Raw genomic sequence first — 115343 nt, forward strand, 5'->3', positions numbered from 1 at the left:
AGCGCGACCGTGCCCGGTTCAGCGTGCCGGATCTGGTTCTCATTATCTGCTCCGTTGCGGTTGCTGCCTACCTGCTGGTGGTGTTCAACACCTCCATGCGGATGACCACCGGCACAGCGTTCGCCCCCGTGGGTATCTCTTTCGCCGCCGTGGCCGGTACCGCGCTGATTATGGAGCTTACCCGCCGGGTAGCCGGTATGGCTCTGGTGGTGATTGCGCTGGTGTTTCTGGCCTACGTCTTCGCCGGCCCCTACCTTCCGGGCTTTCTGGGGTATCCCGGGTTGTCGGTTCAGCGCTTCTTCAGCCAGGTGTATACCGATGCCGGTATTCTCGGGCCGACCACGGCAGTGTCTTCCACCTACATTATTTTGTTCATTATCTTTGCCGCGTTTCTGCAGGCGTCGAAGGTAGGTGACTACTTTGTGAATTTCGCCTTTGCAGCGGCTGGCCGGTCCCGGGGTGGTCCCGCCAAAGTCTCCATTTTCGCCTCTGGCCTGATGGGTATGATCAACGGCACCAGTGCCGGGAACGTGGTATCCACTGGTTCCCTGACCATCCCCTTGATGAAGCGGGTTGGCTACAGCAAGGAATCCGCCGGCGCGGTTGAAGCAGCAGCGTCTACGGGCGGGCAGATCATGCCGCCGATCATGGGTGCGGGTGCCTTCATCATGGCGGAGATTACCGGTATTCCCTATACCGAAATTGCCATTGCGGCGATCATTCCGGCGATTCTGTACTTCGCCTCGGTCTACTTCATGGTCGATTTCGAGGCCAAGAAGCTGGGAATGCGCGGCATGCGAGAAGACGAGCTGCCCAATTTGCGCCTGATGCTGCGCCAGGTATACCTGTTTGTGCCCATCATTATTCTCATCGTGGCGTTGTTCCAGGGCTACTCGGTGATCCGTGCCGGTACTCTGGCCACGATTTCTGCGGCGGTGGTCAGCTGGATTTCCCCCAACAAGATGGGCCTGCGGCAGATTCTGCATGCATTTGAGATAGCGGCCTATATGTCGATTCAGATCATCGTGGTCTGTGCGGCCGCCGGTGTCATTGTGGGTGTGATCTCACTCACCGGCGTTGGCGCCCGGTTCTCGGTGCTGTTGCTGGATGTGGCGGCCCACAGCCATCTGCTGGCCCTGGTGTTTGCCATGTTTATTTCCATTCTGCTGGGCATGGGCATGCCGACCACTGCAGCTTATGCCGTTGCAGCTTCGGTCGTGGCCCCGGGTCTGGTGCAGTTGGGGATTGAACCGCTGACGGCGCACTTCTTTGTATTCTACTTTGCCGTGGTCTCGGCCATCACGCCGCCTGTGGCACTGGCGTCTTATGCGGCGGCGGGTATTTCCGGTGCCAACGCCATGTCCACATCGGTCGCGTCATTCCGGATCGGCATTGCGGCGTTCATCGTGCCCTTCATGTTCTTCTACAACAGTGCGTTGTTGATGGAAGGAGGGTGGTTCGAAATCGGACGCGCGCTGATTACCGCTACCTTTGGCGTGTACCTGCTGTCTGCCGGTGTGCTGGGTTGGTTCGCACGGTCGTCCGCCCCGGTTCTGGTACGGCTGTTACTGGTGGCCGCGGCCCTGCTGACCATCGAGGGTGGTTTGTGGACGGATCTGGCGGGTATCGCGCTGGCGGTAATCGCCATGCTCATCCAGCGCAAGCGTGCGCCGGCTCTGGCCGCAGCCTGATATGGCCAGTACCCGGAGGACAACCTGCCGCTGAGCAGGTTGTCCTGCCGGTCCGGGGGCGCTAGGCTTGGCCGAAGCCCCTCTTTGATGTTTCGGAACTGAATTCCATGCTCCAGCGCTTCAGCGTCGTTGTGATTCTGGTTGTCATCATGCTGCTGTCCTGGCTTCTGGGCGGTTGGTACGGTTATCGCCAGCTGGAGCAGGAGGCCCTGCAAGAGGCTTTCCGGTACCGACAACTGGTTGCGAACGAGCTGAACCGGTATCTGCCGGTTCCTGCTCTTATCGCCGAACACCCCCTGTTAGCCGATGCACTCAAGCAACCGAATGATGCTGTGACCCTGCATCGGGCAAACGAGCAGATGCAAAGAATGGCGACCATTGTCGGCGGCTCAGATATCTACCTGATGGATTTGTCTGGTTTGACGATTGCGGCCAACAATTTCGGCCAGCCGGACACCTTCGTCGGCAATAATTACGCGTTTCGCCCCTACTTTTCTGAAGCCGTGCAAACCGGAGATTCAGTGGCCTATTTCGCACTGGGTATACGGTCCCTGGAGCGTGGTCTGTACTTCACTCATCCGGTGCGCGATCAGCGGGGCAAAATGCTCGGGGTCGTAGCCATCAAGATATTGGTCCATGAGCTGGAGTCGCAGTGGCACCGGCCAGAATCGACCCAGCAGGCGCAAATGGTGGTGCTGGATGGCGACGGCATCAGTTTTCTGTCCAGTCGCAGCCAGTGGTTGTATCGGGACTTTCGGCCAGGTGACAAGGCCGAAAAAACCGCCCGCGTGCGGCAGCGATACCCCGAGCGGGATTTAGAGCCTGTTGACTTCTCTGTCACTGGCAAGCCGTGGGGGCTGGCGGATTATTCCACACGGATTCAGTTACGGGACAGCAACAGTGCTGGCACGTACCTGACCGTCGAGGTGGACCTGCCCAGGCTGGACTGGAGCCTGATGGTACTGACCGAGACACGATCATTGCTCTGGACCCGCGCCGGTTTCCTGGTCAGCGGGCTGGCCTTGTTCCTGGCCGGGTTCCTTACCTGGTTGTATCTCCGCGAACGATACCGGCGGGAACGTGAACTGGCCTTGAGGGGAGAGCAGTTGGAGCGTCGCGTTGCTCAGCGGACAGCCGATCTTAAACGTTCCAATGATCAACTGCTGGAAGAGATACAGGAGCGGGAGAGAGCCCAGACGGAGTTGCGTGAAACCCAGCAAGAGCTCATCCAGGCGGCCAAGCTAGCGGTGCTCGGACAAATGTCGGCGGGTCTGAACCACGAGATCAATCAGCCCCTGACCGCTATCCAGGGTTATGCCCGCAACAGTCGGAAGTTTCTGGAGCGGGGCGCCACCGATATGGTGGATGCCAACCTGGGGGAAATTGTTGCCCTGTGCGACAAGATGGCGGAGCTCATCCGACAGTTTAAGGTGTTCGCGAGAAAATCCGAGGGCCCCCCGTCGGTGGTTGATCTCAGATTGGCGGTGGATGGAGCCCTCAAGATTATTCGTGCCCAGCACAGCAGTAGCGGCATTGCCATCGATTGGCATCGCCCGGAGCAGCCGGTCATGTGCCACGGCGATCTGATCCGGATCGAGCAGGTGATGGTCAATCTGGTGGCGAACGCGGTTCAGGCGGTTGAAGGCCCTGACGAGCCGTTGATCGAGATCATGATTGATGAGAAAGAGGGGAACTGGCGTTGCCGGGTTCGAGACAATGGGCATGGCCTTCCCGGTAACACAGAGAAGGTGTTCGAACCGTTTTTTACCACCCGCTCCGTCAAACAGGGGTTGGGCCTGGGGCTTTCCATTTCCCGTCAGATCGTTGAAGCTCTGGGCGGAAACCTGGTCGGCCACAATCGTGACGATGGTCCGGGGGCCGAGTTCGTTCTCAAATTGAAACAGCGTAGGGCAGAGGAATGACAACCGCTTCAGTCATTTTTGTCGATGACGACCCGGATATCCGGCCACTGATGGAACAGACCCTGGAGCTGGAGGATATCCCGGTGGCCTGTTTTGCGGATGGTGCGTCAGCCTTGCAGGAGGTTCATCCGGATTTCGAAGGCATCGTCCTGTGTGATTACAACATGCCGGGCATGGACGGCCTGGGTGTGTTGCAGCGCATCCGGCAGATTGATGAAGATATTCCGGTCATACTGCTGACTGGTCAGGGCGATATCAGCACGGCGGTATCGGCCATGCAGCAGGGTGCCTACGATTTCATCGAGAAACCGTTTGATCACGAGGAGTTGATTGAACTTCTGCGGCATGCTCTTGAAAAACGGCATCTGGCGCTTGAGAACCGACGGTTGAAAGCTCAGCTCCGACACCTCGCCCGCCCCGGCCCCCGGATGCTGGGCGATTCGCCGGCTATGCAACGAGTGATGGCGACCATTGATCCGGTATTGGATATCTCCGCAAACGTGCTCCTGCATGGTGAGACGGGGTCCGGTAAGGACGCGCTGGCCAGATATATCCATGAAAACAGTCCACGCAGCAGACACAATTTTGTTGCGATCAATTGCGGCGCTGTGCCCGAGAATCTGATCGAAAGCGAGCTGTTCGGGCACGAGGCCGGCGCCTTCACAGGTGCTGACAAACGACGTATAGGCAAGATAGAACACGCTCATCGGGGAACCCTGTTCCTGGATGAGCTGGAGAGTATGCCCATGCCGTTGCAGATTAAGCTGCTCCGGGTTCTCGAGGAGCAACGGGTTGAGCGGCTTGGCAGCAACCAGGTCGTGGACGTGGATGTGCGTATTATCGCCGCCACCAAATCCGATCTGAAAGAACTGAGTGACAAGGGAGAATTCCGGTCCGACCTTTATTACCGACTAAATGTGGTGAAAGTGGATATTCCGCCGTTGCGGGAGCGGAAGGAAGACATCCCCAAACTGTTCCATCACTTTGTGCTGATTGCTGCCGCTCGCTATGACCGCGAGAGTGTGCCTTTGGACGCCCGCCAGGCAGCCCGGCTGATGCAGCATTCCTGGCCGGGAAACGTGCGTGAGCTGCGTAACCTGGCTGAACGTTATGTCCTGTTGGGGCCAGCAGCACTGGCAGAAGGTGACTCGGCAAGCGGCCCCAGTATCGCCAGCCGGCAAACGCTGTCGGAGATGATGGACGGCTTTGAACGCTCCGCCATTGTCAGCGCGCTGAACGCCTGCCATGGCAGCATCAAGGACACTATGGTCCAGCTCGGCATTGCCCGCAAGACGCTGTATGACAAAATGAAGAAACACGGGCTGGACAAAGCCGAGTTCAAAGACTGACCGTTACAAAAGATAACGCCCTGGTTGCACCGGTTTTACAAACTACGAGGTTTCCTCGATAAATCTGTCGTGTGTTTCTCTGTAGGATTGCTAATCTTTTTTTAGCGGACTTCTCCGACAGCCATTCCAACCACGGAAAACACACCAAATGAAGAATTTGACCATCCAGGCGAGGGTGCTGTTGCTGGCACTGGTGCCGGTTATTGTTCTGACTGCATTGCTGACCACCTACAACCTGAATCAGGCCCGCTCGATCGGGGAGCAGGCGGTTGCCAGCTTCTCGGAAGACATGGAGGCCAGCAAGCGCCAGGAACTGCGCAACTATCTGGAACTGGCAAAAACTTCCATCCAGCACCTCTATGAGCAGCCGGGCTCGGCCAATGATCCTGAGGTCCAGCAGCAGGCCTGGGATATCTTGCGGCAATTGCGTTTTGACGACTCCGGCAGCGAGGGCTATCTGTTCGCCTATACCACGGAAGGTGTCTCGGTAATGCACGGCGTCAATCCCACCCTGGAAGGCCGTAACCTCTGGGGTTTTCAGGACCCGAACGGCACCTACCTGATCCGGGAGCTGATTCAGGCTGCTCGCAACGGTGGCGGCTATGTACCCTATGGCTGGAAACACCCGGAAACCGGCAACGTAGCCCCCAAGCTGGGTTACGCCGAAATGCTGCCGAAATGGGGCGTGATGATTGGCACCGGATTCTGGATTGACGGCCTGGAATCTCAGGTTGCTTCCATGGAACAGCGGGTCGGAGATTCCTTGGGTGAGGCGATCATTGGCTCGGTGACCACCTCCCTGATTGCCCTGGCCATTATTGTGTTCCTGGCCCTGGTGGTGGTTCGCGGCATCATCCGCCCGTTGAAGTCGGCGGTGACGGCGATGAATGGCATTGCCAGTGGCGATGGGGATCTTACCCGTCGGCTGGAGGTCTCGGGCCGGGATGAGCTGTCACAGCTGGCCACGGCGTTCAACAGCTTTGCGGATCAGGTCCATGGGCTGGTCCGGCAGGTACGCCAGTCGGCCGAGACATTGAATGATACCACTGGCGAGCTGAACGAAGTCATGGTGGAGGCCGAGCAGGGTGTTGAGCGCCAGAAATCGGAAAGTGACCAGGTGGCCACCGCCATGAACGAGATGACAGCCGCCGCGCAGGAAGTGGCCGGTAATGCCAGTGAGGCGTCGGATTCGGCTGGCCACGCCACCGCTCAGGTAACCGATGCCCAGGGGCTGGTGTACCAGGCCATCGAAGTGATTGGCGGGCTCTCCAAACAGGTGGAAGAAGGTGTCCAGGTCATTGAAAAACTAGGCACGGATTCCCGCCAGATCGACAGTGTGCTGGAAGTTATTCGGGAGATTGCCGACCAGACCAACCTGTTGGCCCTGAATGCCGCCATCGAGGCGGCCCGCGCCGGTGAAGCCGGCCGTGGCTTTGCCGTGGTTGCCGACGAGGTACGCACTCTGGCCAGCCGGACCCAGCAGAGCACTCAGGAGATTCAGGCGACCATCGAGCGGCTGCAGAAAGGTGCCCAGCAGGCGGTAACGCTGATTGGCGCCATCAGCGAGCGCAGCGAGGAAACGGTGGAAGAAACCCGACAGGTGAACGAGGCACTGCAGCGTATATCCCAGGCAGTGAATACGATTACCGATATGAACACGCAGATTGCCAGTGCCGCCGAAGAGCAGACCAGCGTGTCGGAAACCATCAACCAGAATGTCCACGAAATCGTGGCAATCTCAGAGCAGACTGCCCAGGGTACCCGTCGCGCCGGCGAAGCGACCCAGCGCCTCAAGGCGTTGGCCGGTGACCTGACTGACGAGGTCAGCCGCTACCGGGTCTGAGAAGAGTTACATACTTCGTTAAAAGGCGCAGTCACTTAAGTGGTCTGCGCCTTTTTTGTCCGGATCAGGGCGCGATTTTCTTTTTCAGGGCTTTGGTCAGCGGCCTTGGCAGGCTCGGCAGTGATTTCAGCAGCCAGGGCAGCACCTTTCTTTTCATGCCATTCAGGGATTCCGGCACCACCGCCTCAATCAGGTGCGGGCCGGGGTTGTGTTTGGCGTATTCCATGGCTTTGATCAGCTCTTCCGCGGTGGTTACCCGGATGCCGTGCACGCCCATGCTCTGGGCCAGTAACGCGTAGTTGGTGACCGGGCCACTGATGTCGAGTTGAGACTTGGCCTTGGCTCCGGCTTCTTCGGCGCCAACCCGTTCCAGTTCTACGTTCAGGATCGAGTAGGAGGCGTTGTTGAAGATAATGGTGGTCACGTTCAGGTTTTCCCGCGCCATGGTCCACAGGGCTTGGTTGGTGTACATGGCGGTGCCGTCACCGATCAGCGCGTAAACCTGGCGGTCGGGGCAGGCGATGGCCGCACCGACCGCGTTCGGCATGCCTTGCCCGATGGCACCGCCGGTGAGGGTGATCATGTCGTGCCTCGGCGAGCCGGCGGTCATGGCGTTGAGCATCAGGCCGGAGGTGATGGATTCGTCCACAATGATGCTGTTCTCGGGCATCAGTTCGCCCACTGCCCGGCAAACCTTTTCAGCGGTGAGTTTGCCTTTCGGCAGTCCGGGGCGGCCAGGCGCCTGCAGCTTTGGTTGAGCGCTGCTGGCACCGAGGGTATCGGCCAGCTTTTTGAGGCTGGCGGTGGCATCCTGTTCCGGCGCGCTCAGGGTGTGCGCGGTGCAGTTGTCCGGCACCAGGTAACTCTGTTTTCCCGGGTAGGCGAAGAAGGAGACCGGCGCCTTGGCGTCCACCAGAATCAGATGGTCGAACTCGGAGAGCTGCAGGGTAGCGAGTTCTGCCAGGTAGGCAATCCGCTCCACCGGCGGCAGGCCGGCGCCCCGTTCAATGCGGGTCGGGAAGGTTTCAGCAAACAGGGTGACACCGTTGTGAGCGGCAATGCGTGCTGCTTCCAGCAGGGCGGGCTCACGCAGGGCGCGGCCACCCAGCAGCAGGGCGGTTTTCTTACCGCTCTTAATGGCTTCTGCGGCCGCTTTAACAGCGCTATCTTCAGCTGCAGGCGCTTGCGGTTGAGTGGGCGCGGCACAAGGCTTGCCGCCTTCGCCCCAGGACACGTCCGCCGGCAGAATCAGCGTGGCTACCTGGCCCGGTAAACCCCGGGCCGCAGTGATGGCTTCGGCGGCGTCCTGGCAAAGGGCTTCGGTGCTTTGTGACGTGCGCACAAAATTGGGGGAGATGTTGCGGGCCACGGTTTCGATGTCAGACTGCAACTGGGCGTCGTATTTCACATGGTAGGTGGCATGGTCGCCAACAATGTTGACCACCGGCACCTTGCCTTTGCGGGCGTTTTGCAGATTGGCCAGGCCGTTGCCCAGGCCGCAGCCCAGGTGTAGCAGGGTGGCGGCGGGTTTGTCGGCCATCCGGGCGTAGCCGTCGGCGGCACCGGTGGCCACGCCTTCAAACAGGGCCAGTACCGCTCGCATCTTGGGTTCGCTGTCCAGGGCGGCGACAAAATGCATTTCGCTGGTGCCGGGGTTGGTAAAGCAGACTTCAATACCCGAATCCACCAGGGTTTTCATGAGTGCCTGAGCGCCGTTGGTCATTGTTGTTCTCCAGCTTGGGTCAATTTGTGTGTGTTTGGCAGATCCAGGTGGGCCGCGCTGATGTCAGCAATTCGGGTGACGCCGGTCAGGGTCATGGCCAGTTTCAGTTCCTGCTGCCAGGTGTTCAGGAGTCGGGTTAATCCGGCCTGGCCTTCCGCCGCCAGGGCCCAGGCCCAGGGGCGGCCAACCATCACGCCGTTAGCCCCCAGGGCGAGGGCGCGGAAAACGTCCACGCCGTTGCGGATACCGCCATCCACCAGGATCTCGGTGTCGTTGCCGACGGCGGCCACGATATCCGGGAGTTTGCGAGCGGTGGCGGCCACACCATCCAACTGACGACCGCCGTGGTTGGAGACCACGATGCCATCGGCACCGACGTTGACGGCTGCTTTGGCATCATCCACTTCCAGTATGCCTTTCAGGATCAGTTTCCCTGGCCAGCGTTCCCGCAGCCATTCGATGGCCTGCCAGGTAACGGAGGCATCGAATTGGGTATCCACCCACTGCTTGAAGGAGTCCAGGTTACTGGCCTCTGGCACTGCGTCGCTCAGGTTGCCAAAGGTCAGGGGTTTACCTTTTATCGCTACCTGCCATAGCCACCCGGGCCTGGATAGCAGTTGCTGCGCTTTGAGCGCAACAGAACGGGCGCCGGCGCTGTTAAGGCCGTTACGGGTGTCCCGATGCCGGGGGCCGGGCAGGGGCAGGTCGATGGTAAAGATCAGCGTCTGGCAGCCGGAATCCCAGGCTTTTTTCAGCAGGTTTTCTACGTAGCCCCGGTCGCGAATCATGTACAACTGGAACCAGAACGGCGCCGTGGCGGCTGCTTTCACTTCTGCCAACGGGCATATGCCAACGGTGGAGAGGGTGAAAGGCACCTCGGCCGCATTGGCGGCTTTTACTGCCTGGGCTTCTCCCCGTTGTGCCATCATTCCGGCCAGCCCCAGGGGCGCCAGGGCCACTGGCATGCCGCAGGATTGGCCGGCCAGCTGGGCGCGGGTGTCTACGTTGTCGACATCAATCAGAACACGCTGGCGCAGGGCGATATCCTGCCAGCCGCTGACATTGGCCCGCAGGGTTTGCTCTTCGGTGGCACCGCCGTCCAGGTAGTCTGCCAGGAAACGGGGCAGTTTGCGGCGGGCGAGGATCTGGTAATCGGCGGCAGTGGCCGGATAACTCAGGGGCATGGTGTCAGCCTCCGTTGGTGATGGAACGGGCGGCCGCCCGGGCCGTCAGAATGCAACCGGGCAGGAAGGTGCCTTCCAGTGATCGCTTGCCGTTGCTGCCGCCGCCACCAAAACCGGCTGCTTCACCCACACAGTACAGGCCCCGGATGGGCTGGCCGCTGGCATCCAGCACCCGGCTTTGCAGGTCGGTGCGCAGGCCGCCCAGGCTCTTGCGGGTGGTCAGTTGCATGTGAATGGCGATGAAGGGGCCGGTCCCTGGCTTCTGCAGCGGCGCCGGTTTGCAGGTGCGCAGCCGGTCCGGCCCCCACTGGCGGGCGTGGCGAATCATGCGGATTTGCGGATCGTTGTTCAGTTGATTGCCCTTGCTGAAATTGGCATCGAAGGCATCGGCGGTGGCTTTCAGGGTGGCAGCGTCAATGTCCAGAGAGCAGGTCAGGGCATTCATTTTCTTCGCCAGCCCTTCCAGAGTGTCGTCCACCAGGAAGTGACGGCTTTCGTTCTGCATCTGATTCAACAGCGGTTTGTTGCCCAGCAACAGTTCTTTCAGGAACAGCGGGAATTGTTTGTCCCGGATGCGGGCGTTGTGTTCAGCGCCGGAGATGGCAAATTCTTTCAGAGCGATGCGGCGGTTCAGCAGGTGCCAGGTCCAGGGTTTCTCCTGTTCGGCCACGCGCTGGCAAAGCCAGTGGGTATCGAAGCCGGTCACCAGGGGCTCCGGCCCGATGCGCTCGCCCCGGTGGTTCAGCCAGAGCGCGGATTTACATGGAATGGTAGACAAGCCATGGCCCGGGAAATGCGGGTAGGGGTGGGGAAAGCCCGCCGCGTAGTTCCACATTTCGCCGGCGTGGGTAATGCGCGCGCCCAGGTGGTCTTTGGCCCAGTGGTGCAGCTTGCCATCGGCAAACGGATGGGCACCGTTAAGCATGGTGGCCGGTTGCGGGCGATGTTTGGGCCAATTGGCCCGGCATTCGGCGTGGCTGCCGTTGATGCCGCCCATGGCCAGCACCACACTTGGAGCCTCAAACCGGACCTCTTCGCCGGTTTCCTCGTTGATGGCAATGGCGCCGCAGACCTCACCCGCCTGATGGTCCAGCCCGGTGATCCGGTGGCGGTGATGAATGGTGAGGCGGCCGCTGGCATTTTCCTCATGCAGGGCGTTAACCATGCAGCGCACCAATTCCCGGGAGGTGCCCCAGGTAACATGGTAGCGGGGCACACTATTGCCATCGCCAAACCGGCCACGTTCTACCCAGTTCACCGCCGGCATGAATTTAATGCCCTCGTTGGCGAGCCAGTCGTGCACGTCGGAACGGGAATGTTCAACGTAGTAGCGGGCCCATTGCATGGGCCATTCATCATTGGGGTCCAGTTCACCAAAGCGCAGCCAGTCCTGGAGGGCCAGTTCCGGCGAGTCGGCAATTCCCATACGCCGCTGCAGTGGGGTGTCGATCAGCGCCATGCCACCAAAGGCCCACAACGCGAGGCCGCCAAAGCGTTCGGGAGTGTCCCGGTCAACGATGGTAACAGTCTTGCCCGCCCGCAGGGCTTCGAGGGCGGTAACCATGCCCGCCAGGCCGCCGCCGGCAATCAGGATGTCTGAGCAATCAGGTTTTGCCATGGTGCATGTCCAAACTGTGTTTTTGGTTTTGTTGTTACAGACCATATAACGCTATGATCGGATCTGAATTGACTTCAGAGGCCAGAATAATTGACTTTAGAGGCCACCGTTTCCATGGGGTGGGTCAACACCGTGATCGATGCCGCTCGCCGCCTGGGGGTTGGCGACACCGTGTTGCTCGAAACTGCGGGCTTGCCAGCACAGGCACTGGCCTGGGAGCGCTGGCCCATCGATTTCATTACCCAGCTCTGGCACGCCGCCGAGCGCTGTACCCACGATCCGGGTTTTGGTCTGAAAGTGGGCACGGGCGTGCGCCCGGCCAGCATTGATGCCGTCAGTTTTGCCATGCAGAGTGCGGCGACGCTGCGCGAAGCCATTACCCTAGTGCAGAAATATCAGCGCCTGATCTCTGACGGTGGGCGCTTCCAGATGTTGCCCGGTAGTCGGGGTACCTGGATTGTCTACCATCCAAGGCAGGGCCGGCTGGCATTCAGTCCGCACCAGATTGAGGCCGTATTGTCGGCGGTGGTGAGCCTGACAGACTGGATAGCGGGATCGGCGGTGCGGCCGGTGCGGGTGCAGTTCAGCCAGGCCCGGCTGGGGCCGGTTCGCGGTTATCGGGAGGTGTTTGGCTGCCCGGTGGATTTTGAGCAGGCATTCAGCGGGCTGCTGGTGAGTCATGAGGTGCTGGACAAGCCCCTGCCACAGGCAGACCCGGCCCTGGCTCAGGTACACGAGCAATACAATGCCGGGCGCCTGGCCGCCCTGGAAAAGGGAGCGGTGTCGGCAGAGGATCTGCGGCAATGGCTGGTGGCACGTGTTGGGCCAACCTTGCCCCGTCGGGCAGAGGCAGCGGGAGCGTTGGGTATCAGTGAGCGGACGCTGGCGCGCAGGCTGGAGACTCAGGGTTACACGTTTAACAGCTTGCTGGATGAGGTGCGCCAGGAACTTGCCCTGGCGGCCGTGCGAGAATCCCGCCAGTCCCTGGCGGATATTGCACTATCGCTCGGCTTCGCCGAACCGAGTACCTTCTACCGGGCCTTCCACCGCTGGACGGGGATGCCCCCGGCGCGCTGGCGCAAGCTGGAGGCATTTTAGGCTTACAGGTTGGCTTCGGCGAACTCCGCCAGCACCGACCTCGGTACACCTTGCAGGTGAATGTGGCCTCCGTGGCGGAAGCCCTTGAAGCGTTCGGTCATGTAGGTCAGGCCGGAGCTTAGCGGGCTGAGGTAAGGCGTATCAATCTGCGCCAGGTTGCCCAGGCAAATCACCTTGGAGCCGTTACCGGCACGGGTGATGATGGTTTTGATCTGGTGCGGCGTCAGGTTCTGGGACTCGTCAATAATGATCAGGCTGTGCTGGAAGCTGCGGCCGCGGATGTAGTTCATGGATTTGAAGTGCAGCGGCACTTTGCTGAGGATGTAGTCGACGCTGGCGGTCATGTTCTCATCGTCTTCGTGCAGGGCTTCCAGGTTGTCCACGATGGCGCCCAGCCAGGGCTCCATTTTCTCCGCCTCGGTGCCAGGCAAAAAGCCGATGTCTTCGTCCAGCCCCTGGGTAGAGCGGGTGGCGATGATTCGCTTGTAAAGCTTGCTGGCCACGGTCATTTCAATGCAGGCAGCCAGGGCCAGGATGGTTTTACCAGAGCCGGCGGAGCCGGTCAGGTTAACCAGGTGGATGTCCGGGTCCAGAAGCAGGTGCAGGGCCATGGCCTGGTAGATATCCCGTGGCACCAGCCCCCAGACTTCCTCGTTCATCAGGTCGTGTTGGTGCAGGTCTTTGATCACCAGCTGGTCGTCGGAGATGTCCACCACCTGGCCGACAAAACCGTGCTCATCAATCACGAACTCGTTGATGTTCAGTCTGGCCAGTTCGCCCTCGCGTTTGAGCAGGTGTTCGGTGACCCCTTCACGCTGTACCGTTTCTACCTTGGCGATGTTATCCCAGAAGGAGTTCTGGAACTCCTTGTAGCCCTTGGGTAACAGATCGATGTCGTCCAGCAACTGGTCGTTGTGGTAGTCCTGGGCCTCTACGCCAAAGCCCCGGGCTTTCAGGCGCATGTTGATGTCTTTGCTGACGAGGATGATGTCGCGGGATTTGTGCCGGGCCTGAAGGGCGGCCAGGGTGTTGATGATCTTGTTGTCGTTCAGGTGTTCCGGTAGGGAATGAGTGCCGATGCCCTCGGTGCTCATGATAATCGACAGGGTGCCCAGTGGCTCTGCCTTTTTGCCGCGAACAATCGGTACACCTTTTTCAATGACTTTCGGGCTGGCATCCCCCAACAATTTGTCGATGTTGCGAATGGCCTGGCGGCAATCGGCGGCGACGGTCTGTTTGCCGGATTTGAGGCTGTCGAGTTCTTCGAGAACCGTCATCGGGATGATGACGTCGTGTTCTTCAAAATTCAGGAGGGCGTTCGGGTCGTGTATCAGGACGTTGGTGTCGAGGACGTACATCTTTCGGCGAGCTTGCGGTGCTCTTGGCATAGGTAGGGCTACCTCTCTGGTGGCTCAGTCGTTCTCGGCGCAGCGTTGCGTCAGTTCCTTCTGGGAAATCAGCTTCAGCATATCGTAAGTGGTTATGATACCGGTAATTTTTGAATCCCTGGTGACAAAAATACGGTGCAGGTGTTCGCGCATCATGATATTGGCAATGTCTCGCACCGGGGTATCTTCGTCAACCGAAAGTACGATGGGGGTCATGATATCTCGCACTTCAACCGGCACTTTGCCCATCTCTTCAAAGATAACCATGCGTAGCCGACGGGCTTCTTCCTGTTCCTCGGGGGTCAGCTGCGGTTGATCACCGGTGCGGCTGGCGTTCCAGCGGAATTCGGTGATGTCCTTGAGCGTCGCGATGCCGATGATGTCGCCGTTGTCGTCTGTTACCGGGCTGCCGGTGATTTCGTTGTCCGTCAGAAAACGCGCCAGCCGGTCCATGGTCCAGTGGTGCGGTACGGCTTTAACGGTTGGGGTCATGATTTCATGGGCGAGAACGCTCATTGGTGGGCTTCTTCCATTTGCAGTCCTTTTGATGAAGCTTAGCCGTTCCTTGGCTGTCCGTCACCCCTGTCTCTGTGTCTTGATCAACCCTTGGTCACGGCTGGTCAGCGGGGACAACCGCCTGAAGATTGCCGTTTTCGCCCCATTCAAGTTGGTAGCCCTGATACTTGTCTTCTTTGGCCACGGCCTCCAGCGCTTGCAGGGATTTCACTGGAATGTCGACCAGCAGATTATTCACCAGCCAACCGGGGAGAGCTCCGTTGGGTTCTGTGTGCTGAACCCAGACCATACGGGTTTTGTCGCCGTTCGGGGTGAAACGGTAAAGGGTGTCTGAGCGATCAACCCGAACCCGGCTGTTGAATTCCGCCCGCATACCCGGCACGGCATTCAGGTCCATCACCACTTCACCGGTGTCGGCGTTGCCCCGGGTGCGTATGCGCAACACGTAATCCCGGTCGGTCACCGGCCAGGGCATATCGTTGACGGAGTAAGCGTAGCGATCGTGGAAGTCGCCCTGGCCAAAGGCGTAGGATTCGGTGCAGTTATGGACCCATTCCTTGCAGGATTCGGGATTGATCATCACTGCCATCAGGGTTTCCAGGGGAACGTCCAGATCGGCCACGGCCTTGAAGGCCTGAAACCCGGAATTGCTCTGGTCCATGGTGTAAATACGAATGTTGTCGACTTCCTTGCGCAGGGTCCACTCCCGGGCATCCTCCGGCGGGAGAGGCGGGTGTTCACTGGCCAGGCTCGGCAGGGTCAGAAACATGAGTGTACTCAGTACGCCCGCCACCATGCCTTTGAAGCCATGGGCTCTGGTCATTGTCATAAGCTACACTTCCGTGATGAAGGTGTGCTGAGTCTACCATGGAGCCGGTTTCTGCTTTTCGGCAGGAATCAGGGATTGTGAACCAGGTAGCGTACTGTTGCGCTACAACTTATGAATGGCCTGATCTGACGGTATTTATGAACAAAAAGAACCTGATTGATGCCAAGGGCAGAATTGCACCAGGGGTGCTGGAACAACCGGTCGAGACCATTAACTACATGGATTTTGACCTGCGGACGGTCATGGACCGGCCGCGGTCCCGATTGGCTCGCCGTTGGCGGTTCAACCAGTTTCAGTTTGTCAGCGCCATGGCGCCGGGCTGGGTGTTCGGCATGGCGATTGTGGACCTGAAACTGGTGGGCAACGGTTTTTTCTATCTGTTTGATTTTGAAAGCGGTCAAATGTTTGAGCAGTCGTTCATGCAGCCGCTGGCCCGGCACACCGATATTGAACCCTATCCTGAACATGGCCATGCCCGGTTCCGCAAAGGTGACGTGTCGCTGGCCATCGAGCCGGCCACCGGAGGCCGCAACATCCGGGTGACCGCGCCGGGTAATATCCGGGTGGACCTGGAGTTGCAAGACACCGATCAACCCCTGCGGCTGGTCTGCCCGGCAGGCTACAATGGCTGGGTGTTTACCCGCAAATCGGCCGGCGTACCGGTTGAGGGGGAGGTGCGCTGGGGCCAGCAGGTATGGCGCTGTGATGAGCAGACCCGCGGCTCTATTGATTGGAGTTGTGGCTTCATGCGCCGGGAAACTGCCTGGAATTGGGCCTGTCTGGCCGGGGTAACCAAGCAGGGGGTGTCTGTGGGGCTTAATCTGGCGGCCGGTGTGAATGAAACCGGAATGACCGAGAACGCCCTGTGGCTGGATGGCCGGTGTGTGAAGCTGGGCGCCGCCCGCTTCGAATTTGACCGGTATCGGCCGGGTGCCGATTGGCGGGTTACCACCGAGGATGGCCTGGTGGACCTGAGCTTTGTGCCTGCAGGCACGCGCAAGGAACGGCTGAACGCTGGCGTGCTTGCCTCCAATTTCCGGCAGTTTGTGGGCACCTTCCGGGGAACGGTCAGAGATGAGGCGGGCCAGTCAGTCCCCGTAGACGGGCTGCGGGGACTGATGGAAGACCACTATGCCCGCTGGTAAGGTGGGCGCAGCGATTACTTTTCCGGCAGGGTGACGTTCAGTTCCAGTACCGAGCAACTTTCGTTACGGTCTACATCTACCTGGACCATGTCGTCGCTGATCTGTACGTATTTGCGAATCACATCCAGCAGTTCCTGCTGCAGCTGTGGCAGGTAATCCGGCATATCGCGCTGGCCCCGTTCGTGGGCCACGATGATCTGCAACCGTTCTTTAGCAACGCTCGCAGTATTGGTCTTCTTGCTTCGGAAATAATCCAGAAAACTCATCCCTTAGCCCCCTTTGAACATCCGTGAGAAGAAACCTTTTTTCTGGGAGGTCATGAAGCGGTGTTCCCGCTCCTCTCCCAGAAGCCGGGCAACGGCGTCGTCGTAGGCCTGGCCGGCATCGCTCTGGTCTTCCAGAATCACTGGCAGGCCCTGGTTGGAGGCGTTCAGTACCACCTGGCTCTCCGGGATCACGCCCAACAACGGTATCGCCAGGATTTCTTCGACATCGTTCACCGACAGCATCTCGCCGCGTTCTACCCGGTCAGGGTTGTAGCGGGTCAGCAGCAGGTGTTCCTTGACCGGGTCCTGTCCCATCTCGGCGCGCCGGGACTTGCTCTGGAGAATGCCCAGGATTCGGTCGGAATCCCGTACAGAAGAGACTTCCGGGTTGGTGACTACAATGGCCTCATCGGCATAGTACAGAGCCATCAGAGCGCCGTGTTCGATCCCGGCCGGCGAGTCACACACGATGTAGTCGAAGGTTTCCGACAGCTCGTTGATGACCTTTTCCACACCGTCTTTGGTCAGTGCTTCTTTCTCACGGGTCTGGGAGGCGGGCAGAATAAACAGCGAGTCTACCCGCTTGTCTTTGATCAGCGCCTGGTTGAGTGTGGCTTCGCCCTGGATCACGTTGACGAAGTCATAGACCACGCGGCGCTCACAATTCATGATCAGATCGAGGTTGCGCAGGCCCACATCGAAGTCGATTACGACGGTCTTGTGGCCGCGCCTGGCAAGGCCGGTACTGATTGAGGCGCTGGTGGTGGTTTTGCCAACGCCGCCCTTTCCTGAGGTAACGACAATGATTCTAGCCAAGGTTCAGTTCCTGTTTCGCAGTGGATTCGTCATGTCTTCAACGTTGTTATTGGCTGTCACAACATCAGGCCTTGTCCAGTGGCGTCACCACCAGCAGGTCGTCCCTGAGCTGGATCTGCACAGCGCTTTTCCAGCCATTGTCCTGAAGATCTTCGGAGATTTTATAGTGTCCGGCGATGGACACAAGCTCTGCTTCAAGTGACTGGCAGAATACCCGGGCGGTTTCAGCCCCATGGATGCCTGCCAACGCCCGCCCCCTGAGTGGTCCGTACACGTGGATATTGCCTGCGGCGAGCACTTCGGCACCGGCCTGAACCGGGGCCAGGATGATCAGGTCCCCTTCCGGCGCATAGACCTGCTGGCCCGAGCGAACGGTTTGGCTGACGATCTTGGCCGCAGCCGGTTCGCTGGTGGGAACGTCAGCGGGGCTGGAGGTCTCGGCTTCCGGACTGGAGGCCTCATCAGGTTGCGCCCGGGCCGGTGTCTGTTCGCGCAGGCTGCTGCCGGGAAACAACGCAAGAGAGGCACCGCGTGCCAGGCGGCGCTGGTCGTCGTTGCCGGCACGAACGCCAATCACATGGATGTTATGGCGGCGGCAGGTACCGATCATCTTGAAGAAGTCCAGCTCACTGTCCAGCCCTTCGTATTTCTCCAGGCTGATCACCAGGGGGATATCTTTGAAAAACCCCGGAGCCTGGCTGATCTTGTCCCGGAGATTGGCTTCGAACTCGTCGTTATCGAAGTAATAAAGTTCCAGGGCTGTCAGCGAAACGGAGGCACTTTTCAGCTGGAAACTCTGTTTTAGCCCGGAGGCGGCGGTATCGCTCATGAATCAGTGTCTTCCCTGGTGACTTACTGGTTGGGTTCTTTGCGGGCTTGCAGTGGCTGCTGATCAAACCGGATGCCAGACCAGCCCGTGCTGATGAACTGGCGGATGTTGCCATGGCTGTCGCCGGTTGGGTCGCCCAGCACCTGCTGATAGTGTTGGGCAAACAGGTTCAGGGTATCCGCCTCGCTCAGGTTGCAGTACTGGCCCAGTGCGAACACCCGGCAGGAACCGGCATTTTCACCGGCATTGTTTCGCACCGGGCCATTGTTGAAGCCCGTGGGCTGAAACTCGAAATGCTGGTCGATCAGCGCCAGGGTGTCATCAAAATTGGCGTGGCCCGCGTCGAGGGAAGCCAGGTGGATGCGTACTGCCTCATTGATGTTCATTATTTGTGATCCTGCTTCGGACCAATCTGATATTTTTCTTTCCACTGCTCATAGGGCATGCCGTAGATTTCTTCCCGGGCGTCCGGATCGGATAGCTCAAAGCCTCTTTCCTGTGCTTCTGCCCGGTACCATTTGGACAGGCAGTTGCGGCAGAACCCCGCCAGGTTCATCAGGTCAATGTTCTGCACGTCGGTATTCTGGCGTAAATGCTCCACCAGGCGCCTGAAAGCAGCGGCTTCGATCTCAGTGCGGTCAGACTCGGGTATGGGGTTGGTCATGGGGCCTCGCAGATGACGTTCCGGTTTGATGTTAGGGTTCCTGACATTCTCTGCATGTTAGCTTAAGATACAAGGCTGTATAAATGTACAGATTGTTTACGCGAGCCCACGGACCATGCCCCAGCGCAAGATCATTCATGTGGATTGCGACTGCTTCTATGCGGCGGTCGAGATGCGCGACGACCCAACGCTGAGGGACGTGCCCCTGGCGGTTGGCGGCGCCGAGGGCCGGGGCGTGGTGACGACGTGCAACTACCGGGCAAGGGCCTTTGGCGTGCGCTCGGCCATGCCCGGCAGTGAAGCCCGCAGGCTGTGCCCGGGGCTGGTGACCGTGCCACCGGATATGGCGCGATACCGGGCGGCGTCTCAGCAAGTCATGGCCATTCTCCGGGAAATGACCGATCTGGTTGAGCCCCTGTCGCTGGATGAAGCTTTTCTGGATGTGTCTGACATAACCGAACACCGTGGCAGCGCCACTCTGATGGCCCGGCATTTGCGAGAGCGGGTTCGGCAGGAAGTGGGTATTACCATCTCCGCCGGCGTGGCCCCGAACAAGTTTCTGGCCAAGATTGCCAGTGACTGGCGCAAGCCCGACGGCCTGTTTGTGATCACGCCGGAGCAGGTGCCGGAATTTGTCGAATCCCTGCCGGTGGAAAAACTGTTCGGTGTGGGCCAGGTGACGGCCGCCAAGCTGCATTCCATGGGCGTGAAAACCTGCGGTGACATGCAGTTGCTGGGGGTGGACACCCTGATTGAGAAATTCGGCAAGCAGGGCTACCGGTTATTTGAAATGGCCGCAGGCCGGGATGAGCGGCCGGTGATTGTCTCGCGGGTGGCGAAATCGGTCAGCGTGGAGCGGACGTTTTCCCAGGATCTGCCGGACAAGACCGCCTGCGAAACCGTGATGCCCGCCCTGGTGGCGGATCTCAATCTTCGGTTGGCCCGAAAGGGGCGGCAGAAGCCCATCCACAAGCTGTTTGTGAAAATCCGCTACAGTGATTTTTCAACCCATACCCTGGAGCGGGTACGGGAATCGGTGGCCGAACCCGAGGTTGCCGATTACCAGCCCCTGCTGGATGAACTGGTTACCCGGGCCGATCGCCCAGTCCGTTTGTTGGGGGTGGGTGTGCGTTTTCGGAACGATGAAGCCCCGGTTACCCAGTTGCGTTTGTTCGACTGACTTTGCGTTTGCTGGAGCTTTCAGGAACTCAAAACGTCAAGCGAACATCAGTATCGACACCCAGCCCATGGCTGCACCAATGACAGCTCCCGCGGCAACATCGCTCGGGTAGTGCAGGCCCAGGACCACCCGGGAGGCGGCTACCGACAGGGTGAAGGGCAGAACATACCAGGCGGCCACTGGCATGGCGACGAACAGCATGGCCTGGAAACAGGCTGCGTGCAGGGTGTGCCCGGAAGGGAAGCTGTAGCGATCCAGCGGTGGTGTGCCGCAATTGATGGCCGGAAACGAGATAAACGGGCGCTCCCGGATAAGTTTGTGTTTCAGGCCTTTGTAGGTGAGGGTGCAGGTGAGCCCGGTAAAGGCCATCAGCACCGCCAGCCCCAACCCCTGTTCCGGAGCCAGCAGGGGCAGGGCGAGGATCAGTGCATACCAGAACCAGCCGTCGCCAAGGCGGCTGACGACCCAGAAATAGCTCAGTACAGGCCGGAACCGGACTGCACGGTTGATAGCCTGGCACAGCGCATATTCACGCTGGTCTGCCAGGTCAAAGAAGCGAGATGCCTTGTTTGTTGATGCCATGGTATCGGGCCTGTGTCGGTTGGGTGAGTACCAGGTGTTCAAATTGTTCAATCTGGCTGTTCCAGCTCAGATCCAGCGCATCCAGGCGGGCCTGGGCGCGAACCCGGCTCAAAAGGGTGGGCTGGTCAGCCAGTCGCAATGCGTGGTTGATAAAGGCTTCGTCCTCCGACAGCTCTGCTTTCAGACCATTTTCTTCGTGGCGAAGGTGTTCAGCGGCCGCCGCGTCGTCAAAGGCGACCACTCCGAGCCCACTGGCCATGGCTTCGAGAACCACGTTGCCAAAGGTGTCGGTTTTGCTTGGAAACAGGAACAGGTCGCCCGACGCATAATGCCTGGCCAGATCTTCTCCGCGTTGGGTGCCGCAGAAAATGTATTCCGGGTGGCGTTCCGCCAGTTGTTTGCGCATTGGGCCGTCTCCCACAAGAATGAACCGGGCATTGGGATGGAGGCCCCGGATCCGTTCAAAACAGGCGACCGCCATGCGCAGGTTCTTCTCGGCGGCCAGTCGGCCCACGTAGAGTACCGCCCGGTCACTGTTGGTCAGGCCCCAGCGGGCGCGCAGGTCGTGGTCACGCTTGTGGGGAGTGAAGCGATGGCAGTCCACGCCGCGGCTCCACAGGCCGGTCGGGTGGATGCCCATGGCTTGCGTAACCGCTTGCATTTTTCGGGTTGGTACCAGAGTGATGGCGGTCCGGTTGTGGAGCCAGCGGCCATAGGCGCAGAGTAATCGTTCCAGGCCGCCGGCACCGTAGTAACGGGAGTAGCTATGGAAGTTGGTGTGAAAGCCGGACGACACCGGGATGCCAAGATTTCGGGCGGCGGATACTGCTGCTACACCCAGCGGTCCCTGGGTGGCAACATAGATGGCGTCTGGTCGTTGACTCTGCCAGAGTTTTTTCAGGGTGGCCGGGCGCGACACGCCGAACTGCAGATCGCTGTATCCGGGCAGGGGCAGGCCGGTGACCACCAGTTCACGGGTAAAGAGGCCGTCACCGGTGCTTTCAAACAGCCCTTTTTGCTCATGGGCCTGCTTTGGCCTTACCACCGTGATCTTGTGGCCCCGTTGCATCAACCCCTGGCACAGGTGCTTCAAGGTGTTGGCCACGCCGTTTATTTCCGGCGGAAACGTCTCCGAAACAATGGTAATGTGTTGCGGGCGCCGGTCAGTCAGCTTGGGGTTGGTCACGGTGCATCCTGAATGTGTCGCTGTCATGCTTCTACTATGGAAATCCGGCATGACAGCCATGCGACAACTTTGTGACATTCCCTTTACGTCTTCTATATGCACGAGGAGATCTCATGCAAACGCGAAAACTTGGACAAACCGACATCGATGTCAGTCTGATCTGCCTGGGAACCATGACCTGGGGGGAGCAGAACACCGAGCAGGAAGCGTTTGAACAACTGGAATACGCCACCGGGGCAGGCATCAACTTCATCGACGTGGCCGAGATGTACCCGGTGCCGCCACGAGCGGAGACCCAGGGCCTGACCGAGACCTATCTGGGCAACTGGCTTGCCCGAAGAGGGCGCCGGGAGGATCTGGTGATTGCCACCAAGGTGGCCGGACCGGGCAATGGTTTGAGTTATCTGCGCGGCGGCCCGAGACTGACCCGGGAGCATATTCGCGCAGCCTGTGAGAGTAGTCTGGCGCGCCTGCAAACCGATTACATCGATCTTTACCAGGTGCACTGGCCGGACCGCAGTGCAAATTTCTTCGGCAAGCTGGGGTATCAGCGTAACCCGGACGAAACCTGGACCCCTATCGAGGAAACGCTGGGCGCCCTCGATGAGCTGGTCAAAGAGGGCAAGGTGCGCCACGTGGGATTGTCCAACGAAACGCCCTGGGGGACCATGGAATATCTGCGCCTGGCCCGCGAGAAACAGTGGCCCAGGGTGGCTTCCATCCAGAACCCCTACAGCCTCCTGAATCGATCTTTCGAGCTGGGCCTGGCGGAGTTTGCCCACCGGGAAAGCACCGGCTTGTTGGCCTACTCACCCCTTGCGTTCGGCATGCTGACAGGCAAGTATCTGGGCGGAAAATGGCCAGAAAAGGCCCGCTTGACGCTTTACGAGCGCTTCAGCCGATACACCGGGGAGCGGGCTGCGGACGCAACCCGTGCCTATGTGGAGCTGGCCCATCATCATGGGCTGACCCCGGCGCAGTTAGCTCTGGCCTGGGTGAATAGCCGCGAGTTTGTGACCAGTAACATTATCGGTGCAACCACCATGGACCAGTTGAAGGAAAATGTCGGGTCTGCAGATATCCGGCTCAGCCCCGATCTGGTGGCGGCCGTGGAGGCTATTCACGACGAATTTACCTACCCTTGTCCCTGAGGGAGGCAGCCCACGGCGAGGTTGCCCTGTTTCCGGTTTCTCGGGGCGGGGCGGTTAAAGATTGCAATACAAGTGATCATTTGTTGACAAAAAAGTGACCAATTTGCGTCGGGCTGCTGGCGCATTTGTGTGCAAAGTCACACCATTTTCAGGAGCAATCATTAGACTTTGGTGCTGAAGCGTTAATGTTCCGAAATCATTTTTCCGGGTGCGTGTTGTCATCATGATCATTCGTCTGTTTATCGCCCTGCTGGCCCTCAACTTCGTCGCGTTCGTAGTGCGCGCCGAAGCCGCTGAGCCTATTCTGGCCGATCGTATGATGGCTGAGCGTGATGACATGGTATCGGCCGAGGAAATCTATGAGCTTCAGGAATGGATGTCTGGAGATTACGAAGACAACCATTTGGATGCTTTTGCCGCTATCGGTTCGCGTTTGTTGAGTATCGGATTGAGCCGCCGCGCGCAGCACAAGATCTACGCATCTGACCCCGCGCAGCCTGACCATGGCATTGGTCTGTTGAACGAAGGTGCGGCTCTTAACCTGCGCTGGCGCTTCTGAACCACCTTCAAGACCCCTGTTTTACCCGTATCTTCCCACGTTACTCCCACCAATCAGCCAATCTCATGACCTGACGCATTGTCAGCTTCATTCTGTCGTGTGATCATCGACCCCGTTGCGATTCTCAAACAGTGGAGAGCTGGTGATGGCAGAACAGAACGGAGTCTATTACGACGACGCGAACGCGTGCGTGGACCGGGTAATCGAACGGGTAGGAAAGCGCATTACTCTGGGATTACCTCTTGGTCTTGGTAAGCCCGTTCGCTTTGCGAATGCCCTTTACCAGCGTGCCAAGAATGATCCGGAAATCCAGCTGCATATTGTCACTGCGTTGTCGTTACTGGCTCCCGAGGGTGCATCGTCGCTGGAGAAGCGCTTTCTGGGGCCTTTTACCAAACGCCTTTATGGCAACATTCCTGAGCTGGATTACGCGCGAGACGTCAATCGGAACCGGTTGCCAGACAACGTGACTGTCTCGGAATTCTTCTTCAAGGCCGGCAGTTATCTCAACAATCAAAGCCAGCAGCGCCACTACCTCTGCACCAACTATACCCACGCCGTCCGGGATCTGATGGCTCAGGGGGTGAATGTAGTCGGTCAGTTGATGTCACCAGGTGAGGATCATGGCCAGCCGGGCCACTTCAGCTTCAGCTGTAATCCGGATTTGTCGCTGGACATCCTGCCCTTGCTTCGGGAACGGGAAGCGGCTGGTACGCCAGTGGCCATGGTGGCAGAGCTCAATCACCACCTGCCGTGGTTCGGGCATCACGCCCAGGTTGAAGCCAGCCAGTTTGACGTGATCCTGTCTCACCGGGCCTCCGACTATCCGTTATTCTCCGCGCCCCAGATGGTGGTGAGCCCCGCGGACCACCTGATCGGCTTTTACGCTAGCAGCTTGCTGAAGGATGGCGGCACCCTGCAGGTGGGGATCGGGTCTCTTGGCGCCGCCCTGGTGCACAGCGCCATCCTCAGACACAAGCATAATGACGCCTGGAAAGCCGTGTTCGATCACCTGCAGGTGCAGGATCAGTTTCCGGTGGTGCAGGAGTATGGTGGTACAGAACCTTTTGAACAGGGACTGTATGGATGCAGCGAAATGATGGTGGACGGTTTTGTCTACCTGCTTCAGGAAGGTATTCTCAAGCGCGAAGTCTACAATCACCCGGAATTGCAGAACCTGATCAACCGGGGTGAACTCACCGAGACCCCAAGCCTGGAGGCCCTGGACGTTTTGTACAACGCAGGCCTGATCTCCTCACCATTGCGGGCGCGGGATGTGAACTGGCTGGTCCGGCACGGGGTGCTGCGCGACCATGTTGAGTTCAAGGGCGGAAGGATACGACTCAATGAGGAGGTATCGGTTGAGGCGGATCTCTCCAATGCCGACACCCGTAAAGCGCTCGAGGCATTGGCGCTGGGCGACAAGCTGGCTGGTGGGATTGCCATGCACGGTGGTTTCTACGTTGGCCCGGAGAAGTTCTATCAGGCCCTGAGAGAGCTTTCAGACGACCAGCGCGACAAGATCTGCATGACCAGTGTTAATTTTATCAACCACCTGTATGACCATCGCTTCGGTGATCAGAAGCTCAAGGTGGCACAACGGGTCCATGGACGGTTTATCAATTCCGCCATGATGTACACTCTAAACGGTTCGGCGGTGTCGGACGGGCTGGCGGATGGCCGTGTGGTGAGTGGTGTTGGCGGCCAGTACAACTTTGTGGCCATGGCCCATGAGTTGCCGGGGGCTCGCTCCATCCTGGCCCTGAGAGCCACGCGGGTCTCCGCCGGTAAGACCGTCTCGAACATTGTATTCAACTACGCCCACTGCACCATCCCAAGACACCTGAGGGATATCGTGATTACCGAATACGGCATCGCGGACCTTCGTGGGCAGTCCGATGAACAAGTGTTCCTCAGGCTGATCCGGATTGCCGACTCCCGATTCCAGGAGTCATTGCTGGCGCAGGCCAAGAAAGCGGGCAAGGTAAAAGCGGACTTCAAACTCCCGGCACACTGGCGCCAGAATACCCCTGAGAAAGTCGCTCGGGCCCTGAAGGCCGGGGGGGAAGGCGACTGGTTCCCGGCCTTCCCGTTTGGCAAGGATTTCACCGACGAAGAGTTGAAATTAGGGAAAGCCCTTAAGGGGCTGAAAGCCGCAACGGCTACTCCCCGTGGTAAACTGGCGACCATCTGGCAGGCCCTGAAGGCGGACGACGAAGAGGGGCGTTATGACGCCCTGCTTGATCGAATGGGTTTGAAAAAGCCGTCAGGATTCCGGGAAAAACTGGACCGGAAGCTGGTAATCCATGGCCTGCAAAAACTCGAACCCCGTAAAGAAACAGGAAACAAAACAAGCTGATGCAAGCCGATAAGCCGCAACTCAAGCCCGAAGTATTCACTGTCCATTACGTGCTCAAGAACCGTATAGGTGAGCTGGTGGATACCTCGGAAGGCAGTGAGCCACTGCATTTCCTGTACGGTACCCCGGAAATCATCGCGGGCATCCAGGAAGCGGTGAAAGACCGCCGGGTGGGCGATTGTCTTGAAGTTACCATCCCCCCGGAAATGGCTTACGGAGACTATCGCGAAGACCTGGTCCGCAAGGTGCCCCGTTCTCTGTTTGAAGGCGTGGAGAACCTGCAGGTGGGGATGAAGTTCCAGACCAATTCCGGCGACCAGGCCCAGGTGGTGCAGGTGGTCTCCATCGATGGCAACCTGGTGAAGGTAGATGCTAACCATCCGCTGGCTGGCTTTACCCTGTATTTTGACCTGGAGATCGTCGGTCGCAGAGAGGCTACGGAAGACGAGGTAGCCCAGGGGCGCCCGCTGTTCTGAGGCCGGTGGACCTGGCTTCGAATTCGCCTGCGTGAATATGCTTCAAACCGGTACTGATCTGCTGATGGATTAAAGCGGTCAGGGCGTTACTCGATTCCGGGCAGGCCGGGTCTATGGCCGGGTGAATCACCACATCCACCTGGGTCGGCGGTTGCCTGAGCAGCCGGATCAGGTGGGTATGGAAACTGTCGTCACCGATGAACGGGGCGATCGGATCCGGACGATGTGCTCTGCGGTAACCGATGGTTATTGGCTGGATCGGTGCGTTGGCGTCGCGGGCGGCGGCCAGCAAAAAACCGTGGATCGGCAGCACTGCCAGTCCCGAGCTGGTGGTGCCTTCCGGAAACACCAGGACAGACTCCCCGGCATTCAGGCATCGTCTTATCTCCGTTTTTATTCGCCTGGCCTGGCCGCTTCCGCGCTGGATGAACAAGGTGCCGGCTTGCCTTGCGAGCCAGCCGATAATTGGCCAGTTGCCCACCTCAGCCTTGGACAGGAACCTCAACGGCGTTATGCACCCCAATATGGGAATGTCAGACCAGCTGATGTGGTTGGCAACGTAGAGTGCGTGGGCTTCCGTGGGCTGGCCGTGCACCCGGATACGGAACCCGAGGCACTGGCAGGCCCGACGGAAGCAGAAAGCGGCCCAGGGTGAACGGTCGACAGGTTGTCGCCGGAACAGGTCGACCAGTTTCAGGGTGATGGCCAGGGCGCAGGTGCCCGCAAGAAACACCAGGAACCCGGTAAGCCGGATTAGTAATCGTATCCACCCCATCTGCTGCTCCTTTGCCTTCAGGCGGTGCGCCCCATGAAATGCCGGCTATACCTGGCGGTCAGTTTGCTGACTTCCAGAACCACCAGCAGGTCCGCGCAGCGGAAGTCCGGGTCCCAGCAGGGTTCGCCGCACACTCTTGCGCCAAGGCGCATGTAGGCGCGAATCAGGGCTGGCACGTCATCGCTGTGTTCGTGTTCGGCGCGGGTCAGGTGTGGCAGGGCACGGAGTGGGGTTACCCGGAATGCAGGGGCGGCAAGGTATTCATTCTGCAGGTACCGTGCTATCCGCCAGGCTTTCATGCCGCCATCGGCCATGCTGATACTGGCGCAGCCAATCAGATAGTCCACGTTCCGGCTATCCAGGTATTCCGCCAGGGCTGCCCACAAAAGGGTGATGGTGCCGCCATTGCGGTAATCGGGATGAACGCAAGTCCTGCCCAGTTCCGCAAGGGTGCCCGGCAATTTACCCAGATTGCTCAGATCGAACTCGCCTGAAGAATAGAAGCCGCCAACCGAAGGCACGTCGCTCTGGTGCAGGATGCGAGTGGTTGCAACCACTTCACCGGTGCCGCCATCGGTAACGATCAGGTGGTCGCACAGGGCATCGTAGGCATCGGCATCGATACCCGGCGTGGTGGCGCCCAGATCACTGCCATACTCCTCGGAGAAAACCCTGTAACGCAGTCGCTGGGCGGTTTCGATGAGTTGTGGGCACCGTGTCAGGGTGGTTTTCAGCTGGCGCCCCCGGCGCGGCTGGGAACGGGCGATTTGTGCTGTCATGGCCTTGGCCTCTTGTTTCAATCACAAGCCAAGGCTATGAAGCTCCTGTGACAGTGAGGTGAACTGCCGGTGACGTCTGTATGACAATGGCCGGGATCTGTCGCTAACCGGATTTGTGTCACAGGCTGTAACCCTATGACCGTTCCATGTATATTTCTGAATAGCATGTATAATTGCTGTAACGGTACGTTGCCTGTATTGTCGGGTGGACGACCCCAAAAACCGGAATAAAAAAACAGAGATGGATGGCGTGGAACAGACAAACGAGAGTTGGCGAATCCTGATCGTAGAGGACGATGAACGGCTTGCGGACCTTACCCGCGAGTACCTCGAAAACAACGGGCTGACAGTCTCCCTGGAAACTCACGGTGGAGCCGCAGTTGAACGAATCCGTAATGAGCAGCCAGATCTTGTTGTGCTGGATCTCATGTTGCCGGGCGAAGACGGCCTGTCGATCTGCCGTCGAGTCAGGCCCTTCTATTCTGGACCCATCATCATGCTCACTGCCCGAACCGACGACCTGGATCAGGTACTTGGCCTGGAAATGGGGGCTGATGATTACATCGGCAAGCCGGTACAGCCAAGGGTTCTGTTGGCCCGAATCCGGGCCATGCTCCGGCGGATGGAAACCGCCCCTGCCGGTAATCCGGAAGAAGGTGGTGAGGAGCCTGTGCGCCTGCAGTTCAATGACCTGGTGGTTGATCGCTCCATGCGGGAGGCCTGGCTCAGTGAAGAAAGTATTGACCTGACCAGCGCAGAATTTGACCTGCTTTGGTTGCTGGCCAGTAATGCCGGTCGGGTGCTCAGCCGTGAAGAGATCTTTACCGCCTTGCGTGGTATCGAGTACGACGGCCAGGACCGCTCCATTGATGTTCGGGTGTCCCGCATAAGGCCGAAAATCGGAGATGATCCCATTCACCCTCGTCGAATAAAAACGGTGCGCAGTAAAGGCTACCTGTTCGTAAAAGAAGCCTGACCGTTTTTCCGCGGCCTGTCCTCCCTGGTGGGCAGACCGTGTTACCAGGGTAGGCCCAATGTCCCTGAAATTTTTCCTGACAGTCTATGCTCGCCTGGCCGGTGTCACCGCGCTGGTCATTCTGCTGTGTGTTCTTCTATTTAACGGTATCAACTCCGTTCGTCATCAATACTGGCATGAACGGTTCGCGGACCCGTTGATGCGCTGGCTGGCGGCGACGCCCGCGCCCACCGTGCAGTATCACTGGATGCCTTCCCTGTTCGATCTGCGCTCTGGCCCGCCGGAGCAGTTTGATCTCGACAGGGTGGCCGCAGAGCGGCTGGGGTATGGGCAGGTAGTGGCGCAACGTACTGATGTCGGGTTTCGTTATCTGGTTCGCTCTTTCGAGGGTGGCCTTGTCAGCCTGCGCCTTGAGCAACCATACCGGGAAATGGCCCAGGCAGTTGCCCTGGTGGTTCGGTGGCATCTGGAAACGGTAAGTCCGGAGCAACGGGCCGATGTTGCTGCACAACTGGCCGAGGCCCTGGGTGTGCGTGTTGACCCGGTGCAGGACCTGCGGGCGCTGCCTAATCAGGATGTTCTGGAAGACATCGCCAACACGGAGTTGGTGGTTTTCAATGAGCAGGGCACCCGAAACACCCAGGTGCTGCTGCGTCTTGAGGAAGGTGATCTGGTTGTTGTTCGCATGCCGTCACCGTTCAATCCCTGGGCCTGGCCAATGATTGTCTTGCTTGGCGTCGTGGTGGGCTCGGTGCTGGCGGCAGCTCTGTTCCTGGCCATGAGGTTTGTCGATGGCCATCTCCGGAAGGTGGAATCTGTGGCAGTGCGTATTGGTCGTGGCGAAATGGGCGCCCGGGTGGAGTCTGAGGATGGCACACTGGTGTCGCGGCTTGCCTGTTCGTTTAACAGTATGGCGGAGCACATACAGCGGCTGGTTCAGGTTCAACGGGAAATGATCCACGCCGTTTCCCACGAGTTGCGCACTCCGGTAGCCCGAATTCGCTTTGGTGTCCAGATGATTGAATCCGGAAGCAGGCCGGAGGTTCTTAAGAAGCAGCTGGACGGTATCGATGGTGATATCCAGGAGCTCGATGAGCTGATTGATGAAATACTGACCTACGCCCGCCTGGAGCAGGGTGGGCCGGTGTTCAGCTTGCGAGAGGACTCGGTAACAGACCTGGTTCGGCAAGTGGTTTCTGAACAACAGATGATCCGCCCGGAGATCCGGATTGAGTGTCGTATAGATGAGGAATCCGAGCGTTGGGCCCTGTCGGATGTGGAGCCCAGATACATCCACCGGGCTATCCAGAATCTGGTGGGCAACGCTGTCCGGTATGCTGCTGGCCGGGTGTTGGTGAACTGCCATCTTGACGAGGACAACTGCCGGGTTGACGTGGAAGACGACGGCCCGGGGATCCCCGAGCAAGACTGGGAGAAGGTGTTCACCGCCTTTGCCCGGCTGGATGACAGCCGCACCAGAACCTCGGGTGGCTATGGCCTGGGGTTGTCCATCGTAAGGCGCATTCTTTACTGGCATGGCGGTCAGGCCTTTGTTGGGCGCAGTGACGAGCTCGGCGGCGCGCGATTCAGCCTGGTCTGGCCAAGACGTAAGCCGGATGACGCCATTTTGTGAGCCAGTGCTCACGACCTCACCTGATGTAACAAAGCTCTACAGAATAGCTACTGAATCCGTCAGCTTCCGGGCTGAGAATAGACTGCGTAAGGGATGACTTTTGAGGTTGTAGTTCTTACGAGCTTTCCTTGTTTCATTCGTCATTTGAGGGTCGGATTTATCCGGCCTTTTTTTATGCAAAATTTCCCGCCAATAGTGGTTATTCACACTCGGACTGCTCTCGGGCTGGTAGACTCTCCTGAAAAAAGGAGATCTGAATGTCCCGCTATTTGCTTGCCATTGATCAGGGTACCACCAGCTCCCGGGCCATCGTTTTCGATGCCAGGGGTACGCAGGTGGCAGTCGCCCAACAGGAGTTTCACCAGTATTTTCCCCGAGACGGCTGGGTTGAACATGACGCCGTGGAGATATGGGACAGCACCCTGGTGGTGTGTCGCGAAGCTTTGGACAAAGCCGGGGTCCAGGCGTCTGCCCTGGCCGGCATCGGGATTACCAATCAACGGGAAACGACGGTTGTATGGGACCGTGAGACCGGCGAGCCGATCCACCATGCCATTGTCTGGCAGGATCGCCGCACCGCTTCGTTGTGCACCAAGCTCAAGTCTGATGGCCATGAGGCCCTGGTGGTTGAACGTACGGGCCTGCTGATTGATCCCTACTTTTCTGCCACCAAGGTTGCCTGGCTGCTGGACAATGTGGAAGGTGCCCGCAAGCGAGCTGAAGCCGGTGAGCTGGCGTTTGGTACCGTCGATACCTGGTTGTTGTGGAACCTGACCAATGGCCAGTCCCATTACACCGATGCCACCAACGCATCACGAACGGCCCTGTTCAATATCCATAAACAGGACTGGGACGATGATCTGCTGGCGCTTTTCCGGGTGCCCAAAGCGTTGCTGCCAGAAGTGCTCGACTGTGCCGATGAATATGGCGATACCCACGCAGATTGGCTTGGGGCACCGGTCAAGGTGGCGGGCATTGCCGGTGATCAACACGCCGCGCTGATCGGGCAAGCCTGTTTCGAACCTGGTATGGCCAAGAGCACCTATGGAACGGGCTGTTTTCTGATGCTCAATACCGGTGACGACGCCCTGCGTTCGGAAAACCGGTTACTGACCACCATGGCTTACCGGCTAAACGGTAAGCCATGCTATGCCATCGAAGGCAGTATTTTTGTTGCTGGCGCCGCCATGCAATGGCTCAGGGACGGTCTGCGCCTGATTACTCATGCCAGCGAGTCGGCCGGCCATGCTGAAACGGTGGGTGTGGATAACCCGGTTTATCTGGTGCCGGCGTTCACCGGGTTGGGGGCTCCTCACTGGGACCCGAATGCCAGGGGCGCTATCTTGGGCCTGACTCGAGATACCGGTATTGCTGAGATTGTCACCGCCGGACTGCAGTCAGTGTGTTACCAGACCAAGGACCTGGTGAGGGCCATTCGTAACGATGGCGCGCGCCTGGAGTCGATCCGGGTAGACGGCGGCATGGCGGTAAACGACTGGGTAATGCAGTTTCTCTGTGACATTCTTAACGTGACCGTTGATCGGCCAAAGGTAACAGAAACCACCGCCCTGGGCGCGGCGTATCTGGCAGGACTGCAGACCGGAGTGTTCGAAAGCCTGGAGCAGATTTCCGATATGTGGGAGTGCGAGCGGCAATTCCGGCCGGATATGAAGCCGGCGCTTCGGGAATCGCTGTATGCAGGCTGGCTGGATGCAGTCGAGCGGGTCTGCAACAACTGACCCGCTCTCTCAACTGGTGCGTTCGAAGGCAATCAGGTGATCGGCTTCGACACGCACCGGCACGTGTTCACCCATGTGGAAGTCCAGGTGGCTCCGGAACAGGGCCTCGAATTCGGTATCTTCCGAGCACCGGAACCGATACAGGGTTGACGTGCCTGCGAAGGTTTTCTCCACCACTTTCGGTTTCAGGTCGGAGTGTTCATCGTAGACGATATCGTCCGGGCGAATCAGAACGTCCAGTAACGTGCCCGGCTTCCATTTATAGGCCCGGTTGCCGTGGATAACGCCCAGTTCGGATTCAATGGTGTCCGGCCCCAGGGCGGTACCGGGAATGAAGCCGCCCTGGCCAACGAAGCTGGCTACGAAGCGGTTGGCGGGTTCGTGATACAGGTTGTAGGGTACGTCCCATTGCTGCAGGGTGCCGTCTTTGAGCACCGCCACCTGATCGCACATGGCAAACGCTTCCTGTTGGTCATGGGTGACGAGGATAGCGCTGATGCCGAGTGTTTTCAGGATATCCCGCACATCCAGGCTCAGCCGGCGCCGAAGGTCGGTATCCAGGTTCGAGAACGGCTCATCCAGCAGAATCAGCGTTGGCTCTGGCGCCAGTGCCCTGGCCAGGGCGACCCGCTGTTGCTGGCCGCCGGATAGCTCGTGGGGATAGTTATTTGCCAGGTCCTGCAGGTGCACAAGGTTGAGCAGTTCCATGACCTTCTGGCGACGTTCGGCCTTGGTCATGTTCCTCAGGCCAAACCCGACGTTATCGGCGATGGTCAGGTGGGGGAATAGCGCATAATCCTGAAACACCATGCCGATACGACGCTTTTCAGGAGCCAGGGTGCGCCCGGGAAGGCTGATTGCCTGGGACTGGAGCTGGATTTCCCCGCTGTTTAAAGGCAAGAAGCCGGCCAGGGCTCTGAGAATGGTGCTTTTGCCACAGCCACTGGGGCCGAGCAGGCACCCAATGTCGCCGTGGCTCAGGGCGAAGCTGACGTCTTTAACGACAGAGTCGCCGCCATAGCCGCAGGACAGGTTGTTGACTTCCAGCAGCCAGTCGGCCGGTGGCAGCAAAGATTCAGGCATGGATCAGTCCAGGCGGTTAAGAATGAGGAACTCGAGCAGAGCCTTCTGGGCGTGCAGGCGGTTTTCCGCTTCATGCCACACCACTGACCCCGGGTGCTCCATCATGTCGGCGGAAATCTCCTCGCCACGGTGGGCAGGCAGGCAGTGCATGAACAGGGCATCCTTGGCGGCCACAGACATCAGTGCCGGGTTGATCTGGTAGTCCTGAAAGGCTTTCTCTCGGGCCTTTTGCTCGTCTTCCTGGCCCATGGAGGCCCAAACGTCGGTGACCAGCAGGTTGGCACCCTTTGCAGCGTCTTCCGGTGTGCGCACCACGGTTACGCGATCACTGTGGGCTTTCAGCAGGTTACTGTCTGGTTCATACCCTTCCGGGCAGGCCACGTTCAGGTGAAAATCGAACTGGGCCGCCGCGTTGATGTAGGAGTGGCACATATTGTTGCCATCACCAATCCAGGCAACGGTAGCTCCGCGGATGCTGCCGCGATGTTCACGATAGGTTTGCATATCCGCCAGCAGTTGGCACGGGTGGAATTCGTCGGTCAAGGCATTGATCACCGGCTTGCTGGAAGCCGAGGCAAAGCGCTCCACGGTTTCGTGGGCAAAGGTCCGAATCATCACCGCATCCACCATGCTGGATATCACGATGGCGGAGTCCTCGATGGGCTCGCCCCGGCCAAGCTGGGTGTCCCGGGGCGACAGGAACATGGCGGTGCCACCGAGCTGGGTCATGCCCGCTTCAAAGGATACCCGTGTGCGGGTGGACGACTTTTCAAAGATCATCGCCAATACCCGGTTTTTCAGGGAATCCCGGGTTTTACCCGCATGCCACTCTTTACGAAGCCTGGACGCATGATCAAGGAGCTGTTCCAGCTCACTGTTGGTCATGTCGTTCAGGGTCAGAAAATGTCTTGCCGCCATGAAAGGCCCCTGTTTCAAGGAAACTGCTGTACGGTTTGCATCTGAAAAGGGCATCAAGTCTAGCCCTTCACAACCCGTAAAACAACGCCGGGGGTGGGGCGGTTGCTCTGGGTCAAACACATCGGTTTGGTGGCTAATCGACCCGCCGTGTACAATAACGTTTAAGTGCCGTGTAACGGTAAACCTGATTTCAACCAGAGGTATGAGTTCATGGATATCAATGAAACCATCAAGAGCCAGCTCCAAGAGAATCCGGTCATTCTTTACATGAAGGGTACTCCGCAGGCACCGCAGTGCGGTTTCTCCGCCCGTACCGTTCAGGCTCTGATGGCGTGCGGTGAGCGGTTTGCGTTCGTGAACATTCTGGACAATCAGGAGCTGCGCGAAGCCCTCAAAGTTTATTCAAGCTGGCCGACTTACCCGCAGCTCTACATTGGTGGTGAGCTGGTGGGCGGTTGTGACATTGTTCTGGAAATGTCCGAGAGCGGTGAGCTGGCCAAGGCGGTTAAAGACGCGGTTAAGCAAGCCGAAGCCTGAGCTTTCTTTTAGCGGCGCTTCGGGGTGAACACCAGCTTTACCTCGAAGCGGTCCCGCTCTTCTCCTTTTGGCTCCGGATAGGGGCTGGCAGCCAGCGCTGCACGATACGCTGCATCATCAATCCCCTGGACGCCCGTCGACTCCACGACCCGTGCCCGGGTCAGCGCGCCATTGGCGAGCAGTCTTAATTCCAGTGCCATCGTGAGTGTCTCCTGCAGGCCCGCTATTGCAGGCACTCGCTCCTGTTCAAGTTGTTCCGCCAGATGGGTGGCCAGCAGAATCAGGTAGGGGTCCTGCTCTGACGGCGACAGGGTTATTCGTTGAATCGCTTCCGGCTCGTCTGTGGAGGTTGAGTTTGACGGTGTGGATGTCATCGCTTCAGGGCTGGCAGGATGAGGTTGTGAATGGGGGCGGCTGGTTTCGGTTCTGGTTGCTGGTTCTGGGCTGGGCCGAGCGGTTTGGGTCGAGACAGGCTCGGCAACGGGTCGGTTTGCTGAGTCGGTGGTGATTTGCTCAGGGGTCTCAACGGTAAAGTCCGGATTCCTAGGGAGTTTCGGCTCAGCGGCGTTGGGGCTGGATGCAGTGCTGGCTTCGGAGGCCGGGGACTGGAGAGTAAACACCAGGCGATGACTGAACTCCCGGGCTTCCCTCAGGGGAGAGGGAAGCCCGGCCAGTAGCAAGGTGTGCACTGTCAGGGCCAGAGAGATGGCCAGAATTAGCCGATAAGACGCCGGGATCGACGGAGGTCGAAGGCGTGGCTCTGACATCGCAATCAGGCGGTTTTGGTGCGCAGGTTGCCTACGACGGCATTCAAGGCGCGGTCGATCAGGGCGCCCTGTTCCAGAAGCGTCAGGCGGCACCGGCGCATTTCGTGGGCGAGTTCCACCCTGGTTTTCTCGATCACCTTCAGGCCCATGCGATTGACGAACACGAAACAATCGGCCTCTTCGATAACCGCAGACAGTTTACATCGGAAGCTGGCACCGTTGACCAGCTTGAACTCGACCCAGTTGCCGATCTCGATGTCATCCAGCTTCGCTACATACTCAGCAATGGCAGCATCTTCCAGTTCCTGCTGGCGCTCAACGGCGGTCTGATGCACGGTGGGTGCTTCTTCTTCGATCTCTTCAGGGCTGTCCTGGCGTGCCTCGATGGCCGCATTGGTGCGGAAGGCTTCTGCCAGTTCGTGCTTAAGCTGCCCCATCATCTGGTCCAGACGGGAAGCGTTGTAAGACACTTCCTCCAGCCCGGCCCGGAGTGTCTTGAGTAAGGCTGGGACAACACGCACCCATTGATCCCGCTCTTCGTCTTCCTCGTGGGGGTGCAGGCACCAGATCAGGTCGTCTACCACCCGGGCCGTCTCGTGCCAGCGGTGCTCGGTGTCGTCACGCAGGTAGGCGAGAAACATGACGCGGCTCCAGCCATTAATCAGAATATCGTGAACCGGCTCGGGCAGGCGGTATCGGGAGACTTTTTCTTTGATCAGCCGGTCGACCGCTTCCTGGGCCTTCTGGGACTTGATGCGGCCCCGTTCAGACTCCCGGGTACGTTGCTCCACCAGAGACGCCTTGCGGTTTTCGCGCTCCAGGAACTGTTCGAACTCCTGGTTCAGTGTTTCGAACAGGGCAATATCGCCGTCAAATTCGTTGAGAATTCGCTGCACGACGTTATGAATCTGGCCATAGAGCTTGTCTCTGGCTTTTTCATCACTGGAGCTCCAGCCAATACCGGCACGGGCAAGGGAGTTGAGCAGTTTGCGGGCCGGGTGGGTAGCTTTGCTGAAAAAGCTCTTGTCCTTGATGACCACTTTCAATATCGGAATCTGCAGCCGGCTGATCAGTACCTGTACCGGAGCAGACAGGTTGTAGTCATCCAGTATGAACTCGAACAACATGGAGACCAGGTTGATCAGGTCTTCGTCTACTTCATTCAGTGCTGGCTTTCGCCCATCCTGGCTTTCCGCTCTTGCCAGCAATTGCTGCACAACTTGGCGGAGATCGACTTCCACCGGTTTGCCGGTGCTCAGATCGTCTCCGTCCTGAAGATTGTAGTGGCTGGGGAGGGTATTGAGCATGTCGGCCAGTTCCAACCCTCCGACGACGCGCAAGGCAGGGTCGGCACTGCGCGGTGGCATGCCGGAATTGGCCCTTTGCAGTGCCAGCATCTGGCGAATCTGGTCGAATAAGGCGGTATCTTCCGGTCTTTGCTCGTAAGCAGCGGCCTCACCGGCTCCGGCCTTGGGCGTTTCGCCCTGGACTGACTTGCCCGAGGTTTTTTGCTGTTGCCCAGCCTTACCGTGGAATCGGAAATTGGGGATGACGCCGGCCTGGATCAGTATTCGGTTGGCTTCGTCGAGCAGCATGCCCAGGTTGGACACCACGTAGCGGTCAAACTGCTTGAGAACGATCAGTCGCTCCCGAATCTGGATTTCCAGTGCCTGGATGGCCTCGGTAAACGCGCTGCACAGGTGTTCCGGTGCCATAGGATTAACTGGCACCTCTTCTGAGGCGTCCGGGTATACCTCGGTGAATCTTGCCTGCAGTTGAATCAGGGGCCCCTGAAAGTGCGCCTTGGCTTTGGTAATCATGGCGTTCAGGGCAACCTGTTCTTCCAGGTCATCATTGCCGACCAGCGACAGGGTGTCTACGCTCGCCTGTTGGGTGGTGTCCGGGGCTTGCAGTTGTCCGGCGTGAGGCGGGTTAGCAAAGAATTGGGCAACGGCGTTCTGGAAATGCCGCTCAACCCCTTTGCGCTTTATGCGGATTTCCCGCATCGCTTCAAAGTACCGGTTCTGCTCGTTATTACTACGGGCATTATTCGCCAGTTCGAAGAGTGAATCATCGACAGCGTCAAAAGCCCCTTGCAGCAAATCTCCCAGTCCCGCGACAACCGTGTCACGGATACGGGTTACCTCCGCGGGAACCGGCCGGGAGCTTGCAGCTTCCCGGTGTTCGCGGAGGTAATGTATGCCGGACTGCTTGTTCATGGCCGACTCCTGTTTACGCCTCAACCGGATACATGACCGAGCTTGCTCTTCTTCTATTCTGAATTATTGGTTAAATTTAGCGCATTTTTGGTTGGATTAACATGAATAAACGCTAACCTGGGACGCCATTCAAAAAGCAGGCCTCATCGGCCGTGTCCGGTTCACTGAGCCGGTCGGGGTTCCAGGGCCGGCCGAGAACGTTTGCCGAGGTGTTTTGGGTGCACAATTGCTGCTTTCACCACGTTGTCTTTTATCTGCAGCACTTCCACACGATGGCCACCCACCTTGAGGCAGACGTTGGTTTCCGGAATGTTTTCCAGGGTTTCGGTGATCAGGCCGTTCAGGGTTTTTGGTCCGTCGGTGGGCAGTTTCCAGCCCAGGGCCTTGTTGATGGATCTGACCGCTGTGCCGCCGTCGATGATATAAGTGCCGTTATCCTGTGGAATGATGTCTTGTGAAGTGGCGGAGTAATCGGTGGTGAACTCGCCCACAATTTCTTCAAGGATGTCTTCCAGTGTGGCCAGGCCCAGAACCTCTCCGTATTCATCCACTACGATGCCAAAGCGGCGCCGGCCCTTCTGGAAATTGAGAAGCTGGGTATTCAGGGGGGTGCTTTCCGGAATGAAATAGGGCTCCTGGCTTAGCTGCATCACCATAGCTTTGTTGATTTCCGGCTCTTGTAGCAGCTTTGCGGCGCTGCGCATATGAAGGATACCCTGAATATTGTTGATATCGCCCTTGAATACAGGGAGCCGGGTATGCTGACTGCTTCTGAGTTGGCGAACGATAGTGTCCGTGTCGTCGTCCAGGTCGATACCCGCTACTTCATTGCGGGGCACCATTATGTCGTTCACCGTGACTTTTTCCAGGTCCAGTATGCTAACCAGCATATCTTTGTGTTTGGCGGGAATCAGCGCGCCGGCTTCGTTGACGACAGTTCTGAGTTCCTCCCGGCTCAGGTGATCCTCCGTGGCCTGGGCTGAAGATACGCCGAGCACGCGCAAAATGCCGGTGGTGAACAGGTTGACGGACCACACCAGTGGGTAGAGGATCCTTAGTAACGGCCTGAGCACGAAGCTGGCAGGAAAAGCAATTTTCTCCGGGAACAGTGCCGCCAATGTTTTCGGGGTGACTTCGGCAAAGATCAGGATAACGATGGTGAGCAGAACGGTGGCTATCGCGATGCCGGCATCGCCCCAGATCCGGATGGCGATCACTGTGGCGATGGCCGAGGCAAAGATATTGACGAAGTTGTTGCCGATCAGGATGACGCCAATCAGCTGGTCGGTCCTGTTCAGGAGTTTCTGCGCCCGGAGCGCACCTTTGTGGCCGGTTTTCGCCATGTGTTTCAGGCGGTACCGGTTGAGGGACATCATTCCCGTCTCTGAGCTGGAGAAGAAGCCTGAAAGGATAATCAGGCAGACAAGAAGAATGAACAGCGCCGTCAGCGATGTTTCGTTCAAAAGAAAAGCCCTTATATTGACGACAAGAGTGAAAAATAGGGTGAATTGGTTTGTGGTGTCAAGCGATTCAGGTGGTCAGCCGCCTCTCTGGAACAGCAGTTCCAGCACGAATTTGCTGCCGTAGAATGCCAGCATGAGCAAGGCGCACCCGGCCAGAGTCCAGCGGCTGGCGGTCATTCCCCGCCAGCCTTTGGTGTACCGGCCTACCAGCAGGCCAATAAACACCATAAGCGAGAGCATGGAAAACAGCGTTTTGTGGGCCAGGTCCTGGGCAAACAAGTCTTCGATGAAGACTGCTCCGGTGACAATGGCCAGTACCAGCAGGACAACGCCCGCCCAGACCATTTCGAACAGCAGGGATTCCATGGTTTGCAGTGGTGGCAGGTTGCGGACCAGCAGGCTGTTGTAGTTGTGTTTGAGCTGCCGGTTCTGGAAATAAAGCAGTACCGCCTGAATGGCCGCCAGGGTGAACAGGCTGTAAGCTGTCACTGAAAGCGCGATGTGCGACAGCATGCCATAGCTCTGGTCCGGCGCAAGGCGGGAAGGGGTCTGGGTGATCAGTGTCATCACAATCGTCAGTGCCGCGATTGGGTAAGCCCCGAGGAACAGGCTTGCGACGGGCTTGGTCAGGTTCAGTCCCAATAACAAAAACACGATCAGCCAGGAAATGAGCACGGAACTTTTGAAGAAGCTCAAATCGAAGCCGCCATCCATGTGCACGGTCTGGGCAATCAGCAGGCCATGGCCAATCAGTGCCAGGATGCCGATCAGGGTGGTGATGGCCAGATTACTCTGTACCCGCCCCCTGAAATGCAGAGCCTGCAGGGCGGTTCCAACGCTGTAAAGAAAGAGTGCGGTAACCGCGAGAATCAGCGTTCCCATGACATCCTTAGTGTATTGCCTTGTAATGAAAGCGGGCACGGAGTTGTTCAGAGGCTCCGTAGTCTGGGTATAATGTCGCGATTATGCAACAGGAATCAAGCAGCCCGGGCTGGCTTCTTGATTTGTGTGAACAATTTCTCCGGGGTACGGAAGAGCAACATGTTTGAGAACCTCCAGGACCGGCTATCCGGTAGCTTGCGCAAGATCTCCGGCCAGGCACGCCTGACCGACGACAACATCAAAGACACGCTTCGCGAAGTTCGTATGGCGCTGCTGGAAGCGGACGTCGCGCTGCCGGTAGTCAAGGATTTCATCGAAGGTGTCCGGCACCGCGCTATTGGTCAGGAAGTCCAGCGCAGCCTCACGCCGGGCCAGGTGTTTGTAAAGGTTGTCCAGCAGGAGCTGGAGCGTGTGATGGGCGAGGGCAATGAATCCCTCAACCTGTCTACCCGGCCGCCGGCGGTGATCATGATGGCTGGCTTGCAGGGGGCTGGTAAAACCACGACGGTCGCCAAGCTCTCCCGCTTCCTTAAAGAGCGTCAGAAAAAATCCGTGCTGGTGGTCAGTGCCGATATCTATCGGCCGGCGGCCATCCGGCAGCTGGAAACCCTGGCCGGTGAAGTGGGAGTCGAGTTTTTCCCCAGCACCACCGAACAGGACCCCGTGGACATTGCGAACGGGGCGATTGAGGCGGCGCGCCGCAAGCATATCGATGTGGTGATTCTCGATACCGCCGGGCGTCTGCACGTAGACGAGCAGATGATGGGTGAGATCGGTCGGCTGCATAAGGCCGTGAACCCGGTGGAAACCCTGTTCGTGGTTGACGCCATGACCGGTCAGGATGCCGCCAATACCGCCAAGGCGTTCAACGATGCCCTGCCGTTGACCGGTGTGGTGCTGACCAAGACCGATGGCGACGCCCGGGGCGGCGCGGCGCTGTCTGTACGCCATATCACTGGCAAGCCGATCAAGTTCCTGGGTGTTGGTGAGAAATCCGATGCCCTGGAGCCGTTTTATCCAGACCGTGTTGCGTCCCGCATTCTGGGTATGGGCGATGTGCTTTCCCTTATTGAGGAAGCCGAGCGCAAGCTGGATAAACAGAAGGCCGAGAAACTTACCAAAAAGATCAAGAAGGGTAAGGGCTTTGATCTGGAGGATTTTCGCGACCAGCTCCAGCAAATGAAGAACATGGGTGGCATTGGCGGCCTGCTGGACAAGTTGCCGGGCATGGGGCAGATGGCCCAGATGGCGCAGCAGCAGGTCAATGACAAGTCGGTTGGCCGGATGGAAGCCATCATCTGCTCCATGACGCCCAAGGAGCGCCGTTACCCGGATGTGATCAACAACTCCCGCAAACGCCGGATTGCCGCCGGCTCCGGCACCCAGATACAGGACGTGAATCGACTGCTGAAGCAGCACAAGCAGATGCAGAAGATGATGAAGAAATTTGGCAAGAAAGGCGGAATGGCCAACATGATGCGTGGTCTTGGTGGTATGATGCCGCCCGGCGGCGGTGGTGGCATGCCCCCGTTCGGCCGTATGTAAAAAGCCTTACATATAAAATGGGGAAACCGAGCGTTTCCCTGTTTTCATGGGCGCTTTTTTGGCATAGAATAGCGCCCCTTTCGAGTATGGGTCTTCTCGTCAGCCGCCAGTCGGCATGGTGAGAATCGTACAAAGTTCGTACAACAGAACAGGATATTGGTCGAAATGGTAACAATCCGTTTGGCTCGTGGCGGCTCCAAGAAGCGCCCGTTCTACCATCTGACAGTCACTGACAGCCGTAACTCCCGTGACGGCCGTTTCATTGAGCGTGTTGGTTTCTTTAACCCGGTTGCCCGCGGCCAGGAAGAGCGTCTGCGTGTAAATCGTGAGCGCGTTGATTTCTGGCTGGGCCAGGGCGCCCAGGCAAGCGATCGCGTTGCCCAGCTGCTGAAAACTGCTGGTTAATTGCACGTAAAGACCGGGGTTTGACAGGCATGACACAGCATCCACAGGAAACTGTGATCGGCCAGATCACCTCGGTGTTCGGGGTCAAGGGTTGGCTTAAAGTCTTCTCTTACACTGAGCCCCGGGAAGGGATACTCACTTATCGTGACTGGACTTTGGTTCTTGACGGTAAGCGCATCCCGGTAAAGCTTGAGGAGGGTCGCCGCCAGGGGCAGGGGATCGTCGTCAGGCTTAAAGGTATTGATGACCGTGAGCTGGCCCGTTCTTATGGCGGTGCAGAGATCCGGGTTCCGACTGAGCAGCTGCCGGAGTTGCCCGAAGGGGAATTCTATTGGCACCAGCTGGAGGGACTTGAAGTGTTCACGGTTGAAGGTGAGTGCCTGGGTAAGGTGCATCACCTGCTGGAAACAGGCTCCAACGATGTCCTGGTGGTGCACGCAACTGCGAGCTCCATTGACCAGCGCGAACGGCTTATCCCCTATCTGCCTGATCAGGTGGTTCAGGGGGTGGATCTGGACAACTCGCGCATGGTGGTCGACTGGGATCCGGAGTTCTGACGGGTGTGGATTGGCGCGGTCAGTCTGTTCCCGGATATGTTTTATGCGGTGACGGATTACGGTATTACCGGTAGGGCAGTTCGTGAAGGGTTACTGACCTTCAGGTGCTGGAATCCCCGGGATTATACCCACGACCGACATCGCACGGTGGATGACCGGCCCTATGGCGGCGGTCCTGGAATGCTAATGAAAATTCAGCCACTCCGGGACGCCATTCATGAGGCCAGGGCATCGGCACCCGGCAAGGCCTGTGTGGTCTACCTCTCGCCGCAGGGTGAGAGGCTGGATCAGTCGGTGGTGGATTCTCTGGCCGCCGAACAGCAGCTGATTCTCGTTGCCGGTCGTTACGAAGGCGTCGATGAGCGCCTGATATCGGCGGAAGTCGACCGGGAAGTGTCTCTGGGAGATTTTGTTCTCTCAGGTGGCGAACTGGCGGCAATGGCTGTGATTGATGCGGTAACACGCCTCATCCCCGGAGCGCTGGGTCATGCGCAGTCAGCGGAGCAGGATTCCTTTGCTGACGGTTTGCTGGATTGTCCGCACTATACCCGGCCCGAGGTTTACGAAGGTCAGGCGGTGCCGGAAGTTCTTTTGGGCGGTCACCATGAACAGATCCGGCGTTGGCGATTGAAAGAATCGTTGAGGCGAACCCGGGAGCGACGCCCCGACCTGCTGGAAAAGCGGGTGCTTACGGAAGAAGAGCGTCAGCTTCTGGAAGAAATTTTGAACGAACCGGGTGTCTCTGAGTCATCAGGGCATTGAAAGATTGGGTATCAGGAGCATTACGATGAGCGGCAAGAACAACATCATCAGTCAACTTGAAGCAGAACAGATGACCAAGGAAATCCCTGCGTTCGCGCCGGGTGATACCGTGGTTGTTCAGGTTCGCGTAACTGAAGGTAACCGTGAGCGTCTGCAGGCGTTTGAAGGCGTGGTTATCGGCAAGCGCAACCGTGGCATGAACTCTTCCTTCACCGTTCGTAAGATCTCTTACGGCGTGGGCGTTGAGCGTACTTTCCAGACCTTCTCCAAGCTGATTGACAGCGTGAGCGTGAAGCGTCGTGGTGACGTGCGTCAGGCCAAGCTTTACTACCTGCGCGACCTGTCTGGTAAGGCAGCTCGTATCAAGGAAAAGCTTAACTGATTCAGGCCTCTGGCCAATCGGTTGGAAAAAAGCAGCCTCGAGGGGCTGCTTTTTTTGTTTGCCCGGCGAAGCCGGCAAACCCGGCCATCTGAAAGAAGATGGCGTCACCCCGACTGAGGGGAAGACAATCCGACTGGCAAGGGCGTCACTGGCCAACGGTGGGGCCTGAAGGAAGCCATAGGAAGTTAACGGTACACAACGCAAGTGAACCTGCTTCGGCAGTCCAGGTGGGTTAGCGTGCAAAATAGCGCGACGCCCGATACTCAGTCAGACCTGTGCTGTGTTTGAGGGTGGCATCGTTAACAGGGAGCCGGTGCAGTAACCGGGGAAGCCTGACACCGAATCCGGCGACGCCGGAGGCTGTGGCGCAAGGTGAAAGCCGAGGCCGCAGTCGGTGCGAGGTGGCAGATGAAGCCGTAGTAGTGAGGAAGTTCCGGCCTGAGAAGCCTGGTAACAGCGTGGAGGACAAAACCGGAATGACCGCTGGCGGAGGTTCAGCGGACCGGTCAGGGTCAAAAGCTCTGATCGGATGCGAAGGGCGGAAGTCATTAACGAGAATGACGGACGACGAGTGAGAGGTGGACGCTGTGTTCACAAGCTGCCCGACGGGGCAGGGACGTGCACTGGGGTACTGCGGGAACGCAGTGGCTCTGGTGTTCTCCGAACAAGGGAGTAGAGCGATACCGTGGCGGCAGATTGCCAGAGCGCTAGTACCCGGACGGATCGCCTGAAACAGACCGGCAGCCAGACCGATCCTCGAAGCCGTCACCACAGAGATGAGCAGGCATGAGGAAATACTACAGTCTGTACGGGCAGCTGCTGTCAAAGCAACGTCTGTACGAAGCCTTCAGACATGTCAAGCGCAACAAGGGCGCGGCCGGAATCGATGGGCAGAGCCTGGGTGCGTTTGAGGCGAATCTGGAGGTGGAGCTGTCGTGCCTGTTGCTCGAGCTGAAGGAAAAGCGCTATCGGGCGCAGCCAGTCAGACGCGTAGCCATCGCCAAGGATGACGGCGGTGAGCGTCTGCTGGGCATTCCGACGGTTCGGGACCGGGTTGTGCAACAGGCGCTGCGCCGTATTATCGAACCGATCTTCGAGCCGGATTTCCACCCGTCGAGTTACGGGTATCGTCCGGGACGCAGTGGTCACCACGCCATCGGCAAGGCGGAGTTGTTTATCCGCCGATACCGGCGTGACTGGGTTGTGGACATGGACCTGTCGAAATGCTTCGACACGCTCAACCATGACCTGATCATCCGCCAGTTCCGCCAACGGATCACGGACGGCAGTGTCCTGTCACTGCTGCGCCAGTTCCTGGAAAGCGGCGTGATGGTGGGGTACCACCTTGAAGAAACGGAGCTGGGAAGCCCGCAGGGCGGCGTGATCAGCCCGCTGATTGCGAACGTCTATCTGAACGCCTTCGACCAGTTCATGAAAGCCCGGGGTCACCGGATCGTCCGCTACGCGGACGACATCCTGATCCTGTGCGGCTCACGAGCGGGCGCGGAGAATGCGTTACGGGTGGCCCAACGCTATCTGGAAGAAGAGCTGAAGCTGACGGTGAACGTCACCAAGACCCACATCGCCCACAGCGATGAGGGGGTAAAGTTCCTGGGCGTGGTGATCTACACGAACTACACCCGCATCCAGGACAAGAAGGTGGTGAAACTCAAGCAGAAGCTGAAAGCGCTGACAAAGCGTAACCGGGGCATCGGGCTTGCGGCGATTATCCGCGAGCTGAATCCGGTGCTACGGGGCTTTGCCAACTACTTCCGGGTGGCGAACTGCGCGAGGGTGCTGAAGCAGGTGATGAGTTGGTTAAGGCGGCGCCTGCGCTGCATCCAGCTCAAGCAGTGGAAGAAGCCGGGCCGGTTGCATCGGAGGCTGAAACAGCTGGGCTATCGCCCGCCGTTTAAGTTCATCAAGATGCAAAGCTGGCGTAATGCGGCTTCACCGCTGGCAAGCCTGGCCTTACCCAACGCCTATCTGCACAATGAGCTGAGGTTGATGGATCTGACCAAAGTACGAACCGGCATCCCTGTCCCCGAGTTCAGGGCAAGTTAATGGCATGAGCCGTATACGTGGTCCGTATGTACGGTTCTGTGAGAGGGATGAGGCGGTGACGCCTCACCCTACTCGTTATGCTGTAATGCCGACAGGCAGCAGTTGAAGAGGTGTAGCCTTGCCCCGGCCAGACGATGAGCAACTGATTACCCGGTTTTCCGATGCCATCTGGCTGGAAGATGGCCTGGGTGAGAAAACCCGTCAAGCATACGCCAGTGATTTGTTCAGGCTGGCCGATTGGTTGCAGGCCCAGCCAGGTAGCCCAACACTTCGTGATGCCCGGCGCACAGATCTTCTTGCCTGGATGTCGAGGGGACTTGCGGATGGACTCAAAACCAGTACCGCAGCCAGGCGGCTGTCTGGTATCCGTCGCTTCTATCGGTTCCTGCTTCGTGAAGGGCTGATTGCCGAAGATCCGACGCTCCGGATTGACAGTCCGCGTTTGCCCAGGCGGCTGCCGGATACCCTGACAGAAGATGACGTGGAAGCCTTGCTCACTGAGCCGGACCCAGAGGAACCGATTGAGCTGCGTGACCGGGCCATGTTGGAAATTCTGTACGGTTGCGGGCTTCGAGTGTCTGAGCTGACCGGCTTGACCGTTGATCAGGTTAATCTGCGTCAAGGGGTTGTCCGCATCAGTGGTAAAGGCGATAAGGAACGGCTGGTTCCGCTGGGCGAAGAGGCGGTGGACTGGTTGGTTCGCTACATGAAAGAGGCCCGCAACGAGTTGTTGAAGGGCAAAAGTAGTAACGCTCTGTTTCCCGGAAATCGGGCCACGGCCATGACGCGCCAGACTTTCTGGCACCGAATCAAGCATTATTCAACTCGTGCCGGCATCCACAAGCCCCTTTCGCCACATACCCTGCGCCATGCCTTCGCTACGCATTTGCTGAATCGCGGGGCGGATCTGCGGGTGGTGCAGATGCTGCTGGGGCATTCCGATCTTTCAACCACTCAGATCTACACCCATGTGGCGCGCCAGCGGCTTCAGGATTTGCACCAGGCACACCATCCCCGGGGCTAATCTGGTATGTTAGCCAGATGAACTTTTGCTGAGTGGCGGTGTCGCATCACAAGGTTTCGAAATTACAAACACAGAAGGTAAGTAAAACCCATGAATCTGAATATTGTGGCTGTTGTGGCGGGTCTGGTGTTGTCACTGACCGGTGTTTCCGCGGTGAACGCTGCCGATACCGAGGATCGAATTGCCAAGCGGCTGATGGATGCGGTGCCGGGTCTGAAAGTGACCTCGGTGCGGGAATCCGAGGCGGCCGGCCTTTACGAAGTGCAGAGCAACAATGGCGACACCATTTACACCACGGCCGACGGTGTATACCTGCTGACCGGTGATCTTTTGAAGATTACAGAGAGTGGTATTGCCAACGTGTCAGAGGCATCGCGGGCCGGGCAGCGCAAAGAGCAGATGGCCGCGTTTGCCGGCAAGGGCGTGATTACCTACCCGGCCAAGGGTGAGCAGAAGGCGGTGATTGATGTGTTTACCGACATTGATTGCCCCTACTGCCGGAAAATGCACGATGAAGTGCCTCAGCTAAACGACTATGGCATCACCGTGAACTACTACGGTTTTCCTCGTTCCGGCCCTGGAACTCCCTCATTCAGAAAGTACGTGTCGGTCTGGTGCGCCGAGGATCAGCAAGAAGCCATGGACGCCGCCAAGGGTGGCAAGTCTGTGCCCCAGAAAAGCTGTGAGAACCCAGTCGAGGAACAGTATCGCCTGGGTGGCCAGGTAGGGGTCACCGGTACGCCAGCCATTCTTCTCGAAGACGGTAACATGGTCCGGGGCTACGTACCTGCGCGTAACCTGGCCGAGGGTCTCGGGATTCTGTAATTGTCCCCGGCGCTGTCGCACAGCTCCGGCGTTTATCGTATTAACTGCAACTGATTCAGGGCTTATTCAGAGGGCCCCGAATCGGTATACTATTGCCCGTTATTGCAATCCATCAGCACCCCATCGGGATCAGAGGTGAGAGCTTGAAAGACGTTAATGTCGGAATTTGCGGACTGGGAACCGTTGGCGGCGGTACATTCAATGTCCTGACTCGCAATGCCGCGATTATTGCCGGCCGTGCGGGCTGTAATATCCGGATTACCCGGGTGGCCAGCCGCCAACGCCGGGATGACCTGGAGCTTGGCAGCGTTCCTTTCAGTACCGACATCTTCGATGTGGTGAATGATCCTGACATTGACATCGTGGTTGAGCTGATTGGTGGCTATGATGCCGCCAAAGAGCTAGTTCTGGCTGCGATTGCCCAGGGCAAGCACGTGGTGACCGCCAACAAGGCGCTGATTGCTGTGCACGGCAACGAAATTTTTGAGGCAGCGGAGAAGGCCGGCGTGGTTGTCGCCTACGAAGCCGGCGTGGCCGGCGGTATTCCAGTGATCAAGGCGGTACGTGAAGGCCTGGCGGCCAACCGTATCGATACCATTGCCGGTATCATCAACGGTACGGGTAACTATATTCTGACCGAGATGCGCGCTGGTCGTGAGTTTGGCGAAGTGCTGAAAGAAGCCCAGGCCCTGGGTTACGCCGAAGCCGATCCGACCTTCGATGTTGAAGGCATCGACGCAGCCCACAAGTTGACCATCCTGGCCGCGTCAGGTTTTGGCGTACCGCTGCAATTCGAGAAAGCCTACACCGAGGGCATTTCCGGCATTACGCCTTACGACATTTCCCATGCCGAGTTGCTCGGCTATCGGGTAAAGCACCTGGGTATTGCCCGTCGTCGTGATGACGGTATCGAGTTGCGTGTCCACCCAACGCTGGTGCCGCAAAGCCACCTGATTGCCCAGGTGGATGGTGTACTCAACGCGGTCCTGGTAGACGGCGACGCCGTTGGCCAGACCATGTACTACGGCCCTGGTGCCGGTGACGAGGCCACAGCATCTGCGGTGATTGCAGACATTATTGATGTGGCCCGCGCGGTTGCCAGCAACAGTCTGCAGCGTGTTCCTTATCTGGGCTTCAGCCCGGAGGCTCTGGAAGACCTGTCAGTTCTGCCGATGGAGGACGTGCAGTCGGCTTACTACCTGCGTATTCAGGCCTTTGATCATCCGGGTGTGCTGGCCAAGATTGCCGCGATCCTGAGTGAGCATGGCATCAACATTGAATCGATCATGCAGAAAGAATCCGAATTCAAGGATGGCCGCATCCCGGTCATCATCCTGACCCACACGGTTCAGGAACGCCAGATGAACCTGGCCATCGAGGAAATGGAAGCCCTGGCCGACATCGATGGCAAGGTTGTCCGCATCCGCGCTGAAAACTTTAACTGACAGGTACGCACGTGAGATACATCAGTACACGGGGTGAAGCGCCCGCTCTGGGCTTTGAAGACGTTCTTCTGACAGGCCTGGCCACAGACGGCGGCCTGTATGTGCCGGAATCCCTGCCGCACTTCAGCGTGGAAGAAATCCGCAGCTGGCGTGGGCTCCCTTATGCAGAGCTGGCTTACAAAGTGATGTACCCGTTTGTGGAAGACGCCATCCCAGCGGATGATTTCCGCAAGATGCTGGGCGAAACCTACAGCGTATTCAGTCATCAGGCGGTCGCGCCCCTCGTGCAGCTGGACACCAACGAGTGGGTGATGGAGCTGTTCCGGGGCCCCACGCTGGCGTTCAAGGACTTTGCCCTGCAGCTGCTGGGGCGTCTGCTGGATTACGTCCTTGAGAAGCGCAAGCAGCACGTGGTGATCATGGGTGCCACCTCCGGTGATACCGGCTCTGCCGCCATCGAAGGGTGTCGTCGTTGTGAGCATGTGGATATCTTTATCCTGCATCCGTACCAGCGGGTATCGGAAGTACAGCGCCGGCAGATGACAACGGTGCAGGGTGACAACATCCATAACATCGCGGTCAAGGGCAATTTCGACGACTGCCAGCGCATGGTGAAAGAAAGCTTCGGCGACCAGTCATTCCTGGGCGGCAAAACCCAGTTGGCGGCGGTGAACTCCATCAACTGGGCGCGGATCATGGCCCAGATTGTTTACTACTTCCAGGCGTCCCTGGCTCTGGGCGGCCCGGATCGCAGCATGGCGTTCTCGGTACCTACCGGTAACTTCGGTGATATTTTTGCCGGTTACCTGGCGAAAAAAATGGGCCTGCCCATCAGTCAGCTGGTAATTGCCACCAACCGCAACGACATCCTGCATCGCTTCATGAGCGGCAACAAGTATGAGCAGCACCAGCTGGAGCATACCCTGTCGCCGAGCATGGACATTATGGTGTCCAGCAACTTCGAGCGTTTGTTGTTCGACCTGCACGGTCGTGACGGCGCGGCCGTGAAAGACCTGCTGGAGCGCGCAGCCAAGGGCTCGGTCAGCATCGAAGATTACCGCTGGAAGCACGCCCGCAAGCTGTTCGACAGCGATGCCGTGGACGACAAAACCACCTGCGACACCATCCGGGACATCTACGAGCAGAATGAATACCTGCTGGATCCGCACACTGCCATTGGCGTGCGCGCTGCCCGTAACTGCCGCCGCGACAGCACCGTACCTATGATTACCCTGGGTACCGCCCACCCGGCCAAGTTCCCGGACGCCATCGCCGAGTCTGGTCTCGTTGTGAAGCCGCAACTGCCTGCCCACATGGCCGATCTGTTTGAGCGGGAAGAGCGCTACACCGTGCTGGATAACAGCGTGTCCGAGGTGCAGGGCTTTATCGCCAAGCATTGGAAGAACGCCTGATCCGGCATGACTCCTAAAAAGATCCTGCGTCGCCCCCAGCCGTCCGATGTGACGGATTGGGGGCAAAACCTGCCCCCCATCCTTCGCCGCCTGTACGCCGCTCGCGGAGTGCAGTCTGACGATCAGCTCCAATACACCCTGAAACACCTGGCGTCGCCCATGCAGCTTCGCGGTATTGATCGCGCGGTTGAGCTGCTGGCCGAGGCCGTTGCCCAGAAGCAACGAGTGATGGTGCTGGGGGATTTCGATGCCGATGGCGCTACCAGCACTGCCGTCGCCATGCTCGGGTTGTCCATGCTCGGTGTTTCAGACATTGATTTCCGGGTGCCCAGCCGCTTCTCCGACGGCTATGGCCTGACGCCGGGCATCATTCACCGGTTACAGGACGAAGGCGATTTACCCGACTTGCTCGTTACGGTCGATAACGGTATATCCGCCATCGAAGGCGTGCGCGCCGCCCGGGAACTGGGCATCAAGGTGGTCATCACCGACCACCACCTGGCCGGTGAAGAACTGCCAGACGCCGATGCCATCGTGAACCCTAACCAGCCTGATTGCCCATTCCTGAGCAAGAACGCCGCCGGTGTTGGCGTGATGTTCTACGTGCTCACCGCCCTGCGCAAACACCTGCGGGACAAAAACCTGCTGCCAGACCCGGAGCCCAACCTGGGTAACCTGCTGGACCTGGTGGCCCTGGGTACCGTGGCAGACGTAGTACCGCTGGACCACAACAACCGGATTTTTGTAGAGCAGGGCATCCGCCGCATCCGCAAAGGCGAAGCCCGACCGGGCATCCTGGCCCTGCTGGAAGTGGCTGGCCGCGACTACACCGAAATCAGCGCTACGGACCTCGGCTTCGTGGTTGGCCCGCGCCTGAACGCCGCCGGCCGGCTGGACGATATGAGTATCGGCATCGCCTGCCTGCTCGCCGACAGCCGCGACGAAGCCCTGCGCCTCGCCCGGGAACTGGACAACTTCAACCGCGAACGCCGCAGCATCGAAAAAGACATGAAAACCCAGGCTCAGGACCTGCTTGCCTCCATGTCCCTCGACATTGAAGGCCTGCCCTGGGGGCTGGCCCTGTTCGACCAGGACTGGCACCAGGGCGTGATCGGCATCCTGGCCGCCAGAATCCGCGAACAGACCCATCGGCCTACCATCGCCTTCGCCCCCGACGACGACGGCGAACACCTCAAAGGCTCTGCCCGCTCCATCCCCGGCCTGCACATCCGCGACGCCCTGGCCGTGGTTGACGCGAAAAACCCAGGCCTGATGAAAAAATACGGCGGCCACGCCATGGCCGCCGGCATGACCATCGCCCGGGACGACCTCGAACGTTTCAGCAACGCCTTTGACCAGGCCGTGCGCGATACCCTGAAACCGGAAGACCTGGAAGCCGCCATCACCACCGACGGCCCTCTGGGCCCGGAAGAGTTGAACCTCGACACCGCTTACCTGCTTAAAAGGGCCGGCCCCTGGGGCCAGCATTTTCCGGAGCCGGTGTTTGACGGCGAATTCCTAGTGGTGAGCCAGCGGATTGTGGGCGAGAACCACCTGAAGCTGGTGCTTCAGCCGGTTGAGGGCGGTGGCATTATTGATGGCATCGCGTTTAACACCGGGCCAGAAGTGCCGGACTTTACCCGGAGTGGCGCGCGGGTGGTTTATAAGCCGGATGCGAATACGTTCCGGGGTCGGACAAATTTGCAGCTTCTGGTGGATTATCTGGAGCCGTTAGGCTGATTTGGTTTGCTGATTTAACCCGCAAATTCCGGTAGAATCCGCCCTCTGTTTTTATCGCACCATTTTCCAAAGCGAGACAAGGTTTCATGGAAATTAATCCCATAGTGACGAAGATCAAAGAGCTTCGCGAGCGCACCGAAGCGCTGAGGGGGTATCTTTGACTACGATCAGCGAAGTGAACGACTGGTCGAAGTAGAACGGGAACTCGAACTCCCTACCGTATGGGACGATCCCGAGCGGGCCCAGAACCTGGGTAAAGAACGCTCCGATCTTGAGCTGATCGTCAAAACCATCGACAACCTCACCAACGGCCTGGCAGACGCAGAAAGCCTGCTCGATATGGCCGTGGAAGAGGATGACGAAGGCACCGTTGAGGAAATTCAGGCCGACCTGGAAAGCCTGGATGGTGAGCTGGAAAAACTCGAATTCCGCCGCATGTTCTCCGGTGAAATGGACGCCAACAACGCCTACCTGGACATCCAGGCCGGCTCCGGCGGCACCGAAGCCCAGGACTGGGCCAACATGCTGCTGCGCATGTACCTGCGCTGGGCCGAGCGCCGTGGTTTCAAGGCCGAAATCGTCGAACTGCAGGAAGGTGAAGTGGCCGGCATCAAGAGCGCCACCATTCACATCCAGGGCGACTACGCCTACGGCTGGCTACGTACCGAAACCGGCGTACACCGCCTGGTACGCAAATCCCCGTTCGATTCCGGCAACCGTCGCCACACCTCCTTCTCTTCCGTGTTTGTGTCCCCGGAAGTGGACGACAGCTTCGAAATCGAAATCAACCCGGCAGATTTGCGGGTCGACGTGTACCGCGCCTCCGGTGCCGGTGGTCAGCACGTTAACCGGACCGAATCCGCGGTGCGACTGACCCATAACCCCACGGGTATTGTGGTGGCCTGTCAGGCCGGCCGAAGCCAGCACCAGAACAAAGACCAGGCCATGAAGCAGCTCAAGGCCAAGCTCTTTGAGCTGGAAATGCAGAAGCGCAACGAAGAGAAACAGAAAGCCGAAGACTCCAAGTCTGACATCGGCTGGGGTAGCCAGATCCGTTCCTACGTGCTGGACGACAGCCGTATCAAGGACCTGCGCACCAAGGTGGAAACCAGCAACACCCAGTCGGTGTTGGATGGCGACATCGACAAGTTTATTGAAGCCAGTCTGAAGATGGCGCTGTAATCAGCGCCATTCACCCACACCCGGACAATCCCGACTTCTTAGTGAGCCAACATGACTGAACACACCCAGAACGCTGCACAGCCCGAGGACAACAAGCTGATTGCCGAGCGCCGCGCCAAACTGGCAAACATGCGCGAGCAGGGCAACCCGTTCCCGAACGACTTCCGTCGCGATGCCACCGCTGCCGAGCTGCAGGAAAAATACGGTGACAAATCCAAGGAAGAGCTGGAGTCACTGGGTATCAAAGTGGCCATTGCCGGCCGCATGATGCTCGACCGCAAGGCGTTCAAGGTGGTTCAGGACATGACTGGCCGCATCCAGATCTACGCGTCCAAGGATGTCCAGAAAGACACCAAACACTGGGACATGGGCGACATCGTGGGTGTACGTGGCACCCTGTCAAAATCCGGCAAGGGCGACCTGTACGTCACCATGGACGACTACGTGCTGCTGACCAAATCCCTGCGCCCGCTGCCGGAAAAGCACAAGGGCCTGACCGACACCGAAGCCCGCTACCGTCACCGGTACGTGGACCTGATGGTGAACGAAGACAGCCGCCGCGTGTTCCATGCCCGGTCGAAGATCATCAACGCCATGCGCCAGTACTTCACCGACCGTGACTTCATGGAGGTGGAAACCCCCATGCTGCAGGTGATCCCTGGCGGCGCCACCGCCCGTCCGTTCGTGACTCATCACAACGCCCTGGGCATCGACATGTACCTGCGGATTGCCCCGGAGCTGTTCCTCAAGCGCCTGGTGGTTGGTGGCTTTGAGCGGGTGTTCGAAATCAACCGCAACTTCCGTAACGAAGGCTTGTCTACCCGGCACAACCCCGAGTTCACCATGGTCGAGTTCTACCAGGCCTACGCCGACTACAACGACCTGATGGACCTAACCGAAGACATGCTGCGCACCATCGCTCAGAAAGTGCTGGGTACCACCACGGTGATCAACACCCGGGTGCTCAAGGACGGCAGCGAAGAAACCATCGAATACGATTTCGGCAAGCCGTTCGAGCGCCTGACCGTGGTTGACGCCATCCTGCGCTACAACCCGGACATCACCCGCGAGCAGCTGGCAGACGACGCGCAGGCTCGTGCCGTGGCGAAGAACCTGGGTATCCACGTGAAGGATATCTGGGGCCTGGGCAAGGTGCAGATCGAGATCTTCGAGGCGACGGCTGAGCACCGCCTGATGCAGCCAACCTTCATCACCGAATACCCGAAAGAGATCTCTCCATTGGCCCGCTGCAAAGACAGCGACCCGTTCGTGACCGAGCGCTTCGAATTCTTCGTGGGTGGCCGCGAGATTGCCAACGGCTTCTCCGAGTTGAATGATGCGGAAGACCAGGCCGAACGCTTCCAGGCCCAGGTGGCGGAAAAAGACGCCGGCGACGACGAAGCCATGTTCTACGACGACGACTACGTCATGGCCCTGGAATACGGCCTGCCGCCGACCGCCGGCGAGGGCATCGGTATCGACCGCCTGGCCATGCTGCTGACCAACTCACCCTCCATTCGCGACGTGATCCTGTTCCCGGCCATGCGCCCCGAGCACAAAGCCGAACAGAAACCGGAAAGCGAGTAAGCCCATGCACCCTGCCGAGGCACTGGCTCAACAACTGAAGCCCGGCCGCGGCTGGGATGAGTGGCTGGCGGACGAGTTCCGCCAGCCTTACATGCTGCAACTGGCCGAATTCCTGGCCGCCCGGGAACAGGCGGGCAAAGTACTCTTCCCGGAGCAAAGACACTGCTTCAACGCCCTGAACAGCACCCCCCTGAACCAGGTCAAAGTCGTCATCCTCGGCCAGGACCCCTACCACGGCCCCGGCCAGGCCCACGGCCTCTGCTTCTCCGTCCGACCGGGTGTGCCCACACCGCCGTCGCTGGTGAACATCTTCAAAGAAATCGAAACCGACTTGGCCATCACCCCGCCAGACCACGGCTGCCTGCAACCCTGGGCCGAGCAGGGCGTATTACTCCTGAACGCGGTGCTCACCGTCGAACAGGGCAACGCCGGTGCGCACCAGAACAAAGGCTGGGAGACCTTCACCGACAAAGTAATCGAAACCGTCAACCGGGAGCGTGAAGGCGTGGTGTTCCTGCTCTGGGGCAGCTACGCCAGGAAGAAAGGCCGGCACATAGACCGCAATCGTCATCTGGTTCTGGAAGGACCGCACCCGTCACCGCTGAGTGCTTATCGAGGATTTTTCGGTTGTCGCCATTTCTCAAAAGCAAATCAGTGGCTGGAACAACAGGAAAGGGCGCCGGTCAACTGGATGTTGCCGACTCAGTCTGAACTGATCGAACGATACAAAAGGGTTGCCGGAGGCTAACGCGAACGTAGTCACTGAGTCCGGGTTTGGCTCCCGAAACCTTGTGGAGCCAGGGATGGCGGAGCAGAGCGTACAGGGACGTATTCACAGCGTGTTTCGGGAGCCAAACCCGGATTCAGGGACGGGCGCCAGACTCCCAAAACATAAAGATCACTGAAGCAACGCCATTGCCGCTTCCATCTGAGCGTTGAGATCCTCCTCCTCGCTCATGTCGATATTCGGATCCAACCCCAAACGCCCAAAGGCAGGAATGGTATTCCAGTCCATCTCCGTCCACGGGTGATCCGTACCCGCCACCAGCTGCAAATTCGCCACCATCACCAAATCGGCATAATCCGCCGCGGGCACCTCACGCTGGAAATTGGCATACTCCAGCGGCACATTCTGAAGATCACTCGGGAAATCCCACTTCTTGAGAATCAGCGCGCCAATGCGCGGGTGCAGCTGATCAATCACATTATCCAGCATGATACTGCTGATCTGGATGTCCCGGTCCTCGACATAGCGCAGAATCGGCAGCACCCCAATCAGGTGAACAAGCCCTGCCAGCGTGGCCTGATCCGGTTTGAGCTTGGTGTAATGCTGGGCCAGAACGTGGCACACGCCGGCCACTTCGGTGCTGGTTTGCCAGGTGGCGCGCAGCCGCTTATCGACCATGTCTGAGGTGGCCTGGAACATCTGCTCCATGGCCAGACCCATGGCCAGGTTGCTGGTGTAGGCCATGCCAAGTCGGCTGACCGCCATGTTCAGGTTTTCAATCGCGCGGCTACCCCGGAACAGCGGGCTGTTGCACACGCGGATAATCCGGGCAGAGAGGGCTGTGTCGTTACTGATCACCTTAACCAGGTCAGCAATTGCCGAGTCTTCGGACTCGGCGATGTCCCGAACCTGAAGCGCCACCTCCGGCAGGGTTGGCAGCACCAGTTTGTCGTTCTCAATGGCGTCGGTCAGGTCAGCCTTGATGGTATCTACAATGTTGGCCATGGTCAGTAACGTTCCGCTTGTCTGGGTGCGCTGCTCGCGCGCACGGGGTAAACCGGTATGTGGTTTAATTTATAGCAAATTTTTCCGGTTTTTCCTGTCAACTTATGTATCTGCCTGCGTTGCGGGTTGTTGCTCGGGCACCGGGTAAGGCAGCGGTTGCATGGTCACGGTCACCGAGTCCATGCCCTCCAGCGCCAGGGTGCCTTGCTGAGCGTCGTGCCGGATAACCGCCAGCATCTCACCCGCCTGTTCACACGTGCACTCTGCGTTAACTACCTCGCCAACGCTCTTGCCCTCGCACAGCAGCCTGGTGCCGGGTTCCGGCGCAGTGTCGGAACCCTCAAAACGCAAGCGGAACAGGCTTTTCTTGAGCTGCCCCAGAAAGTGCATTCTGGCGATCACTTCCTGACCGGTGTAGCAGCCCTTCTTGAAGTGAACGCCTTGCAGGTGTTGCAGGTTGAGCATCTGTGGAACATAGGCCTCCCGGGTCTGGGGCGTTAGCCAAGGCACGCCGGCGGAAATGCTGGCAGCGTTCCAATGTGCCATGGGTAACTCGGGCAGTTGCTCCGGCAGCGGTTGATCTCCCTCAAGCTGCCACCATTCGTAGCGGGCCGTCTGGTCACTGGTATCCTCGATTCGAATCAGGATTCCGGAACCGGTGGCCAGCGTCTGCCCCGGCCGGGAAAGCAATTCGGCTGCGTCGCCGCAGGCAATGATGGCGGCGGGTTTACCGATCAGGCCAAGGATTCGGGCGGAAGGCAGCACGTCCATGCTGGTTCCACGAAACAGCATCAGGTACTTGCGGAGGTGGCTCAGGGTGTCATCCGCCAGCTCTGCATCCAGATCCATCAACAGGTCCTGGCCATGCCGCACCATGCGGGTTACGCAGTAAGCTCGCCCCTTGGGTGTGCAGGCGGTTGCCCGCAAAGACTGGGTCTGTGTCACCTCATCCACATGCTGGGAAAACTGGCCCTGGACAAACTTGTCGGCACCGGGGCCGCTGATGCGTACCACGAGTCTGTTGGTGAGCTGGGTGTAACCGGCGTCAGACGAATTGTGTGGCCGAGGGTTTTCCGTGGGGTTCATCGTGATCTCCATGTTGGGTCAGCGGAGTTCAGTGTGCGTTACGGGTATGGCCGATTCTCAGCCATACCCGCAGACGTCGGAACTCTGGCTCGGGAGCATTGGCTTGGAATGGCCCGATCTTGCCGGTAATCATTACCATGATGCTACCTGATCTGGAGTCTTGGGGGTGGAGTTTCAAGATCAGGCAGGACGCACCCAGGGTACTTGAGGCGCAGACCCGAACGGGTGTCTCGTGGCCATCGCCGAACTGGCAGGTTATGCCGCCGCTGTCGGTGCGCAGGGCCTTAACGGCCCCGGGGCCACGTAACAGGCCATAACGCTGGAAGTTTCGCCAAGCGAAAACAATGGTGATCGGCACCGCCACCAGTAACCAGAGGCTGGCTTCCAGTGCCGCACCAAGGGCAAAGCCGCCGAGCAGCATCCAGGGTGCACAGGCCAGCAGGCCCGTGATGCCGGAGGGGGATAGAGTCAGATCAATCCGGCTGGACACGGTTCAGGATGATGTCAACGATGCGCTGAAGGTCCGGGTCTTCCGGCCGGCTGCGTTGCATGAACCATTCGAACATATCGGTGTCTTCGCAGCTCAGCAGTTTCTTGTATCGGGCCTGGTCGTCCGGCTCGAGATCCCGGTACGCTTCCTCCAGGAAGGGCAGCAGCAGAACATCCAGTTCCAGCATGCCCCGGCGGCTGTGCCACCACAGGCGGTGAAAGTCGGTATGGTCGTTGGACGCATTGGTGTCTGACATAGTCGGTTGCCTTGAAAAAGAGTGGAGTCAGCCCGTCAGGGAGACGGTGTGCGATATGTTGTGGGTACCAGAACCGTGTCTTGAGGATCGTTCAGCAGGCCCGGGTAGTCCAGAGTGTAATGCAGGCCCCGGCTTTCCTTTCGCTGCAGGGCCGAGCAGATGATCAGGTCGGAAACCGTCACCAGGTTACGCAGCTCGATCAGGTCATTGGTGACCCGGTAATTGCTGTAGAACTCGCCGATCTCCCGGGACAGCAGATCCACCCGGTGCTTGGCCCGCTGCAGGCGTTTGGTGGTGCGCACAATGCCCACGTAGTCCCACATGAAATGACGTAATTCGTCCCAGTTGTGAGAAATCACAACGTCTTCATCGGAGTCCCGTACCTGGCTTTCATCCCAGTCCGGTGCGACGGGTGGCTCCGGTATGTCGGATTCCCGCCGGGCGATGTCAGCGGCGGCAGCGCGGCCGTACACCAGGCATTCCAGCAGGGAGTTGCTGGCCATGCGATTGGCCCCGTGCAGACCGGTAAAGGCCGCTTCGCCCACCACATACAGCTGGTTGATGTCGGTGCGTGCCCGTTCGTCGCTGACAATGCCGCCGCAGGTGTAGTGGGCGGCCGGCACCACCGGAATGGGCTCCCGCGTGATGTCGATGCCAAACGCCAGGCACTTTTCATAAATGGTGGGGAAGTGGTGTTTGATGAAGTCTGCGGGTTTGTGGCTGATGTCCAGGTACAGATGGTCGGCACCCAGGCGTTTCATTTCATGGTCGATGGCCCGGGCAACGATATCCCGGGGCGCCAGTTCAGCACGTTTATCAAACCGGTCCATGAATCGGCTGCCGTCTGGCAGCTTCAGCATGCCGCCTTCGCCACGAACCGCTTCGGTAATCAGAAACGATTTGGCGTGGGGATGGTACAGGCAGGTGGGATGAAACTGGTTGAATTCCATGTTGGCCACCCGGCACCCGGCTCGCCAGGCCATGGCGATGCCGTCGCCGGATGCACCGTCCGGATTGGTGGTGTAGCGGTAGGCCTTTGAGGCGCCGCCGGTGGCAATCACGGTAAACCGGGCGCGGAACAGTTCTACGTGGTTATCTTCCAGGTTCAGTATGTAAGCGCCTACGCATCGGTTGCCTGGCAGGGCGAGTTTGCGGTTGGTGATCAGGTCTACTGCTACCCGGCCCGCTTTAAGATCAATATTGGGGCGAGTCTGGGCCTGGCTGGCGAGTGTGGTCGACACCGCATGGCCGGTGGCATCGGCGGCATGGATGATGCGCCGGTGGCTGTGGCCGCCTTCCCGGGTGAGGTGGTAGTCTTCGCTGTCGTCCTGGCGGGTAAACTTTACCCCCGAATCAATCAGCCACTGGATGCTCTCTTTGCTGTGCTCCACGGTAAAGCGCACGGCATCTTCATGGCACAGGCCTCCGCCGGCGTTAAGGGTGTCCAGGATATGGTTCTCAACGGAGTCGGCATCATCAAGCACTGCAGCTATGCCACCCTGGGCCCAGAGTGTGGCGCCGGAGCTGATGTCTGCCTTGCTGACCACGCACACGCGAAGGTGTTCCGGCAGGTTGAGTGCTACGGTCAGGCCGGCAGCGCCGCTGCCGATAATGAGAACGTCGTATTCGAAGGACTGTGGCATTGAGTCGTTATCGCGGGCCATAATGTGGACGTGTATTGAACTAAACTTTACGCTTGCTGTCTATTTGGCCTGATGGATAAGCCGCCCGCCGGTTGCTGTCCAGGACCATGGGTTCATGATCGAACGCCGGAAGAGCCGAATGACACAAGCAGCAAATCTTATCAAGGCCAACCCGTTGGCCACCAAGACAGGACATTCTGTTACGTCGTCCATGACTCCTGATAACGACTGGAAACCGGGTGAGCAGACCGACAGCCAGACGGATCTGCAGTTGGTGCGCAAGGTTCGCAATGGCGATCGTGCGGCCTTTGATCTGCTTGTGGTCAAGTATCAGTCGCGGGTGGCCTCCATCATCAGTCGATACGTCTACGACAGCCAGGAAGTAATGGACCTGACTCAGGAAACCTTTGTCAAAGCGTTCCGGGCGGTCGAGCGGTTCCGTGGCGACAGCGCGTTCTACACCTGGCTGTACCGGATTGCCGTTAACACCGCCAAGAACTACCTGGAAGCCCGTGGCCGCCGGCCGCAGGGCTCGGCGGACTCAGCAGACGCAGAGAACTTTGACGATGGTGGTCGGCTGCGGGATGTCGCTTCTCCAGAGCGGCTGTTGCAGCGGGAGCAGCTGCAAAAAGCACTGTCGGAAGCAATAGCTGGCCTGCCTGAGGAACTTCGTTCCGCTTTTCTACTCAGGGAATATGATGGCCTGAGTTATGAGGATATCGCCCGGATTCTGGAATGCCCGATCGGAACCGTTCGGTCGCGGATATTCAGGGCCCGGGATGCAGTGGATCGGTACTTGGGTCCTTTGCTCAATCATTCAGTGACGTAAATGAGGTTGCATCCGATGGATGAGCGTCTCCGAGAAACCCTGTCCGCGATGATGGACGACGAAGCCGATGAACTATCGGTCCGTCGCCTGTTGTCTCATGGTAACCAGGATGAGGTCAGAAACCAGTGGCAACGCTGGCAGCAGGTTCGTGACCTCATGCATGAAAGTCATGGCCCTGAAGAGGGCGTTGATGTGGCGGTGGCTGTACGTGAGGCCCTTGAGGGTCACATACGCCCTGAACCTTCAAGGCTAAAAACTCAGGTTGCCGCAGGCTCCTACTGGCGATGGCCGGTGGCGGCGATGGTCGTTATGGCTCTGGTCATCGGATTTGGTGCCGGCGCCGGGTGGGATGGGCAAACCCAGGAGCCGGCCGCTGCTGTGGCAGTGACCGGGTTGTCGGATGAGGATGCACTGGCTTTGTCTGCCAGGGTAGAGGAAGTTGCCTTGCAGCGCCTGGACGAAGAACAGCTTAAACAGATGCGCCAGTTCATGCTCGAACACGCCCAACATAACAGTGTTGGCGCAGGCCGGGGCTCTGTTGGTTATGCCCGGCTGGTGAGTGCCAGCAGTGGCTACTGACGTTGGGGAGCGGCCGATGAAGTGGAGGGTGAGCAACCGGGTGTCCCTGAGCCGAAGCGTGTTCGTCGGTGTGCTTGCCGTAATGTTGGTGATGCTGCCTTTTCACGGAGTCATTGCCGAGGCAAGCAACGAACCCGATTCCGCAGATCCTGCAGATGCGATGTCGTGGCTTGAACGCCTGGGGCCATCTTTGAACATGACTTCTTACCGCGGTGTTTTCGTCTATGCCCGTGGAGACCAGGTCCATTCCATGAAGATTGCCCACCGTTATCGGGACGGCCAGGTGGAAGAGCGATTGGTCATGCAGGACGGCGGTAGTGGCGAGATTGTCCGTAAGGGCATGAACGTAGTTTGTGTGCTCCCTGACCGTGGTCGGGTAAGTCTTGACGAGGTGATTCCCTCCGGCCCGTTTGCCGAGGCGTTCACCAGTCAGCTGATGCCTTTTGGCCAATGGTATCGCTCAGAGCTGGCGGGTGAAGATCGCATTGCCGGTTATGATGTGGTGACCATTGCGTTAACCGCCCGTGATGACGAGCGATACAGCCATCGGTTGTGGATGGAAAAAGACACCGGCTTGCTGGTCAAGAGCCAGGTGCGCGACGGTGACGGGGAAGTTCTGGAACACTTTCAGTTTACCAGTCTCGAAATCACCGATGAGATCGCCGACGAGGAGTTGGAAATACAGACCCAGGGGCGCGAAATAACCCGCACGCTGACGACCAGAGACCCCCAGCAATCGGTGGTCGGCCGCATGAGCGGCTGGACCCTCAACTGGCGGCCCGACGGCTTTGTGCCGGCGGCCGCGCCGCGGTCTGGCAAGGGCAAAGCCGTTGCTTTCTCGGATGGGCTGGCGGCGTTTTCGGTGTTTGTCGAACCGGTTGGTCAGTTGAAGATGCCGACCGGGGCCTCGCGGGTGGGCGCAACCACCATATACATGCGCGAGATCCTGGTCGCCGACAGACCATTCCTGATTGCGGTGGTGGGCGAGATTCCCCCGCGGACTGCCCGGAAAGTGGCCGGTGCCGTTGAAATAGATGACGCCCTGGCCCTGGAGTTATCAGGGCTGTGATCACCGAGACCGGCAAAGTGGTGGCCCTGAGTGGCGATAGCGTCTGGGTGCAAACCATCCGTACCAGTGCCTGCGAGAGCTGTTCCGCCAGGGCCGGTTGCGGCCAGAGAGCGTTGGCCAAGGTGTCCGGAGGGCGGGCAAATCAGGTTCTGGTGGAGAATACCGTGGGTGCCAAGGTAGGGGATGAAGTAGTGATCGGTATCGATGAACAGTCACTTCTCGCGGCATCCCTGGCTGTGTACGGTGCTCCGCTGCTGCTGATGGTGCTGGCCAGTATCGCCGGTTATCGATGGTTGGGTAGTACTGACACTGCGGCCATCTTGGGCGCTCTTGCAGGGCTGGGGGCAGGATTCTGGTGGGTACGTCGATGGCAGCGTCGGAGTGGTGATCAATACCAGCCGCGGCTGATCAGGGTGAACAGCACTCATTCCGTGACATGTCTGTGAACCCTACCGTTTTGTAAGTTGAAAAACGGGTTTCCGGCCCCAGAATTACCACGAGTTTACAAGCAGAACACGGGGGTCCACATGCCGAGATCAAACACAGAGGTTGCCAGTCTTGCTCCGGTCCGGAGCACAGGACACTACTGGGCGGCCCTACTGATGCTTTCCGTCATGGTTTCAGTTTTCTGGAGCCAAGCCCTCGCTGCGCGGGGCTTACCGGACTTTACCGAATTGGTTGAAGAGAACTCCAGCGCGGTGGTGAATATCAGCACCACGAGTGAACCGCGTAACCAGGGCTCCCGATTTCAGGGTTCTCCGTTCGATGAGCGGCAGCTTGAGCAGTTGCCTCCGTTTCTGCAGGAATTCTTCCGTGGTCCGCAATCACCGTTCGGCGGGTCGCCTCGTTCCCAGCAGCCGCAGCGCTCCATGGGCTCTGGCTTCATTGTGTCAACAGACGGTTATGTACTCACCAACAACCATGTAGTGGAAGGTGCTGACGAGGTCATCGTACGGTTAAACGACCGCCGTGAGTTTCAGGCCACCATTGTTGGCACCGACCCCCGTTCAGACATGGCCGTACTGAAGATCGAGAACGGTGAAGATCTGCCCGTGGTCAAGGTGGGGCGTTCACGTGACCTCAAGGTGGGCGAATGGGTGATTGCTATCGGTTCTCCGTTCGGTTTTGATTACACGGTTACGGCAGGCATTGTCAGTGCCCTTGGCCGTTCACTGCCCTCCGAAAACTACGTGCCCTTTATACAGACGGATGTGGCTATCAACCCCGGCAACTCCGGTGGACCACTGTTCAATCTTGACGGTGAGGTGGTGGGTATCAACTCCCAGATCTATACCCGCTCTGGCGGTTTCATGGGGGTTTCCTTCGCCATTCCTATTGACGATGCGATGAACGTGTTCAGCCAGATTCGGGACAAGGGCAGCGTTGCGCGGGGCTGGCTCGGTGTGTTGATCCAGGAGGTAAACCGGGATCTGGCGGAATCGTTTGGCCTGAAGCGCCCGAGGGGGGCGCTGATTGCGGAAGTCATGCAAGGGTCGCCGGCCGAGGAAGGCGGCCTGGAATCCGGAGATATCGTTCTGGAATACAACAGTGAGCCGGTTCAGTTGTCATCAGACCTGCCGCCGTTGGTGGGCCGGACGCCGGTGGGCGAATCTGCCCGGTTGACGGTACTGCGGGGTGGCCGGGAAATTGAGTTGGATGTGACCATCGGCCGCCTGCCGGAAGACGGCGATGACAACTCAGACCCGGTGGTTGGTGAAAGCAATGCCCCGTCACAGGACCCGCTGGGCCTGGCGGTTGAATCCCTGACGCCGGAGCAGGCCAGTGCGGCCGGTGTTCAAGGTGGTGTGCTGGTGACCCGGGTAGGCCAGGGGCCGGCAGCCGAGGCCGGGATTCGTTCCCGGGACATCATCACCGAGATCAATCGCGAGCAGGTTCGCTCAGTGGAGGATTTCCGAAAGGCCACCCGGAAGCTGCCGTCAAACCGGGCGGTTTCGGTCAGAATCGTACGCCAGGGCCGCGCTATCTATCTGGTGATGAAGCCCTGACACCATAGAAAACCAGCGTTCGGCAAGCCCCCGGTGTCTTTGACGACAGGCCCGGGGGCTTTTGCTATAATCGCCCGAACTGATAATAAATGGGGTCATGGAACGGACCGTAAACGATGATGACCAGCAAGGAACTTCCCCTCCGACAGCTTCTGCAATTACGCCACGCCTGGATAGCCTGGCTTGTGTTCTTTGTTGCCGTTGCTACCACCCTGCTTCTCTGGCAGGTGTCAATACGCCTTGTGGAAGACCGCACCGAGGCCCACTTTCGAACCCAGTCTCTGCAGCTGAAAAGCGCTATTGAAGAGCGGCTGCTCAATTATGAGCAGGTGCTGGCAGGCAGTTCCGGTCTGTTCTCGGTAGCCGGGGAGGTAACCCGGGATCAGTGGCGGGAGTATGTCGAGAAAGTGGATATCGACCGTTACTACCCGGGTATTCAGGGTATCGGGTTTGTGCAGCGGATTGGGGTTCGGGATATGGCCGATCATATCGCTTCGGTGCGGGCCGAAGGTGTCTATAACTATCTGGTCAAGCCGCTCGGCACAGGCCCGTTCTATTACCCCATGGTGTACCTGGAACCGGGCACAGATCGCAACCGCAGGGCGCTGGGTTACGATGCCTTCAGTGATCCCATCCACCGGGTAGCAATGGAAAAGGCACGGGATGATGCCGTACCTACCGTGACGGGTAAGGTGGTTCTGGTTCAGGAGTCGCTGGCGGAAGATCAGGCCGGCTTCCTGATGTACTACCCGGTATACCAGGGCGGAGAAATTCCGGACATTCGCGCAGAGCGGCGGATGATGCTGTCTGGTTATGTGTTCAGTGCTTTCCGGATGAACAACCTGATTGATGGCATTGTCGGCCTTATCTCTCCCTTTCTTGACGTGCGGATCTACGACAGTGGCGTGGTGGCCCGGGACACCTTGATGTATGGATCCAACCTGGGGTCCCTGGATAACGAATTCAGTTTTGAAATGAGCCAGACCATCTCCCACGGTGGCCGGGACTGGCTGTTGCAAACCCGTTCAACACCTGCCTTCGACTTTCTGGCGGCAGACCCTCGCCCACCGATTGTGCTGGGGTCTGGGTTGGCCATCAGTGCTTTATTGTGCCTGTTCGTATTGGCGCTGATCCGATCCCGCCTGATCGCTCAGATCAGCGCTGGCCGTTACCGGGCCATTACCGAAGGAGCTGCCAATGTCACGCTGGTGATGGATCGCGGTGGCGAGCCGCTTTATGCCAGTCCGTCCAGCCGGGACATCCTGGGCTTCGACCCCGACAAGGTCCATTCCATGCAGCTGGAAGCCCAGGTGCATCCGGACGACCTTCCCCTGCTGCAACGCGGTTTTGCTGAATCCATGCGCGCGCCGGGCAAACAGATGCCGGTCGTCCGGGCGCGTATCCGGGATGCTGAGGGCCAGTGGCGTGACATGGAGGGCACCTATACCGCCATGTTGTCGGTGCCTGGTGTTAATGGTGTGGTACTGAGCCTGCGGGACCTGACCCAGCTCAAGGCAGCCCAATCCGAGTTGCATCGCCTGGCGTTCTACGATCCGCTCACCGGGCTGGCAAACCGTCAGTTGTTCAGGGACCGTCTGAACCACGTGGTACGTCGGAGTCGCCGCAGTGGTGAACCGGCGGCGCTGATGTTCCTGGATCTCGATGGTTTCAAGCGTATTAACGACACTCTGGGGCACGACGCCGGGGACGAGCTGCTGAAACAGGTGGCACTGTGGCTGGAAGGCTGTGTGCGTGAGGAAGACTCGGTGGCCCGCCTCGGGGGGGATGAATTTGTGGTGCTGTTGTCCCAGATCAGCGGCCCGGATGCCGCCGGCAAGGTGGCAGAGTCCATACTCCGCCGCCTGTGTCAGCGAATACGCCTGAACGACCACGAAGTGGGCATCACCGTGAGTATTGGCATCACCATGATTCCGCATGATAGCGAGGATGCCGGCACCCTGATGAAATACGCCGATCTGGCCATGTACCGGGCCAAGGAGCTGGGTCGCAATACCTACCAGTTCTTCACCCCTGCCATGAATATCAAGGCCGCCCGGCGCCTGTTGCAGCAGGAAGAGCTGGCCACGGCCCTGGATGGCGACCGGTTTGTTCTGCATTATCAGCCAAAGATCGACCTCGTCAGCCAGCGGGTGATTGGCGTGGAAGCGTTCCTGCGTTGGCACCACCCGGAAAAGGGACTGGTTTCGGCGCAGCAGTTCATCAACCTGGCGGAAGAGACCGGCCTGATCGTCCGGCTGGGCGAGCTCGCCCTGCGGCAAGCGTGTATTCAGGTGCAGGCCCTGGAACGGGCCGGCTTTGAATCCCTGAAGATGGCGGTGAACCTGTCGGTGCGACAGCTGACCGATTCCGGTTTCCTGGACATGATTCGTCAGGTCATTACGGAAACCGGCGTGTCGCCGGAGCGCCTGGAGCTGGAAATGCCGGCAGAGTTGTTGAACGAAGACCCTCGCATGCTGCGTGAACTGCTGGTGTCACTGAATGACCTGGGGGTTTGCCTGATATTGGATGATTTCGGGACTGGGTCCTGCTCCCTGGTGGCACTGCAGCAACTGCCGCTGGATGTCATCAAGATTGATCATCGGTTCATCCGGGACATCCCCTACAATGTCAGTGCCACCGATGTGGCGTCTGCGGTGATTGCGCTGGCGAAGAAGCTGCACCTGACCGTGGTAGCCGAGGGCGTGGAAACTCTGCAGCAGCTGACTTTCCTGAAATCCGCCGGTTGCGCCCAGTGCCAGGGCAATCTGTTCAGCTACCCGCTGGACGAAGACGCGTTGATTGGGTTCCTGATCCGGCAGTACGAGAAGCCGCTTATTTCCTGATCATGGCAATAGCGGCCGGTAACCGGTAAAATCACGCCGTTCCCGGACCCGGTAGCGGCCATTCCGGGCTCAACCCTACGTCTTATATGAGTAATCATTGTCTGTGACTGAACTGAGCCGAATCCGTAACTTTTCCATTATTGCCCACATTGACCACGGTAAATCCACACTGGCGGATCGTTTTATCCAGATATGCGGTGGCCTGACGGACCGCGAAATGGCCGAACAAGTGCTTGACTCCATGGACCTGGAGCGGGAACGGGGCATTACCATCAAGGCCCAGAGCGTAACGCTCAACTACACCGCCAGAGACGGTGAAACCTACAAGTTGAATTTCATCGACACCCCCGGCCACGTGGATTTTTCCTATGAGGTATCCCGTTCCCTCTACGCCTGTGAAGGTGCGCTTCTGGTGGTAGATGCAGGCCAGGGTGTGGAAGCCCAGTCGGTAGCCAATTGTTATACCGCCATTGAGCAGGGGCTTGAGGTGGTGCCGGTACTGAACAAGATGGACCTACCCCAGGCGGAGCCGGAGCGGGTGGCGGCGGAAATTGAGGACATCATCGGCATTGAAGCCGCCGATGCTGTACGCTGCAGTGCCAAGAGTGGTCTGGGCGTGGAAGATGTACTTGAGGATCTGATCAAGAAGATTCCGCCACCGAAGGGTGACCGCAGTGCGCCTCTGCAGGCGCTGATTATCGATTCCTGGTTCGATAACTATCTGGGCGTGGTATCCCTGGTTCGGGTGACCGAGGGCGTTCTGCGCAAAGGCGACAAGATTGTCATCAAATCCACCAGAAAAGCCTGGAATGCAGATAAGGTGGGTATCTTTAATCCGAAACCCACAGACACCGATGTTCTGGAAGCCGGTGACGTAGGCTTTGTGGTGGCGGGTATCAAGGATATTCACGGCGCGCCGGTGGGCGATACCATCGTGCATCAGAAGTTCGCCGACGAAACTCCGATGCTGCCGGGCTTCAAGAAGGTTCAGCCGCAGGTTTACGCGGGCCTGTTCCCGGTCAGCGCTGACGATTATGACGACTTCCGGGATGCCCTGGAAAAGCTGACGCTGAACGACGCCTCCCTGTTTTTTGAGCCAGAGAATTCTGACGCCCTCGGTTTCGGGTTCCGCTGTGGTTTCCTGGGCATGCTGCACATGGAAATTATCCAGGAGCGACTGGAGCGTGAGTACGATATCGATCTGATTACCACGGCGCCCACGGTAATCTATGAAGTCATTACCAAACAGGGTGAGACCCTGTCGGTGGACAACCCCTCGCGGCTTCCGGATATTGGCTCTATTGAGGAAATGCGTGAGCCCATTGTCGAGGCGAATATCCTGGTGCCCCAGGAACACCTGGGTAACGTTATTGCCCTGTGTGAAGAGAAGCGGGGTGTTCAGAAGAACATGCACTTTATGTCCACCCAGGTTCAGCTCACCTACGAGTTGCCGATGGCGGAAGTGGTGATGGATTTCTTCGATCGGATCAAATCAGCCAGTCGTGGTTTCGCTTCTCTGGATTACCACTTTGTGCGGTTCCAGCAGGCCAATCTGGTTCGACTGGACGTGTTGATTAACGGTGAACGGGTCGACGCCCTGGCTCTGATCGTTCATCGGGATCTGGCGCATCGCAAGGGACGCCAGCTGATCGAGAAGATGAAAGAGCTGATTCCCAGGCAGATGTTTGATATCGCCATCCAGGCGGCAATCGGAACCCAGGTGGTGTCACGGGTTACGGTCAAGGCATTGCGCAAGAACGTTACCGCCAAGTGTTACGGTGGGGACGTCAGCCGGAAGAAGAAACTGCTTCAGAAGCAGAAAGAAGGTAAAAAACGTATGAAGCAACTGGGCAATGTCGAGGTGCCTCAGGAAGCGTTTCTTGCTGTATTGAAAGTGGATAACTAAAACTAAGGCTCCCGGATGGATATTGATTTTCCGCTGGTACTGGTGGTTCTGACCTTCGCGACCGGATTGATCTGGCTGGCGGATAAAGTGTTTTTCAGCAAACGGCGCCAGGCAGCCGGCCCAGACGTTGGCGGTGCCACGTCTGATGAAGCTGCCGAGACCAGTGAACCCTGGTTGGTCGACCTGAGCCGATCGTTCTTCCCGGTGCTGGCCATTGTTCTGGTGCTTCGTTCGTTTCTGGTAGAACCCTTTCAGATTCCCTCCGGTTCGATGCTGCCGACCCTCGAGGTTGGTGACTTTATTCTGGTAAACAAGTACGCCTATGGGCTTCGGCTGCCAGTGGCCGGCACCAAGGTGGTGTCAATAGGTGATCCCGAGCGTGGTGATGTTATGGTGTTTCGTTATCCGGAGGATGGCGCCACCAACTACATCAAGCGAGTGATTGGTTTGCCGGGTGACCGGGTGCGCTATCGCGATAAACAGCTGTTTATCAATGATGAACCGGTGGCCAGGGAGTTTGTGGCCCGGCTTCCGCCCATGGAGCGCTGGCGTGAGGAAGTGGGCGGTGTGGAGCACGATGTGTATCTGACCCTGGGCCGGGTTGCCGGCAACGGGGAAGGTGAATGGCTGGTGCCTGAGGGCCACTACTTTGTCATGGGGGATAACCGGGACAACAGTAACGACAGCCGGTTCTGGGGCACTGTTCCTGATGAACTTGTGGTCGGGAAGGCGTTCGCCATCTGGATGCACTGGAAATCGCTGACAAGTCTGCCATCTTTTGACCGAGTGGGTAGCATAGACTAACCCCGTTGTGCCGGAGACAAACATGATGAAAAAGAATAATCCCGTCGGATTGCAGCAGCAGGGCGGCAGCGCTCTGACCATGCTGATTGTGGCGCTGTTTTTTGGCAGTCTGCTGGCCCTGGGGCTGAAAATTGGCCCCGCTTATCTGGACGATTTTACCATTCAGGAAGCACTGGAAGGCCTTGATGGCACCGAGGGTTTGTCGCGTATGGGGCCGGCGGAAGTGCGCAACCTGATCAACCGGCGGTTGAGCGTCAATAACATTAGAGGTTTTGACGCCAAGCAGATCAGCGTTGAGAAAAATGGCGAGTTCGTGGTCATCAAGGTGGACTACGAGGTTCGCAACCACCTATTCGGAAACGTGGACACCATCGTTCATTTCCAGCACGAGTATGAGTTAAAGGGACAGTGAGTTCACAACCAGATCTGGATCAATTACAGCGTCGTATCGGATACATCTTCAAGGAACCCGAGCGGTTGCTGTTGGCCCTGACCCACAGAAGTTACGGGAACCAGAACAATGAGCGCCTGGAGTTCCTTGGGGATTCCATCGTTAATATGGTCATTGCAGAGCACTTGTATCTGCACTTCGAGAAAGCCCGGGAAGGCCAGTTGAGCCGGCTCCGGGCGCGGATGGTCAAAGGCGTGACGCTCGCCGAGATCGGTCGCGAGTTCCAGCTGGGGCAGTATCTCCGGCTGGGCTCGGGAGAACTCAAAAGTGGAGGATATCGGCGCGAGTCGATTCTGGCAGATGCGGTGGAGTCCATTATTGGTGCCATCTATCTGGACAGCGATTTTCATACCTGCCGCGAGCAGGTACTGCGCTGGTTCGAGCATCGCCTGGCCAATCTGGATATTCAGGACACCCAGAAAGATCCGAAAACCCGGTTGCAGGAATACCTGCAATCCCGGCAGTTCCCGCTGCCCCGTTATGAAGTGATTTCAGTGGATGGTGAAGCCCATGAGCAGACGTTCCACGTCTCCTGTGCCTTGCCCTCGCTGGACCGAAAGACCAGTGGCACCGGCAGCAGTCGCCGCATCGCAGAGCAGCAGGCTGCCCGTAATGCCCTCAAGCAATTGGGCGTGGAGAACTCCTGATGAACGATATTACCCGCCCAGAAGATCCGGACAGCCGTTGCGGCTTCGTGGCTATTGTTGGCCGGCCGAACGTGGGCAAGTCCACGCTTCTGAACCATATCCTGGGGCAGAAACTGAGTATCACCTCCCGCAAACCCCAGACCACCCGACACCAGGTGCTGGGTATCAAGACAGACGGACCGGTGCAGGCCATCTATGTGGACACCCCCGGCATGCACGAAGACGAGCCCCGTGCGCTGAACCGTTATATGAACAAAGCGGCCTCTTCGGCGCTGATTGATGTAGACGTGGTGGTGTTCGTGGTGGACCAGCTGGCGTGGACCACCGCCGATGACATGGTGCTGGAGAAACTGTCGCGGTTGACATGCCCGGTTATCCTCGCGGTTAACAAGGTGGACAAGGTTGAGAACCGGGACAAGCTGCTGCCGCACCTTGAGGCACTGTCCAAAAAGCGGGAATTCGCCGAAATTATCCCGTTGTCGGCGCTCAAAGAAACCAACCTCCAGCCTTTGCAGGACGCTGTGGGACGTTTCCTGCCCCAGAGTGTGCACTTTTACCCCGATGACCAGATTACGGATCGCAGCGAGCGCTTCATGGCGTCGGAGATGGTGCGGGAAAAAATTACCCGCCAGCTGGGCGCGGAATTGCCGTATTCCGTGGCAGTGGAGATCGAGGAGTTCAAGCACGAGGGTAAAACCCTGCATGTCTCGGCCTTGATTCTGGTGGAACGGGAAGGCCAGAAGAAGATCATTATCGGTGACAAGGGCGAGCGCCTGCGCCGCATTGGTCAGGAAGCCCGTGTGGATATGGAGCGCATGTTTGGCTCCAAGGTTATGTTACGTTTATGGGTGAAGGTAAAGCGCGGCTGGGCAGACAGCGACCGGGCATTGAAAAGCCTTGGCATGAGCGATTTCTGAGGCCGTTATGAAGGGAGCGGTGCAGCAGGAGCCCGCTTATGTGATTCACCGGCGCCCCTGGCGGGAAACCGCCTTGCTGGTGGATCTGTTTACCCTGAACCATGGCCGTATGAGCCTGGTGGCGCGCGGCGCCAACAGCGCTAAAAGTCCCCTCAAAGCCCAGTTGCAGCCCTTCCAACCATTGTTGGTAGACTGGACCGGCAAAAGTGACCTGAAAACACTGGTGCAGCTTGAAGTCCGATCAGCACCGCTGCTCTCGCAAACCCGTGCTTTGTACAGCGGCCTCTACATCAACGAATTGCTGCAGCGCATTCTGCCACCGGCAGACCCTCATCCCACCCTGTTTGCCAGTTACATAGAAAGCCTGCAGGCTCTCGGGTCACTGGCGGTCAAGACCGATGTGGAGCCGATCTTGCGGCACTTTGAGCGGGCGTTTGCAGGCGCCCTCGGGTATGACTTTGCCTGGGATGAAGCCACCGATACCGGCTTGCCAGTGGAGGCTGGTGGTTACTACGGTTATGATCCGGTTCAGGGTATTGTGTCTGCTGCTGCCACCGGGGTTCGCCTGCAGCAGATCCCGGGCGAGGCGTTACTGGCCCTGGCCGGTGGCGACTTCACCGGTGAGGTGCCGCGCAGGGCAGCCAAGCGGGTCATGCGCGTTCTGGTGGATTATCTGTTGCAGGGTAAACCTTTGCACAGCCGCAACCTGTTCAGCCATTCAGTTTCATCATCAGGGAGAACCCCATGAATTCCAGAGTGTTGCTCGGTGTGAATATTGACCATGTAGCTACATTACGCCAGGCCCGGGGCACCCGCTACCCAGACCCGGTTCAGGCGGCACTGGTGGCCGAGGAAGCGGGGGCCGATGGCATTACCATTCACCCCCGGGAAGACCGCCGGCACATCCAGGACAGAGACGTACTGCTGCTGAGGGAAATCCTGCAGACCAAGATGAACCTGGAAATGGCGGTCACCGATGCCATGCTGGCCTTTGCCGAACAGGTGCGGCCGGAGTGTGTCTGCCTGGTGCCTGAGAAACGCGAAGAATTGACCACCGAGGGTGGGCTGGATGTCGACGGTCAGGAAGAGCGTGTGGCCAAGGCCTGCGACCGGCTGGCAAAGATTGGGGCCGAAGTGTCACTGTTCATTGACCCGGACCCAGTGCAGATAGACGCCGCTGTGCGCTGTGGTGCGCCGGTTGTCGAGCTGCACACCGGCGAATACGCAGAAGCACAGGACCCGGCTGTTCGGGAAAAAGCGTTCAAACAGCTGGCCGATGCCGTAACCTATGCCCGCAAAAAAGGGCTGATTGTGAACGCCGGCCACGGCCTGCATTATCACAACACCGAGCGGGTGGCGGCGATTCCCGGCATTAACGAATTGAACATCGGCCACGCCATTGTGGCCAGGGCGGTGTTCACCGGCCTGAAAGAGGCGGTTCGGGAGATGCGCGCCATTCTTGAACGCGCCCGGCCCTGAACCTGTCTCAGGTGGTCTCTGGCTGGCGCTGCTGCTCCCTGAACAGCTGCTGCCAGTCGGTTTGTTCACTCCAGACCTGCAGCCGGTCCATGGCTGCCAGCAGTTGGTCCTTCTGTAGCTCCATATCCGGTGCCTGGCATTTCAGGGCGGTCTCAAACCGGTTGGCGGCGGTTCTCAGCTCCGGTACGCCGCAGTAACGGGTTGCGCCGTGGAGCTTGTGTACGCATTCAAGCAGCTCGTCAGTCTCATTGTTGTTCCACAGCTCGGTTACCCGCCCGATGTCCGTGTGCAGCTGTTCCAGCAACATGCTGAACAGTTCCTCTGCCAGATCGGCCTTGCCAGCGGCCAGCTGAATGCTTTCATCAACACTGACGCAATCCTGCTGCATTCGACGGTTCGATGGTCTCAGGGTGCGGCGGGTGTCCCGGACTTCCGAGATTTTGAAACTGTCGTTGCTGCTCTTGCAATCGTAACCCGTGTATTCACGAATCAACTGGACCAGCTGGGTGCTGCTGATCGGTTTTGGCATGTAACCGTCGAAGCCTTGCTGAGTCAGTCTTTCCTGTTCATCGGCCAGGGCATGGGCGGTCAGGGCGATGATCGGGGTATGGTGAGAGCCGGTATCCAGATCCCGGATTCGGGCGGTGGTTTCCACACCATCCATGCCAGGCATTTGCAGGTCCATGAACACCAGGTCAAAGGGCTTCTGCCGGGCCTTGGTCAGCGCCTCGAAGCCGCTTGAGGCGCCCTCTGCTTCAAGCCGGCAGTCCTGCAGCAAGGTCATCACCAGTTTCAGGTTGGCGTCATTGTCGTCCACGGCCAGTACACGAGGAACTTTTGAGGGGCCGTTGCTTCTCAGTGGCAGGGACGCTTCTCCTGCTCCCCGGTTACTGGCCTGGATACCGTGGATCAACAGCAGCAGCTCGTCGTAGAACGCATCCCGGCAGACCGGCTTGGTCAGGTGCCCGCTGGACAGTCCGGACAGCGGCGTGTCATGGGTTTCCAGGGTCGGGGTCAGCAGCAGTGTCCGGCAATCCCGCTCCACTTCCAGCGAGCGCACCATGTTGCAGTACTGGCTGGAGTTCAGCAGGTGGCGGGTAATGCCGATGATGGCGGCGGCGTAGCCCTCCTGCTTGCGCTGGGCTTCCTCCACATGCTCTATTAGGGCAGCCGGCGACGCTACCCGTTGTACGGTCATACCCCAGTCCCGTAACAGGTGTTCAACGGCGAGACCGGTGGTTTTCTGTTGTTCGAGGTAGATAATCCGCTCGCCGCGCAGGGCGTCTTTCGGCGCGCTGGTGTCGGCGGCGGCAGACAGTTCCGGCGTGAGGGTGAACCAGAAGGTGGAGCCCTTGCCGAGCTCGCTTTCCAGGCCAATCTTGCCGCCCATCTCTTCCACCAGCCGCTTGGAAATGGCCAGCCCCAGCCCGGTGCCGCCGTACTGCCTGGCTGTTGAGGCGTCGGCCTGGCTGAAGGCATTAAACAACGACTGCTGCTGGGCCCGGGACAGGCCCACGCCAGAGTCGGTAATGCTCAGGCGCAGGGTTACCCGATTGCTGTCGGGTGTTTCGTCTTCCAGGCTGGCCCGCAGCACCACTTCACCGGTCTGGGTGAATTTGATGGCGTTATTGACCAGGTTGGTGATGACCTGCTTCACCCGCAGCGGGTCACCCATGATGTTGTCCGGTACGTCGTTATAGACCAGCTGCACCAGGTCCAGGTTCTTGGCGTGGGCCGCCGGTGCCAGCATCACCATCACCTCTTCCACGATATCCCTGAGCTGGAATGGTACCCGGTCGAGAATCAGCTTGCCGGCCTCGATCTTGGAGAAATCCAGAATGTCGTTAATGATCGTCAGCAGAATCTCGGACGATTTCCGGATGGTGTTCAGGTGGTCCCGTTGCTGGCGAGGCAGGGGGCTTTTCAGCAGCAACTCGGTAAAGCCGATGATGCCATTCAGCGGCGTGCGGATTTCATGGGACATGTTGGCCAGGAACTCGGATTTGATCCGGCTGGCCTCCAGGGCTTCCTTGCGGGCGAAATCCAGTTCGATATTCTGGATTTCAATGGTTTCCAGCGTTTCCCGGAGGTCTTCCGTGGCCTGGTCGATGTTCTGCTGCATTTCCGCCTGGGCCTTGCTGAGCTCGGAGGCCATGTCATTCAGGCCGGATTCCAGTTGTTCGAACTCTGGGCCAGCACCGGTGTAGACGCGGGTGTCGAGCTTGCCTTCCTTGAGCCTGGCTACTGCTTCATTGAGCTGGAACACCGGGTCGGTAAAGGCCCGGCTCAGGCGCAGGGCTATGGCCATGCTGAGCAGTACCCCGCCAATCACCAGAAGCAGCGAAATCAGTAGTGCTTTGTAGGTTTCCTTTTCAGTGCGGACATGGGACATCTCCACCGCAACCCAGCCCAGGGGTTCCTGTAGCCGGGTGGCCGACTGCCGGACATCCGGGTCGAGCATGGTCTCGATCATCAGATCCTGTAGATAAACCGGGGTGACAAACCGGGTGCTGCTGTCCCGGGTAATCTTTACCGCCAGGTCCGGCTTCAGGGAGGATTCGTCGATGGCATCGGCGCCACCCGGGCCGGTATGGAGCAGGCGGCGGCCGTCTGGCGAGAAGAAGGTGATCGAGCGGACATCCTGCTCTTCCAGGAGGGCGTTGGACAAGCTGCTCAGCAGGCTGCGGTTGGCGGTGAACAGGCCATACTCGGAGCCGGCAGCGAGTTGGCGGGACAGGGATTCACCCCGATCCCTCAGCAGGTTCTCGATGTTGTTGACCCAGCTGTAGGTGAAAAACAGCCCCAGTAACAATGTGGTCAACAAGGTGGGAACCAGCGTTACCACCAATACTTTTTTGCGAATGCCCCAGCGCCGCATAGATATGTTCCTGCTAGTTTCCTGAGCCTGGCCGGGCCGATCTTTCCCGGAACCGGCACTTCCCTGTGTTATGAGCATAGTTGATCTGATTCCCGAAAACTGTGGTAAAGGTTCCGGGAACAAACAGTTATAGCCGCGGGTCATGGATATAGCGACAAGCTGTATTGGGACAATGCGGCCATAAAGCGTATGATTCGAACCCAAAAGTGTATCACAGGGTTTCGCTATGATTTTCCCGACCATTGAAGATTATGTAGGGCATACCCCTCTGGTTCGTTTGCAGCGTCTGCCGGGGGAAACCTCCAATGTCATTTTGGCCAAGCTGGAAGGCAATAACCCGGCGGGCTCGGTGAAGGACCGGCCTGCCATCAGCATGATTCAGGAAGCCGAACGCCGTGGTGAAATCAAGCCAGGCGATACCCTGATTGAAGCGACTTCCGGAAACACCGGCATCGCCCTGGCGATGGCTGCGGCGATCAAGGGTTACAGGATGGTGCTGATCATGCCGGCTCACATGAGTGAGGAACGCCGCGCTTCCATGCGGGCATACGGTGCGGAGATTGTTACCGTCAGCAAGGAAGAGGGCATGGAGGGTGCCCGGGATCTGGCTGCGCGGATGGAGTCGGAAGGCAAGGGTAAAGTGCTGGATCAGTTCAGCAACCCGGATAACCCGCTGGCCCATTACCGCACTACCGGCCCCGAAATCTGGGAGCAGACCCAGGGCAAAGTCACTCACTTTGTCAGCTCTATGGGTACTACCGGCACCATTATGGGGGTGTCCCGTTACCTGAAAGAACGTAATCCCGACATTCAGATTATCGGGTTGCAGCCGGAAGATGGCGCATCCATCCCCGGTATCCGCCGCTGGCCCGAGGCTTACCTGCCGTCTATCTACGACGCTGCCCGGGTAGACCAGGTGCTGGACATTGGCCAGAAAGAAGCAGAAGACACCATGAGGGCGCTGGCCGCCAAAGAAGGTATTTTCTGTGGTGTGTCGTCTGGTGGCTCCATTGCCGCTGCCCTCAAATTGTCCCGTGAGGTTGAAAACGCGGTGATCGTGGCCATTATCTGTGACCGCGGAGATCGATACCTGTCTACCGGTGTTTTTCCAGGCGCCTGAACCGGTCATCCAAGCCGGCTAAACAAGAGAGAACTACCCTTATGAGTAAGCGTCGCCGCAAGGTTCTGCCCCAGGAACCGGTGCGTTGTGAAATTGAGACCCTTGGCCACGACGGCCGGGGTATTGCCCGGGCCGACGGTAAAGTCCAGTTTGTGGATGGTGCTCTGCCTGGTGAAACGGTGATGGCCAAGATGGTCAGCACCCGCAGCAAGTTCGATGAGCTGCGTACCCTGGAGGTTCTGGAAGTGGCTCCTGACCGCCAGCAACCGCCCTGTGAGTTTGCCGACCTTTGTGGTGGCTGCAGCCTTCAGCACATGAGTGCCGATGCTCAGATTCGGTTCAAGGAAGACACGCTGAGGGAGCATTTTGCCCATTTTGGAGGCATCGAGCCCCAGGAGTGGGTTGAACCCATGCGCTCGCCCGATACCCTGGGGTATCGTCGCAAAGCCCGCCTGGGCGTGCGCTATGTCAAAGCCCGAGAGTCGGTGTTGGTAGGATTCCGGGAAAAGCGCAACAGCTTCCTGACCGATATCGACCGCTGTGTGGTGCTCGACCCTCGCATTGGTGACCGCATCAAACCCCTGCGGGAATTGCTGCATGGCATGGCAGCCTTCGACCGGATTGCGCAGGTAGAGGTGGCCTGTGGTGATGATGTTGCGGCCATGGTGTTCCGCAATATGGACGAACTGGTTCCCGAAGATCGGGAAAAGCTGATCGCCTTTGGCCAGGCCCATGACTTGCATATCTATCTTCAGCCCAAGGGGCCGGACACCGTGCACCGCATCTGGCCGGAATCGTCCGGTCGTGAGGGTGAGCGCCTGACCTACAGCCTGGAGGAGTTTGACTTGACCATGAAGTACCATCCGATGGACTTCACTCAGGTCAATGCCGGTATCAATCAGAATATGGTTCATCGCGCAGTGGAGTGGCTGGATGTTCAGCCCGGTGAGCGGGTGCTGGATCTGTTCTGTGGCCTTGGTAACTTTACCTTGCCGTTGGCTCGCAAAGGCGGTCAGGTGGTCGGCGTCGAAGGCGATGATGCCATGGTGGTGCGCGGCCGCGAGAACGCACAGCTCAATGGCCTGGATAATGTTGAATTCTTCGGAGCCGACCTGCACGGAGACTTTACCGGTCAGAGCTGGGCCAAGGAGGGGTTCGACAAGATTCTGATCGATCCGCCCCGTTCCGGCGCGGAAGACATCTGCAAGTACCTCACGGCGTTTGGGGCCCGCAGGATTGTCTATGTTTCATGTAATCCGGCCACTCTGGCGAGAGATGCCGGCGTCATGGTGCGTAACGGTTATCGCCTGGTGCGCGCGGGTGTGATGGATATGTTCCCCCACACCACCCATGTAGAATCCATTGCTCTGTTTGAGCGTGAATGACTCTGACTGAACACTCGACAGTCAGATGCCGGGTCGCCAGGATCGCGACCCGGGTAACCGGAAAATCAGTGGGTATGCCTCTGCTATGGTAAAAGTTCGGGAAGATTATTCGGTCACTGGTGATGGCGAAATCGACATTGATCGTTGTGTTCGCCACATTGCTGAACAGACGCACCTGGATAATCCGGAGCAGCTCCGGCAGGCCTGTGAAAAGGCGGCGAGGATTGCCGTGCAGGCATTCCGGGAAGATCGCCTATGGGCGCCGGGCTCCAGCAGTTTCCGAACAGGCCTCGAAATGGCCCAGGTGCTGGCTGAACTGCATCTGGACCAGGCCAGTCTGGTGGCTGCCGTCTTGTACCGGGCCGTGCGTGAAGAGCGGGTACCGCTGGAAGAGATCCGCAAGGAGTTTGGCGACGAGGTTGCCGGGCTGATCAACGGTGTGCAACAGATGGCGGCCATTTCGTCAGTTCATCACCCGCTCAAAGGCAATGTGCTGGGCCAGAGTGAAGGGCAACTCGACAATGTCCGGAAAATGCTGGTTACCATGATTGATGATGTCCGGGTGGCGTTGATCAAGCTGGCCGAACGGACCTGTGCGATTCGGGCAGTCAAGGATGCGCCGGAAGAGAAGCGCATGCGGGTGGCCAGGGAAGTCTTCGATATCTACGCGCCCCTGGCGCACCGGCTGGGTATTGGTCATATCAAGTGGGAACTGGAGGATCTTTCTTTCCGGTACCTGCACAGCTCCGCGTACAAAAAGATCGCCAAACTGCTGGATGAGAAACGGTTGGACCGGGAAGGCTATATCCGGCGGGTCATCGAGACCCTGCAAACCGAACTTCAGGCCTCGGGCATCAAGGGTGAGCTCACTGGCCGGGCCAAACATATCTACAGCATCTGGCGCAAAATGCGCCGCAAGGGTATCGATTTCTCCCAAGTCTATGATGTCCGCGCGGTGCGCATCCTGGTGCCGGAAGTCCGGGACTGCTATGCCGCTCTGGGTATTGTCCACACCCTGTGGCGGCATATTCCCAACGAGTTTGACGACTACATCGCCAACCCCAAGGAAAACGGCTACCAGTCGCTCCATACGGCGGTGATTGGCCCGGAAGGCAAGGTGATGGAAGTGCAGATCCGCACCCATGCCATGCACGAGGAAGCCGAGCTGGGTGTTTGTGCCCATTGGCTATACAAGGGTACCGACAAGAATAACAAGTCCACCGGCTACGATGCCAAGATCAACTGGCTGCGGCAGGTGCTGGAGTGGCAGGAAGAATTGGGAGACCTGTCTGGTTTAGCTGATCACCTCAAGTCAGACGTCGCCTCGGATCGGGTTTATGTTTTCACTCCCGAAGGCCACGTGGTCGATTTGCCCCAGGGTGCCACACCGGTGGATTTCGCTTATCGGGTACACACCGAAATCGGTCACGCCTGCCGGGGTGCCCGGGTGAACAGCCGGATCGTCCCTCTGACCTATCCGCTGAAAACCGGCGACCAGGTATTTATCCTCACCTCCAACAACCCGGCGCCGAGCCGGGACTGGCTGAACCCAAGCCTGGGCTATATCCAGACATCCCGGGCCAGGGCAAAGGTTACCCACTGGTTCAAGCAACAGAATCGTGACCGTAATATCACAGACGGCCACGCTATCCTGGAAGACGAATTCAAGCGTTTGTCGCTGTACGATGTTGATCTGGGGGATTTGGCCAAAAAGGTGAATTACCACTCGCCAGACGATATGTTCGCCGCCATTGGGGCCGGCGATTTGCGGCCTGCGCACGTGGCGAACGTGGCGCAGCAGATGCTGGAGCCGAAGTCTGAACAGCTCGACCTGAAGCTGACCACTGCCCGCAAGAAGGATTATGACACCGAGTCAGATATCCAGATTCTGGGTGTGGGCAAACTCAAGACCCAGGTGGCCAAGTGCTGCAAACCGCTACCGGGTGATGCGATTGGCGGATATATCACGGTTGGGCGTGGTGTCACCGTGCACCGACAGGACTGCCTGACCTTCCTCAGCCTGAGGGAATTCGAGCCCAACCGGATCATCGAGGTGAACTGGGGTGGCAAGCCGGCCTCTGTGTACCCTGTCGATATCGAAATCGAAGCTTATGATCGCTCGGGGCTGTTGCGGGATATAACCCATGTGTTGTCGTCGTCCCGCAGTGACGTGCTGGCCCTGAATACCTTGACCAACAAGGATGAGAACATCGCTACCATGAGGGTGACGGTGGAAATCTCCAGCCTGGAACAGTTGGCGCGGTTGCTGGCCCAGATTCGCAACCTGCCGAACATCATCGACGTAAGGCGAAAGCGCGGATGAGCTATTCCATTGATGACCTGAAAACCCTGATGGCCCGGCTCCGGGAGCCAGACACGGGCTGCCCCTGGGACACCCGGCAGACGTTCGCCAGCATCGTGCCCCACACGATAGAAGAAGCCTACGAAGTGGCCGACGCCATTGAACAGGCGGATTACCCGCACCTGAAGGATGAGCTGGGAGACCTGCTGTTCCAGGTGATCTTCTACGCTCAGATGGGGCGTGAGGAAGGGCATTTCGATTTCGATAGCATCGTTGATCACCTGGTCCGCAAACTGATTCGCCGGCATCCCCATGTCTTCCCGGAAGGCACTCTGGAAAGCCGCATTGACCCGAGCAACCGTCCCAGCGAAGCCTGGATCAAGGAGAGCTGGGAGCGTATCAAGGCGGAGGAGCGGGCCGAGAAACCTGTTGTTGAGTCGTCGGTCAGCCGCCTGGATGGCATTGCACGAACCCTGCCGGCCATGGCCCGTGCCGAAAAATTGCAGCGCCGGGCTTCGCGCCATGGCTTTGACTGGCCTGAGGTTGGCCCGGTCTTCGACAAGCTTCACGAGGAGATCGATGAGCTGAAAGACGCATGGCAGGCCGCCCAGAATGGTAGTGGCGACCAGGATGCGGTCGAGGATGAACTGGGTGATCTGCTGTTCGTGTGCGTGAATTTGGCACGATTCATGAAGGTGGATCCTGAGCAGGCCCTGAACCGAACGAACCGCAAATTCGACGCACGTTTTCGGGCGATCGAAGCGGTGCTGGAACGTGAGGGGCGTGATCTGGATGAGGAGTCCCTTGAAGCGCTGGATGCCATATGGCAGAAGGTCAAGGGGGTTGAAAACCGTTAACGGTCAGTGCCTCGGAACAGTAGCCGATAAGTACAATCCGTTACCAATTTTCAGTCACTGAAATGTCATTCTTCGTCTACACTTCTAGTGCGGCTTGCACCATATCGGTGCGCTGTACCGTCAGATAAGATGCAGGGGTGAAGGCACCATGAAAATCAAAGATCTGGTCAAGCATTGGGACAAGCACGGTCGTGGTCGGCTCACTCGTGATGCCGCGTACCTGGCGTTGTCTGACCAGCATCACGAGCTGTTGCAGAAAGTGGCAGCGATGTATCCGATGAAATCCTCTCAAGACCTGATGCGTGATCTGATCTCCGCTGCGCTTGATGAGCTGGAAACCAGCTTTCCCTACGTTCAGGGCGACAAAGTGGTTGCTTATGATGAGGATGGTTTTGAGATCTACGAAGACCAGGGACTGACTCCGCGGTTTGTAGCCCTGAGCCAGAAGCATATCAAGCGCATCAAAGCCCGTCAGCTTGAATCGGTGGCCTGACGCCAGTACCGATTCAGCTCACCACCGGGTTCCATCAACCCAGGCGCCGTGCGCTTGGGTTGATGTCTGCTCGTCTATATTACTTTCCCTTGTCTGCCAGGCGATCCTTCAGCGGCCCCTGAGTAATCAGGTCGTCCAGGGCAGCGGCAATCATGTCATTGAGAATCTCGCTTTCGCTGCGATCTGGATAGAGTTCCGCCAGCGCGGCTACCCGGGCGGCGTCTTCAAGGGGCAGGCGCAGATTGTATTCGTGTGTACGTTCCGTCGCCTGTTTTTCCTGTTCCCAGTGCTGGGGCAAATCGGTCACTTTCATGGTGGCTCCTTGGGGCGAGGGGATTGAATCGCCAATAGACTTTTCGAACGGATCCTTAGTATCGTAAGTTTACTTCGTCTCCGTCAATTCAGAAGGAACTCAACGTGACCGAACTGCACCCCGATCTGCGAGAAAATGTGCGTCTGCTGGGCGAATTGCTGGGCCAGAGCATCCAGCGTTTTCCCGGGCAGGACTGCTACGAGAGGATTGAGGAGATTCGGGCTGCGGCCAAAGCTGACCGCCGGCAGGAGAGTGGCTCCGGGCAGCGCCTGGTAACACTCCTGGGGCAACTGAGCGACGATGAACTGTTGCCGGTCACCCGCGCCTTCAACCAGTTTCTCAACCTGGCGAACCTGGCCGAGCAGTACCATGGCATTCGCCGTAAGCAGGGCCACCCTTCCGACCTGATGGTAGAGTCCCTGGGTGAGGTCTTCGAGCGATTGAAATCCGGGGGCGTTGATCCTGAGGAATTGCATCAGCGGGTGGCTGACCTGCGGATTGAGTTTGTACTGACTGCCCACCCGACAGAAGTTGCCCGCCGTACCCTGATTCTGAAATACGATGAAATGTCGGATTGCCTGGCCCGGCTCGACCACGACGATCTGATGCCGGCGGAGCGTGATGAGATTGTGGCCCGCCTGTCACGGCTGATTACTGAGGCCTGGCACACCGACGAAATCCGCCATGAGCGGCCGACGGCTGTGGACGAGGCCAAGTGGGGCTTTGCGGTCATTGAGAACAGCCTCTGGCAGGCATTGCCCAGATTCCTTCGAAGCCTGGACCAGTCACTTTCTGATGCAACGGGCAAAGGCCTGCCCCTGCAGAATTCCCCGATTCGTATTGCCTCCTGGATGGGAGGGGACCGAGACGGTAACCCGAACGTGACTCACGATGTGACTCGTCAGGTCTTCCTGCTGGGCCGCTGGATGGCTGCCGATCTTTACCTGCGGGATATTCAGGCTCTGAGGGCCGAGTTATCCATGTGGCAGGCCAGTGATGAACTGAGGGCACGGGTCGGTGATTGCCGGGAGCCCTATCGTCAGGTACTGGCCGAGTTGCGGGAGCGCCTGGTCCGTACCCGGGACTGGGCCGAGGCCGGCGTTAAAGGCCTCGTAGCGGACGAGACCGGTATCCTGTTTGAGAACGAAGACCTGACGGCTCCCCTGGAGCTGTGTTATCGATCACTGATGGATTGCGGCCTGGAGCAAATTGCCAACGGCCCGCTGTTGGACACCATTCGCCGTGCTCACACATTCGGACTGCCGCTGATTCGCCTGGATATCCGGCAGGAGGCTTCCCGGCATGCGGAGGCGGTGGCAGAGATGGTGGATTACCTGGGGCTGGGAGACTATCTGTCCTGGTCGGAAGACGACCGGCAGGCATTCCTGCTGCGCGAGCTGCAAGGCCGCCGGCCACTGGTGCCCCGCAACTGGGAACCTTCAGAGTCAGTCAGGGAAGTGCTGGCTACCTGCGAGGTGGTGGCGGGCCAGACCCCGGAAGCGCTGGGTTCCTACGTTATCTCCATGGCCAGCAAGCCTTCAGATGTATTGAACGTGATCCTGTTGTTGCGGGAAGCGGGAATGAAGTTCCCGATGCGTGTGGTGCCTTTGTTTGAAACCCTCAGCGATCTTCAGGGTGCACCAGACAGCATGGCTGCCCTGTATCAGGTTGATTGGTACCGCGAGTACTGCCAGGGCCGCCAGGAGGTGATGATTGGCTATTCGGACTCGTCCAAGGACGCCGGCCAGCTGATGGCAGCCTGGGCCCAGTACCAGGCGCAGGAAAAACTCACCCAGGTGGCCCGCCAGTATGGCGTGCACCTGACCCTGTTCCACGGTCGCGGCGGCACGGTGGGCCGTGGTGGCGGCCCGGCGAACCGGGCGATTCTGTCGCAACCGCCGGGATCGGTAAACGGCAGTTTCCGGATTACCGAGCAGGGGGAAATGATCCGATTCAAGTTCGGTTTGCCCCGGCTGGCGGTACAAAGCCTTACCCTGTACACCACTGCCGTCATTGAGGCGACCCTGGCGCCACCGCCACAACCCGAGGACAGCTGGCGCGAGATGATGGACTGGCTGACCGAGCGTTCCCTCAAATCTTACCGGGAAGTGGTAAGGGAGAACCCGGATTTCGTGCCTTATTTCCGGCAGGTTACACCTGAAACTGCGCTGGGTAAGCTGGCCCTGGGCAGTCGACCGGCGCGCCGGAAAGCCACCGGTGGCGTGGAGAGTTTGCGAGCCATTCCCTGGATTTTTGCCTGGACCCAAATGCGCCTGATGCTGCCCAGTTGGCTGGGCAGCGATGTGGCCCTGGAGGAAGCCGCCCGGCATCAGCGCCTGCCAGAGCTGCGTGAGATGATGCGGGGCTGGCCGTTTTTCCGCACCTATGTCGACATGCTGGAAATGGTGCTGGCCAAAGCCGACCTGCGCATTGCCAGCTATTACGAGCAGACCCTGGTGGAGGATGAAAGCCTCAGGGCCCTTGGGGGTAGCCTCAGGGAACGGCTGAACGGCTGTATCGAGCGCGTGCTGGAGCTCAAGGATCAGCAAGCCCTGTTGGAGAGCGAACCGGTGTTTGCCCATTCCATGAGAGTGCGCAACCCCTACACGGACCCATTGCATTACCTTCAGGCGGAATTGCTCAAACGCGACCGCGAGAGTGAGGGCAAAGGTGAGGTGCCGGATATGGTGGAGCGGGCGCTGAAAGTCACCATGGCGGGCATCGCCGCTGGTATGCGTAATACGGGCTAACGTGCATAATAACGCCGGGGCCGGAAAGCCCTGAACCGGATAAAGGAGTCTTCCCCGTTGGCACTGTCAGAGCGACTGTCGCATTACCTCGCCCGCAAGGGTATCAGCTATCAGCAGATCGAAATTGCACCGGTAAGCAATCTCGATGCCGCGGTTCTTGCCTCTGGCAAGCCCCAGCATGATTTTATCCAGCCCACGCTGCTGATCGACATCAATGGTGTGGTCATGGCGGTGCATCGCTTTGACAGTACGTTGGATATGGACACCCTGCATCAGTTTACCGGGCGTCGCCTGCAGCCGCTAACCGCGCGCCAGACAGCAAGGCTGTTTGGCGACTGCGAGCCGGGATTCGTGCCACCGGTGGGGAATGCCTGGGACCTGCCGGTGCTGATTGACGAAGATCTCACCACCGCCGACCAGGTGGTGTTCTCAGCTGGCACCAACGATACCCTGGTTGTGATGGACGGCCGCTCGTTCCGGTTGGCACTGGCGGGTGCCCGGGAAGGGCATCTGGTTATCCGGGGGCAGGGTAATGGCTCCCGTGGCGCACTGAGCCTCGACGAAGTGGCTGACAAACTGCAGAAACTCTATCGTCTGCCGCCCATGCCGGCGCTGGCGTTGCGGATTCTGCGCCTGACCGCCAATACGGAAGCCACCGCCAGAGAGCTGGCGGAACTGATTGAGTTTGACCCGAGCATGACGGCCCAGATCATGCGCTACGCACGGTCGGCACTGTTCAATTACCCTGGTCAGATCAACTCGGTTCAGGAGGCCGTTACCCGGGTGCTGGGGTTTGATCGGGTCGCCCATATTGCCATGGGTATTGCATCGGTGAGGGCTTTTGATGTGCCCAGGGGTGGAATGCTGGGCATGGATAATTTCTGGCGTCACTCACTGTACTGTGCCTTCCTGTGCCAAAGTCTGGCGGCGCGCTCCGGCCGGGACAAGGGGCTGGCGTATCTGTGCGGGCTGTTGCACAACTTTGGCCTGTTGCTGGTGGGGCACCTGTTCCCCTCTGAATTTCAGGAACTGAACGCGCTTCGGGAGATCAACCCTGAAGCAAGCATGCATTCACTGGAACAGGAAGTGTTTGGCCATAGCGAGCGCCAGGATATCCTGGCGGTTGGCCATGGTGCCATTGGCGGTATTCTGCATCGGCTCTGGCAACTGCCGGAACCGGTCATCAAGGCGGCAGGCATGCACCAGCACCCGGGTTATCATGGTGAGCATGAAGAGTATGTTTTGATGGTCCAACTGGCGAATGCACTGCTGAAAGAGCAGGGTATTGGCGACGAGTTCAACCCGGATGATATCCCCGCACTGACAGAAGCGCTTGGCCTGGAGCCCGCAACACTGGCGCTGGTTCAGGAAGAAATCCAGGCGGTTGCAACCGACCTGGATGTGCTGGCGTCGTCGCTTGCATCCTGAGCAAAACGGCGTCAGGCTTCTGTGCCTGAAGCCCCCTGTGTTCCGGTAATTCCAACCATGATACGGAGGTCGACTTTCTCTGTCGGGGCGGACTTCGTATAATGCTGCCTCAATTTTGGGCAGGCGCGCCAGCAAGTGGGCCTGGAGGCCCTGAGAGGTTGTCGCAAAGGCGACGGTTTTTGCCGCAACTTTTCAAACGATAATATAAGACAACGGGAGCACAACGTTATGAGAATCATCATGTTAGGCGCGCCAGGCGCTGGAAAGGGTACTCAGGCTCAGTTCATTACCGAGCGTTTCGAGATCCCCCAGATCTCCACAGGCGACATGCTCCGTGCCGCCGTCAAGGCCGAGTCCGAACTGGGCAAGCAGGTCAAGGAAGTGATGGCCTCCGGTGGGCTGGTGTCTGACGATATCATCATCGCCCTGATCGACGAGCGTATTCAGCAGCCGGATTGCAAGAACGGTTTCCTGCTGGACGGTTTCCCACGCACCATTCCCCAGGCTGAAGCGCTTAAAAACCAGGGTATTACCATCGATTACGTGGTGGAAATCGCCGTTGAAGACGAAGAAATTGTCAGTCGTCTGTCTGGCCGTCGTGTGCACGAAGGCAGTGGCCGTATCTATCACGTGAAATACGATCCGCCCAAGGTAGAGGGCAAGGACGATGAGACCGGCGAACCGCTGGTACAGCGTGAAGACGACAAGGAAGAAACCGTACGCAAGCGCCTGAACATCTACCACGAGCAAACGGCGCCGCTGATTGGTTTCTACCAGGACTGGGCCAGCAAGGCACCTGCCGATGCGCCCAAGTACGTGCGCGTGGAAGGCATTGGTAGCCTGGACAGCATCCGCGACCAGATCCTGTCCCAGCTTAAGTAATCGAAACGGGAGTAGCCCGGGAGGCTTGATTCTGTGAAGCTTTTAGCACTGGATACGTCTTCTGAGGGCTGCTCCGCCGCTCTATGGCTGGATGGCCAGATCAGCGAGCGGTTTGAACTGGCCCCACGGGGCCACACCCGCCTGTTAATGCCCATGGTTCGCGAACTGCTCGCCGAACAGGGGCTTTCCCCGAAAGATCTTGACGCTCTGGCTTTTGCCCGTGGCCCGGGCTCCTTCACCGGTTTGCGCATTGCGACCGGGGTGATCCAGGGGCTTTCCTGGGGGCTCAATTTACCGGTTGTGCCGGTGTCGTCGCTGGCGGCTGTCGCCCTGGACGCCATTGAGCAGCACCGGTTGGCTGATGGAGAACACGTTGCGGTGGCCTTTGATGCCCGTATGGGCGAAGTCTACTGGGGTACCTTCCTGTGTCAGCAGGGGTTGCCGGTGTTGATCGGCGAGGAGCGGGTCTGCCCGCCCGGGGCGGTGAGCCTGCCGGGCTCAGACATATCGGCGAACTGGACTGGTGCTGGCCAGGGCTGGACATTAAAGGGCGATATGCCCGAAGTGGTGGTCTGCCGGATCAGAGCGGTGGATGACACCCTGGTGCCCCGGGCCGCCATGGTGGCCCGGTTGGCAGAACAGGATTTTCGCCATGGCATCGCGGTGCCGGCGGAGCTGGCGCAGCCGGTCTATATCCGGGATGAAGTGGCCTGGAAGAAACTGCCCGGCCGTGCGTGAAAGGTCGTTTTCTGATCAGAAATGTTGCCGCCTGCCTTTCCAAGAGGCCCCGGTTCTTCCATAATGCAGCAACACACTTGAACCGTTTCTGTGGTTGCGCATTATGATCGGTGGTATTAATCCGGCCAATTCCCCCCTGATTCAAACGGGTAACAACAACCCGGCACGAGAGCGTACCGATGTCGCCAGGTCCCCGGCCGCCTCTCCCCAGGCCCCCGGTGCCGAGTCGGTTCGTCGTGACCTGAATGCGCCCCAGCAAAGTCGGGATACCGCTCCCGGTAACCAGACGGCTAGTGAAGCGACCGATCGTCGTGTTGAAGCCCACAGGGCCGCTGAGGATGCCCGGCTTGAACGATTCCGTGCCGACGAATTGCCATTGCCTGCGTCCAGGGCACTGTCCACCTTTGCCGGTGTGGCCGCCGCCGGGCAGGAATTTGAAGGCGGCTCGGTTATTTCCGGTATCGACATTCTCGTCTGATGCCAAACCCTTCCCATGATACTTGCCACTCCCTGACGACGACCGTTGCCGTTGGTTGCAGCCCGCTGGGTGACCAGATGGTTGCACGACAGCTGGCGGACGAGCTGGGGTTGCGTTGGCTGGGTGTCGTCAAACCCAAACAGGTCCGGGAATTTCCGGTGCTGCTGTATATGGACGACGAAGGCCTTGCCCTGCAGTTGACCGGCAAAGGAGCACCTGGGCCAGTCCGGGCCGAGTTTGTGACCGGCAAAATGGGCTACCGCCGGGAGCACGGTGGCGGTACCGGCCAGTTGGTGGCCCGGGCGGTTGGTTTGCAGAAAACCAGGGCCCAGCTTCATGTACTGGATGCCACTGCCGGCCTCGGCCAGGACGCTTTCGTGCTTGCCAGCCTCGGTTGCCGGTTAACCCTGTTGGAGCGCAACCCGGTGATCCATGCCTTGCTGGCAGATGGCCTGGCAAGGGCCGCACTGAATGTCGATTGCGCGCCCCTGATGGCCCAGATGCAGCTTGAGGCCGGCAGTTCCATTGACTGGCTTGAGAACGCCGGCAAGGATGCGGCGGATGTGGTGTATCTGGACCCGATGTTCCCCCACCGGGACAAAGCCGCCCTGGTCAAAAAGGAAATGCAGGTGTTCCGGCAGGTGGTGGGAGACGATGACGATTCTGAACAGCTGCTTGCCGCAGCCCTGGCCTGTGCCCGTTACCGGGTGGTTGTGAAACGCCCCCGGAAGGCGCCTGCGGTGGCGGGGCCGGAGCCCACTACGCGGCTCGAAGGCAAAAGCAGCCGCTACGATATCTATTCCATCAAGGCGCTGCCGGCCTGAGATAACCCGGGCCGGCAGACCTCAAAGACTCACGCATCGAGCATGGTGACCTGCTGAATGGCTTGTCGTTTTTCAACGCTCAGCACCAGCCGGGCATCTTCGGCCACCTCATCCAGACCTTCTCCGTAACAAAGCAGGCCGTTGTCATCGGTGGTCAGCACGCCGGTTTTCTGCATATTGGCGATGAAGTTCCGGAACAGGGTTTTGTCGAAGAATTCCGGCGCATTAAGACCAAACAGGATAGACATCCGCTCGGCCAGCAGCGTGCTTTGCTCTTCCAGTTCCGCCGCGGTCAGTTTGCCCGAACCATACTTGCGCAGAATGCCCAGGGTAATGTGGTAGCGTTCAAGGGTCTGGATGATAAACCGGGAAAGGATGCGGGCCCGCAGCATGGCTTCGGTGCCTTCTTCCGGTCGGCCCAGGCGCTCGTCATCCAGTTGGATAACCAGGCCCTGATCAATCAGCACGTCGATCCACTTGTTAATAACCGATTCCACTTCATCCTGACCGAATTTAAGGAACAGTTCGGACTGCAGGTAAGGGTAGGCAACGCTGGTAAGGAACAGAACCTTGTCTCTGCGCAGGCTGGTTTTGTTCTCGAACAGGCTGACAATCAGCGCCGGCAATGCAAACAGGTGCTGGATGTTGTTGCGGTAGTAGGTCATCAGAATGGCGTTGGCGCCTTCCAGGGCAATGATATCGCCCAGCTTCTGGGGTTGGCGGGTAATCAGCCCCATGTTCTCACAGTAAGCAACCCAGTCCCGTGCTGAACCCTCTGGCAAGGTGACGGTGTTGGCGTACGGGTAGGCCCTGAGCAAGTTGGCATACTGGTCCATCAGCCTGATCAGTTGACCCTCATCCATGGCCAGGCGCTCGGTACCCAGTAAAACGGTGGCGGTCATGCCAATCGGGTTGACCGCCACAGAAGCGTTGATGTTGCTGGCTACCCGCTTGGACAGTTCATCCACCGCCTCGGTGAGCCACGTGGGCCGGTACTCGGCGTCGTAAGCCTCGCTGCGCCAGCTGTCATGGACTTCGTCCAGAACATCGGCCAGTGGTATGGCGTCACCAAAGTTCACCGCTACCCGGCCGAACGAGTTGGTCAGTTTCCGGGCCGTCTTGGCCAGGCCGAAGACGCTTTCCTTCTGTTTCTTTTTACCGCGCAGCTCGCCCAGGTAGGAGCGGCCCTCCATCACTTTCTCATAACCGATGTAAACCGGCACGAATACGATGGGTTTGCGGTGATCCCGCAGGAAGCTGCGCACGGTCATCGACAGCATGCCCGGACGTGGTGGCAGCATGCGCCCTGTGCGGGAGCGGCCGCCCTCGACAAAGTATTCCACCGAGTAGCCCCGGGTGAACATCACGTGCATGTATTCGTTGAAAACCGTGGCGTACAGAGGGTTATCCCGGAAGCTGCGGCGCATGAAGAAAGCCCCGCCCCTGCGCAGGATTGGGCCAACAATGGGCATGTTCAGGTTGATGCCGGCAGCAATGTGGGGTGGCATCAGGCCGTTCTTGTACAACACGTAGGACAGCAACAGGTAATCGATGTGCGAACGATGGCAGGGAACATAGACCACGGCATGGTCCTGGGCGACTTCCTTGGCCACCTTGATGTTGTTGACGGCGATGCCGTTGTAGATTCGGTTCCAGAGCCAGGCCAGCGCCAGTTCCAGGAACCGGATGGTCACGATGGACATGCTGGCGGCAATTTCGTCCGCGTATTTGTAGGCTTTGGCGCGAACCTTTTCAGGCGGGATATCGTCTTTGGCGGCGGTTTCCCTTATCGCTTCCTTGACAGCCTGGGTGCGTACCAGGCCTTCCACCAGGGTACGACGGTGCGACAGATCCGGCCCCAGCACCGCCTGGCGAACCCGGCGGAAATGGGTGCGCAGAATACGTGCCAGCTTCCGCTTGGCTTTTTCTTCGTTGTTCCGGTATTCGTCGACCACCTGCTTGAGTGACAGGGGCTGGTTAAACTGCACATAGGTGTTGCGACCATGCACCAGAATGATCAGGAACTTCTGCAGCCGCCCGGCAACCGACCAGGTGTCTGACAGCAACAGCTTGACCAGGGATTTTTCTTTATCCGGTGAGCGGCCCCAGAACAAAGAGACAGGAACAATCTGGACGTCCTGCTCGGGATGCTCCAGTCCAAATTTTATCAGGCCGGTGAATTCTTTAGTGGGAACCGGTGTTTGTCGGCCGCCGCTGAATGGCCCGCCAATGCGCTTGTACAGAAAGAAGAACGAGTGGGCTGGCCCATTTTTAACGGGCAGGCTCTCGGTGGCACCGGGCAGGCGGGCATGGATAACTTCTTGCTCAAGCACCAGCCGGCTGGACAACGAACTGTATTGGAGCACATAGCACACCGGTTTGTCCGGATCGAGCCCCAGGGCCTCCAGGGTATTGCCGCTGACATCGGTCCTGACCCATAAAAACAGGATCTTGCGGAAAAGAGACAGGATCAGGCTGCGAATGCCCTGATAAAGTCGCATAAGGTGTTACTCCGGTACTGGAAACAGGCGCCAAGTTTAACGGGTTGAGGCGGGTGCGGAAAGCGGTATACAGATTCTTGGTAGTGATTGTGATGTGTTACATTGCCGCTCAGACAAACGGTTGCTGATAAGGCAAAAACATGGTGAGCAAAAGCGAGCAGTGGTTGCCGGGCTGGTTTGAAGACGCCCCAGTGCAGGGAGACCTGCTTCTGGCGTTTTCCGGTAACAATGTCCTTAAGCCGGATAACGGCTGGTTGTTGGCCTGGGGCGGTCCGGAAATGGGCGACAGCCGCCCGGAGGCCCTTGCGCTGGGTACCTGGAATGGCCAGCGTCTGTTTGTTTGTACCTTGCCAGACTCCGGGCTGCCTGGCGCCCAGTTGGTTACCTTGAGGGACGCCCTGCTGGTGTCACCCGAGGCGCCTGCAGATATGCTCAGTACCGGCTTCCAGGTATTGCAGTGGTGGCAGGACCACCGCTATTGCGGTCGGTGCGGAGAGCGCACCGAGTCACATCCCCGGGAGCGGGCTCGCTGGTGCAGCCGTTGCAATATCCCCTGGTATCCCCGAATCGCACCCTGTGTGATTGTGGTCATCCGGCGCGGCAGCCAGTTCCTGCTGGCGAGGTCTTCCAGGGTGACCCGGAATTTCTACAGCCTGATTGCCGGTTTTGTCGAACCAGGGGAAAGCCTTGAGCAGGCCGTGGCCCGGGAAGTAAAAGAAGAGACCGGATTGGACGTTGGCAATATCCGCTACCGGAGTTCCCAACCCTGGCCTTTTCCCCATCAGATGATGGTGGGTTTTTTTGCCGATTATCAGGGTGGTGAACTCAGCCTGCAGGAAGATGAGCTGGCGGATGCCGGCTGGTTCAGTGCCGACGATCATCCCCCCATACCGCCCGATACCACCATTGCCGGCCGCCTGATCAGTGCCATGAAACAGGAAATTGCCGAGAACGGGAGCGATGCCGGATGATGGCCGGTTTGCCCCCTCGGGTGCTGGTATTCGATTCCGGAGTTGGCGGGCTCAGTGTGGCTGCCCGCATTCACCAGTCGCTTCCCGGTGCGGACCTGGTGTATCTGGCGGATAACGCTGGTTTTCCCTACGGCGGTCAGAGCGAGCAGGTGGTGATTGAGCGCTGCTGCTCCCTGATCCGGCAAAGCCTGCAACAGTCGCCTTGTGACATCATCGTGGTGGCCTGCAACACCGCCAGCACGGTGGTGCTTCCGCATTTGCGGGCTATGACGGAGCGACCGGTTGTGGGTGTGGTGCCGGCGATCAAACCCGCCGCCGCCTGCACCGTGAATGGTCGGGTTGGGCTACTGGCAACGCCGGCAACGGTACAGCGACCCTATCTGGATAAGCTCATTGCCGAGTTTGCCAGTGACTGCGACGTGGTGCGGCTTGGCCACCCTGGGCTGGTGTGCTGGGCAGAGCAACTGGTGCAAGGCGCAGAACCGCCCCAGGATGAGCTGGATGAAGCCATGGCGCCGCTGCGTGAGGCTGGTGTAGATACCGTAGTGCTTGGCTGTACTCACTATCCGCTGTTGTTACCCTGGCTCCGGAAAAGCCTGCCGGAGGTCACTGCATGGGTGGATTCCGGTGACGCCATCGCTCGCCGGGTCGCCTTTCTGCTGGGCGAATCCGGGCGTTTGGCGGCAGCGGAAACCCCCATAGCGGATACCGGTGGCGTGGTGTCAGAGGCCCGCTTTACCGGGGACGCCCCCCCGGATGTTGCCCTGTTTATGGCCGAAATGGGGATTTCAGTGGCGCGGGTTTGCGAGCATTGGCCCGGCGTTACAACAGCCGGGTCAGCTTGAACATGGCGAGGAATTCCAGAGCCGGAATAGCGCGTTTGTGGCAGCAGTAGGTTTTGAAGTTGTCACCCCGGAAGCGGGATTTGGTGAACTCCAGGCCTTTGAAGTTGTATAGGAAATTGCCTTTCTCGTAGATGCCGTGCATCAAACGTTTCAGTAATCGGCTTTCCTGGTGCTCGGTGGCCTGGTCCAGCGATAGCGGAATCAGGCCCAGGTCCAGGAAGGGCACACCTTCGGCCTTAAAGGTGTCCATGGCGTGGGCCATCAGGGTGTAGAAAATGCCCTGTCGGAAATCGGCGTTGGCGCGGGAGATATTCGGTACGTAACTGATGATCTCGTTGTTGCGGTATATCGGATCAAAATAGATGAAGCCCACCGCCTTGCCGTCCTGGTAGGCGTAAAAGTGCCGCTCGTTTTCCCGATAGTCCATTTCCATGGGCCGAATCAGGAAGCGGATCTCGTTGCTCTTGCACTTGCGGGTGCGTATCCAGGCTTCGGAGATCTCCCGGGTGTGGTCATCACTGAACCGTTCCATGACGGTAATGCCGTTCTTCTCGGCCTGGTTAAGTGCGGTGCGCAGAATCTGTTTCTTCTTGCCGGTCAGGCTCCAGGACCTGAGATCAATCCGGGATTCGCAGCCAAACTGGGTGCCATACAGGCCGAAGCGAAGGTGCAGAAAATCCACCACCGATTTCGAAACCTGGATGTAGCAGGCGTTAGGAAAGGTCTGCTGGAACTTCTCCAGCATGGCGGGGAAATGCTCGGGTGCGCTCACTGGATCTGACAGGACAAAGGTGCCGCCCCATTTTCGCATATAGGCAATGTAGCCCATACCCGGCACATCAAAATACTGCATGCCCGGCTGCAGGGTTGAGAACGACTGTGAGTGCTGGCCGTATTTCTTGAGGTAGTTGACGCGCTCGGCGAAGCTGAACTGGCCGTCTGCCAGTTCCCTGATGTTGTCGAGGGCAAGAATCTGATCTGACATGATGAAGCTCCCGGTAACCTGTTGTTATTTTGAGTCGGAAGAGATTCAGGCTTGCTTGCGGCCAAGAATCGACCAGTAGCAATCCATGTTCAGAAGTTTGAAATGCTTTTTCTCGGTAACCTGCAGGCCCAGGCGCTGCATGTGTTCCGGGTAGTTGTAAATCTTGTGGAAGGCGTTGTTGGCAAACAGCCAGAAGATGAACACCGCCATGTACCAGTAGAGCTTCTTGAACATGCGGGAGAGGATGTTGCCGGTCGGGTAGCAGAAGTCACCAACCACCACGCTGGCGTCTGCCTTGCCCAGGCGAATCAGGTGTTCCAGCACTTTCACCATCATGTTTTCGTCAAACACGTTGAGGAAAAAATTCGCCACTACCATGTCGTACTGCTCGAACTCGTTCACCTTCATGATGTCGCTGTGAATACGGCGTATGGTCAGGTTCGGCGCTTCTTTCTGCTGGGCATCGGCAAACTTGCGCAGCATGGTTTCAGACAGGTCGACCACGGTTACATCGGCGCCGAGTTCGGCGGCGCGGATGGCGTCCCGGCCGTGCCCTACGCCGGCAAACAGGATGCGGTCACCGGGTTTGACGGTTTCCACGTCGAGCATAGCGGTTTTGCAGCGGTGAATGTTTTTGCCGCTGTACAGGTTGCTCAGGAAGTCATAGACGGGGCCGATGTACTTGTACTTGTCGCGCATGATGACTGCTGCCTTCTTCTTGTTCGCTGGTTGAACGTCACCGTTATTGTGATTGTTATTCCGACAGCCTGTCGGACAGTCCGGTGATCGGTTACTGATAACCTGAGCTTAGAGAAGGGGTGGGTTCAAAGATGTGCAGTACTGCGCAATTCCAGATACACAAAGTAACGTATCGAAACACTTTGCAAACCGGGTCAATGTTTTAGTTAGGAGTGTCCTACAATCGAAAACCGGTTATCCGGTGTAGGCGAAGGCCAGACCATCGCGGCTCAGCAGCCGGTCAATATCGGCCGCTGGCCGGGCGGGGCCGTAGAAGAATCCCTGCACCTGATGGCAGCCCAGGCTTGTCAGGTAGTTGAGCTGGTCGTCTGTTTCCACGCCCTCGGCGACGATCTCCAGTTTCAGGCCGTGGGCCATGGCAACGATGGCGTTCACTATGCAGGCGCCGTCCTCTCCGCTGCGAATGGCCCTGACAAAGGATTGATCCACTTTCAGGGTGTGGATGGGCAGCCGGTGCAAATAGTTGAGGGAGGAGTAGCCGGTGCCGAAGTCGTCAATGGCAATGCGTACACCGCAATCCGCCAGTTCTTTCAGTTTCCGGCTGATCTGTTCCAGATCGTTCATGATCACGTTCTCGGTGATCTCGATTTCCAGATTGCCGGCAGGAAAACGATGGGACTGGACCTGCTCCAGCAATGTCTCGACAAAGCGCGGATGTTCTACCTGGCTGGGTGACAGGTTGACCGCCAGGCGCAGGTTCGGATGCCCGCTGTTGATCCAGTGTCCTACGTCTCTGCAGGCCTGGTCCAGCACCCGCTCACTGAGCTTGCCGATTAGCCGGGTTTCTTCCGCCAGTGGCAGGAAGTCGCCCGGATAGATCAGCCCCCGTTCCGGATGTTGCCAGCGCACCAGAGCCTCCAGCCCTACCACCTGGTTGGTCTTGGAGCAGACTTGAGGCTGGTAGAACACCCTGAGTTCGTCCCGCTCCAGGGCCAGCCGTAAATCCCGCTCAAGGCTGAGCCGGTTGGCGGTATTGATGCTCATGCTGTCGGAATAGAAACGATAGCCATCTTTACCGCGGGCTTTGACGTGATACATGGCAATATCCGCGTTCTGGATCAGCTGGTCCATGGAGTTTCCAGCATCCGGGAACACTGCGATGCCAATACTGACCCCCACAAAGACTTCATGGTTACCCAGCTGGAAAGGATCTTTCAGGGTCTGTATCAGTTTCCTGGCAATGCTCCGGGCGTCTTCCGGGCTATTTACCGAGGGCAGCAGCAGGGTGAATTCGTCGCCACCGAAGCGCGACAGGGTGTCGCCCCGTCGCAGGCATTTCTCGAGCCTGTGGGTCACGGCTTGCAGCAGGCGGTCACCCATGGCGTGGCCGAGGGTGTCGTTCACCACCTTGAAGCGATCCAGGTCGAGGAACATGACGGCGAGTTTTTGCTTGGCCCGCCGAGCCTGGGTGATGGCCAGCTCCAGGCGATCTTTGAACAGGGCCCGGTTGGGCAGTCGGGTGAGCAGGTCGTGGTAGGCCTGGAAGTTGATGAACGCTTCCGCCTCCTTGCGTTCAGTGACATCCCGGGCGATGCCGTAATAACGGGCGGGCTGGGCTGTCGAGCCGCCACGGGTGTCGCCGGTCTGGGGCCAGGTTTGCGGGTCTACCGGGAAGGCAGTGATTTCGAAATGCCGGGTTGCCTTGCTGCTGCCGCGGGTTTTAAGCCGCACTTCCAGCGTTCTGGGGTTATCCACCGAGATGTCCGGTCCCTGAAGGGCGTAGGTGCCCCTAGCCACGTCCCGGTCGTCCAGAATGTGCCCGAAATGACGACCGCAGAGCTCCGAAGGCTGATAGCCCAGCAGGCTTTCCACCTTGTTGTTGATGAAACAGATATGACCGGTTTTATCGAGCATGAATACGATATCCGGTGAACTGTTGACGATGTAGCGGTGCAGGGCTTCGGATTTTTCCAGCCGGGTCTGGATCATTTCGTGGGCTTTGATCAGAGACTGTTTGCCCAGTACGCCCTCAACCGTGGTCAGCAGTTCCTCGGGATCAAACGGCTTGCGTATGTAGTCCAGGGCTCCCCGGCGCAATGCCCGGCTGACGGTACCGAAAGATCCTTCGCCGCTGACCACAACCACACCGCAATCCGGCTGGTGGCTGGCTATGCGCTCCATCACCGCAAAACCATCGGTGTCGGGCATGTTGAGGTCGAGCAGTGCCAGGTCAAAGGCCTTGCTGGCCAGTTGTTCACAAGCCTGTTTTCCGCCATTGGCTTCGGTTACCTCGAAACCTCGGCCTCTCAGTAATTTGGCCAGGCTGGCCAGGAGGCGTGGTTCGTCATCGGCTATCAGAATCCTGGCCGGTTCGGACCCATGGAAGGGCTGCTTGCTCTGCTCTAATGCCATTGGTCTGCTTCCGCTAATTCGTCAGTCGGTACCATGCTTGTTGTGGCCTGCCGCCGGGAGCAGAATCCGGAAGGTAGTGCCTTCCTGCCCCGTGTGACAAGCGATGATGCCCTCCATGTCATCAATCAGCTGCTTGACAATGCTCAGGCCAAGGCCGCTGTGACCCTGGCCCTTCAAACTGTTTACCGGTGCAAACAGGTTGCGCCTGACGGCCTCGGGAATGCCGGGGCCATTATCGGTAATTTGCAATTCAACCCAGCGGCGCTGGTTCTGGAATATTGGTGCTGCTGTACTCAAGGAAATCTCGCCATTGCCGGGCTCCAGGCTCTCAACGGCGTTGCGGATCAGATTGATGATGATCTGCCGGACGGCAGAGGCGCTGCCCTGCACCTGGGTGTCCTCACGGCACGGCCTCAGTTTGAGGGTGCGGTCGTTGCCGTTGAACAGGCTGTCCTGAAGGATGCGGGCAAGGCTTTCAAGCTCCCGGTTCAGGTCTGTACCGCTGGTAGTGCCGGGCGCATCGCCGGTGCTGATTTGCAGCAACAGATAGCCTGCCCGATCCAGTTCCTCCTGAATTATGTCGAGTTCTTCCTGGACGGTCTCATCATGCATCCGGGCACGAAGCTGGAAAATGTACTGTTTGATGATGGTCAGGGGGTTGCTGACTTCATGTACCTGGCGACGTATCCGGTCGTGGGCGATCTGGCTGTCGACGCCTGGCCCTTCGGTTGTCTGACCTTCAATCAGCTGCGTAAGCTCGTGGATGAACAGCCGAACCAGCTGGGTAGTGACCTCCATTGATTCGGAGTCCGTGCCCAGGGCAAAGATCGCGTGTTTTTGCCCACCCTGCTGAACAGGAATCGCCAGGAGAGACGGCGTTCTCAGAATGGCCAGCAGTTGCCGGTCAAGTACGCTGGGCTCACGTTCGTTCAGGCTGACCAGAGTGCCGCCGTTCCACGCATCGGTCAGGACGCTGCCGCCAGGCTGGGGCGACAGGCGCAGGTCGGGAAGGTTGGTGCCGGTACCGGAAAGCAGCCTGAGCTCCTCTGCCTCGGGGCCAAAGCACAGGGCCGGCAGTCCGGTCAGGACGCCCAGACTGCTGACGGTACTGGCGATCAGATCGCACGGGGTCGCGCTGTCTGTGGCTCGCAGCTCAAGGGTTTTGCTGGCGATCGCCTGGTGTATCAGGGTTTGCCTGAGCTGCCGGGCGCCTTCCTCACTCTGGTAGGCGGTGTCCAGAGGAATTCCGAAGGAGGCCGCCATGGTGGCTACTTCATCGTTGATTCTGTCGCAGATTTCCCGTGTCAGGTCTTCCTGCAACCCAAAGATCGTTCCTGCAGCAGCAATGCCCGCTGAGTCTGAGAGGGCAAGCCGGGTCGACAGGCTGATCAGTTTCACCAGGTGGCTGGCGTCCCGGAGCTGGGTTGGTAGCGACTGCTGATATCGCATGGCGTCTGCCGCCAACGGTCCTAACCCCCATACGGTTACAAAATGGGCGGCAATCTCATTCTGGTGGTTGAGGATGTCCTGTTTGCGTTCCTGGGGCTGGGTCTTGATGGCGATCAGTTCACCAATGTTGTGAACCATGCCAAGCAGGAACGCTTCTTCAGGGCTTGGGTAGCGTGTCAGTGTGGCCAGGGCCCGGGCGGTCAGGGCTGTGGTCAGAGAGTGGCGCCAGAAATCCCTCAGTTGCTGCCACTCGTCGCCGCCGAGTTCAAATAGCAATTGTCGCAATGCCGATGTCAGCAGCAGGGTCTGGAAGCGGCGGGTGCCCAGGCGAAGCAGTGCCTGCTCAATGGAGCGGATGGGAGGATTACTTCTGTACAGGGCGGAGTTGGCTAATGACAGGAGTCGGGCGACGAGTGCGGTGTCCGTGGCGACAATCTGACTGATCTCGCGGTAACTGTCTCCGGCATGACATGCTTTCAGCGCCCGCAGGGTTACCTCCGGCAGGCTCGGTAGTTGAAGATCAGCTGCAATATCCATCGCATTACTCATCGCGCGCCCTTTGTCCCTGCCCCGCGCCATCGTATGTGCGGGTAAGGTTCCCTGTTCTGTATCAAAGTTTTATGACAGGGTGTTCATTCTTCTTGTAAGTCAGTGAGCTTAGACAATAATCCGCCAGTGTTAAACCGTTACTGCTGATTTTTTAAGCAGGGTATTATCAAGTCTGTGATATGTGTAACCTTTTTACAGGTTAAAATGTCGCTTATAGTGACAAGTCTATGGATTCGTCTGTTTTCGGTTGCTCAAGCTACGAGGGAAGGCAAAAGTTGCGCCAACCAAGAACCATCGCGGTAACAGGCGGTAAAGGTGGAGTGGGAAAGACCACCGTTGCCGTCAATCTGGCGCTTGCCCTGGCCAAAGCCGGGCAGAAAGTGCTGTTGCTGGACGCGGACACAGACCTTGCCAACGTGAGTCTTCTGGTGGGGCTTTATCCGGAACGCACGCTTGCCGATGTGATCGCCGGCCGGTGTGATCTGGCTGGTGCGGTGCTGAAAACGCACTACGGCCTGGATATTGTCCCCGGTGCTTCGGGAGTGCAGGACTGCATGGAAATGCCCGATGGCGACAGTCTCAAGCTCCTGAAATCGCTGTATGAGCTGGAGCACCGCTACGATTACGTGATTATCGACACAGCATCGGGGCTCCAGTCAGTCGGGCTGCACATGATCGCTGCGGCGGAGCTGGCTTGCGTGGTGGTCACGCCAGACCCGGCGTCGCTCACCGATGCTTTTTCCCTCATCAAGGTTCTTAAGCGCCGCGGATACCGCCGCAAACCGTCCGTGATTGTCAATATGGCACAAGGCGCCAGCCAGGCAAGATCGGTGTTCCAGCGTCTGAACGGTGCCTGCCAGCGGCATCTGCAGTGGACATTGCATTACCTGGGGGCACTTTGGCGGGATGAAACACTTCGGCAGTCCGTGCTCAATCAACACCCTGTGACCCTGCTGCCCACCTCTGACCCCTCATGCCGGCAGTTTCACACCCTGGCGGAAATGCTCAATGTTCACCTGGCGGCACTGCCTCGGCGCAAAGCCGGTATAGCGGCTTACTGGCATCAGGCCGCGCGCCGGCAAGCCGGGCAGGCTGAAGCCGCCATTCCCGGTGGTGAATCCGTCGGCGAGCAATGTCGGGCCCTGGTCGGGCAGTTGGAAAAATTACTGGCAGCAAAGCCGGACGATGCCATGCTCCGGTATGACGCATTTACCCGCCTTTTTGCACTGTTGGGGCGCAACCCTGATGCCGATACCGTGGAGATCGTACAAACCGGGTTGGCATCAATGAAATGGGAGCATCTGTGCCAGGTAGACCGGGATAGACTGGCGGCCCACCTGCGGCACCTGGCCGATGATCTGGCGTCACCCTCGGCTAAGCCGGAGCCTGCTGTATTGCCTCGAGGGGTGGAGGGACCACTGTACGATCGAGTCAGTTTTGGCGAGCAGGATCAATTACTTCGGGTGCTGCGGGAGAAACCATCGGATGTTTCCCTGGATGACATCTTGCGCTCACTGGCAGGCAGAGATCCTACCCGGTCATGAACGAGCCAAGAGTATGTGCCCAGTTGCTGGTCATTTTTTTAGGGATTTATGTGTCGTAATTTTGCAGTCTGTCACCGCCCTGTAACGGTCACTGTGCAAGAATTGACCGAAATCGTGGCCCGCATTATGCAGGCAGCTCTGACAGGCGGATGCAAAACGGATGCATACATGTCGGGGCAAAGGAAACCGGCCCCCCGCGACTTTTGACCGGCGTTGATCGCTGGTGACATCGATCTCAGAGAAGGAGTTCTACCATGGCAAACCAGCAAGTGAATCAAAAAGAGTCTTCGTCGAAGGTGCTCGGGCAGCTCCGCGGCAAGCGGGTGCTGATTACCGGAACCACCGGCTTCCTGGGAAAGGTGGTTCTGGAGAAGCTGATCAGGTCCGTCCCGGACATTGGTGGCATTTACTTGCTGATTCGAGGCAATAAACGTCATCCTGATGCCCGCAGCCGCTTTGACAATGAGATTGCCACGTCATCGGTATTTGATCGCTTGAGGAGTGTCGATGCGGACTGGTTTGAAACCTTCCTCGAAGAGCGGGTTCATTGCATTACCGGTGAAGTGACGGAACCTTGTTTCGGTATGGGTGAGGACGCCTGGCAGAAACTGGCCGGAGAACTGGATGCCGTGATCAACTCTGCTGCCAGCGTGAACTTCCGGGAGGAGCTGGACAAAGCCCTGACCATCAACACCCTGTGTCTTGAGAATATCGCCGGGCTGGCCCGGCAGAATGCGGAGCTGGCAGTTCTGCAGGTGTCTACCTGCTATGTTAACGGCATGAATTCCGGGCCGGTCACCGAATCGGTGATCAAGCCCGCAGGTGAGTCAGTTCCCCGCTCAAGCGAAGGGTATTACGAGATTGAAGAGCTGGTGCAGTTACTGCAAGACAAGATTGCCGATGTTCGCGCCCGCTACTCCGGTAAAACCCTTGAAAAGAAATTGGTGGATCTGGGTATTCGGGAAGCAAACCGCTACGGCTGGAGCGACACCTATACCTTTACCAAGTGGTTGGGCGAACAGCTGTTGATGAAGGCGCTGAACGGCCGCCGCCTGACCATTGTTCGGCCCTCCATCATTGAAAGTGCTCTGGAAGAGCCTGCCCCTGGCTGGATTGAGGGGGTCAAGGTAGCGGATGCCATTATTCTGGCCTATGCCCGGGAGAAGGTGACCCTGTTCCCGGGTAAGCGCTCGGGTGTGATTGATGTCATTCCGGTGGATCTGGTGGCCAATGCGATTGTTTTGTCGCTTTCCGAGGCCCTGGCAGAACCTGGTCGGCGCAGGATCTACCAGTGCTGCAGTGGCAGCTCCAATCCGGTCTCACTGGGGCAGTTCATCGACCACCTGATGGCGGAATCCAAAGCCAATTACGCCGCTTACGATCATCTGTTCTACCGGCAGCCCAGCAAGCCGTTCATTGCGGTTAACCGAACCCTGTTTGACCTGGTGGTCAGCGGTGTGCGCCTGCCCCTGAGTGTGACGGACAAGGTATTGAAGTTGTTGGGTAATTCCCGTGACCTGAAAATGCTCAAGAACCTGGATACCACCCAGTCACTGGCCACTATTTTTGGTTTTTACACAGCCCCGGATTACATCTTCCACAGCGATGAACTGCAGGCGTTGTCTGCCAGAATGGGTGAGGTCGACAAGGGGCTTTTCCCGGTGGATGCACGCCAAATTGATTGGGAAGTCTATCTGCGCAAGATTCACCTGGCGGGTTTGAACCGCTATGCCCTGAAAGAAAGAAAGGTCTACAGTCTCCGGGCTTCCAAGCAGCGCAAAAAAGCTGCCTGATCATCCTTCCTGGGTCCGGCCAGCGGCCGGGCCTGCTCTCCCCACGTCATGTTTTGCCATTCCCCGATCTGCAACTATTCTTGAAAAAGCCGCTGTTAAAGCTGCTAAACCCTGCCTTGATCGACGCATTGCTGAACAGGTTAGCCCGAAAATGGCGGTAGGTTAGGACGTTAGTCTAATTCATTGTGCGGTGGCACACATGTTGAACTACATGCATCTGTCTTAAGGGCAAAAATCGCCCGACCACCCTGAATTTTAAAAAACCGACAATGACAACAGACTCTGATTAAGGGGGAGCACAATGACTGATAAACAGGTATATCCGGTGAGTCCGGAAGTTGCCGAGCGTGCACTGGTCAGCAAAGAGCAATATGAACAAATGTATCGCCAGTCCGTAGAAGACCCGGATACGTTCTGGGGGGAGCACGGCAAGCGCCTTGACTGGATCAAGCCCTACAGCAAGGTCAAGAACAGCACCTACGATTACAACAACCTGTCCATCAAATGGTTTGAAGACGGTGTACTGAACGCCTCCGCCAACTGTCTGGACCGCCACCTGGAGAAACGCGGCGATCAGACGGCCATCATCTTTGAAGGCGACGACCCTTCGGTATCCCGCAACGTGACCTACCGGGAGCTGTACGAAGAGACCTGCAAGTTTGCCAATGCGCTCAAAGCCCAGGGTGTAAAGAAAGGTGATGTGGTCACCATCTATATGCCGATGATTGTGCAGACCGCGGTCGCCATGCTGGCCTGTGCCCGGATCGGCGCGATTCACTCGGTGGTGTTCGGTGGCTTCTCCCCGGAAGCGCTCGCTGCCCGGGTTGTGAACGGCAAATCCCGTTTTGTGATTACCGCTGATGAAGGTTTGCGCGGTGGCCGTGCCATCCCGCTGAAGAAGAATGTTGACCACGCGCTCAAGCACGAGGAAGACGCCAAGGTCGATAAGGTGATCGTGGTTACCCACACTGGCAACAAAGAGGTCCCCTGGACCGAAGGCCGTGACGTTCGTTACGAAGACCTGATCAAAGATGCGCCGGCCGAGTGTAAGCCGGAGCCGATGAACGCGGAAGACCCGCTGTTCATGCTCTACACCTCCGGTTCCACCGGTGCGCCGAAGGGCGTTCTGCACACCACTGGCGGTTATATGGTCTATGCCTCCATGACCCACCAGTATGTGTTCGACTACCACGACGGTGACGTTTACTGGTGTACTGCCGACTTCGGTTGGGTGACCGGCCACAGCTACATTTTGTATGGCCCGCTGGCCAATGGCGCCATCACCTTGCTGTTTGAAGGTGTGCCCAACTACCCGGACAGCTCCCGCATGGGCCAGGTTGTCGACAAGCACAAGGTCAACATCCTGTACACCGCGCCCACTGCAATCCGTGCGCTGATGGCCCAGGGTGAGTCCTGCATGGACGGCACTACTCGAGAAAGTCTCAAACTCTTGGGTTCGGTGGGTGAGCCGATCAACCCGGAGGCGTGGGAGTGGTACCACCGGGTCATCGGTAACAGCAAGTGCCCGATTGTGGACACCTGGTGGCAGACCGAGACCGGCGGCATCCTGATTTCCCCGCTGCCTGGCGCGGTAGACCTGAAGCCGGGTTCCGCCACCAAGCCGTTCTTCGGCGTTCAGCCAGCGCTGGTGGATAACGAAGGCAACATCCTGGAAGGCAAGACCGAGGGTAACCTGGTCATCCTGGACAGCTGGCCGGGTCAGATGCGCACCATTTACGGTGATCACGAGCGGTTCATTCAGACCTACTTCAGCACCTACAAGGGCATGTACTTCACCGGCGACGGTGCCCGCCGTGATGAAGACGGCTACTACTGGATCACCGGCCGTGTGGATGACGTTCTGAATGTGTCCGGCCACCGCCTGGGTACTGCCGAGGTTGAGAGTGCCCTGGTGGCTCATGACAAGGTGGCCGAGGCTGCGGTGGTTGGCTACCCCCATGAAATCAAGGGGCAGGGCATCTACGTGTACGTGACCCTGGTGCAGGGTGAGGAGCCATCGGACGAGCTGAAGAAGGAGCTGGTTCAGTGGGTTCGTAAAGAAATTGGCCCGATTGCGTCTCCGGATGTGATTCAATGGGCGCCTGGACTGCCCAAGACGCGTTCTGGCAAGATTATGCGCAGGATTTTGCGTAAGATTGCTGCGAACGAGCACGATCAGCTTGGAGATACGTCGACCCTGGCTGATCCGGGCGTAGTGGATGATCTGATCAGCAGCCGGGCGTTCCAGTAACGCCGGCGGCTGACAGCCCTAACCTGTGAGGAATCTGTTGAATGACACAAACAATTATCGTCGCTGATGATCACCCGTTGTTTCGGGCTGCATTGAAACAAGCGGTCAATCAGGCGGTGCCGGATGTCGAGACTGTGGAGGTCGACAGCATCAAGTCACTGCAGGCGGCGGTAGAGTCGCACCCGGATGCAGACCTGATCCTGCTGGATCTGAACATGCCGGGTGCCCATGGTTTCTCCGGGCTGGTGTTCATGCGAGGCCAGTACCCGGGGTTGCCGGTGGTGGTTGTGTCGGGTTCCGAAGACTTGCAGGCCATGCGTCGCTCGATTGACTACGGTGCCTCGGGGTTTATTCCCAAGAGTGCACCGCTGCCTACCATTACTTTGGCCATTCAGGCGGTGCTGGAGGGCGATGTCTGGCTGCCTGAGGGCATAGCCGACAAGATTGAGCGGATGCAGTCTGAATCCACCGATTTCTCGGAGCGCCTGGCGTCTTTGACGCCGCAGCAGTTCCGGGTGTTGGGTATGTTGGCTGAGGGGCTTCTGAACAAGCAGATTGCCTATGATCTGGATGTGTCAGAAGCCACCATCAAGGCCCACATCACGGCGGTGTTCCGCAAGCTTGGTGTTCGTAACCGGACTCAGGCGGTGATTGCCATTCAGCAGATGGAGCTTGATCCTTCGGAGCAGTCGCTTTCGGGGGGCTGAGATTTGGCTTTTAATTGATGCATTGAGAACGGGCGCCTTCGGGCGCCCGTTCTTTTTGGAGTTAGGCGGTAGTCGGGATGGGCTTCTGAAACACGCTGTGAATACTTCCCTGTACGCTCCGCTCCGCCCCTCAGCGCTAATTGCTCCTGCGTCGCGCTGAGGGTCCTGGGCAGGCCATCCATGGCCAGCCCGTGAAGCGCTTTCGCGCTCCACCCATGGCTCCGCAGGGTTTCAGACGCCCATCCCGACTACCGCCCCGTACTCCGAGTGGTTTTCAGCGAACGCTTGTTTTTATTTTTCATGGGTTCTTTGATTTTTCTATTTTACAGCCATTGTTTAGTTGTCTTTATTGGTATAAATTCGGCGCACACATGTACGCTGTAATTTTATTATTGTCGGAATTCAACTAAGCAAAGGTGCAAAATGAACGCAGCAGTGAAACCGGGAGCGGCGGGGGCCGTGGTTTATGGTAAGCCGGACGAGCGGGAGCTTCGGGACCGGATGAAGAAGGAGCTTCCCGCTGATACGTTCAAGGCTCAGACCTGGCGAGTGATCTGGTTCTTGCCCCTGCAGGCGATTATCTGGGGTGGGCTGGCGGCGATTCTGATGGCGGGGTTGCCCTGGTATGCCAATCTTGGCCTGGCGTTGCTGGTGGGGCATACCATTGGTTGCCAGGCTTTATTGGCCCACGAGGTGTTGCACGGTGCCTTGGGCATGAGCCGGCGTTGGCAGAATTTCTTTGGCTGGCTGGGGTTTGGTCCGTTGATGGTGCCACCGGAGTTCTGGCGTAAGTGGCACAACGTGGTGCACCACGGTAACACCAACACCGGCGACACAGACCCGGATAGCTTCGGCACGCTGCGCCGTTATAAAACCAATCCCGGGCAGAAGAAGTTTCACAAACTGGCGCCGGGCTCAGGTACCTGGTACAGCTATCTGTTCCTGACCTATTCGTTCACTTTTCACGCCCAGCTGGTGCTGTGGATTCAGGCGAAACATCGAAAGCAGTTCAAGGGCTTTAATCGCAATCTGGCCATTGCTCAGGTGTTCCTGTGCGTGGCGTTGTGGGCAGCCCTGGCGGTTGTCTCAGGCCCGCTGGCGGTGTTTACCGTGCTGATTCCGTTCATGATGGCCAATGCCTTGGGGCAGGGCTATATACTGACCAATCACTTCCTGCGGCCGCAAACGCCCACGAACAATCCGCTGGATAACTCCATGAGCTTGCGCAGCAATCCGGTTCTTGATCGATTGCATTTCCGGTTCAGTCATCACATCGAACACCATTTCTTTCCGAAGATGGCCCACAACATGGCGCCGCGGGTTCGGAAGTGGTTGGAGGAGAATGAGCCTGAGCGTTACATGGCAATGCCTCATGGCAAGGCGCTGAAAATGCTCTACACCACGCCTCGGGTTTATAAGTCCGCCACGGAGCTTGTGGACCCCAATAATGAGAGTCGAGTGTTTGATTTGCTGCCTTTGCAATCAGAATACTCGGCAGCGAACCGATCCCGTTAACGAACAAAGCAACCAATAAAGGTGTATCTCCGACAGATTCCGGTAGATGGCGAGATCAAGGTATTGATCGCAGAGCAATAATCCTTGAGAGTCCGCATGGCGGGAACTATATTGGCGGTCTGTTCTAAAGGAAAGTCGGAGATGTTCACCCCTCACCAAAGCACCTATTTTGCCCACTGGCTAACCCAATCCGGCAAAATCGAAAACCAGGTCTCCAGGGCCATGGCCTCCGCCCGTGTGGATATGAACCCGCACCAGATTGACGCCGCCTGCTTTGCTCTTAAATCGCCATTGGAGCAAGGGGTGCTGCTGGCTGACGAAGTAGGTCTGGGTAAGACCATAGAGGCCAGCCTGGTGATGGCGCAGAAATGGGCTGAGAACAAGCGCAACATCCTATTGATTGTGCCCGCCTCATTGCGGAAGCAGTGGAGCCAGGAGCTCGGTGATAAGTTTGAGCTGCCATCCGTGATCATTGATGGCAAAGTTGCTGCAAACCTAAAAAAAGAAGGAAAAATCAATCCGTTCGATCAGAATGAGCGGATAGTTATCTGCTCGTATGAATACGCGGCTCGACAGCGTGACTATGTGCGGTTGGTTAGCTGGAACCTTGTTGTCTATGATGAAGCCCACAAACTTCGGAACCTCTATCAGACTAATGGCAGCAAGAGGGCAAAAGCGCTGGTGGAGGCCACCGAATTCGCTGAAAGCCGGGTCCTGCTATCGGCGACACCGATCCAGAATAACCTGCTGGAACTCTATGGCCTGAGCCAGGTCATCGACCCCCATTTTTTCGGGGATGAAAAGTCGTTTCGTGCGCTCTACGTAAACCGGCAGCGTGATGAGAAGGCTCTGGAGGATCTCAAGCGTCGCATTCGTTCATTATGCCACCGAACTCTCCGGCGCCAGGTTCAGGAAGAGGGCGGTATCAACTTCACGAACCGCTATTCCATCACTCAAGACTTCACACCCTTGCCGGAAGAATGGGTGTTGTATCAAAAACTGTCCCAGTATTTGCAGCGGCCAGATAACGAGGCGATTAACCCCCGTGCTCGCCATTTGGTGAGCATGGGTTTGCGCAAAATTTTGGCCTCGTCGTCGTTTGCCGTAGCCGACACGCTCAAGGGCATGATTGAACGCCTTGAACAGCAGCAAAGACTTGATGAGGAGGCGCTTTCTGATATCGAAGAAATCGACGATTGGGCAGAGTCTGAAAACCAAGAGGGCGAGGGCAGCAGTGAGGGGGCCAGCAACGAGGATTCAGCCAGGTCTTCAAGCAAGCTGAACCAGGAAATCGCCCAGCTTAGTGAGTTTCGCGACCTTGCCAAGAGTATTACCAGCAACGCCAAGGGGCAGGCACTGCTCGCAGTGCTGGAAAAGGCCCTTACCATGACAGAGCGCCTTGGTGGGCAACGTAAAGCGGTGGTGTTTACCGAGTCATGCAGAACTCAGCAATACCTTCAGGAGCTTCTGGAATCCGGCGGATACGCTGGCAGGACGGTATTGCTGAATGGGACCAATAACGACCCTCACTCCAAAGAAATCTATCAGGCGTGGCTGGAAGAACATAAAGGGTCAGCTCGTATTAGTGGCTCGAAAGCGGCCGATATGAAAGCAGCGCTGGTGGATCAATTTCGCAGCAACAAAGCCGACATTCTCATTTCCACCGAAGCCGGCGGTGAAGGTATCAACCTTCAGTTCTGTTCCGTACTGATCAACTATGATCTCCCATGGAATCCTCAGAAAGTGGAGCAGCGCATCGGTAGAGTTCATCGTTATGGCCAGAAGAACGACGTGGTGGTGGTTAACTTCGTAAACCGCAAAAACCCGGCCGATCGTCGCGTGTTTCAGCTCCTTGATCAAAAGCTTAAATTGTTTGAGGGTGTATTTGGTGCTTCCGATGAAGTACTCGGAGCGATTGAAGGTAGTATTGATATTGAGCGCCGCATTTATGAGATCTATCAGAAGTGCCGTACCGATCAGGAAATTGAGTACCAATTCGATCAGCTGCAAAAGTCTCTTGAGGAGATGTTGGCCGCCAGAGAGACGGCTGCCCGTGAGGCCTTACTGAATAACTTTGATCGCGATGTGGTATCAGCCCTCAAAACCCGTCGTGACCAAAGCAAGGATTTCTTGCAGGAATACGAGCAGGTGCTTATGGATCTGGCTCGAGCTGAATTGCCTGATGCCAAGTTTAACACCAACCACTTTTACCTGAATAATCAACGCTATGACTTGAGCTGGCCGTTGGCTGAGCAGAACGACTCCGAGTTTTTCCGTCTACAGGCTACCGAGCATTATCTGGCCTGGGACCTGGTGCGCAGGGCCAAGGCCCGTAACCCGGCGCCAGCGCATTTGGTGTTTCATTATGATCAGCTTCAAGGACAGTACGCGGCTCTTAAAGACTATATTGGCCAGTCGGGTACACTCACCGCTTTTGAAGTACGGTTCACATACAACAAGGGCCGAACCCAGAACACGCGCCTGGTGGTACTTGCACAAACGAACGACGGCCGCAGACTGACACTTGAGAATGCAGACCACTTGATGTCAATACCCGCTCGTCAAGAGTTGCTAAGTGACCCCATTCCGGAACGGCTCTTCGCCGAGTGGCAGGCGCAGGTGGTGGAAGAAACCGAAGCCGAAACAGAAGCGGAGTTGGATCAGTATCTGGAGCAGGAGTCCGAGAAGCTCGAACGCTGGGCGCAGGACCGCCGGAAAGCGCTCATGGCCACCGTGGATGAGCTTGATGAGCAAATACGGGCCTATAAAAAAGACGCGAGACAACTTGCTTCGACAGCAGAAAAAATACAGGCCAAGAAAGAGCTTCGTAAATTGGAGCGCAAGCGGGACGATGCTCTGGCAGAATACCACCAATCCAAGAAAGCCATTGAGCAAGAGGAAGACCGCCTTTTGGACGAAGTGAGCGAAAAACTGGAATTGACCCGCGAGATCAAAGAGCTGTTTACCGCCCGCTGGACGCTCACCCACTGACGCTAACCCGATAAATAGAAGCCAGGGACCATCATGGACAGAGAAAAGCTGGTTAAAGATCTGCTGTACCAGATTCGCCTCGGGGAAGACTCCGGTTACGAGTTCAAACGCGTTGAAATACGCGGCAACAAGATCAAAGGCCCAGACCAAAAAGACCTTGCCGACGAAATGGCCGCGTTCGCCAACCAGAAAGGCGGCTACCTGATTCTGGGCGTGGACGACAAAACCCGGCAAATCACCGGCATTCCGGCCGACATGCTTGAGGCGGTACAGAAGCGGGTGAAAGACGTCGCCACCGACAACGTGGAGCCACCTTTGCCTATTGCCACCCGGCTGCTGGAGCTGCCCGACGAACACGGCGATATGAAAAACATACTGCATGTGGACATTGAAAAAAGCCTGTTCGTGCACAGCAGCAATGGCCGTTATTTCCACCGGGTAGCTGAATCCAAACAACCCATGAAGCAGGAGTATCTGGCACGGCTGATGATGCAGCGCAGCCAATCACGGTTGATCTGGTTAGACGAGCGCCCGGTGCCTGGCACCCGCTATGAAGATCTGGACCCGAGCCTGTACCGCAAGTTCCTGCGTGAGGAAGGCCAACCCGAACGCACTCAGCTCCGCAAACTTCGCATGCTGGTGGACGACGATGAAGGTAATGAAAAGCTGAGCGTTTCGGGGGTCTTGCTTGGTACCCCAAGCCCGGTCAACTGGCTGCCAAACGCCTATATTCAGGCCGTTTGTTACGCCGGCGACGACCGCGATGCAGACCAGCAAACCGATGCCATGGATTTCACCGGCCCTCTGGATCAGCAAATCAGCGGCGCTCTGGCATTCGTTGAAAAAAATCAGCGCGTGGCCGCCCGTAAACTGCTGGGCCGGGAAGACATTCCCCAGTACAGCCTGACTGCGATCTTCGAAGCGTTGGTCAACGCCGTCGCCCACCGGGATTACGACATTTACGGTGCACATATCCGTCTGCACATGTTTGCCGACCGGCTGGTACTCTGTTCACCCGGCGCTCTGGTCAACACCATGGAAGTGGACGAACTCATGGCCCGGCAGGCCTCTCGCAACCAGCTAATCACCAGCTTGCTTGCCCGTTGCCCCTACGAACACGCCACCATCAACCGGTCCCGCATGATGGACAAGCGGGGTGAGGGTGTGCCGGTGATTCTCAACGAATCCGAAAAGCTCTCTGGCAAACGCCCGGAATACCAGATGGTTGGAGAAGAATTGCAGCTGACCGTCTATGCGGCGAAGAAAGAGTCTTACCGAGACTGACGCCCATCACCTCGGCATTAAGCTATCTGACAGTCTCCCGAATCAAAGGAATTTCCAGCAGTATGAGCACAGTAAACACCCAGATGAACGGCCAGTCCCTGGATATTGCCGAGAAGCGACGCAAAGAGCTCGAACAACTGTTCCCGGGCATTTTCACCGAAACCCTCAATGATCAGGGCGAGCTGAAGGTGACCATTGATCTGGAGCGCCTGAAAGCCGAGCTGGGTGAGTTCACGGATATCTACGACAGCCGTCGCGAACGCTACGGCATGGACTGGCCCGGCAAGCGGGACTGCCTGCGGCTGATCCAGCAGCCCTCCACCGCCACTCTCAAGCCGTGCCGGGAAGAATCGGTGGATTTCGACACCACCGAAAACCTGTTTATCGAGGGCGATAATCTCGAAGTGCTCAAGCTGTTGCAGAAGAGCTACTACGGCAAGGTGAAGATGATCTACATCGATCCGCCCTACAACACGGGAAAGGAATTCATCTACCCGGACAATTTCAGTGAAAGCCTGGACACCTATCTGCAATACGCGGGCCTGAAAGACAGCGAGGGCCGCAGCTTCTCCACCAACACCGCCAACGAAGGCCGCTTCCACACCAAGTGGCTGAACATGATGTACCCCCGCCTGTATCTGGCCCGCAACCTGTTGCGGGAGGATGGGGTGATCTTTATTTCCATCGACGACAACGAAGTGGAAAACCTGCGGCGGATGTGTGACGAGATTTTTGGGGAGGAGAATTTTATTGCCTCTTTGATCTGGGAAAAGGGTCGGAAAAACGATGCGAAGCTTTTCTCAGTTGGACATGAGTACGTTTTAGTTTTCGCGAGATCGCTGTCTTTCTTGAGAGAAAAAGAAATTATTTGGCGTGAGGAAAAGCCGGGAGCGAAGGAGATTTGGGATGAGTATATGGCGATTAAAGGACAGGTCTCAGAGATTCCTGAAATTGAGGAGAGACTGAAAGATTGGTTCAACGGTCTGCCGCAATCACATCCATCTAAGAAGCTACAACGGTATAGACGAGTCGACCAGAATGGTCCTTGGCGTGATGATAATATTTCTTGGCCTGGTGGTGATGGGCCAGATTATGATGTGGTACACCCGAGAACAGGAAAGCCTTGTAAAGTTCCAGAGCGTGGATGGGTATATTCAACCCCAGAAAAAATGCAGGAAATGATCCGCCTGGGAGTAGTTGAATTTAGGGATGATCATACGCAACCTCCGATTAGAAAATCCCATCTTCGGCCGATAAAAGGTGTGGACGAGAACAGTGACGAACTGGCAGAAAATACAGACGATGATGGCTTAGCGGTTAAAGTTCGGGGTAGCTATTTCTATAAGCAGAGCCAAGTCTCAGTGAAGTACCTAAGGTCCTTGATGGGAGCCAAAGTTTTTGACAATCCAAAAGATCACGTCGAGCTTAAGAAGTTAATAAAGTATTGTTGTGGTAATGAGGGCATTGTACTAGATTTTTTCTCCGGTTCAGGAAGCACTGGTGAAGCAGTCTTTGACATTTGTTGTGAGGATGGTGCTGGACTGCGATTCATTCTGGTTCAACTTCCTGAGCCAAATAGAGAAAACGATAAAACTGGTAGCATAGCTCTCAAGCATGGCTACAAAACAATTGCTGATATCTCAAAAGAGAGACTCCGGCGCGCGGGAGACAAGATCCGGAAAGAGAGAGGTAGTGAACTTGATTTTGAGGGGAGGCTGCTCTGCGATCTCGGCTTCAAAGTCCTAAAACTCAATCAAAGCAACTTTAAACTTTGGCAAGCCCCGGCTAAAGACATTTCCGACAAAGAGCTCCTCAAACAAATGGAACTCAACGTCGACCACATCGACCCCAACGCCAGCCAGGAAGATCTGCTCTACGAACTGCTGATCAAGGCCGGTGTGATGCCCACGGAAAAAGTGGAACAGGTCGAGCTGGCCGGGCATACAGTGTTCTCCGTGGCCGAAGGCTCCCTGCTGGTGCATCTGGAAGACGACATCGACCAGGCCCTGATCGACGCCGTACTGGCCAAAGCCCCCGGCCAGTTTATCTGCCTGGACAAAGCCTTCCACGGCAACGACCAGCTCAAAACCAACGCCGTGAAAACCTTCGAGGCCTTTAACCAGGGCAGGGAAAAAATCGACCAGATTGATTTCAAAACGGTTTGAACTGCATCGTCAGACTCAGGAGCGCTCATGGATATTAACGCAAGCATCATCGATCAGAGACTGGACGGTATCGTCAGTGCCAATAGCGACCTGCTGCCAGCAGGTAACGATCCGCAGAAGAAAAAGTCTGCCGCTTTCGTGTTGCTCAGCGCCGCGACGGCACTGGGTATTCCGCTGGAAGAAGCTGCAGAGTACCTCACCGAGGGTGGTGGCGATGCCGGCGTGGATGTGCTTTATGTGGGCGATGTGGAAGATGGCGAATTTCAGGTCACGCTGTTTCAAGGCAAGTACAAACACAAAGACCTGAGTGGTGCTGCGCATTTTCCAGAAAATGGCGTAAAGGCGGCCATTCAGACCATCGGCACTCTGTTTGATCCGGCCAAAGTGCTGGACATGAACGACCGGCTGAAACCGCGCATCGA

At 58.0% G+C, this 115343-nt stretch carries 97 protein-coding genes (2 of these 97 cut by a window edge); 64 read left to right on the forward strand and 33 right to left on the reverse strand.

All coding sequences use genetic code 11. From position 1 onward, the window contains the following. From ASQ50_RS16315 to ASQ50_RS16330, 4 genes are all read left to right on the forward strand, one after another. On the forward strand, positions 1-1691 hold the 3' portion of the coding sequence (locus tag ASQ50_RS16315; protein WP_058091747.1) for a TRAP transporter permease. 505 nt of this gene lie to the left of the window's left edge; only the last 1691 of its 2196 coding nucleotides appear in the window; its start codon lies beyond the left edge, outside the window; the stop codon is at positions 1689-1691. 107 nt (positions 1692-1798) lie between these two features. Further along, entirely contained in the window at positions 1799-3613 is a 1815-nt protein-coding gene (locus ASQ50_RS16320; RefSeq protein ID WP_058091748.1) for a sensor histidine kinase, read from the forward strand. Then, a complete protein-coding gene (locus ASQ50_RS16325) occupies positions 3610-4962 on the forward strand; it encodes a sigma-54-dependent transcriptional regulator (RefSeq protein WP_058091749.1) in 1353 nt (450 codons plus the stop codon). The genes ASQ50_RS16320 and ASQ50_RS16325 overlap by 4 nt, the downstream gene beginning before the upstream one ends. Before the next feature lie 148 nt (positions 4963-5110). Then, entirely contained in the window at positions 5111-6805 is a 1695-nt protein-coding gene (locus tag ASQ50_RS16330; RefSeq protein ID WP_058091750.1) for a methyl-accepting chemotaxis protein, read from the forward strand. Between the two features lie 64 nt (positions 6806-6869). On the opposite strand, the gene ASQ50_RS16335 is transcribed toward ASQ50_RS16330, so the two are convergent. Genes ASQ50_RS16335 through ASQ50_RS16345 form a run of 3 tightly spaced genes read right to left on the reverse strand, consistent with a single transcriptional unit; the run spans position 6870 to position 11330 of the window. After that, the gene (locus tag ASQ50_RS16335; protein ID WP_058091751.1) at positions 6870-8528 is read right to left on the reverse strand and encodes an acetolactate synthase large subunit; all 1659 of its coding nucleotides are present in this window, start codon (positions 8526-8528) and stop codon (positions 6870-6872) included. Then, entirely contained in the window at positions 8525-9712 is a 1188-nt protein-coding gene (locus ASQ50_RS16340) for an L-lactate dehydrogenase (RefSeq protein ID WP_058091752.1), read from the reverse strand. The genes ASQ50_RS16335 and ASQ50_RS16340 overlap by 4 nt, the downstream gene beginning before the upstream one ends. 4 nt (positions 9713-9716) lie before the next feature. Beyond that, positions 9717-11330, reverse strand: a complete 1614-nt coding sequence (locus tag ASQ50_RS16345) for an FAD-binding dehydrogenase (protein WP_058091753.1) — start codon at positions 11328-11330, stop codon at positions 9717-9719. Positions 11331-11444: 114 nt separating this feature from the next. Here ASQ50_RS16345 and ASQ50_RS16350 point away from each other — a divergent pair, with 114 nt between their 5' ends. Beyond that, entirely contained in the window at positions 11445-12428 is a 984-nt protein-coding gene (locus tag ASQ50_RS16350; RefSeq protein WP_227513195.1) for an AraC family transcriptional regulator, read from the forward strand. A 2-nt stretch (positions 12429-12430) separates the two neighbouring features. Here ASQ50_RS16350 and ASQ50_RS16355 read toward each other — a convergent pair whose 3' ends face one another. The 3 genes from ASQ50_RS16355 to ASQ50_RS16365 form a co-directional block, all read right to left on the reverse strand. Further along, on the reverse strand, positions 12431-13816 hold the full coding sequence (locus ASQ50_RS16355; RefSeq protein WP_058091755.1) for a PhoH family protein: 1386 nt from the start codon (positions 13814-13816) through the stop codon (positions 12431-12433). Between the two features lie 24 nt (positions 13817-13840). Next, positions 13841-14332, reverse strand: coding sequence for an HPP family protein (locus ASQ50_RS16360; RefSeq protein WP_058091756.1), 492 nt, complete (start codon positions 14330-14332; stop codon positions 13841-13843). Positions 14333-14426: 94 nt separating this feature from the next. Next, complete coding sequence (locus tag ASQ50_RS16365; RefSeq protein ID WP_058091757.1) at positions 14427-15161, reverse strand: START domain-containing protein; 735 nt, start codon at positions 15159-15161, stop codon at positions 14427-14429. Positions 15162-15298: 137 nt separating this feature from the next. On the opposite strand from ASQ50_RS16365, the gene ASQ50_RS16370 reads away from it, so the two are divergent. Next, positions 15299-16306 (forward strand): DUF2804 domain-containing protein, encoded by a 1008-nt coding sequence (locus ASQ50_RS16370; protein WP_058091785.1) that lies wholly within the window; start codon positions 15299-15301, stop codon positions 16304-16306. 14 nt (positions 16307-16320) lie between these two features. Here the strand turns inward: ASQ50_RS16370 and minE are convergent, their stop codons facing one another. From minE to ASQ50_RS16395, 5 genes are all read right to left on the reverse strand, one after another. After that, positions 16321-16572: a cell division topological specificity factor MinE gene (gene minE / locus ASQ50_RS16375; protein WP_058091758.1), complete on the reverse strand. Its 252-nt coding sequence runs from the start codon at positions 16570-16572 to the stop codon at positions 16321-16323. A 3-nt stretch (positions 16573-16575) separates the two neighbouring features. Continuing rightward, positions 16576-17388, reverse strand: coding sequence for a septum site-determining protein MinD (gene minD, locus ASQ50_RS16380; protein ID WP_058091759.1), 813 nt, complete (start codon positions 17386-17388; stop codon positions 16576-16578). A 64-nt stretch (positions 17389-17452) separates the two neighbouring features. Continuing rightward, positions 17453-18217: a septum site-determining protein MinC gene (gene minC, locus ASQ50_RS16385; protein WP_058091760.1), complete on the reverse strand. Its 765-nt coding sequence runs from the start codon at positions 18215-18217 to the stop codon at positions 17453-17455. Positions 18218-18240: 23 nt separating this feature from the next. Beyond that, on the reverse strand, positions 18241-18603 hold the full coding sequence (locus tag ASQ50_RS16390; RefSeq protein WP_058091761.1) for a HopJ type III effector protein: 363 nt from the start codon (positions 18601-18603) through the stop codon (positions 18241-18243). Beyond that, the gene (locus ASQ50_RS16395; RefSeq protein WP_058091762.1) at positions 18603-18881 is read right to left on the reverse strand and encodes a DUF1244 domain-containing protein; all 279 of its coding nucleotides are present in this window, start codon (positions 18879-18881) and stop codon (positions 18603-18605) included. Before ASQ50_RS16395 ends, ASQ50_RS16390 begins: the two co-directional genes overlap by 1 nt. A 115-nt stretch (positions 18882-18996) precedes the next feature. On the opposite strand from ASQ50_RS16395, the gene dinB reads away from it, so the two are divergent. Continuing rightward, a complete protein-coding gene (gene dinB, locus ASQ50_RS16400; protein WP_058091763.1) occupies positions 18997-20061 on the forward strand; it encodes a DNA polymerase IV in 1065 nt (354 codons plus the stop codon). Positions 20062-20097: 36 nt separating this feature from the next. Here dinB and ASQ50_RS16405 read toward each other — a convergent pair whose 3' ends face one another. Further along, positions 20098-20643, reverse strand: coding sequence for a phosphatase PAP2 family protein (locus tag ASQ50_RS16405; RefSeq protein WP_058091764.1), 546 nt, complete (start codon positions 20641-20643; stop codon positions 20098-20100). After that, positions 20609-21856 carry a glycosyltransferase family 4 protein gene (locus ASQ50_RS16410; protein ID WP_058091765.1) on the reverse strand — a complete coding sequence of 416 codons (1248 nt, stop codon included), beginning with the start codon at positions 21854-21856 and terminating at the stop codon, positions 20609-20611. Before ASQ50_RS16410 ends, ASQ50_RS16405 begins: the two co-directional genes overlap by 35 nt. An 86-nt stretch (positions 21857-21942) precedes the next feature. On the opposite strand from ASQ50_RS16410, the gene ASQ50_RS16415 reads away from it, so the two are divergent. From ASQ50_RS16415 to ASQ50_RS16430, 4 genes are all read left to right on the forward strand, one after another. Beyond that, a complete protein-coding gene (locus ASQ50_RS16415; RefSeq protein WP_058091766.1) occupies positions 21943-22980 on the forward strand; it encodes an NADP(H)-dependent aldo-keto reductase in 1038 nt (345 codons plus the stop codon). Between the two features lie 223 nt (positions 22981-23203). Then, the gene (locus tag ASQ50_RS16420; RefSeq protein ID WP_058091767.1) at positions 23204-23539 is read left to right on the forward strand and encodes a hypothetical protein; all 336 of its coding nucleotides are present in this window, start codon (positions 23204-23206) and stop codon (positions 23537-23539) included. 145 nt (positions 23540-23684) lie between these two features. Continuing rightward, the gene (locus ASQ50_RS16425; RefSeq protein ID WP_058091768.1) at positions 23685-25898 is read left to right on the forward strand and encodes an acetyl-CoA hydrolase/transferase C-terminal domain-containing protein; all 2214 of its coding nucleotides are present in this window, start codon (positions 23685-23687) and stop codon (positions 25896-25898) included. Further along, positions 25898-26374 (forward strand): FKBP-type peptidyl-prolyl cis-trans isomerase, encoded by a 477-nt coding sequence (locus ASQ50_RS16430; protein WP_058091769.1) that lies wholly within the window; start codon positions 25898-25900, stop codon positions 26372-26374. The genes ASQ50_RS16425 and ASQ50_RS16430 overlap by 1 nt, the downstream gene beginning before the upstream one ends. On the opposite strand, the gene ASQ50_RS16435 is transcribed toward ASQ50_RS16430, so the two are convergent. Beyond that, positions 26334-27149, reverse strand: a complete 816-nt coding sequence (locus ASQ50_RS16435) for a lysophospholipid acyltransferase family protein (RefSeq protein WP_058091770.1) — start codon at positions 27147-27149, stop codon at positions 26334-26336. The two genes, ASQ50_RS16430 and ASQ50_RS16435, sit on opposite strands and share 41 nt — an antisense overlap. 17 nt (positions 27150-27166) lie before the next feature. Continuing rightward, entirely contained in the window at positions 27167-27928 is a 762-nt protein-coding gene (locus ASQ50_RS16440; RefSeq protein WP_058091786.1) for a GNAT family N-acetyltransferase, read from the reverse strand. A gap of 241 nt (positions 27929-28169) precedes the next feature. Between ASQ50_RS16440 and ASQ50_RS16445 the strand changes: the two genes are divergently transcribed. From ASQ50_RS16445 to glpK, 3 genes are all read left to right on the forward strand, one after another. Then, the gene (locus ASQ50_RS16445; RefSeq protein ID WP_058091771.1) at positions 28170-28904 is read left to right on the forward strand and encodes a response regulator; all 735 of its coding nucleotides are present in this window, start codon (positions 28170-28172) and stop codon (positions 28902-28904) included. Between the two features lie 58 nt (positions 28905-28962). Continuing rightward, a complete protein-coding gene (locus ASQ50_RS16450) occupies positions 28963-30537 on the forward strand; it encodes an ATP-binding protein (RefSeq protein ID WP_058091772.1) in 1575 nt (524 codons plus the stop codon). 257 nt (positions 30538-30794) lie between these two features. Then, positions 30795-32276, forward strand: a complete 1482-nt coding sequence (glpK, locus tag ASQ50_RS16455; protein ID WP_058091773.1) for a glycerol kinase GlpK — start codon at positions 30795-30797, stop codon at positions 32274-32276. Between the two features lie 9 nt (positions 32277-32285). Here the strand turns inward: glpK and ASQ50_RS16460 are convergent, their stop codons facing one another. Both ASQ50_RS16460 and argF read right to left on the reverse strand, forming a co-directional pair. Next, on the reverse strand, positions 32286-33359 hold the full coding sequence (locus tag ASQ50_RS16460) for an ABC transporter ATP-binding protein (RefSeq protein WP_058091774.1): 1074 nt from the start codon (positions 33357-33359) through the stop codon (positions 32286-32288). A 3-nt stretch (positions 33360-33362) separates the two neighbouring features. Beyond that, positions 33363-34277 (reverse strand): ornithine carbamoyltransferase, encoded by a 915-nt coding sequence (argF, locus tag ASQ50_RS16465; RefSeq protein WP_058091775.1) that lies wholly within the window; start codon positions 34275-34277, stop codon positions 33363-33365. A gap of 210 nt (positions 34278-34487) precedes the next feature. Between argF and grxD the strand changes: the two genes are divergently transcribed. Then, a complete protein-coding gene (gene grxD, locus ASQ50_RS16470; protein ID WP_058091776.1) occupies positions 34488-34814 on the forward strand; it encodes a Grx4 family monothiol glutaredoxin in 327 nt (108 codons plus the stop codon). 8 nt (positions 34815-34822) lie between these two features. Here grxD and ASQ50_RS16475 read toward each other — a convergent pair whose 3' ends face one another. The 4 genes from ASQ50_RS16475 to ASQ50_RS16490 all read right to left on the reverse strand — a co-directional run bounded on the left by ASQ50_RS16475 (position 34823) and on the right by ASQ50_RS16490 (position 40145). After that, positions 34823-35581 (reverse strand): TonB family protein, encoded by a 759-nt coding sequence (locus ASQ50_RS16475; protein ID WP_058091777.1) that lies wholly within the window; start codon positions 35579-35581, stop codon positions 34823-34825. Between the two features lie 5 nt (positions 35582-35586). After that, positions 35587-37800 carry a DUF1631 domain-containing protein gene (locus ASQ50_RS16480; RefSeq protein WP_058091778.1) on the reverse strand — a complete coding sequence of 738 codons (2214 nt, stop codon included), beginning with the start codon at positions 37798-37800 and terminating at the stop codon, positions 35587-35589. A gap of 161 nt (positions 37801-37961) precedes the next feature. Further along, a complete protein-coding gene (locus tag ASQ50_RS16485; RefSeq protein WP_058091779.1) occupies positions 37962-39263 on the reverse strand; it encodes an HlyC/CorC family transporter in 1302 nt (433 codons plus the stop codon). A gap of 75 nt (positions 39264-39338) precedes the next feature. Further along, positions 39339-40145: an inner membrane protein YpjD gene (locus ASQ50_RS16490; RefSeq protein ID WP_058091780.1), complete on the reverse strand. Its 807-nt coding sequence runs from the start codon at positions 40143-40145 to the stop codon at positions 39339-39341. A gap of 159 nt (positions 40146-40304) precedes the next feature. On the opposite strand from ASQ50_RS16490, the gene ffh reads away from it, so the two are divergent. The 14 genes from ffh to ung all read left to right on the forward strand — a co-directional run bounded on the left by ffh (position 40305) and on the right by ung (position 55823). Then, positions 40305-41690, forward strand: coding sequence for a signal recognition particle protein (gene ffh / locus ASQ50_RS16495; RefSeq protein WP_058091781.1), 1386 nt, complete (start codon positions 40305-40307; stop codon positions 41688-41690). Between the two features lie 165 nt (positions 41691-41855). Further along, complete coding sequence (rpsP, locus tag ASQ50_RS16500) at positions 41856-42095, forward strand: 30S ribosomal protein S16 (RefSeq protein ID WP_058091782.1); 240 nt, start codon at positions 41856-41858, stop codon at positions 42093-42095. 29 nt (positions 42096-42124) lie between these two features. Then, entirely contained in the window at positions 42125-42652 is a 528-nt protein-coding gene (gene rimM / locus ASQ50_RS16505; RefSeq protein ID WP_058091783.1) for a ribosome maturation factor RimM, read from the forward strand. A 3-nt stretch (positions 42653-42655) separates the two neighbouring features. Then, on the forward strand, positions 42656-43414 hold the full coding sequence (gene trmD, locus ASQ50_RS16510) for a tRNA (guanosine(37)-N1)-methyltransferase TrmD (RefSeq protein WP_058091784.1): 759 nt from the start codon (positions 42656-42658) through the stop codon (positions 43412-43414). Positions 43415-43439: 25 nt separating this feature from the next. Then, complete coding sequence (gene rplS, locus ASQ50_RS16515) at positions 43440-43796, forward strand: 50S ribosomal protein L19 (RefSeq protein ID WP_022988899.1); 357 nt, start codon at positions 43440-43442, stop codon at positions 43794-43796. A gap of 786 nt (positions 43797-44582) precedes the next feature. Further along, positions 44583-45860 (forward strand): group II intron reverse transcriptase/maturase, encoded by a 1278-nt coding sequence (gene ltrA, locus ASQ50_RS16520; RefSeq protein ID WP_068351396.1) that lies wholly within the window; start codon positions 44583-44585, stop codon positions 45858-45860. A 118-nt stretch (positions 45861-45978) separates the two neighbouring features. After that, positions 45979-46884 (forward strand): site-specific tyrosine recombinase XerD, encoded by a 906-nt coding sequence (gene xerD / locus ASQ50_RS16525; protein ID WP_058091739.1) that lies wholly within the window; start codon positions 45979-45981, stop codon positions 46882-46884. A gap of 90 nt (positions 46885-46974) precedes the next feature. Beyond that, positions 46975-47709: a DsbC family protein gene (locus ASQ50_RS16530; RefSeq protein WP_058091738.1), complete on the forward strand. Its 735-nt coding sequence runs from the start codon at positions 46975-46977 to the stop codon at positions 47707-47709. A gap of 143 nt (positions 47710-47852) precedes the next feature. Continuing rightward, positions 47853-49154, forward strand: coding sequence for a homoserine dehydrogenase (locus tag ASQ50_RS16535; RefSeq protein WP_058091737.1), 1302 nt, complete (start codon positions 47853-47855; stop codon positions 49152-49154). 11 nt (positions 49155-49165) lie between these two features. Beyond that, positions 49166-50566: a threonine synthase gene (gene thrC / locus ASQ50_RS16540; protein WP_058091736.1), complete on the forward strand. Its 1401-nt coding sequence runs from the start codon at positions 49166-49168 to the stop codon at positions 50564-50566. 6 nt (positions 50567-50572) lie between these two features. Continuing rightward, positions 50573-52306: a single-stranded-DNA-specific exonuclease RecJ gene (gene recJ / locus ASQ50_RS16545; protein ID WP_058091735.1), complete on the forward strand. Its 1734-nt coding sequence runs from the start codon at positions 50573-50575 to the stop codon at positions 52304-52306. Positions 52307-52392: 86 nt separating this feature from the next. Further along, positions 52393-53488, forward strand: a protein-coding gene (gene prfB / locus ASQ50_RS16550; protein ID WP_106693510.1) for a peptide chain release factor 2 whose coding sequence is annotated in 2 segments (ribosomal slippage) — positions 52393-52464 and positions 52466-53488 — 1095 coding nt in all. Because the reading frame shifts where the segments join, the coding sequence is not laid out codon by codon here. 51 nt (positions 53489-53539) lie between these two features. After that, positions 53540-55075: a lysine--tRNA ligase gene (gene lysS, locus ASQ50_RS16555; RefSeq protein ID WP_058091733.1), complete on the forward strand. Its 1536-nt coding sequence runs from the start codon at positions 53540-53542 to the stop codon at positions 55073-55075. 4 nt (positions 55076-55079) lie between these two features. Further along, the gene (gene ung / locus ASQ50_RS16560) at positions 55080-55823 is read left to right on the forward strand and encodes a uracil-DNA glycosylase (protein ID WP_058091732.1); all 744 of its coding nucleotides are present in this window, start codon (positions 55080-55082) and stop codon (positions 55821-55823) included. 150 nt (positions 55824-55973) lie between these two features. Here the strand turns inward: ung and ASQ50_RS16565 are convergent, their stop codons facing one another. From ASQ50_RS16565 to nadB, 5 genes are all read right to left on the reverse strand, one after another. Next, positions 55974-56807 (reverse strand): HDOD domain-containing protein, encoded by an 834-nt coding sequence (locus ASQ50_RS16565; protein WP_058091731.1) that lies wholly within the window; start codon positions 56805-56807, stop codon positions 55974-55976. Positions 56808-56909: 102 nt separating this feature from the next. Then, the gene (locus tag ASQ50_RS16570; RefSeq protein ID WP_082888509.1) at positions 56910-57893 is read right to left on the reverse strand and encodes a YgfZ/GcvT domain-containing protein; all 984 of its coding nucleotides are present in this window, start codon (positions 57891-57893) and stop codon (positions 56910-56912) included. Between the two features lie 28 nt (positions 57894-57921). After that, positions 57922-58383: a hypothetical protein gene (locus ASQ50_RS16575; protein WP_058091729.1), complete on the reverse strand. Its 462-nt coding sequence runs from the start codon at positions 58381-58383 to the stop codon at positions 57922-57924. Then, positions 58367-58639: a succinate dehydrogenase assembly factor 2 gene (locus ASQ50_RS16580; protein ID WP_058091728.1), complete on the reverse strand. Its 273-nt coding sequence runs from the start codon at positions 58637-58639 to the stop codon at positions 58367-58369. Before ASQ50_RS16580 ends, ASQ50_RS16575 begins: the two co-directional genes overlap by 17 nt. A 35-nt stretch (positions 58640-58674) precedes the next feature. Further along, positions 58675-60282, reverse strand: a complete 1608-nt coding sequence (nadB, locus tag ASQ50_RS16585) for an L-aspartate oxidase (protein ID WP_197492698.1) — start codon at positions 60280-60282, stop codon at positions 58675-58677. Between the two features lie 139 nt (positions 60283-60421). On the opposite strand from nadB, the gene rpoE reads away from it, so the two are divergent. The 13 genes from rpoE to pdxJ all read left to right on the forward strand — a co-directional run bounded on the left by rpoE (position 60422) and on the right by pdxJ (position 73812). Continuing rightward, complete coding sequence (gene rpoE, locus ASQ50_RS16590; RefSeq protein WP_058091726.1) at positions 60422-61111, forward strand: RNA polymerase sigma factor RpoE; 690 nt, start codon at positions 60422-60424, stop codon at positions 61109-61111. Between the two features lie 15 nt (positions 61112-61126). After that, the gene (locus ASQ50_RS16595; protein WP_058091725.1) at positions 61127-61690 is read left to right on the forward strand and encodes a sigma-E factor negative regulatory protein; all 564 of its coding nucleotides are present in this window, start codon (positions 61127-61129) and stop codon (positions 61688-61690) included. A gap of 16 nt (positions 61691-61706) precedes the next feature. Beyond that, on the forward strand, positions 61707-62759 hold the full coding sequence (locus tag ASQ50_RS16600) for a MucB/RseB C-terminal domain-containing protein (RefSeq protein WP_058091724.1): 1053 nt from the start codon (positions 61707-61709) through the stop codon (positions 62757-62759). Continuing rightward, a complete protein-coding gene (locus tag ASQ50_RS16605) occupies positions 62756-63205 on the forward strand; it encodes a SoxR reducing system RseC family protein (RefSeq protein WP_058091723.1) in 450 nt (149 codons plus the stop codon). The genes ASQ50_RS16600 and ASQ50_RS16605 overlap by 4 nt, the downstream gene beginning before the upstream one ends. Before the next feature lie 81 nt (positions 63206-63286). Continuing rightward, positions 63287-64765, forward strand: a complete 1479-nt coding sequence (locus ASQ50_RS16610; protein ID WP_058091722.1) for a DegQ family serine endoprotease — start codon at positions 63287-63289, stop codon at positions 64763-64765. 116 nt (positions 64766-64881) lie between these two features. After that, positions 64882-67608 carry an EAL domain-containing protein gene (locus ASQ50_RS16615; protein WP_058091721.1) on the forward strand — a complete coding sequence of 909 codons (2727 nt, stop codon included), beginning with the start codon at positions 64882-64884 and terminating at the stop codon, positions 67606-67608. A 103-nt stretch (positions 67609-67711) separates the two neighbouring features. Beyond that, positions 67712-69514, forward strand: a complete 1803-nt coding sequence (gene lepA / locus ASQ50_RS16620; RefSeq protein ID WP_058091742.1) for a translation elongation factor 4 — start codon at positions 67712-67714, stop codon at positions 69512-69514. Between the two features lie 15 nt (positions 69515-69529). After that, on the forward strand, positions 69530-70318 hold the full coding sequence (lepB, locus tag ASQ50_RS16625; protein ID WP_058091720.1) for a signal peptidase I: 789 nt from the start codon (positions 69530-69532) through the stop codon (positions 70316-70318). A gap of 25 nt (positions 70319-70343) precedes the next feature. After that, a complete protein-coding gene (locus ASQ50_RS16630) occupies positions 70344-70730 on the forward strand; it encodes a DUF4845 domain-containing protein (protein WP_058091741.1) in 387 nt (128 codons plus the stop codon). Next, positions 70727-71416: a ribonuclease III gene (rnc, locus tag ASQ50_RS16635; protein ID WP_058091719.1), complete on the forward strand. Its 690-nt coding sequence runs from the start codon at positions 70727-70729 to the stop codon at positions 71414-71416. Before ASQ50_RS16630 ends, rnc begins: the two co-directional genes overlap by 4 nt. Further along, positions 71416-72333: a GTPase Era gene (era, locus tag ASQ50_RS16640; RefSeq protein WP_058091718.1), complete on the forward strand. Its 918-nt coding sequence runs from the start codon at positions 71416-71418 to the stop codon at positions 72331-72333. Before rnc ends, era begins: the two co-directional genes overlap by 1 nt. A gap of 7 nt (positions 72334-72340) precedes the next feature. Then, entirely contained in the window at positions 72341-73081 is a 741-nt protein-coding gene (recO, locus tag ASQ50_RS16645; RefSeq protein ID WP_058091717.1) for a DNA repair protein RecO, read from the forward strand. Further along, complete coding sequence (gene pdxJ / locus ASQ50_RS16650) at positions 73078-73812, forward strand: pyridoxine 5'-phosphate synthase (protein WP_058091716.1); 735 nt, start codon at positions 73078-73080, stop codon at positions 73810-73812. The genes recO and pdxJ overlap by 4 nt, the downstream gene beginning before the upstream one ends. A 7-nt stretch (positions 73813-73819) precedes the next feature. Here the strand turns inward: pdxJ and ASQ50_RS16655 are convergent, their stop codons facing one another. Further along, positions 73820-76690, reverse strand: coding sequence for an ATP-binding protein (locus tag ASQ50_RS16655; protein WP_058091715.1), 2871 nt, complete (start codon positions 76688-76690; stop codon positions 73820-73822). Positions 76691-76916: 226 nt separating this feature from the next. Between ASQ50_RS16655 and cysM the strand changes: the two genes are divergently transcribed. The 5 genes from cysM (at position 76917) to ASQ50_RS16680 (ending at position 82847) form a co-directional block, all read left to right on the forward strand. After that, positions 76917-77810: a cysteine synthase CysM gene (gene cysM / locus ASQ50_RS16660; RefSeq protein WP_058091714.1), complete on the forward strand. Its 894-nt coding sequence runs from the start codon at positions 76917-76919 to the stop codon at positions 77808-77810. 41 nt (positions 77811-77851) lie between these two features. Beyond that, complete coding sequence (gene rlmD, locus ASQ50_RS16665) at positions 77852-79195, forward strand: 23S rRNA (uracil(1939)-C(5))-methyltransferase RlmD (protein ID WP_058091713.1); 1344 nt, start codon at positions 77852-77854, stop codon at positions 79193-79195. 85 nt (positions 79196-79280) lie between these two features. Next, positions 79281-81518 carry a GTP diphosphokinase gene (gene relA / locus ASQ50_RS16670; RefSeq protein ID WP_058091712.1) on the forward strand — a complete coding sequence of 746 codons (2238 nt, stop codon included), beginning with the start codon at positions 79281-79283 and terminating at the stop codon, positions 81516-81518. Beyond that, positions 81515-82354, forward strand: a complete 840-nt coding sequence (gene mazG / locus ASQ50_RS16675) for a nucleoside triphosphate pyrophosphohydrolase (protein WP_058091711.1) — start codon at positions 81515-81517, stop codon at positions 82352-82354. Before relA ends, mazG begins: the two co-directional genes overlap by 4 nt. 148 nt (positions 82355-82502) lie before the next feature. Continuing rightward, positions 82503-82847, forward strand: a complete 345-nt coding sequence (locus ASQ50_RS16680) for a hypothetical protein (RefSeq protein WP_058091710.1) — start codon at positions 82503-82505, stop codon at positions 82845-82847. Between the two features lie 79 nt (positions 82848-82926). On the opposite strand, the gene ASQ50_RS16685 is transcribed toward ASQ50_RS16680, so the two are convergent. Continuing rightward, entirely contained in the window at positions 82927-83160 is a 234-nt protein-coding gene (locus tag ASQ50_RS16685) for a hypothetical protein (protein ID WP_058091709.1), read from the reverse strand. 104 nt (positions 83161-83264) lie between these two features. Between ASQ50_RS16685 and ppc the strand changes: the two genes are divergently transcribed. The 6 genes from ppc to ASQ50_RS16715 all read left to right on the forward strand — a co-directional run bounded on the left by ppc (position 83265) and on the right by ASQ50_RS16715 (position 90260). Further along, positions 83265-85910, forward strand: a complete 2646-nt coding sequence (gene ppc / locus ASQ50_RS16690; protein WP_076657243.1) for a phosphoenolpyruvate carboxylase — start codon at positions 83265-83267, stop codon at positions 85908-85910. 57 nt (positions 85911-85967) lie between these two features. After that, positions 85968-87338, forward strand: a complete 1371-nt coding sequence (locus ASQ50_RS16695; RefSeq protein WP_058091708.1) for an HDOD domain-containing protein — start codon at positions 85968-85970, stop codon at positions 87336-87338. A 228-nt stretch (positions 87339-87566) separates the two neighbouring features. Continuing rightward, positions 87567-88220, forward strand: a complete 654-nt coding sequence (gene adk, locus ASQ50_RS16700; protein ID WP_058091707.1) for an adenylate kinase — start codon at positions 87567-87569, stop codon at positions 88218-88220. Between the two features lie 33 nt (positions 88221-88253). After that, positions 88254-88958 (forward strand): tRNA (adenosine(37)-N6)-threonylcarbamoyltransferase complex dimerization subunit type 1 TsaB, encoded by a 705-nt coding sequence (gene tsaB / locus ASQ50_RS16705; protein ID WP_058091706.1) that lies wholly within the window; start codon positions 88254-88256, stop codon positions 88956-88958. A gap of 103 nt (positions 88959-89061) precedes the next feature. Next, positions 89062-89436 (forward strand): hypothetical protein, encoded by a 375-nt coding sequence (locus ASQ50_RS16710; RefSeq protein WP_058091705.1) that lies wholly within the window; start codon positions 89062-89064, stop codon positions 89434-89436. Next, positions 89436-90260, forward strand: coding sequence for a class I SAM-dependent methyltransferase (locus tag ASQ50_RS16715; protein WP_058091704.1), 825 nt, complete (start codon positions 89436-89438; stop codon positions 90258-90260). Before ASQ50_RS16710 ends, ASQ50_RS16715 begins: the two co-directional genes overlap by 1 nt. A gap of 29 nt (positions 90261-90289) precedes the next feature. Here the strand turns inward: ASQ50_RS16715 and plsB are convergent, their stop codons facing one another. Beyond that, positions 90290-92761, reverse strand: coding sequence for a glycerol-3-phosphate 1-O-acyltransferase PlsB (plsB, locus tag ASQ50_RS16720; RefSeq protein WP_058091703.1), 2472 nt, complete (start codon positions 92759-92761; stop codon positions 90290-90292). A gap of 140 nt (positions 92762-92901) precedes the next feature. Here plsB and nudC point away from each other — a divergent pair, with 140 nt between their 5' ends. Both nudC and murI read left to right on the forward strand, forming a co-directional pair. Further along, positions 92902-93732 (forward strand): NAD(+) diphosphatase, encoded by an 831-nt coding sequence (nudC, locus tag ASQ50_RS16725; protein ID WP_058091702.1) that lies wholly within the window; start codon positions 92902-92904, stop codon positions 93730-93732. Then, on the forward strand, positions 93732-94577 hold the full coding sequence (gene murI, locus ASQ50_RS16730) for a glutamate racemase (protein WP_082888555.1): 846 nt from the start codon (positions 93732-93734) through the stop codon (positions 94575-94577). The genes nudC and murI overlap by 1 nt, the downstream gene beginning before the upstream one ends. Here the strand turns inward: murI and ASQ50_RS16735 are convergent. The 4 genes from ASQ50_RS16735 to ASQ50_RS16750 all read right to left on the reverse strand — a co-directional run bounded on the left by ASQ50_RS16735 (position 94555) and on the right by ASQ50_RS16750 (position 100659). Continuing rightward, a complete protein-coding gene (locus ASQ50_RS16735; protein WP_068351570.1) occupies positions 94555-95562 on the reverse strand; it encodes a DUF2156 domain-containing protein in 1008 nt (335 codons plus the stop codon). The two genes, murI and ASQ50_RS16735, sit on opposite strands and share 23 nt — an antisense overlap. Before the next feature lie 45 nt (positions 95563-95607). Beyond that, positions 95608-96261, reverse strand: coding sequence for a class I SAM-dependent methyltransferase (locus ASQ50_RS16740; RefSeq protein ID WP_058090665.1), 654 nt, complete (start codon positions 96259-96261; stop codon positions 95608-95610). Positions 96262-96495: 234 nt separating this feature from the next. Further along, entirely contained in the window at positions 96496-98673 is a 2178-nt protein-coding gene (locus tag ASQ50_RS16745) for an EAL domain-containing protein (protein WP_058090664.1), read from the reverse strand. Between the two features lie 21 nt (positions 98674-98694). Next, a complete protein-coding gene (locus ASQ50_RS16750) occupies positions 98695-100659 on the reverse strand; it encodes an HDOD domain-containing protein (protein WP_058090663.1) in 1965 nt (654 codons plus the stop codon). Between the two features lie 239 nt (positions 100660-100898). Here ASQ50_RS16750 and ASQ50_RS16755 point away from each other — a divergent pair, with 239 nt between their 5' ends. From ASQ50_RS16755 to ASQ50_RS16795, 9 genes are all read left to right on the forward strand, one after another. Continuing rightward, positions 100899-102215 carry an AAA family ATPase gene (locus ASQ50_RS16755; protein ID WP_058090662.1) on the forward strand — a complete coding sequence of 439 codons (1317 nt, stop codon included), beginning with the start codon at positions 100899-100901 and terminating at the stop codon, positions 102213-102215. Positions 102216-102469: 254 nt separating this feature from the next. Next, positions 102470-104008, forward strand: a complete 1539-nt coding sequence (locus ASQ50_RS16760) for a fatty acyl-CoA reductase (protein WP_058090661.1) — start codon at positions 102470-102472, stop codon at positions 104006-104008. Positions 104009-104309: 301 nt separating this feature from the next. Beyond that, complete coding sequence (acs, locus tag ASQ50_RS16765) at positions 104310-106259, forward strand: acetate--CoA ligase (RefSeq protein ID WP_058090660.1); 1950 nt, start codon at positions 104310-104312, stop codon at positions 106257-106259. 41 nt (positions 106260-106300) lie between these two features. Beyond that, the gene (locus tag ASQ50_RS16770) at positions 106301-106966 is read left to right on the forward strand and encodes a LuxR C-terminal-related transcriptional regulator (RefSeq protein ID WP_058090659.1); all 666 of its coding nucleotides are present in this window, start codon (positions 106301-106303) and stop codon (positions 106964-106966) included. A gap of 423 nt (positions 106967-107389) precedes the next feature. After that, on the forward strand, positions 107390-108481 hold the full coding sequence (locus ASQ50_RS16775; RefSeq protein ID WP_058090658.1) for a fatty acid desaturase family protein: 1092 nt from the start codon (positions 107390-107392) through the stop codon (positions 108479-108481). 141 nt (positions 108482-108622) lie between these two features. Then, entirely contained in the window at positions 108623-111472 is a 2850-nt protein-coding gene (locus ASQ50_RS16780) for an SNF2-related protein (protein ID WP_068351573.1), read from the forward strand. A 33-nt stretch (positions 111473-111505) separates the two neighbouring features. After that, a complete protein-coding gene (locus tag ASQ50_RS16785; RefSeq protein ID WP_058090657.1) occupies positions 111506-112756 on the forward strand; it encodes an ATP-binding protein in 1251 nt (416 codons plus the stop codon). Positions 112757-112818: 62 nt separating this feature from the next. Continuing rightward, positions 112819-114921 carry a site-specific DNA-methyltransferase gene (locus ASQ50_RS16790; protein ID WP_058090656.1) on the forward strand — a complete coding sequence of 701 codons (2103 nt, stop codon included), beginning with the start codon at positions 112819-112821 and terminating at the stop codon, positions 114919-114921. A 27-nt stretch (positions 114922-114948) separates the two neighbouring features. Next, positions 114949-115343, forward strand: the beginning of a protein-coding gene (locus ASQ50_RS16795) for an AIPR family protein (protein ID WP_058090655.1). The gene runs 1294 nt beyond the window's last position; 395 of the gene's 1689 nt are visible here — the first part of the coding sequence; it begins with the start codon at positions 114949-114951; its stop codon lies beyond the right edge, outside the window.

The organism is Marinobacter sp. LQ44 (assembly GCF_001447155.2).
Taxonomy (GTDB): domain Bacteria; phylum Pseudomonadota; class Gammaproteobacteria; order Pseudomonadales; family Oleiphilaceae; genus Marinobacter.

Coding starts and splice junctions, on each gene's coding strand:
- adk (WP_058091707.1), top strand. CDS start 87,567: ATGAGAATCATCATGTTAGGCGCGCCAGGCGCTGGAAAGGGTACTCAG.
- ASQ50_RS16600 (WP_058091724.1), top strand. CDS start 61,707: ATGAAGTGGAGGGTGAGCAACCGGGTGTCCCTGAGCCGAAGCGTGTTC.
- ASQ50_RS16405 (WP_058091764.1), bottom strand. CDS start 20,643: ATGGCATCAACAAACAAGGCATCTCGCTTCTTTGACCTGGCAGACCAG.
- lysS (WP_058091733.1), top strand. CDS start 53,540: ATGACTGAACACACCCAGAACGCTGCACAGCCCGAGGACAACAAGCTG.
- glpK (WP_058091773.1), top strand. CDS start 30,795: ATGTCCCGCTATTTGCTTGCCATTGATCAGGGTACCACCAGCTCCCGG.
- murI (WP_082888555.1), top strand. CDS start 93,732: ATGGCCGGTTTGCCCCCTCGGGTGCTGGTATTCGATTCCGGAGTTGGC.
- ASQ50_RS16330 (WP_058091750.1), top strand. CDS start 5,111: ATGAAGAATTTGACCATCCAGGCGAGGGTGCTGTTGCTGGCACTGGTG.
- ASQ50_RS16680 (WP_058091710.1), top strand. CDS start 82,503: ATGAAAATCAAAGATCTGGTCAAGCATTGGGACAAGCACGGTCGTGGT.
- ASQ50_RS16775 (WP_058090658.1), top strand. CDS start 107,390: ATGAACGCAGCAGTGAAACCGGGAGCGGCGGGGGCCGTGGTTTATGGT.
- ASQ50_RS16780 (WP_068351573.1), top strand. CDS start 108,623: ATGTTCACCCCTCACCAAAGCACCTATTTTGCCCACTGGCTAACCCAA.
- nadB (WP_197492698.1), bottom strand. CDS start 60,282: ATGCCACAGTCCTTCGAATACGACGTTCTCATTATCGGCAGCGGCGCT.
- ASQ50_RS16355 (WP_058091755.1), bottom strand. CDS start 13,816: ATGCCAAGAGCACCGCAAGCTCGCCGAAAGATGTACGTCCTCGACACC.
- cysM (WP_058091714.1), top strand. CDS start 76,917: ATGATTTTCCCGACCATTGAAGATTATGTAGGGCATACCCCTCTGGTT.
- ASQ50_RS16580 (WP_058091728.1), bottom strand. CDS start 58,639: ATGTCAGACACCAATGCGTCCAACGACCATACCGACTTTCACCGCCTG.
- ASQ50_RS16790 (WP_058090656.1), top strand. CDS start 112,819: ATGAGCACAGTAAACACCCAGATGAACGGCCAGTCCCTGGATATTGCC.
- ASQ50_RS16425 (WP_058091768.1), top strand. CDS start 23,685: ATGGCAGAACAGAACGGAGTCTATTACGACGACGCGAACGCGTGCGTG.
- ASQ50_RS16760 (WP_058090661.1), top strand. CDS start 102,470: ATGGCAAACCAGCAAGTGAATCAAAAAGAGTCTTCGTCGAAGGTGCTC.
- ASQ50_RS16565 (WP_058091731.1), bottom strand. CDS start 56,807: ATGGCCAACATTGTAGATACCATCAAGGCTGACCTGACCGACGCCATT.
- grxD (WP_058091776.1), top strand. CDS start 34,488: ATGGATATCAATGAAACCATCAAGAGCCAGCTCCAAGAGAATCCGGTC.
- recO (WP_058091717.1), top strand. CDS start 72,341: ATGAAGGGAGCGGTGCAGCAGGAGCCCGCTTATGTGATTCACCGGCGC.
- era (WP_058091718.1), top strand. CDS start 71,416: ATGAACGATATTACCCGCCCAGAAGATCCGGACAGCCGTTGCGGCTTC.
- ASQ50_RS16430 (WP_058091769.1), top strand. CDS start 25,898: ATGCAAGCCGATAAGCCGCAACTCAAGCCCGAAGTATTCACTGTCCAT.
- ASQ50_RS16610 (WP_058091722.1), top strand. CDS start 63,287: ATGCCGAGATCAAACACAGAGGTTGCCAGTCTTGCTCCGGTCCGGAGC.
- ASQ50_RS16435 (WP_058091770.1), bottom strand. CDS start 27,149: ATGGGGTGGATACGATTACTAATCCGGCTTACCGGGTTCCTGGTGTTT.
- ASQ50_RS16395 (WP_058091762.1), bottom strand. CDS start 18,881: ATGACCAACCCCATACCCGAGTCTGACCGCACTGAGATCGAAGCCGCT.
- ltrA (WP_068351396.1), top strand. CDS start 44,583: ATGAGGAAATACTACAGTCTGTACGGGCAGCTGCTGTCAAAGCAACGT.
- relA (WP_058091712.1), top strand. CDS start 79,281: ATGGTAAAAGTTCGGGAAGATTATTCGGTCACTGGTGATGGCGAAATC.
- ung (WP_058091732.1), top strand. CDS start 55,080: ATGCACCCTGCCGAGGCACTGGCTCAACAACTGAAGCCCGGCCGCGGC.
- ASQ50_RS16595 (WP_058091725.1), top strand. CDS start 61,127: ATGGATGAGCGTCTCCGAGAAACCCTGTCCGCGATGATGGACGACGAA.
- recJ (WP_058091735.1), top strand. CDS start 50,573: ATGACTCCTAAAAAGATCCTGCGTCGCCCCCAGCCGTCCGATGTGACG.
- ASQ50_RS16750 (WP_058090663.1), bottom strand. CDS start 100,659: ATGGATATTGCAGCTGATCTTCAACTACCGAGCCTGCCGGAGGTAACC.
- ASQ50_RS16530 (WP_058091738.1), top strand. CDS start 46,975: ATGAATCTGAATATTGTGGCTGTTGTGGCGGGTCTGGTGTTGTCACTG.
- ASQ50_RS16770 (WP_058090659.1), top strand. CDS start 106,301: ATGACACAAACAATTATCGTCGCTGATGATCACCCGTTGTTTCGGGCT.
- acs (WP_058090660.1), top strand. CDS start 104,310: ATGACTGATAAACAGGTATATCCGGTGAGTCCGGAAGTTGCCGAGCGT.
- rpoE (WP_058091726.1), top strand. CDS start 60,422: ATGACACAAGCAGCAAATCTTATCAAGGCCAACCCGTTGGCCACCAAG.
- ASQ50_RS16370 (WP_058091785.1), top strand. CDS start 15,299: ATGAACAAAAAGAACCTGATTGATGCCAAGGGCAGAATTGCACCAGGG.
- ASQ50_RS16390 (WP_058091761.1), bottom strand. CDS start 18,603: ATGAACATCAATGAGGCAGTACGCATCCACCTGGCTTCCCTCGACGCG.
- ffh (WP_058091781.1), top strand. CDS start 40,305: ATGTTTGAGAACCTCCAGGACCGGCTATCCGGTAGCTTGCGCAAGATC.
- ASQ50_RS16335 (WP_058091751.1), bottom strand. CDS start 8,528: ATGACCAACGGCGCTCAGGCACTCATGAAAACCCTGGTGGATTCGGGT.
- rpsP (WP_058091782.1), top strand. CDS start 41,856: ATGGTAACAATCCGTTTGGCTCGTGGCGGCTCCAAGAAGCGCCCGTTC.
- ASQ50_RS16440 (WP_058091786.1), bottom strand. CDS start 27,928: ATGACAGCACAAATCGCCCGTTCCCAGCCGCGCCGGGGGCGCCAGCTG.
- dinB (WP_058091763.1), top strand. CDS start 18,997: ATGCCCCAGCGCAAGATCATTCATGTGGATTGCGACTGCTTCTATGCG.
- ASQ50_RS16365 (WP_058091757.1), bottom strand. CDS start 15,161: ATGACAATGACCAGAGCCCATGGCTTCAAAGGCATGGTGGCGGGCGTA.
- mazG (WP_058091711.1), top strand. CDS start 81,515: ATGAGCTATTCCATTGATGACCTGAAAACCCTGATGGCCCGGCTCCGG.
- ASQ50_RS16490 (WP_058091780.1), bottom strand. CDS start 40,145: ATGGGAACGCTGATTCTCGCGGTTACCGCACTCTTTCTTTACAGCGTT.
- ASQ50_RS16410 (WP_058091765.1), bottom strand. CDS start 21,856: ATGACAGCGACACATTCAGGATGCACCGTGACCAACCCCAAGCTGACT.
- ASQ50_RS16735 (WP_068351570.1), bottom strand. CDS start 95,562: ATGTCAGATCAGATTCTTGCCCTCGACAACATCAGGGAACTGGCAGAC.
- ASQ50_RS16340 (WP_058091752.1), bottom strand. CDS start 9,712: ATGCCCCTGAGTTATCCGGCCACTGCCGCCGATTACCAGATCCTCGCC.
- ASQ50_RS16320 (WP_058091748.1), top strand. CDS start 1,799: ATGCTCCAGCGCTTCAGCGTCGTTGTGATTCTGGTTGTCATCATGCTG.
- minC (WP_058091760.1), bottom strand. CDS start 18,217: ATGAGCGATACCGCCGCCTCCGGGCTAAAACAGAGTTTCCAGCTGAAA.
- nudC (WP_058091702.1), top strand. CDS start 92,902: ATGGTGAGCAAAAGCGAGCAGTGGTTGCCGGGCTGGTTTGAAGACGCC.
- minE (WP_058091758.1), bottom strand. CDS start 16,572: ATGAGTTTTCTGGATTATTTCCGAAGCAAGAAGACCAATACTGCGAGC.
- pdxJ (WP_058091716.1), top strand. CDS start 73,078: ATGAATTCCAGAGTGTTGCTCGGTGTGAATATTGACCATGTAGCTACA.
- rplS (WP_022988899.1), top strand. CDS start 43,440: ATGAGCGGCAAGAACAACATCATCAGTCAACTTGAAGCAGAACAGATG.
- ASQ50_RS16710 (WP_058091705.1), top strand. CDS start 89,062: ATGATCGGTGGTATTAATCCGGCCAATTCCCCCCTGATTCAAACGGGT.
- argF (WP_058091775.1), bottom strand. CDS start 34,277: ATGGCGGCAAGACATTTTCTGACCCTGAACGACATGACCAACAGTGAG.
- ASQ50_RS16715 (WP_058091704.1), top strand. CDS start 89,436: ATGCCAAACCCTTCCCATGATACTTGCCACTCCCTGACGACGACCGTT.
- ASQ50_RS16445 (WP_058091771.1), top strand. CDS start 28,170: ATGGATGGCGTGGAACAGACAAACGAGAGTTGGCGAATCCTGATCGTA.
- rimM (WP_058091783.1), top strand. CDS start 42,125: ATGACACAGCATCCACAGGAAACTGTGATCGGCCAGATCACCTCGGTG.
- ASQ50_RS16350 (WP_227513195.1), top strand. CDS start 11,445: ATGGGGTGGGTCAACACCGTGATCGATGCCGCTCGCCGCCTGGGGGTT.
- ASQ50_RS16685 (WP_058091709.1), bottom strand. CDS start 83,160: ATGAAAGTGACCGATTTGCCCCAGCACTGGGAACAGGAAAAACAGGCG.
- plsB (WP_058091703.1), bottom strand. CDS start 92,761: ATGCGACTTTATCAGGGCATTCGCAGCCTGATCCTGTCTCTTTTCCGC.
- ASQ50_RS16480 (WP_058091778.1), bottom strand. CDS start 37,800: ATGAACAAGCAGTCCGGCATACATTACCTCCGCGAACACCGGGAAGCT.
- ASQ50_RS16740 (WP_058090665.1), bottom strand. CDS start 96,261: ATGCGCGACAAGTACAAGTACATCGGCCCCGTCTATGACTTCCTGAGC.
- ASQ50_RS16755 (WP_058090662.1), top strand. CDS start 100,899: ATGGATTCGTCTGTTTTCGGTTGCTCAAGCTACGAGGGAAGGCAAAAG.
- ASQ50_RS16630 (WP_058091741.1), top strand. CDS start 70,344: ATGAAAAAGAATAATCCCGTCGGATTGCAGCAGCAGGGCGGCAGCGCT.
- ASQ50_RS16420 (WP_058091767.1), top strand. CDS start 23,204: ATGATCATTCGTCTGTTTATCGCCCTGCTGGCCCTCAACTTCGTCGCG.
- lepB (WP_058091720.1), top strand. CDS start 69,530: ATGGATATTGATTTTCCGCTGGTACTGGTGGTTCTGACCTTCGCGACC.
- ASQ50_RS16475 (WP_058091777.1), bottom strand. CDS start 35,581: ATGTCAGAGCCACGCCTTCGACCTCCGTCGATCCCGGCGTCTTATCGG.
- ASQ50_RS16450 (WP_058091772.1), top strand. CDS start 28,963: ATGTCCCTGAAATTTTTCCTGACAGTCTATGCTCGCCTGGCCGGTGTC.
- ASQ50_RS16460 (WP_058091774.1), bottom strand. CDS start 33,359: ATGCCTGAATCTTTGCTGCCACCGGCCGACTGGCTGCTGGAAGTCAAC.
- ASQ50_RS16415 (WP_058091766.1), top strand. CDS start 21,943: ATGCAAACGCGAAAACTTGGACAAACCGACATCGATGTCAGTCTGATC.
- ASQ50_RS16615 (WP_058091721.1), top strand. CDS start 64,882: ATGATGACCAGCAAGGAACTTCCCCTCCGACAGCTTCTGCAATTACGC.
- ASQ50_RS16745 (WP_058090664.1), bottom strand. CDS start 98,673: ATGGCATTAGAGCAGAGCAAGCAGCCCTTCCATGGGTCCGAACCGGCC.
- ASQ50_RS16785 (WP_058090657.1), top strand. CDS start 111,506: ATGGACAGAGAAAAGCTGGTTAAAGATCTGCTGTACCAGATTCGCCTC.
- ASQ50_RS16655 (WP_058091715.1), bottom strand. CDS start 76,690: ATGCGGCGCTGGGGCATTCGCAAAAAAGTATTGGTGGTAACGCTGGTT.
- ASQ50_RS16570 (WP_082888509.1), bottom strand. CDS start 57,893: ATGAACCCCACGGAAAACCCTCGGCCACACAATTCGTCTGACGCCGGT.
- ASQ50_RS16360 (WP_058091756.1), bottom strand. CDS start 14,332: ATGAGCGTTCTCGCCCATGAAATCATGACCCCAACCGTTAAAGCCGTA.
- rlmD (WP_058091713.1), top strand. CDS start 77,852: ATGAGTAAGCGTCGCCGCAAGGTTCTGCCCCAGGAACCGGTGCGTTGT.
- ASQ50_RS16345 (WP_058091753.1), bottom strand. CDS start 11,330: ATGGCAAAACCTGATTGCTCAGACATCCTGATTGCCGGCGGCGGCCTG.
- ASQ50_RS16325 (WP_058091749.1), top strand. CDS start 3,610: ATGACAACCGCTTCAGTCATTTTTGTCGATGACGACCCGGATATCCGG.